The organism is Citrobacter amalonaticus, from assembly GCF_002918555.1.
GTDB classification, from domain to species: Bacteria; Pseudomonadota; Gammaproteobacteria; order Enterobacterales; family Enterobacteriaceae; genus Citrobacter_C; species Citrobacter_C amalonaticus_A.
Window position 1 is genome coordinate 922,745 of sequence record NZ_PQMB01000003.1, and the last position, 115,343, is coordinate 1,038,087.

Genomic DNA, 115,343 nt, shown 5'->3' on the forward strand with positions numbered 1-115,343 from the left:
CGGGGGTGATACAGCCCTTCATTAAGGTACCGGAAATCATCGCCCGGACCTGCTCCTCGTCGTCGCTGTTACGATCTTTCTGATCGAATTTATTCACCAGCGCGAACAGCGGCACGGATTTCCCCACGGCGGCAATGGCATGGCGCACCTCTTCATCGGAGATCGATTTCAACTGTGTATAGTCCATCACCGCCAGCACGGCAGAGGCACGCGCCAGCTGCTCGTTCAGCATCTTTTGCAGGTGCGGCTGTCCGGCTTCATTAGGCCCCGGTGTATCCAGTAAAGTCAGCTGTCCCGGAAATTTCTCCAGCCCCTCCAGATGCACAAACTCGACGTCGATAACCGGGATATGCTCAATGGCGGCATAGGCGGCAAACGGAAAATCCACCTCCAGCGCTTTCGACAGACGAACCAGATCGTTAAGGCTCTTCAGGCAGTGAAAAATCGGCTGTGCGCCGAGATAGCATCGCTCAAACGCGACGCCATTTTCGATTCGCTGAAGCAGCGCATCCATATCTTTATCGATTTCCAGTACCTGAATCAGATGCTGGCGATCGCGCATGTGCATTCGCTGTTGCAGGGTGAGCATCAGGCTGTCGATCGGCGCGACATGGGGGAAATGCAGGACCGGCTCTTTTTGTCCCGGTGTATGGCGAATCAACGTCGGGAGCGCAGTCATGGGCCGATTACGATTAGGCAAAACCTCAGTGCCGACAATGGCATTGATCGTCGTCGATTTTCCCGCCTTCATCGTGCCGACGATCGCCAGAACCATCTCCAGGCGCGAGATTTTTCGCAATTCATTGCTCAGCATGGCCTGTGGAACATCCATATCACAGGCGCTAAAATGCAACGGTTGAACGGGACCCAGGGTGTCCCCCGAAATTTTTCGGGCGTTATTCAGCGTCACCGTTGGCATTTTCGTTACCCCCTTAAGGTGCTCCAGGGAAAGCAACAGTAAGCGTTCAGCTTCCTGACTTAATTCATATATTGTCTGTGTGTGCATGCAAAATGCTTCCTTAACGAAAATTTTATTACTTTAGTTAGCCGGATGATTTTATTTATGGATTTTCGGCTTTTATAATGACATTAAAAATAAGAAAAACTAAAATAACCTTATGATATTACTGGCTTATTATAATCCAGACGTCACAACGGGCTTTGCACCTCTCATTGGCTGAAATAAGGATAAAGATAAAGAGAGTAGTTCAATTTAAAAAAAACAGATTAACGCATACTATTTTCACCTACCTGAATTAAGGGGCAAGATAAGTAAGTCGTGGTGGAAAATAAAACTGTTGACCGTTATTTCAGGTTATTCACTTCACCTTATCTTAAATATCAATACGTAGCAATTTCCCTCAAAAAAACTTTTTCCTGTTGCTAACCCCCTCCAGCCGCAAGGGCCCATATTCTTAAAACCGGAGTAGCCCCGACAACGTTAAGGATTTTGTGTATAATTGCGGCCTTTTTCAACAATCTGCCATACTTTGGGCGCTTTTGCCCCTGCTGACTTTTGAGGAAATCCCCATGTCATTACCACACTGCCCACAATGCAACTCCGAATACACTTACGAAGATAACGGCATGTTCATCTGCCCGGAATGCGCTCACGAATGGAACGATGCTGAACCAGCCCATGAAGATGACGCCCTGGTCGTCAAAGATGCCAACGGCAACCTGCTGGTTGACGGCGACAGCGTGACCGTGATTAAAGATCTGAAGGTAAAAGGCAGTTCTTCAATGCTGAAGATCGGCACCAAAGTAAAAAATATTCGTCTGGTAGAGGGCGACCATAACATTGATTGCAAAATTGATGGTTTCGGCCCGATGAAACTGAAATCAGAGTTTGTGAAAAAGAGCTGATTTGTCCGGCGGGAGGATCATACTTCCCGCCTGGTTTCTTCTCACTGGCGGTGTCTACACTTAACGGGCTTCTCTTATTCTGAGGTTAAGATCATGCCGTTAAGTCCCTACATCTCTTTTGCCGGCAATTGTGCCGACGCAATCACGTACTACCAAAAATCATTAGGCGCAGAGCTGCTCTACAAAATCAGCTTTGGCGAAATGCCCCAGTCAGCGCAGGATAGCGAAGAGGGTTGCCCGTCAGGAATGAAATTCCCCGATACCGCCATCGCTCATGCTAACGTGCGCATTGCGGGTAGCGACATCATGATGAGCGACGCAGTGTCGGCGGAAAATGCCCACTACTCCGGCTTTACGCTGGTTCTTGACACGCAAAATGTCGAGGAAGGAAAGCGCTGGTTTGAAAGCCTGGCGGTAAACGGAAAAATCGAAATGGACTGGCAGGAGACCTTCTGGGCGCATGGGTTCGGAAAAGTCACCGATCGATTCGGTATCCCCTGGATGATTAACGTTATTAAGCAGCCGCAGCCAACCGAGTAAACCGACGGGAGGCGCGTCCTCCCGTACTGTCATCATATTCGCCCTAACTCTTCATCCGCAGGTAACGTCCTCTTAACCCAAACGTCATATTGATCCGCCACGATGGGGCCACTTTTTTAGGGAGGCCGCATCATGCAAACGATCATTCGCGTCGAGAAACTCTCCAAAACGTTCAATCAAAATCAGGCGCTACATGCGGTTGATCTGAACATCTTTTCCGGTGAGATGGTGGCTCTGCTTGGGCCTTCAGGTTCTGGCAAATCCACCCTTCTGCGTCATCTGAGCGGTTTGATCGCTGGCGATAAGTCGCCGGGCAGCCGGGTGGAACTGCTGGGGCGCACGGTACAGTTCGAAGGCCGTCTGGCACGCGATATCCGCAAGAGTCGCACCCATACCGGTTGCATCTTCCAGCAGTTCAACCTCGTCAACCGCCTGACGGTAATGGAAAACGTGCTGACTGGCGCGCTCGGCAGTACGCCGTTTTGGCGCACCTGTTTTAGCGCCTTCACGCAAGCGCAAAAACAGCGCGCACTGCAAGCCCTGACCCGCGTGGGCATGGCGCACTTTGCGTACCAGCGTGTCTCAACGCTCTCCGGTGGGCAGCAGCAGCGCGTCGCTATCGCACGTGCCCTGATGCAGCAGGCAAAAGTCATTCTCGCCGACGAGCCCATCGCCTCGCTGGATCCGGAATCAGCGCGCATCGTGATGGATACCCTGCGCGACATTAATCAGAACGACGGCATCACCGTGGTCGTCACGCTGCATCAGGTGGATTACGCCCTGCGCTACTGCGAGCGCATTGTGGCGCTACGTCAGGGACATATCTTCTATGACGGCAGTAGTCAGCACTTTGATAACGAAAGATTTGACCATCTCTACCGCAGCATGAACCGCGTCGAACAGAGCGCGCAGGCTGCTTAATTCAAACTGGCGCAGCCAGACTGGATACGAAAACTGCCGCGTACACGTAGTACGTGAGGACTTTGAGCACTGACCGGATTCAGGCTGGCAAGTGAAATCGCCCGGAATAATGCGAGGAAAAAATGAATTACAAAACTGTTGCCGCGCTGGCTTTTACCAGCATGTTCAGCGTTAGCACCTTGTTAAGCCCGGCATTTGCCGAAGATCGGGAAAAAGCGCTGAACTTTGGCATTATTTCGACCGAATCACAGCAAAACCTGAAGCCGCAGTGGGATCCGTTTCTGAAGGATATGGAAAAGAAACTGGGCGTGAAAGTGAACGCCTTCTTCGCCCCGGATTACGCCGGGATCATTCAGGGAATGCGCTTTAATAAAGTCGATATTGCCTGGTACGGCAACCTCTCCGCAATGGAAGCGGTGGATCGCGCTAACGGTCAGGTATTCGCCCAGACCGTCGCCGCAGACGGATCGCCAGGCTACTGGAGCGTGCTGATCGTCAATAAAGACAACCCGATCAACAACCTCAGCGAACTGATCGCCAAACGCAAAGATCTGACCTTTGGCAACGGCGATCCAAACTCCACCTCTGGCTTCCTCGTCCCTGGCTACTACGTCTTCGCGAAAAACAACATCTCCACCAACGACTTCAAACGCACCGTTAACGCCAGTCACGAAACCAACGCGCTGGCTGTCGCCAACAAGCAGGTGGATGTGGCTACCAACAACACCGAAAACCTCGACAAGCTGAAAGCCTCCGCGCCGGACAAGCTGAAGGCGCTGAAGGTGATCTGGAAGTCGCCGCTGATCCCCGGCGATCCGATCGTCTGGCGTAAAAACCTCTCCGAATCCACCAAGGAAAAGGTGTACGACTTCTTTATGAATTACGGCAAAACGCCGGAAGAGAAAGCCGTGCTGGAAGGGCTGGACTGGGCGCCATTCCGCGCCTCCAGCGACCTGCAGCTGGTCCCCATTCGTCAACTGGCGCTGTTTAAAGAGATGCAGGGCGTGAAGGATAACAAAGGGCTGAATGAGGAAGAGAAAGCCAGCAAAACCACTGCGATTAAAGCGCAGCTGGACGACCTCGATCGCCTGACCGCCGCGCTGGGCGCCATGACCAGCGTCACCAAAGCGGTGCAATAAGACATCCAGGCCGGATACGCGCAGCGCCAAAGCGTCATATCCGGCCTGCAACGAAACACACGTTCCTGTGGAGCCAAATATGCAAACCATCACCGTCGCTCCGCCCAGGCGTAGCTGGTTCTCGCTACTGAGCTGGGCCATTCTGCTCGCCATTCTGGCTGTGTCGTGGAAAGGTGCCGAAATGGCTCCGCTCACGCTGTTCCAGGATTCCGGCAATATGGCGACCTTCGCCGCCGATTTCTTCCCGCCGGACTTCAGCCAGTGGCAGCACTATCTCAGTGAAATGGCCGTTACGCTACAAATCGCCGTCTGGGGCACCGCGCTGGCGGTGATCCTGTCGATTCCCTGCGGCCTGCTGTGCGCCGACAACCTCGTACCGTGGTGGATTTACCAGCCAATGCGCCGCCTGATGGACGCCTGCCGCGCCATCAACGAAATGGTCTTCGCCATGCTGTTCGTTGTGGCCGTCGGTCTCGGTCCGTTTGCCGGGGTCATGGCGCTGTTTATCCACACGACCGGCGTGCTCTCCAAGCTGCTGTCTGAAGCGGTAGAAGCCATCGAACCCGGCCCGGTTGAAGGGATTCGCGCCACCGGCGCCAACAAAATTGAGGAGATCCTCTACGGCGTACTGCCGCAGGTGATGCCGCTACTCATCTCCTACTCGCTGTACCGTTTCGAGTCCAACGTCCGCTCCGCCACGGTGGTCGGAATGGTGGGTGCGGGCGGTATCGGCGTCACGCTGTGGGAGGCGATCCGCGGTTTTCAGTTCCCGCAAACCTGTGCGCTGATGGTGTTGATCATCGTGACCGTCAGCCTGCTGGACTTCCTCTCCCAGCGTTTACGTAAGCACTTTATCTGATTAGCGAGGCATTGATTGCTATGCACTTGTCTACACATCCCACCAGCTATCCAACGCGTTATCAGGAGATTGCCGCGAGACTTGAGCAGGAGCTTCGTCAACATTACCGCTGCGGCGATTACCTTCCGGCCGAACATCAGCTTGCCGCGCGTTATGAAGTGAATCGCCATACCCTGCGCCGCGCCATTGACCAGTTAGTTGATCGCGGTTGGGTACAGCGCCGACAGGGCATCGGCGTGCTGGTGCTGATGCGACCGTTCGATTACCCACTCAACGCCCAGGCACGCTTCAGTCAGAACCTGCTGGATCAGGGGAGCCATCCCACCAGCGAAAAACTGCTGGCGGTGCTGCGTCCGGCATCCAGCCACGTTGCCGATGCGCTCAGCGTAGCGGAGGGGGAAAACGTCATTCACCTGCGCACCCTGCGCCGGGTGAACGGTATCGCCCTGTGCCAGATAGACCACTATTTTTCCGACCTGAGTCTCTGGCCGCTGTTACAGGGCTTTCACAGCGGTTCTTTACATGACTTCCTGCGCGAACGCTCCGGTCTGACGCTGCAACGCACGCAGACACGCATCAGCGCCCGCCGCGCACAGGCCAAAGAGAGCAGGATCCTCGAAATCCCCAGTATGGCGCCGCTGCTCTGCGTGCGCACCCTGAACCACCGGGCAGGCGATGAACAGGCCACGGAGTACTCCGTAAGCCTGACCCGCGCCGACATGATCGAATTCACTATGGAGCACTGACTGAATGCACGTCGATATCGCCACCCGCCAGCGCTGGATGCGCGCGCTGGCTTATAGCAGTGCCGAAGCCCTGAACGGGCGACTCCAGGCGCTAAAGCTGTCTGTGGAATATGCGCTGATTCGCGCACCTGAAACCGGGCTGATGCAGATTCAGGCACGGATGGGCGGCACCGGCAATCGCTTCTTTGCTGGCGACACCACGCTCACCCGCGCAGTCGTCCGCCTTAAAAGCGGCACGCTGGGCTACAGCTACCTGCTGGGACGCAACAAACAGCACGCCGAGCAATGCGCCGTCATTGACGCACTGCTCCAGGAACACACGCATTTTCAGAACTTAATGGAAACCCTCATTACCCCGCTGGAAGCCGAACGTGACGCGCTGATGAGCGCTCGCCGCGCCGAAGTCAACGCCAGCCGGGTCGACTTCTTCACGCTGGTACGCGGAGATAACGCATGACCTTACAGACTGCCTTTAACTTACCCGTCCAGGACGCGCAGCAAAGCTTTCGTCGCCTGCTGAAAGCAATGAGCGAACCTGGGGTCATCGTTGCCCTGCATCAGCTCAAACACGGCTGGCAGCCGCTGAACCTCGCCACAACCAGCGTTCTGCTTACGCTGGTTGACGGTGACACCCCGGTCTGGCTGTCGCCTGCCGTCAACAATGACATTGCCCGGCAGAATCTGCGCTTTCACACCAACGCGCCGCTGGTTGAGCAGCCGCAGCTGGCCGCATTTGCCGTTGCTGACGATCATATCAGCAGCGAGCAGCTTAACGTCCTCTCTGCGGGATCTGCCGTCGCGCCGGAAACCAGCGCCACCCTGATTGTGCAGGTCGTCGCCTTAAGCGGGGGGCGGATGCTGCGTCTGACCGGCGCAGGCATTGCCGAAGAGCGGATGATTGCCCCGCAGTTGCCGGAGTGCCTGATCCACGCGCTCACCGAGCGCCCGCATCCTTTCCCGCTGGGAGTCGATCTCATCCTCACCTGCGGCGAGCGGCTGCTGGCTATCCCACGAACCACTCACGTGGAGGTGTGCTGATGTACGTAGCCGTCAAAGGGGGGGAGAAGGCGATTGCCAACGCCCACGCGCTGCAGGAGAACCGACGTCGGGGCGACAGCGCGATGGCTGAACTGAGCGTGGCGCAAATCGAACAACAGATGAACCTCGCCGTCGACCGCGTGATGACCGAAGGCGGCATCGCCGACCGGGAGCTGGCAGCGCTGGCGCTCAAACAGGCCAGCGGCGACAACGTCGAAGCCATCTTCCTGCTGCGCGCCTACCGAACCACGCTGGCAAAACTGGCGGTGAGCGAGCCGCTCAATAGCGCAGAAATGCACCTTGAACGCCGCATTTCCGCCATCTACAAGGATATTCCCGGCGGGCAGGTGCTGGGGCCAACCTACGACTACACCCATCGCCTGCTCGATTTTACCCTGCTGGCTAATGGCGAAACGCCGCCGCTGCGCCGCGCGGAGAGCACGCCGGAGCCCGCCCCGCACGTATTTTCCCTGCTGGCAAACCAGGGGCTGGCGAAGCGCGAAGAGGATAACGGCGCTCAGCCGGATGATATTACCCGCACGCCACCGGTCTACCCCTGCTCACGCGCCTCACGTCTGCAACAGCTGATGCGCGGCGACGAAGGCTACCTGCTGGCGCTGGCTTACTCCACCCAGCGCGGCTATGGACGCAACCACCCGTTCGCCGCCGAAATCCGCAGCGGCTATGTGGCGCTGGAAACGGTACCGGAAGAGCTGGGATTTGCGGTGAACGTCGGCGAACTGCTGATGACCGAATGCGAAATGGTCAACGGTTTTGTCGCACCAGAGAACGAAGCCCCCCATTTTACCCGTGGTTACGGCCTGGTGTTCGGCATGAGCGAACGCAAAGCGATGGCGATGGCGCTGATGGATCGCGCCCTACAGGCAGCCGAATACGATGAAACGGTCACGGGACCGGCGCAGGACGAAGAGTTTGTGCTGGCGCATGCGGATAACGTCGAGGCGGCGGGTTTTGTTTCGCACCTCAAACTTCCCCATTACGTCGATTTCCAGGCCGAGCTGGAACTGCTCAAACGCCTGCAACAGGAGGCTGCCCGTGACGACTAACCTCTCCGGCTACAATTTTGCTTATCTTGATGAGCAGACCAAACGCATGATCCGCCGGGCGATATTGAAAGCGGTGGCGATTCCCGGCTATCAGGTGCCGTTCGGCGGGCGCGAAATGCCGATGCCTTACGGCTGGGGGACCGGCGGTATTCAGATCACCGCCAGCGTGATCGGCGAGCCGGACGTGCTGAAGGTCATCGATCAGGGTGCGGATGACACCACCAACGCGGTGTCGATCCGCAACTTCTTCAGACGTATCACCGGCGTCAACACCACCGAGCGTACGGAAGATGCCACGCTGATCCAGACCCGTCACCGGATCCCGGAAACACCGCTGACGGAAGATCAGATCCTGATCTTCCAGGTGCCGATCCCGGAACCGCTGCGCTTCATTGAGCCACGCGAAACCGAAACCCGCACCATGCACGCCCTGGAAGAGTACGGCGTGATGCAGGTGAAGCTGTATGAAGATATCGCCCGCTTTGGCCATATCGCCACCACCTACGCCTATCCGGTAAAGGTGAATGGCCGTTATGTGATGGACCCCTCGCCCATCCCGAAATTCGACAACCCGAAGATGAACATGATGCCGGCCCTGCAACTGTTTGGCGCGGGCCGCGAAAAACGCATCTACGCGGTGCCGCCCTTTACTCGCGTGGAGAGTCTCGATTTCGACGATCACCCTTTCACCGTGCAGAGCTGGGATGAACCTTGCGCCATCTGCGGTTCAACGCACAGCTATCTTGACGAAGTGGTGCTTGATGACACAGGCAAACGGATGTTTGTCTGTTCCGACACCGACTACTGCCGCCAACAGAGCGAGGCCCTCAACCCATGACGCAACCGCTGCTTTCGGTTAATCACCTGACCCATCTCTACGCGCCGGGCAAAGGCTTCAGCGATGTCTCTTTTGACCTGTGGCCTGGCGAAGTGCTGGGCATTGTCGGGGAGTCCGGTTCCGGCAAAACCACCCTGCTGAAATCGCTCTCCTCGCGCCTGATGCCGCAGTCTGGCGATATTCAGTATCAGAACCGTTCGCTGTACGGAATGAGCGAGGCCGAACGCCGCCGCCTGCTGCGCACCGAATGGGGCGTGGTACATCAGCATCCGATGGACGGCCTGCGCCGCCAGGTTTCGGCTGGTGGAAATATCGGCGAACGCCTGATGGCCACCGGCGCGCGTCACTATGGCGAAATCCGCGCCACCGCCCGGCGCTGGCTGGAGGAAGTGGAAATTCCGGCCTCGCGCATCGACGATCTGCCGACCACCTTTTCCGGCGGAATGCAGCAGCGTTTGCAGATTGCCCGCAATCTGGTGACCCATCCCAGACTGGTATTTATGGATGAACCCACCGGCGGACTGGACGTTTCCGTACAGGCCAGACTGCTGGACCTGTTGCGCGGTCTGGTGGTGGAACTGGATCTGGCGGTGGTGATTGTCACCCATGATTTGGGCGTGGCGCGTCTGCTGGCGGATCGTCTGCTGGTAATGAAGCAGGGGCAGGTGGTGGAAAGTGGATTAACCGACCGCGTGCTCGACGATCCGCATCATCCCTATACCCAGTTGCTGGTGTCGTCCGTATTGCAGAATTAACGATTATTTTGCCGGGTGGCGCTACGCTTACCCGGCCTACGGATTCGCACAGTTTGTAGGCCGGATAAGGCGAAGCCGCCATCAGGCAATCAGGATTAAGAGGCCAACATGATTCGCGTAGAAAATGTCAGTAAAACCTTTGTCCTGCACCAGCAAAACGGTGTGCGCCTGGCTGTGTTACAAAACGCTTCCCTGGAGGTAAAAAAAGGCGAATGTGTGGTGCTGCACGGTCACTCGGGCAGCGGTAAATCAACGCTGTTGCGTTCTTTATACGCCAACTATCTGCCGGATGAAGGCCATATCCATGTCCGCCATGCGCAGGAGTGGGTGGATCTGGTGCAGGCTCCGCCGCGTAAAGTGCGGGAAGTTCGCCGCGCCACTATCGGCTGGGTAAGCCAGTTTCTGCGCGTTATCCCCCGGATCCCGACGCTGGATGTGGTGATGCAGCCGCTGCTGGATCTGGGAGTCCCGCGCGAAGCGTGCGCCGCCAAAGCCGCGAATCTGCTCACGCGCCTGAACGTGCCAGAGCGCTTATGGCACCTCGCGCCTTCTACCTTTTCTGGCGGCGAGCAGCAGCGCGTCAATATCGCGCGCGGGTTTATTGTTGACTACCCGATTTTGCTGCTCGACGAACCAACCGCCTCGCTGGACGCCAAAAACAGCGCTGCCGTGGTGGCGCTGATTGAAGAGGCGAAAGCCCGCGACGCGGCGATTGTCGGTATTTTTCACGATCAAACCGTGCGCGACCGCGTGGCAGATCGCCTGCACCTGATGGGAACAACACCATGATTATCAACAATGTAAAGCTGATACTGGAAAATGAAGTCGTGCAGGGATCGCTGGAAATGGAAGACGGGGTAATCCGCGCCATTGCCGACAGCCCGAGCCGTCTTCCTGAGGCGCTGGACGGCGAAGGCGGCTGGCTGCTGCCGGGGCTGATAGAGCTGCATACCGACAATCTCGACAAGTTTTTCACCCCACGTCCAAAAGTTGACTGGCCTGCTCATTCGGCGATGAGCAGCCATGACGCACTGATGGTCGCCAGCGGGATCACCACCGTGCTGGACGCCGTGGCCATTGGCGATGTACGCGACGGCGGCGATCGTCTGGAAAATCTGGAGAAGATGATCAATGCCGTAGAAGAGACGCAAAAGCGTGGGGTGAACCGGGCAGAGCACCGTCTGCATCTGCGCTGCGAGCTGCCGCACCACACCACCCTGCCGCTGTTTGAAAAGCTGGTTGGTCGCGAACCGGTAACGCTGGTTTCGCTGATGGATCACTCGCCAGGCCAGCGTCAGTTCGCCAGCCGCGAAAAATACCGCGAGTACTATCAGGGCAAATATTCGCTCACCAATGAGCAGATGAATCAGTATGAAGAAGAACAGCTTCAGCTTGCCGCTCGCTGGTCGCAGCCAAATCGCAGCGCCATCGCACAAATGTGCCGGGAGCGGCATATTGCGCTGGCGAGCCACGATGACGCCACTCATGAGCATGTGCGGGAATCGCACCAGCTTGGCAGCGTGATCGCCGAATTTCCCACCACGTTTGCAGCAGCAGAGGCCTCACGCCAGCACGGCATGAATGTGCTGATGGGCGCGCCAAACATCGTGCGCGGTGGCTCTCACTCTGGCAACGTGGCGGCTCATTCGCTAGCAGAACAGGGGCTACTGGATATCCTCTCCTCTGATTACTACCCCGCCAGCCTGCTTGATGCGGCATTTCGCGTGGCTGATGACGATGGCAACCGCTTTACGTTGCCGCAGGCCATTCGCCTGGTGACCGGTAATCCAGCCAGGGCGCTGGATCTCGACGATCGCGGCGTCATCGCCGAAGGTAAACGCGCGGATCTGGTGCTGGCGCACCGCAAAGGCGATCACATCCATATCGACCACGTCTGGCGGCAGGGAAAAAGGGTATTCTGACTATGGGAAAGCTGATCTGGCTGATGGGAGCCTCCGGCTCCGGTAAGGACAGTTTGCTCACGGCGCTCCGCGAGCGGGATCAAACGCACCTGCTGATTGCGCACCGTTACATCACCCGTGCGGCCAACGCCGGGAATGAAAACCACATCGCCCTCAGCGAGCAGGAATTTTTTACCCGTGCCGGACAGAACCTGCTGGCGCTCAGCTGGCATGCCAACGGCTTTTACTACGGCGTGGGCGTGGAAATTGACCTCTGGCTGCACGCCGGTTTTGACGTGGTGGTCAACGGTTCACGCGCGCATCTCCCTCAGGCGCGGGCACGCTATGGCACGGCACTGTTACCGATCTGTCTACAGGTTTCCCCTGCCATTCTGCGCCAGCGCCTGGAGAAACGCGGGCGCGAGAGCGAAACAGACATCGCCGCCCGTCTCGAACGCGCGGCCCGCTATGCGCCGTTTGACTGCCACACGCTGAATAACGACGGGAGTTTGTGCCAGTCTGTTGATACTCTTTTAACACTGATAGGGCGTGCAGACTCTGCCATGCCTGAGAGCGATGCTGATGCGTTTTATCAGCCCTGCGAACGGTTACCAATCCAGGCCGGATAAGGCGTTTTTGCCGCCATCCGGCATAGACGCCGTATGATATTGCCCGATCCGAATTCGTCCGGGGAGTTGCTATGAGTTTGACTATCACGCTGACTGGTACGGGCGGCGCCCAGCAGGTACCGGTTTTTGGCTGCGACTGCATCGCCTGCCGCAGGGCGCGCCAGCAGGAGCGGTATCGACGCCGCCCGTGCAGCGGGGCGATCGAATTCAACAACGCAATAACACTGCTGGATGCGGGCCTGCACGATCTTACCGATCGCTGGGCCGCCGGATCGTTCCGGCAGTTTCTGCTCACCCATTATCATATGGATCACGTTCAGGGGCTGTTTCCACTGCGCTGGGGCGTGGGGGCGGCGATCCCGGTGTACGGCCCGCCGGATGAACAGGGTTGTGACGATCTGTTTAAGCACCCCGGTATTCTGGATTTCAGCCATACCGTTGAGCCGTTCGTGGCTTTTGATTTACAGGGATTACAGGTCACCCCCCTGCCGCTGAACCACTCAAAGCTGACGTTTGGTTACCTGTTAGAAACGGCGCATAGTCGCGTGGCCTGGCTCTCAGACACCGCCGGACTGCCTGACAAAACGCTAAAGTTCCTCCTCAACAATCAGCCACAGGCGACAATCATTGATTGTAGCCACGCCCCGCGTGACGAGCCGCCGCGTAATCATTGCGACTTAAACAGCGTCATCGCACTCAACGCAGTGATTCGCTCCCCGCGGGTGATCCTGACCCATATCAGCCATCAGTTCGACGTCTGGATGATGGATAACCCGCTGCCGGAGGGGATTGAAGCCGGGTATGACGGGATGGAAGTCAGGGTGGCGTAGCCCACTTCACCGCCGCTTCACTGATGCAAATATGGATCCCACACGGATCGTGCTGCCCGAAGAGATCGTGCCAGCAAAACCAGGGACAGGCGGTTAACGATCGTAATCCTCTTCCATTCTGCGCTCTTCATCCTCCAGCTGACGCCGTTCCTGATCGAGCTGGCGCTGACGATCGTCCAGCTGTCGTCGTCGGTCTTCAAACTGACGCCGCCTGTCGTCATACTGTCGGCGACGATCGTCGCTCATCTCCCGCTGCCAGCTCTCATCGCGAGAATCGTCATATTCCCGCCCGTTGTCAGGTTTCCAGGCGTCATTAATCGCCTGCTGAATATTGCCGACCGCGTCATCGATAATATCGGCATACGCCGGAACGTCGTCAGCGACAACAGACTGTATAAAAAGAGCGTGGAGTAGCGTTTCATAGTGCCAGCCTCAGAAAGAAACCCTCTCCACAGTAGTGACGGCCTGTTCAGACGAGTAGTGGATGAATCTCAATTCCTCCGCTGTTCTATCGTCATCATCACCTCTACGCGTTTTTGATGACGCCCTCCTTCAAATTCTGCATCGAGCCACGCATCCACGATCATTTTCGCCAGCTCCAGACCAACCACCCGCGAACCAAATGCCAGCACGTTGGTATCGTTGTGCTGACGTGAAAGCTGTGCCGAATAAGGTTCGCTACAGACAACGGCGCGGATCCCCGCAAACTTATTCGCCGTTATTGAAATCCCAACACCGGTACCGCATATCAGAATCCCCCCGTCGGCCTCCCCCGCAGCAACAGCCTGCGCCACTTCGCTGGCATAGTGTGGATAATCGGTGCGCTCCGGCGACCAGGTTCCTTTATCAATAACTGAAATACCACGCCGGGCTAAGTGAGCTAAAATATCCGGTTTGAGGATAAAACCGACATGATCACAGCCAAATGCAATCTTTTTCATTCTCGTTCCTGCGTTACGTCAAACTTCACGAATAAAAAACATTTGTGATTAAAATGCGTTAAAAAGAACAATTAATCGGCAAAATTCACCGTCACCACCTGTTCTACACGCTTACATCCCGTAGTTCAACAGCATTAAACGCGCTACGCATTCGCCCTGGCAGGCTTTGACAAAGCATGCAGATAACTTTAACCAACTGAGTTTAATCAATTTATACACATTATCGTCCTTTGTGACATTCTGAAAAATTCACAAAAACAAAAACTTTATAAATTTAAATATTTTGTGAAGTCATCAGCATCTTTTCTGTTCCTGGTGTGGTGATATAGTGACGTCTTCAATTCAAGGACAAGAGAACGTAATGAGTCAGTCAGAGTTTGATTCAGGGCTTCCAAACGGTATCGGGCTTGCGCCTTACCTGCGCATGAAGCAGGAAGGGATGACAGAGAACGAAAGCCGGATCGTGGAATGGTTACTCAAGCCGGGTCACCTCAGCAGCGCGCCCGCCATTAAAGATGTGGCGGAGGCGCTGGCGGTGTCTGAAGCCATGATTGTCAAAGTATCGAAGCTGCTGGGGTTCAGCGGATTTCGCAACTTGCGCAGCGCCCTGGAAGACTATTTTTCTCAGTCTGAGCAGGTGTTGCCAGCCGAACTGGCCTTTGATGAAGCGCCGCAGGACGTGGTGAATAAAGTATTTAACATTACTTTACGCACCATTATGGAAGGGCAGTCGATCGTGAATGTCGATGAGATCCACCGGGCCGCTCGCTTTTTCTTTCAGGCAAAGCAGCGCGATCTGTACGGCGCTGGCGGGTCGAACGCTATCTGCGCAGACGTGCAGCACAAGTTTTTACGCATCGGCGTACGCTGTCAGACCTACCCGGATGCGCACATCATGATGATGTCTGCATCGCTCTTAAAAGAGGGGGATGTGGTACTGGTGGTGACCCATTCCGGGCGTACGAGTGATGTGAAGTCCGCTGTCGAACTGGCAAAAAAGAATGGTGCAAAAATTATCTGCATCACTCACAGTTACCATTCACCCATTGCCAAACTGGCCGACTATATTATTTGCTCACCAGCACCAGAAACACCGTTATTAGGGCGCAACGCCTCAGCGCGTATATTACAGCTCACGCTGCTGGATGCTTTTTTTGTTTCCGTCGCCCAGCTTAATATTGAACAGGCTAATATTAATATGCAAAAAACTGGCGCAATTGTTGATTACTTTTCACCAGGCGCGCTGAAATAAGATGCTCGTCATACTTCAAGTCACAGAGGCGTTGGCTATGTTTGTTCGCCCCAGTCAAAGAGTACCGGGGACTTACTCACCTGCCACCTTTCTGTGACCTGAATTATTTAGAGCATTAATTATTAGCTCCTTTCAGAGGAGCAATACCCTGTACTCTAAATAATTCGAGTTGCGGGACAAAACGCGTAGTCGTTTTGAACAGCGCTTGCGCTGGCCCCGAAGGGCCGAGTAACAAAGCCAACGCACCTGCAACTTGAAGTATGACGAGTATATATACTGAGAATATTGCTATGAACAAATATCTGAAATACTTCAGTGGCGCGCTCATGGGCTTAATGTTATCAACCCATGCTTTTGCCGCCGCCGAATATGCCGTCGTATTAAAAACATTATCCAATCCTTTCTGGGTGGATATGAAAAAAGGTATTGAAGATGAGGCAAAAACGCTGGGCGTCAGCGTCGATATTTTTGCATCGCCTTCGGAAGGTGATTTTCAGTCTCAGCTACAGCTCTTCGAAGATCTGAGTAACAAGAATTACAAAGGGATCGCCTTTGCGCCATTGTCCTCGGTGAACCTGGTGATGCCCGTTGCCCGCGCGTGGAAGAAAGGCATTTACCTGGTCAATCTCGATGAAAAAATCGATATGGATAACCTGAAAAAAGCAGGAGGGAATGTTGAAGGTTTTGTCACTACCGATAACGTCGCCGTAGGGGCAAAAGGTGCAGCATTCATTATTGATAAATTGGGCGCACAAGGCGGTGAAGTGGCGATTATCGAGGGCAAAGCCGGTAACGCATCCGGCGAGGCGCGTCGTAACGGCGCAACCGAAGCCTTCAAAAAAGTCAGTCAGATCAAACTGGTTGCCAGCCAACCGGCAGACTGGGACCGCATAAAAGCCCTGGATGTCGCCACCAACGTGCTACAGCGTAATCCGAATATCAAAGCGATTTATTGCGCGAATGACACCATGGCCATGGGCGTTGCTCAGGCCGTGGCGAATGCCGGCCAAACAGGAAAAATACTGGTCGTAGGGACCGACGGCATTCCGGAAGCCCGCAAGATGGTGGAGAGCGGACAGATGACGGCAACGATTGCCCAGAACCCTGCGGATATCGGCGCGACAGGGCTTAAGCTGATGGTTGACGCCGCAAAATCTGGCAAGGTCATCCCGCTGGATAAAGCGCCCGGATTTACGTTAGTCGATTCAATCCTGGTCACTAAATAAGTCTGTAAGCTCTAAATCATTCGAGTGGCGGGACAAAACGCGTAATCGTTTTGAACAGCGCTTGCGCTGGCCCCGCAGGGGCGAGGCCCAGGGATGGGCCAGGTAACAAAGCCAACGCACCTGCAACCTGAAGTATGACGGGAATAAAAGAGGTTATTTATGGTCACGCCATATATATCGATGGCGGGGATCGGCAAATCCTTTGGTCCGGTTCACGCATTAAAATCGGTTGATTTAACGGTTCACCCTTACGAAATACATGCGTTATTAGGCGAGAATGGTGCCGGTAAATCAACGCTGATGAAAGTTTTGTCGGGAATACATGAACCGACCAAAGGCACCATTACTATCAATAATGTGACGTATGACAAGCTGGACCATAAATTAGCGGCACAGCTCGGCATCGGGATTATTTATCAGGAACTCAGCGTGATTGATGAATTAACGGTGCTGGAGAATTTATATATTGGTCGCCATCTGACGAAAAAAGTCTGTGGCGTCAATATTATCGACTGGCGAGAAATGCGCGTACGGGGCGCCATGATGCTGCTGCGCGTAGGCTTAAAAGTCGATTTAGACGAAAAAGTGGCGAATTTATCCATCAGCCATAAGCAGATGCTGGAAATTGCCAAAACCTTAATGCTCGATGCCAAAGCGATCATTATGGATGAGCCCACCTCTTCACTCACGAATAAAGAGGTGGACTATCTGTTTCTGATTATGAATCAGCTGCGCAAAGAGGGCACTGCCATTGTCTACATCTCGCATAAGCTGGCGGAAATTCGCCGCATCTGCGATCGCTATACGGTGATGAAAGACGGGAGCAGCGTTTGCAGCGGCATGGTGAGCGATGTGTCAAACGACGATATCGTCCGTCTGATGGTTGGCCGCGAGCTGCAAAGCCGCTTTAACGCCATGAAAGAGAGCACCGGCAATATCGAACGCGATACGGTATTTGAGGTGAAAAACGTCACCAGCCATGACAGGAAAAAGGTCCGCGACATCTCCTTTAGCGTTAGTCGGGGAGAAATTTTAGGCTTCGCCGGGCTGGTCGGTTCCGGGCGCACGGAGCTGATGGATTGTCTGTTTGGGGTCGATAAACGTGCTGGCGGTGAGATCCGCCTGAACGGTAAAACCATCTCCCCTCGCTCACCGCTGGACGCAGTGAAAAAAGGGATGGCCTACATCACCGAAAGCCGCCGGGATAACGGCTTTTTCCCCAACTTTTCGATCCAGCAGAATATGGCCATCAGCCGCAGCCTGAAGAACGGCGGCTATAAGGGGGCGATGGGCCTGTTCCATGAAGGTGACGAGCAGCGAACCGCCGAAGCCCAGCGCGAGCTGCTGGCGCTGAAGTGCCACTCGGTTAACCAGAACATCACCGAACTTTCCGGTGGAAATCAGCAGAAGGTGCTGATCTCCAAATGGCTGTGCTGTCACCCGGAGGTCATTATTTTCGATGAGCCTACCCGCGGTATCGACGTCGGCGCAAAAGCCGAAATCTATAAAGTGATGCGCCAGCTGGCGGACGACGAAAAAGTCATCCTGATGGTGTCATCTGAGCTTCCTGAAATTATCGCCGTCTGCGACCGCATCGCCGTGTTCTGCGAAGGACGACTGACGCAAATCCTGACCAATCGCGATGACATGAGCGAAGAGGAGATTATGGCATGGGCTTTACCACAAGAGTAAAAGGCGAAGCGAACGAGAAGAAGCCGTTCAACTTTGCTCTGTTCTGGGATAAATATGGCACCTTCTTTATCCTGGCGATCATCGTCGCCATCTTCGGCTCGCTGTCGTCAGAATATTTTCTGACGACCAACAACATCACCCAGATTTTTGTTCAAAGCTCCGTGACGGTGCTGATCGGCATGGGGGAATTTTTCGCCATTCTGGTCGCCGGTATTGACCTCTCCGTCGGAGCGATTCTGGCGCTTTCCGGCATGGTGACCGCAAAGCTGATGCTGGCAGGCGTCGATCCATTCCTTGCGGCGCTGATCGGCGGCGTGCTGGTCGGCGGCGCATTGGGGGCAATTAACGGCTGTCTGGTGAACTGGACCGGCCTGCACCCGTTTATTATCACCCTGGGCACTAATGCGATTTTCCGCGGGATCACGCTGGTGATTTCTGACGCCAACTCGGTGTACGGGTTCTCATTCGACTTCGTGAACTTCTTCGCCGCCAGCGTGGCAGGCATACCGGTCCCCGTCATCTTCTCGCTGATTGTGGCGATCATCCTCTGGTTTCTCACTACCCGTATGCGGCTTGGGCGCAACATCTACGCGTTGGGCGGCAACAAAAACTCGGCGTTCTATTCCGGGATTGACGTGAAGTTTCACATCCTGGTGGTGTTTATCATCTCCGGCATCTGCGCGGGGCTGGCAGGCGTGGTTTCCACCGCGCGACTCGGCGCCGCAGAGCCGCTTGCCGGAATGGGCTTTGAAACCTACGCCATCGCCAGCGCCATCATTGGCGGCACCAGCTTCTTTGGCGGCAAGGGACGCATCTTCTCGGTGGTGATTGGCGGCCTGATTATCGGCACCATCAATAACGGCCTGAATATTCTGCAGGTACAAACCTACTACCAGCTGGTGGTGATGGGCGGATTAATTATCGCGGCTGTCGCTCTTGACCGACTTATCAGTAAGTAAGGAACTGAACATGAAAATATCTCCCTCATTAATGTGTATGGATCTGCTGAAGTTTAAAGAACAGATCGAATTTATCGACCGCCATGCAGATTACTTTCACATCGACATTATGGACGGCCACTTTGTGCCGAACCTGACGCTGTCACCCTTTTTTGTCAGCCAGGTCAAGAAACTGGCGAGTAAACCGCTTGATTGCCATCTGATGGTGACCCGTCCCCAGGATTACATTGGTCAACTGGCCCGCGCTGGCGCGGATTTCATTACGCTACATCCGGAAACCATCAACGGCCAGGCATTCCGCCTGATTGAGGAAATCCGCGGTCACAACATGAAGGTGGGGCTGATCCTCAACCCGGAAACGCCGGTGGAAACGATGAAATACTATATCCACAAAGCCGATAAAATTACCGTCATGACCGTCGATCCCGGCTTTGCCGGTCAGCCGTTCATTCCGGAGATGCTGGATAAGATTGCCGAACTGAAGGCGTGGCGCGAATGTGAAGGGCTACAGTATGAGATCGAAGTGGATGGCTCATGCAATCAGACCACTTACAAAAAAATGATGGCGGCGGGGGCGGATGTCTTTATCGTCGGCACCTCCGGGCTGTTTAACCATGCGGAGAATATCGACGATGCGTGGAAGGTGATGGCGGCACAGATCCTGACGGCGAAAAACGAGGTACAGCCTCATGCAAAAACAGCGTAACGTCGTGGCGGGTGTGGATATGGGAGCAACGCATATCCGTTTTTGCCTGCAGACAACTGCGGGCGAAACCCTGCACTGTGAGAAAAAGCGCACCGCAGAAGCGATCGCCTCCGGCCTGGTCGCAGGTATCACCAGGATGATCGACGAACAGCTGAAAAACCTTGAAGTGCGCTGCGGCGGCCTGGTGATGGGTTTTCCTGCACTGGTCGGTAAAGACAAACGTACCATTATTTCTACCCCCAACCTGCCATTAACGCCGCAGGATCTGGAGGGGCTCGCCGCCAGGCTGGAAGAGGCACTGGGCTGCCCGGTAGAGTTCTCGCGCGACGTGAACCTGCAACTGTCGTTTGACGTGATGGAAAACGGTCTCACGCAGCAGCAGGTACTGGCCGCCTATCTCGGCACCGGTATGGGCTTTGCGGTGTGGATGAATGGCGCTCCCTGGACAGGTGCGCACGGCGTAGCCGGTGAACTGGGACACATCCCGCAGGGTGACATGACACAGCGTTGCGCATGCGGCAATCCGGGCTGTCTGGAAACGGTCTGTTCCGGGCTGGCGTTAAAACGCTGGTATGAGCAACAGCCTCGTGATTTTGCGCTGGGAGAACTGTTTGTCCATGCGAGCGAGGCACTTTTCGTCCAGGAGCTGCTGGAAAGCGCCGCCCGGGCAATTGCCACCAGCATCAACCTGTTCGATCCCGACGCCGTGATCCTGGGCGGCGGCGTGATGGATATGCCTGCCTTCCCACGCGAAACGCTGATTGCGATGACTCAGCAATACCTGCGCCGTCCGCTACCGTATGAGGCCGTGCGTTTTATTCCCGCCTCGTCCTCCGCGTTTAATGGCGCTCAGGGCGCGGCTCAGCTTGCACGCTCTCGTTTTGCGTAACGCTTCAATCGCCTCTTTATGCAGGGCTCTGCCCTGTTTATCTTTCGCACCTGCCCTCTGTCACGCTTTATGTATTCGTCACGTCAAATATGACGACAGCCTGTTTTTCGTCAGAGTTTTGACCAAAAATCGCCCGTAATATCAGGGTAAGCCCACAATAAAAACATGGCATAAAAGATGCATACTAAGAGTGACAGCGCGTATGCGCGATTTGATTAACTGGAGCGAGACCGATGAAAAAAGTCATCACGGTTTGCCCGTATTGCGCATCAGGTTGCAAAATCAACCTGGTGGTCGATAACGGCAAAATCGTCCGGGCAGAGGCGGCGCAGGGGAAAACCAATCAGGGTACTCTGTGTCTGAAGGGCTACTATGGCTGGGATTTTATTAACGATACCCAGATCCTGACCCCTCGCCTGAAAACCCCCATGATCCGTCGCCAGCGTGGCGGCAAACTGGAATCCGTTTCCTGGGATGAAGCGCTGAATTACGTCGCCGATCGCCTGAGTGCTATCAAAGAGAAGTACGGTCCGGACGCCATCCAGACCACCGGATCTTCTCGCGGTACCGGGAATGAAACCAACTATGTAATGCAAAAATTTGCGCGCGCCGTTATTGGTACCAATAACGTTGACTGCTGCGCTCGCGTCTGACACGGCCCATCGGTTGCAGGTCTGCACCAGTCGGTCGGTAACGGCGCAATGAGTAATGCGATTAACGAAATTGATAACACCGATTTAGTGTTTATTTTCGGGTACAACCCGGCGGATTCGCACCCCATCGTGGCGAATCACGTGATCAACGCTAAACGTAACGGGGCGAAAATTATCGTCTGCGATCCGCGCAAAATTGAAACCGCGCGCATTGCCGACATGCACATCGCGTTGAAAAACGGCTCGAATATCGCGCTGTTGAATGCGTTTGGCCATGTCATTATTGAAGAAAATCTGTACGACCAGGCGTTTGTCGCCTCCCGGACAGAAGGCTTTGAAGAGTACCGTAAGATTGTCGAAGGCTATACGCCGGAGTCTGTAGAAGAGATAACCGGCGTAAGCGCGCACGACATTCGCCAGGCTGCACGGATGTACGCAGGGGCGAAAAGCGCGGCGATCCTGTGGGGTATGGGCGTAACCCAGTTCTATCAGGGCGTCGAAACCGTACGCTCACTGACCAGCCTCGCGATGCTGACCGGCAATCTTGGCAAGCCGAGCGTGGGCGTTAACCCGGTTCGTGGTCAGAACAACGTTCAGGGCGCGTGTGACATGGGCGCGCTGCCGGATACTTATCCGGGCTATCAATATGTGAAAGATCCGGCTAACCGCGAGAAATTCGCCAAAGCCTGGGGCGTGGAAAGTCTGCCTGCGCATACCGGCTATCGCATCAGCGAACTGCCGCACCGTGCGGCGCATGGCGAGGTTCGTGCGGCATACATCATGGGTGAAGATCCGCTGCAAACCGATGCGGAGCTTTCCGCTGTGCGCAAAGGCTTTGAGGATCTGGAGCTGGTCATCGTGCAGGACATCTTTATGACCAAAACCGCGTCGGCGGCGGATGTTATCTTACCGTCAACGTCGTGGGGTGAACATGAAGGGGTCTTTACCGCCGCTGACCGTGGCTTCCAGCGCTTCTTTAAAGCCGTTGAGCCGAAGTGGGATCTGAAAACGGACTGGCAGATCATCAGTGAAATCGCCACCCGTATGGGCTATCCGATGCACTACAACAACACCCAGGAAATTTGGGATGAGCTGCGTCATCTGTGCCCGGATTTCTACGGTGCGACTTACGAGAAGATGGGCGAACTGGGCTACATCCAGTGGCCTTGCCGCGATACGTCGGATGCCGATCAGGGGACTTCGTACCTCTTTAAAGAGAAGTTCGATACCCCGAACGGCCTCGCGCAGTTCTTCACCTGCGACTGGGTCGCGCCGATCGACAAACTCACCGAAGAGTACCCTATGGTACTGTCTACGGTGCGTGAAGTCGGCCACTACTCCTGTCGCTCGATGACCGGTAACTGTGCAGCGCTGGCGGCACTGGCGGATGAGCCAGGCTATGCGCAAATCAACACCGCCGACGCCGCGCGTCTGGGCATTGAAGATGAGGCGCTGATATGGGTTAACTCGCGTAAAGGCAAAATCATCACCCGTGCGCAGGTCAGCGAACGTCCGAACAAAGGGGCGATTTATATGACCTACCAGTGGTGGATTGGCGCCTGTAACGAACTGGTGACCGAGAACTTAAGCCCGATTACCAAAACGCCAGAGTACAAGTACTGCGCCGTGCGCGTCGAGCCGATTGCCGATCAGCGGGCCGCCGAACAGTATGTGATTGATGAGTACAACAAGCTGAAAACCCGCCTGCGCGAAACCGCAATGGGGTGATCTGCTTTCATTTCCGTCCTGCAACAGCCTCCACCCGGAGGCTGTTTTTTTATCCATTCGATCTCTTTATACTGTCAATTCCGTACCCTAAATAAAACTCAAAATGAAACAATTAATTGCATTGATGTTCTTTATGACATTCTTTGCCCATGCCAGTGATACTGAGCCGGGGAGCCAGTATCTACAGGCAGCAGAGGCAGGTGACCGACGCGCACAGTATTTTCTTGCCGATACCTGGTTTAGCTCCGGCAATTTGAGTAAAGCTGAGTATTGGGCGCAAAAAGCCGCAGACAGCGGTGATGCCGACGCCTGCGCGCTGCTGGCGCAAATCAAAATTACGAACCCGGTGAGTCTGGATTACCCACAAGCCAAAACCCTGGCGGAAAAAGCCGCCAAAGCGGGCAGTAAGGCGGGCGAAATTACCCTGGCACGAATTCTGGTAAACACACAGGCCGGTAAACCAGACTATCTACAAGCCATCACGCTTTTACAAAACGCCTCGGAGAATCTGGAAAATGATTCTGCCGTAGACGCCCAGATGCTGCTCGGGCTGATTTACGCCAACGGCGTCGGGATCCCGGCTGATGATGATAAAGCGACCTGGTATTTCAAACGTAGCTCCGCTATCTCCCGTACCGGTTATTCAGAGTTCTGGGCGGGCATGATGTTCCTGAACGGGGAGCAGGGTTTTATTGAGAAGAACAAACAGAAGGCGCTGCACTGGTTGAATCTGAGCTGTATTGAAGGGTTCGATACCGGCTGCGAAGAATTTGAAAAGCTGACCAATGGCTGATGCCAACCGTTTAAGCGTTAACGGAGAGTTTTTAACAATGGCAAAGGGTTCCGTTCACCGTATCTTCATTGTTTCTCTGAAACCCTCATTCCCGTGAACGGGCAAGGGAGGCTCGCCGTGCACTTAACCCGTTCACAGGAGCAGGAATGTCAGAAAGGCGTAATACATGACGTGAACGGAATAATTAACCGAATCCGGCATATTGAGTCTGCGTCACACAGGGCTTTGCGGCTAATCAATCCAGGTAACCCGCATTAGACCAATGGCTGATGTTGATTGCCGGATGACGGTGTAAACACCGAATCCGGCATCAACAATTACTGGGCGGTCTTGTCAAATTTACCCAGGACTTCGCGCTCATAGGCCAGCGCTTTCTTGCGGTCAAACTTGTGTTCCCACTTGGCGATAACCAGCACCGCCAGCGCATTTCCCACCACGTTCAGCGCAGTACGCGCCATGTCGAGGATACGGTCGACACCGGCGATAAACGCCAGACCTTCCAGCGGGATCCCGACGCTGCCAAGGGTTGCCAGCAGCACGACAAAGGAGACGCCAGGCACGCCGGCAATCCCTTTTGAGGTGACCATCAGCGTCAGCACCAGTACGATTTCCTGCCATAGCGACAGGTCGATGCCATACAGCTGTGCGATAAAGATGGCCGCAATACTCTGATACAGCGTGGAGCCATCGAGGTTAAAAGAGTAACCGGTCGGTACCACGAAGCTGGTGATAGAAGCCGGTGCTCCGTAGGCTTCCATCTTCTCGATAATACGCGGCAGCACACTTTCAGAGCTGGCGGTCGAATACGCCAGAATCAGCTCGTCTTTCAGGATACGGATCAGGATCCAGATACTCAGGCCACAGATGCGCGCCACAATGCCCAGCACCACCAGCGCGAAGAACAGGATCGCGAAGTGAACCAACAGCACCAGCTTCGCCAGCGGCCACAGCGAGGCAAAACCGAAGTTGGCCACGGTAACCGCAATCAGTGCGAAAACCCCTACCGGCGCGTAGCGCATCACCATGTGCGTCACTTTAAACATGGTTTCGGAGACAGAACGGAACACGGTAACCAGCGGCTCGCGGTGGCTCACAGGCAAAGATGAAAGCCCCAGACCGAACAATACCGAGAAGAAAATGATCGGCAGCATGTCGCCTTTCGCCATCGACGCAACAACGTTGGTCGGAACCAGCGACAGAATTGTGCCCATCAGGCCATGCGCATGGCTTTGCACTTCCGCCGTTGTGTTCTGGTATTTCGAAATATCCACGGTCGCCAGCTGCGACATATCAATCCCGGAACCCGGTTGAAACACGTTCGCCAGCGTAATGCCCAGGATAATGGCGACGGTCGTGATCACTTCGAAATAGAGAATGGTTTTGGCACCGATTCGCCCCAGCTGCTTCGCATCCCCCACCCCGGCAATACCGACGATCAGCGTGGAGATAACAATCGGGACAACAATCATTTTGATCAGATGGATAAAGATATCGCCTGCCGGCGAAAGCAGATTCATCACCAGCCACTCGCGGCTGTCACTGTGATAATGCAGGTAGCTTCCCAGCAGAATGCCCAGCACCATCGCCAGCAGGATCTGCCATGCGAGGCTGATTTTTAGATTTTTCATAAAAACAGACTTCCTCAATGGAACACCACTCGATATACACATACGTAAGAGTGGTTACATACTGAAAGGGTATGAATTGTGTTGCGTTCGTTTTAGAGTTTTTTAACGCGCATAATCTGTACCATTTGCATGGTGTCTTGCGCAACCCTTTAAGAACAGGGCTTTTCGCTGATTTAATGCATAATAACGCGGGTTTATAGCGATCATCATGAATAACTATTTGTTATGAAAAGATTTTTACATTAACAATTTTGAATAATATCCGTCTGGAATTATTTTGCCTTTATTGTTCATTTGCTTTTTTTTTAAACAGTAAAAACGGCATAAATGACAATAAAACAAAATTATTACTGCCGATTCTGCAACAACTTCGCCATATTGATGGAGTCAATTAATTGCGCGCGATTGACCCTCGGCGAGTTCAAATCCAGAACTTTTTGCCACTGTAATACCGCCTGGGCGTAGTCAGCCTGCATAAACGCATCAGAAGCCAGCAGCATCAGCGCGGTGACCTCCGTGGCATCCAGCGCCAGCGCCTTATCAATCATCTCGCGGGCTGGCGGCGTCATGTGCTGTCCGGCCTGGTAGTACATCACCGTTGCCAGCGCTGAACAGAGTTCAGCGTTTTCACCGCGTAAACGTAGCGCCTGACGATACGCCAGCAGCGAATTATCATAGGCGTTACGCCAGAGGTAATATTCGCCAAGCAGCGCCCACTGCTCGCTGTCCTGCGGGTTAGCTCGAATTTTGCTTTGCAGCGCAAGGAGTTGCGCTTCGGGCGTCTGCTGTTCGGCAAAATCATGCAGCGGATCGGCCAGACGTCGCTGTTCGCTACGCACCGCCTGCCATTTGGGGGTTAGCAGATAACCACCAACACAAACCATCAGCAGGGCAAATGCCGCCAGCAACAGCCTCTTTCGCGGCAGCGGACGTAAGGATACGCCTGCCACCTCCGGTTGCGCCAGGTCGCGTTGTAATTCACGCAGCAAATGTTCCGCTTCGGGAGTAGCCTGCGACTGACGCTGGCTGTGACGCAGTAGCTGTACGCTTATCTGATGCAGGCTCATTGAGAGCTCTCCTCTGTGCGCTGACGTCGGTTAACCCGCCAGAGCACGATGCCCACCAGCAACAGCAGCAGGCACGGCAGTCCCCACAGCAACAGCGTTTGTCCGGTCAACGGCGGGTTATAGCGGACAAAATCACCATAACGGTCGGTCATCCAGGCGGTGATTTCCGCTTCATCTTTTCCCTCAGCCACCATCGAATAGACCTGATGGCGCATACTGACGGCTACCGGCGCGTTCGATTCCAGCAAGTTTTGATTCTGGCACTGCGGGCAGCGCAGCTGGCTGGCGATAAACAGCGCTTTTTCCTGCTGTTGCGGACTTTCAAAGGCCCAGGTATCCACAACCTGGGCATGGCTGGCAAAAGGCAGACAGATCAGAAACGCCAGTAACAACATAAATTTGCCGGATGACGGCATCAACCCCTTACCCGGCCTGCGAAGTGCATTACCATCAGGCAGCAATTCAGAAACATTACGCATCGCGTCTCCTCCCTCGCCAGGCGCTCAGCAATGCGCCAAAGACCATCAGCAGCCCGCCGCCCCAGATCCAGCGCACGCCGGTCTGTACATACAGGCGGATGGCATAGCGATCCTGTCCGGTTTTTTCACCCATCACCGCATACCAGTCGTGGAGCAGGTTCCAGCGGATCCCCGGTTCCATCATTTGCTGACGACGCGCCGCGTAGAAACGTCTTTCAGGATGCAGGCTGCCGATCCTCTTATCATCCTGCCACAGCGTAATCAGCGCCTTCTCGGTGGTGTAGTTCCCTTTAGCCTGGAGATCGAGACGCTCAAAACGGAAGGTATAGCCTGCCAGTTCGACCTGCTGCCCCGGACTCAGGTTGAGGCTTATCTCCTGTCGACTGCCGCTGGAGAAGATGATCCCCATCGCAACGATCAGCACGCCGGTGTGCGCCAGCAGCGCCGGGAGCTGGCGGCGCAGAGCATCGAGCGGCTGGAACCAGAGACGCAGCATCACCGCCGCCACCAGCCCACAGGCCAGCGCCTCTGCCACACCAGGCGACCAACACAGTGCAATAACCAGCAGCCCGATAGCAAAAGGCCACACCCGACGGCGCAGAGAAACATCCGGCGAACGTTTCCAGAAGCCACCCGCCGCAATCCCCATCACCACCAGCATTAACAGCGCAAACGGCAGCGTCGCACGATTAAAATAGGGAGCACCGACGGAAATCCGCCCCCAGCCCAGCAGACCATAAATCATCGGGTAGAGCGTGCCAGTCAATACAATCAACAGGACTGCACTAAACAGCAGCAGCGCCGCCAGAATCATCATCTCGCGCGACCAGCCGCCGAAACGTGCGGCCTGATGGCCGTCCCGCGCCCGCCAGCCGTACAGACCAAGCGAAGCCAGACTCAGCACAGCAAAGAGCGCAAACAGCGGAACGGCACGTACATTATCCAGCGCAAAAGCGTGCACTGAGACCAGAATGCCGGAACGAACAATCAGCGTGCCAAGCAGAGAGAGGATCAGCGTGATAATCGCCAGCAGCAGCGACCAGTGCCGGAAAATCCCGCGCTGGCGCGAGGCATACAGGCTGTGCAGCAGCGCGCTGGCGGAAAGCCAGGGTAATAAAGAGGCGTTTTCCACCGGATCCCAGAACCACCAGCCTCCCCAGCCCAGCTCGCAATACGCCCACCAGGAGCCGAGAATGATACCAAGCGTCAGGGCGCACCAGCCGGGCAGCGCCCAGCGCCAGCACACCCAGGCCGTTGCCGCGCTAAAGCCGCCGTGCAGCAGTGAGGCTAACGCCACCCCAGCCGCCACCATCAGACCGCCATAACCCAGGTAGAGCAGTGGCGGATGAAGAATTAACCCGAGATGTTGCAGCATCGGATTGAGGTCGCGACCTTCAATCGCGGGCGGGAAGATCCGCACAAACGGATCGGACCACACCACCACAAACAGCAGCAGCAGTGCGGTCATCAAAGAGAGAACGCTGAGCGTCAGGGGGAACAAGGCATCAGACTCATGCCGATAGCGCCAGGCAAACAGCGCTCCCCAGCCGGAAAGAAACAGCACCCACAGCAGGAGCGAACCTTCATGGCCCCCCCACACCGCCGCCAGCTTTAGCGCCCAGGGCAACAGGCTGTAGCTGTGCTGAGCGACGTAAACCACCGAGAAGTCGCTGATCAGAAAGCAGAACGCCAGAATGGAAAAAGCGAGCAGCAGCAGGGCAAATTGCGCCAGCATACCCACCGTCGCCAGCCGCATCACGCCCTGCCAGCGCTGACGTACACCTGTCAGCGTGGCAAGCGGGGTCAACAAATTGACCCCAAGGCTTAATAACAGAGCCAGAAATCCGGCTTCAGGAAGTAAGACGTCCAGATATCACCTTACGCAACGGTTAACTGCCCCGCATACAGAATAAAGAAGCGCAGCAACAGAACCCCGGTGAGGCTGGCGCCGCATACCGCCAGTACGCCGTGGAACGTCGAACCGCGGTTCGCCCAGGGCTTCAGCAGCATTGGCACAATCAGTCCCAGTCCCGCCACGCCGATCCAGAACCACCAGGTCCAGAATCCGCCGCCCAGTGCCGCCGCCAGCGCGCGCATTTTGCCGTCATCGCCCAGCGCCAGACCGACGAAAAACGCCGCCAGCAGGAAGATCTCCAGCCACACTACCGGCGTTTCCATGCGATGGATAAAATGCGCCTCGGTGCTGTGCGGATTGCTACGATGACGTAACGCCATCGCGATCAGCGCAACCGCCGCCCCGGACGAGATCCCGGAGAACAGGAACAGCACCGGCAGGATGGGGTTATTGAGGAACGGATAAGATTTCAGCGCCGAAAGCAGGAAACCGGTGTACGCCCCAAGCAGCACCGCCAGTACCAGCATCAGCGTCTCAAGTGCGCGGTGGAACGGCGTCAGCCACATGAGCACCTTCTGAACCAGCCCCAGGCGCGGTAACCAACGCTGCTGCAGGGCAATGACCTCTTTTTCAAAGATTTTTGCCAGCCACAGAATCAGCACCACCATATAAAGCTGGAACAACATAACCCCCATCGACATCACCGAGGTAAAGCTGTAGTGGAACATCAGCTTCCAGAAGGTCCACGGGCGCGTGAGGTGGAACACCAGAATCAGCAGGCCGAGAATAATCGCCCCCGGCCCGACGACCAGCGTCGTGCGCAGCAGCGTACTGTCCGCCCCGCCCGCCTGCGGATGGAAACGACGCAGCAGAATCGCAAGCGTAACCAGTCCGGCAGAAATACCTATCAGAAACAGGTAAATAGCAATGGGCCAGTCCCATACCAGAGATTCAAAATGGAATGCAGAAGCGTTTGTCATTGGCTCACCTCCCCGTATTTAAAGGGAACGCGCCAGACCTTCGGTTTGGTACCCAGCGCCAGCTTGTAACGGTAGGTGGGTTTCTGCTGCAACAGACGCGAGATCTCGCTGTTGGGATCGTCCAGGTTGCCAAACGTCAGCGCCTTTGTCGGACAGGATTCGACGCAGGCGGGCAGTTTGCCCTCTTTCAGATTCGTCTTCCGGCAGAAATCGCACTTATCCGCGGTTTTCGTGACCGGATGGATAAAGCGCACGCGATAGGGACAGGCGGCAATGCAGTACTGGCAGCCGACGCAGAGATCCGGGTTCACATCCACAATACCGTTGGCGGCATCGCGGAATGAGGCCCCGGTCGGGCAGACGTCAACGCAGGGCGCATGGTCACAGTGCTGGCACGATTTGCGAAAAAAGTGATATTTCACATCAGGAAATTCACCCTGCGGCTCGCTGCGAATAATTGTCAGCCGGGATACGCCTTCCGGCACCTTATTCACTTCCCGGCAGGCATCCATACACGCGGTACAGCCGATGCATAAGGATTCATCATGCACCATGCCATAACGCACCCCGTTGATATTCAACGTTTTCGCCACCACACGTCCTGCCGTCCCGCTGACCGCCACCAGCGCGCCGACGCGGGTGATAAACTGGCGACGAGAGCAACTCATGGATGCTCCTTAAGCAACGGAACGGACGCCGGATTAAAGTTCGGGTTGTTGCGCTGGTCGCTATGGCAATCGACGCAAATCTTGATCCGTCCTTTATCGCTTAACGTCTGCATCGTGTCTTGCTTCGGATGCAGCGAGTGACAGCTGGCGCACGCTACTTTAGTGACGTGGACATCGTGCGGCCAGAACGCTTTTTGCAACTGCTCGGGCAGGTGACAGGACATACAGACGCTGTTTTGCTGCTCCACGTTGTACATCGGCTCGTTAAAGCGCATCACATCTTTCACCCCTTCGCGGTGTTGAGGCGACGGCTGGCCGTGACAGTTGGTACAGGTAACCGGCAGTTTATTGTTCGGATTGATGACGGAAGCATGCTTACCGTGCATCCCTTCCGTATCCGGCTTGTGACAGTCCTGACAAGCAGCATCCGGACTCCGCTGTTGGGTAACCGTCCAGCGTTGTTCAGACTCCTGCGGCGTTGGCGTGGCGGTAATCCCGCTCAGGCTCCAGAACAGACCTGACGCCAGCACCCCAGCAGTTAATAACGAACGTAATACGCTCATATTCACTCCGTTGAGTTATCCGCCCCTGACGGGGCGGCATGGGGTTATTGGCTTAACAGACCGTTTTTACGCGCCTGATCTTCCCACTGCGGAATCACTGTCTTGATGAATTCCTGCTTCTCAGCGTTAATTTGCTGCACGTTCAGACCAATCGCCGCCTGAGCTTTCTCTTTGGTCGAGATATCCGGCAGTGGGATTTCGTGGGTGATGCCTTTGGTCGCCAGCAGACGCACCAGTTTAGTCCGGGCATCAGCCGCTTTATCCATCGCGCTGCCCAGCATCCGCAGCCCCTCTTCCGGAGCGTGCATATGAATGCCGTGAGAGGCAATTGACAGATCCCATCGCCATTGCGCATGGCGAATATCGTCCAGAATCGGCTTCATTTCCGCTTCCGTCGCGCCCGCATCCCATGCGGCTTTCGCTTCGAAGTGGGCATGAACCAGCTGATCTTCCACCTTGATTTTCAGGTCATGGATCGACTGTTTGCGCTCGGCAACCACTTTTTGCAAAGACGCTTTATCCTGGGTGTGGCAGTTAGCACAGGTCTGGGAGAAGCTATCAAACGGGTTGCCAATCTTGTGGTCGGTGTAGAGTTTGCCTTCCGCGTTCTGCACTTTCGGCATGTGGCAGTCGATACAGGTGACGTTGTTCTTGCCGTGAATACCGGCGCTCCAGGTTTCATACTCCGGGTGCTGCGCTTTTAACATCGGAGCTTTCGACAGGGAGTTGGTCCAGTCAGAGAATGCGATGGTGTCGTAATATTTCTCCATATTCTCGACCTTCATGCCCTCATCCCACGGGAATTTAACGGCTTTGTTTTTACCGTCAAAGTAGTATTCCACGTGGCACTGACCGCAGACCATGGACTGCTGATCGAAACGGCTGGCCTTATCGAACGGTTTACCGATCGCTTCCATCGCACGTTCAGCATAAGGACGCGACAACGTCAGCTCTGGCTTGCCTTTGGCGAAATCTGGCGAGGCGGTGTTATGACAATCGCCACAGCCCAGGTTGTTGACGATTTCCGGGCCGCCACGCGCCCATTTGCCGTGGAAGTAGCCATCTTCACCGTCTTTCTGGATCAGACGCGCGACGTCCGGGCTTTTGCAGCTCCAGCAAGCCATTGGCAGCGGGCCATCTTCCGCATTTTTAGGCGCGCCGGTACGCAAGGTTTCACGCACATCGGTGACCGCATAAGCATGACCACGCGGTTTGTTGTAATCGCGAGAGAACGGGTATCCGGCCCACAGAATCACCAGTCGCGGATCTTCTGCCAGCGCATCTTCACGTGCGGACTGCTCCGACGTGGCTTTCCAGGAGAGATATTGATCGGGATGTTGAGGGGCGAAGACTTCATTCTTCGCTTCAACGGTTACGGTTGTTGCGGGTGCGGTCGTCTGCTCAGCGTAAACAGTGGAAATAAATAAAAAAGGCATTAACAGGCTGAAGAAACGACGTGCGCTTATTTTTGTCCTTGCCATAGGGTTTTCATCCAGATTACACCATTGTTTCAATGGCGGTTCTTTTGTTGTATTGGCATAACAGCAACCGCACGAGTGCCGTTATGACATTGCTCCTCCTTATGTGTAACAAATAACCACATTCAAAATGTTGTCTTTAATCAATTGTAAGTGTATGTAAAATACCACTTTAGAGTTAGTTACCCCCCTAATCCCCTCCCCAAACCGCTGTTTTCCGATCGGGATCACCTTTCTTGCGAAGTACGTATAACTGCATGTTACAGAAAGGTTTAAACAATTTTTGTTGGTGTCCTTCAAAAATCAGTTTGTTGTTTATTTGCACAACTCCTCTATTGCGTGATCTGCCGCGCAAATACTAAACAAAACTAACAAAGCCCCTATATTTAACGTTTATGCGACATATTATTAACATCTTACAAGGAGAACAAAAGCCATGAGCCAAATACACAAACACGCCATTCCCGCCAACATTGCGGACCGTTGCCTGATAAATCCGGAGCAGTATGCGGCAAAGTATCAACAATCTGTTAACGACCCGAATACCTTCTGGGGCGAACAGGGAAAAATTCTCGACTGGATCAAACCGTATCAGAAGGTGAAGAACACCTCCTTTGCACCCGGTAATGTCTCTATTAAATGGTACGAAGACGGCACGCTGAACCTGGCGGCAAACTGTCTCGATCGTCACCTGCAGGAAAACGGCGATCGCACCGCCATCATCTGGGAAGGCGACGACGCCTCGCAGAGCAAACACATTACGTATCGCGAACTGCATCGCGATGTCTGTCGTTTCGCCAACACCTTGCTGGATCTGGGGATTAAAAAAGGCGACGTGGTCGCCATTTACATGCCAATGGTGCCGGAAGCCGCGGTTGCCATGCTGGCCTGCGCCCGCATTGGCGCCGTGCATTCCGTGATCTTCGGTGGTTTCTCGCCGGAAGCGGTCGCCGGACGCATTATCGACTCCAGCTCACGTCTGGTGATCACCGCCGACGAGGGCGTACGCGCCGGGCGCAGCATCCCGCTGAAGAAAAATGTCGATGACGCGCTGAAAAATCCAAACGTGAAGAGCGTTGAGCATGTGGTCGTGCTGAAGCATACGGGTGGAAAAATTGACTGGCAGGAAGGTCGCGACCTGTGGTGGAGCGATCTGATTGACGCGGCCAGCGATCGGCACCAGCCAGTGGAAATGAACGCAGAAGATCCGTTGTTTATCCTCTATACCTCCGGTTCCACCGGCAAACCGAAGGGTGTGCTACACACCACCGGGGGTTATCTGGTTTATGCCGCGACCACCTTTAAGTATGTCTTTGACTACCATCAGGGCGATATTTACTGGTGTACCGCCGACGTCGGTTGGGTCACCGGACACAGCTACCTGCTGTATGGCCCGCTGGCCTGCGGCGCAACCACGCTGATGTTTGAAGGCGTGCCTAACTGGCCGACACCCGCGCGTATGGCGCAGGTGGTGGATAAGCATCAGGTGAATATTCTTTACACTGCCCCGACCGCCATCCGCGCGCTGATGGCGGAAGGCGACAAGGCTATCGCGGGAACCGATCGTTCTTCGCTGCGCATCCTGGGTTCCGTGGGCGAGCCTATCAACCCGGAAGCATGGGAATGGTACTGGAAGAAAATCGGCAACGAAAAATGCCCGGTGGTTGATACCTGGTGGCAGACCGAGACGGGGGGCTTCATGATCACCCCACTGCCTGGTGCGATCGAGCTGAAAGCGGGTTCTGCAACGCGCCCGTTCTTCGGCGTGCAGCCTGCGCTGGTGGATAACGAAGGCAATCCTCAGGAAGGCGCAACGGAAGGTAACCTGGTCATTACCGACTCCTGGCCGGGCCAGGCGCGCACCCTGTTTGGCGATCACGAACGCTTTGAGCAAACCTACTTTTCTACCTTCAAGAATATGTACTTCAGCGGCGACGGCGCGCGTCGTGACGAAGATGGCTATTACTGGATCACCGGTCGTGTGGATGACGTACTGAACGTCTCCGGTCACCGTCTGGGTACCGCAGAAATTGAATCCGCGCTGGTGGCACATCCAAAGATTGCCGAAGCCGCCGTGGTCGGGATCCCACACAACATCAAGGGCCAGGCCATTTACGCCTACGTCACGCTGAACCATGGTGAAGAGCCGTCACCTGAGCTGTACGCCGAAGTGCGCAACTGGGTACGTAAAGAAATTGGTCCGCTGGCGACGCCAGATGTGCTGCACTGGACCGACTCACTGCCAAAAACCCGTTCCGGCAAAATTATGCGCCGTATTTTGCGCAAGATTGCGGCGGGCGATACCAGCAATCTGGGCGACACCTCAACCCTCGCCGATCCTGGCGTGGTAGAGAAACTGCTCGAAGAGAAGCAGGCCATCGCCATGCCTTCATAACCATAACCGTGAAATGCCCGATGGCGCGCTGCGTATCGGGCCTACAAATCCTACCCCTACCCCTCCCCTGACCGGGAGGGAAAATATAATAACCCACCCCAAAGGATTTCGCGTTGCAGGAAGGCGGCAAGCGAGCGCATCCCCAGGAGCATAGTTCACTATGTGACTGGGGTGGGCGAGTGCGGCCAACGAACCTGTAACACGAAAGACGCAGGGGACCTCTGGAGACTCTGTGATGAATGACCCTATTTATCAGCGGATAGAAGACAGTGCGCGTTTCAGGGAGTTAGTTGAAAAACGGCAACGGTTTGCCACCATCCTGTCGGTCATCATGCTGGCAGTTTACATCAGCTTTATTTTACTGATTGCCTTTGCGCCTGGCTGGCTGGGCACGCCGCTACACGCGGGAACCAGCGTCACCCGGGGTATTCCGATTGGGGTCGGTGTGATCCTCATCTCCTTCATCCTGACCGGGATCTATATCTGGCGGGCAAACGGTGAATTCGACCGTCTGAACAATGCGGTTCTGCACGAGGTTAAAGCATCATGAAGAGAGTCCTGACGGCGCTTGCCGCCACGCTACCCTTCGCTGCTCACGCAGCGGATGCCATTAGCGGTGCAGTTCAACGCCAGCCAACCAACTGGCAGGCGATTATCATGTTCCTGATTTTCGTCTTATTTACGCTCGGTATTACTTACTGGGCTTCTAAACGCGTCCGCTCGCGTAGCGACTACTACACCGCAGGCGGTAATATTACCGGCTTCCAGAACGGGCTGGCGATTGCGGGTGACTATATGTCCGCCGCGTCGTTCCTCGGGATCTCCGCACTGGTCTTTACCTCTGGCTATGACGGGCTGATCTATTCGCTGGGCTTTCTGGTGGGCTGGCCAATCATTCTGTTCCTGATCGCAGAACGCCTGCGTAATCTGGGTCGTTACACCTTTGCTGACGTGGCCTCTTATCGCCTCAAACAAGGCCCCATCCGTATTCTGTCAGCCTGCGGTTCACTGGTGGTGGTGGCACTGTACCTGATCGCCCAGATGGTGGGGGCAGGTAAACTGATCGAGCTGCTGTTTGGCCTGAACTACCACATTGCGGTGGTGCTGGTTGGCGTACTGATGATGATGTACGTGTTGTTTGGCGGCATGCTGGCGACCACCTGGGTACAGATCATCAAGGCCGTGCTGCTGCTCTTTGGCGCCAGCTTTATGGCCTTTATGGTCATGAAGCATGTCGGCTTTAGCTTCAATAATCTTTTCACCGAAGCGATGGCGGTACACCCGAAAGGTTCGGCCATTATGAGTCCGGGCGGGCTGGTGAAAGATCCGATCTCCGCGCTGTCGTTAGGTCTGGGCCTGATGTTCGGTACGGCGGGTCTGCCACACATTCTGATGCGCTTCTTTACGGTTAGCGATGCCCGCGAAGCCCGTAAAAGCGTATTCTACGCCACCGGTTTTATGGGTTACTTCTACATCCTGACCTTTATTATCGGCTTTGGCGCCATCATGCTGGTTGGCGCTAATCCGGCATATAAAGACGCTGCTGGCGCGCTGATCGGCGGTAACAACATGGCGGCGGTTCACCTGGCGAATGCGGTGGGCGGCAACCTGTTCCTCGGCTTTATCTCCGCAGTGGCCTTTGCCACCATCCTGGCCGTTGTGGCGGGCCTGACGCTGGCGGGAGCCTCAGCCGTCTCTCACGACCTGTATGCCAACGTGTTCCGCAAAGGGGCAACCGAGCGTGAAGAACTGAAGGTATCGAAAATCACCGTTCTGGTGCTGGGCGTGATCGCCATTATTCTCGGCGTGCTGTTTGAGAATCAGAATATTGCCTTCATGGTGGGTCTGGCATTTGCTATCGCCGCAAGCTGCAACTTCCCCATCATCCTGCTTTCCATGTACTGGTCGAAGCTGACCACCCGTGGCGCAATGCTGGGCGGCTGGTTAGGTCTGTTGACGGCGGTAGTACTGATGATCCTTGGCCCGACCATCTGGGTACAAATCCTCGGTCACGAAAAAGCCATTTTCCCGTATGAATACCCGGCGCTGTTCTCCATCACCGTGGCATTCCTGGGGATTTGGTTCTTCTCTGCTACCGATAACTCGGCTGAAGGTAACCGTGAACGCGAGCAGTTCCGCGCCCAGTTTATCCGTTCCCAGACGGGCTACGGTGTGGAGCAGGGCCGCGCCCACTAATCGTTCTTCTTCCCCGGTCTGACCGACCGGGGCGTTTTTTTCAGAACATCACCATCGCCACCAGCGGCGCGACCAGCACCATCACCACCCCGGAAAGCATCATCACCAGACTGGCTACCACCCCCTCCTGCTGACCAAGTTCATAAGAACGCGCCGTCCCCGCACCGTGCGACGCTGCGCCAAACCCAGCCCCTTTCGCCATTCCTTCGCGGATGGAAAGACGCAGAAACAGCGCGTCACCGACCGCCATACCGAACACGCCGGTAACGACGACAAACAGCGCCACCAAATCCGGCTGACCACCCAGCGGTTCTGCCGCCGCCAGCGCGAACGGCGTCGTGACGGAACGTACCGCCAGACTGCGCTGAATCTCATCCGGGAGAGTAAACAAACGCGCCAGCCAGACGGAACTGGTCACCGCGACCACCGTCGCCGTGACCACACCCGCAGCGAGCGACATCCAGTGGCGTTTGATGATGGCGAGGTTGTCGTAAACCGGTACGGCAAACGCGATGGTCGCCGGACCAAGTAGCCACAGCAGCCAGTGCGATTCGCCAATGTAGTTTTGCCAGGAGATATGCCCAAACACCAGCATCATCACGAGTAACGCCGGAGTCAGCACCAGCGGCATCAGCGGTAATTTGCGAAAGCGGCGGTACAGCCATTTATTGGCAAAATAGATGACCAGCGTAATCACCAGACAGAGTACGCTGCGCTGAAAATTACTCACGGTTTAGCCTGCTCATCTCATAGCGATACACTTTATCCACCACCCAGGCGGTCGCCCCGAGCACCATCAGCGTGCTGATGGCAATCACGCAGAAGATACGCCAGCCGTCCACCAGCAGCAGGTGGGCATAGTTCACTACCGCCACCACCGCAGGCACAAAGAACAGCAACATTTCAGCCAGCAGCCAGCGCGCACCTGCGCGGATCCAGCTCAGTGGGATCACCCGACAGACAATCAGCGCCAACATCAGCACCATCCCAACCAGATTGGCGGGGAGCGGGAGGTGCAGCCAGGAAACGAGATACTGAGCAAAAATGAATAAACCTGCGTACAGCAGTACCTGAACCGGTATCTGGAGTCGTTGTACAACGGCAGGCGTAACGCGGCTTAACGCCACAGCCATGAGGAAATGTCCTGAAAAATAATGAGGAGTGCCAGTATAGAGAGCCACCGTCCCGGACTGAAATGAATTAAACTCATTGCAGGTATAGTCGGAAGGAATAATCATGGATATCAGAACGCTGCGTTATTTTGTCGAGGTGGTTCGCCAGCAAAGTTTCACCCGCGCAGCGGAGAAGTTATTTGTCACCCAGCCCACCATCAGCAAAATGCTGAAGAACCTTGAAGACGAGCTTAACTGTACGCTGTTAATTCGCGACGGTCGTCGGCTGCTGCTGACCGATACGGGGCAGGTGGTGTTTGAGCGTGGGCTGGCAATCCTCGCAGAGTTTCGCCAGCTGGAGGCGGAGCTGGGCGACATTAACCACCTCAATAAAGGGTTGCTACGCCTCGGTATTCCCCCGATGGTTGGAATGCTGATGGCCGGACCGATAAGCCTTTTTCGTCAGCGCTACCCCGGCGTGGAGCTGAAAATATCAGAGTTTGGCGGCCTGACGGTGCAGCAGGCGGTGATGAACGGCGAGCTGGATGTCGCCATGACCGCCCTGCCGGTGGAAGAAGAGAGTGGGCTGGCGACGCTACGACTGTTCAGCCATCCGCTCTGCGTGCTGGTGCCGCGTTCAGGCAAATGGACAACGTGTGGATCCATCTCACCGGAGGCGCTGGCAGAACATCCGCTACTCATTTATAACGAGGACTTCGCCCTTAGCCGCCAGCTGATGCAGCTTTTTCATGAGCACAGCGTAAAGCCGCGCATTGCGGTTCGCAGCGGGCAGTGGGATTTTCTCGCGGCAATGGTTCAGGCTGGCGTGGGAATCGCCATTTTACCGGAGCCCATTTGCCAGCGGCTGGATAAAAACATCCTGCGCTGGATCCCGCTGGAGAGCGAATTACACTGGCAACTGGGGATGATCTGGCGCGAAGGCGTTTATCTCTCCCATAGCGCCCAGGCGTGGCTGAAGTGCTGTGAAGAGTTTTACTCTGAAGCGTAACCAAACGCCTTACCGGAGCTGCGTATGTTCTGCAGGCCCGGTAAGCGAAGCGCCACCGGGCAACATTATTTACCCAGTGCGCCATAAAGCCCCGTCCTTAGGGCGGAGAGGATGTCAATGATTCTCAATCAGCAACGCTTCCAGCAAATCCAGATCGTGCAGCAGCTTCTGCAACGTTTCATTGCTGATTTCGCGGGTTGCGCGCAGGTGATACAGCTCGGCACGTTCGGAACGCAGCGCTGCCAGACGGAAGCGTCGCTCAAGATTTTCTTCCTGGAGCGAACTCTCGACATCGTTTCGCCCGTCAGCACGCCGCCGCAGGTTACCAATGACGCGGGAACTCACTTCGGTAAGCAATTGGTTGTCAATGTTCTCCTCGGCGTCCGCCGCCAGGCGCTCTTCCATCTTCTGAATCGCAACAATCGCCACTTCCGCCGTCGCGGCCCGGGCAATTCGCTCCTCTTTCTGTTGCTGAGAGTGGTCAGCCACCTCCAGATGTTGCAGCAGGATCGGCAGCATCACCACCCCCACAAACAGCGAGAACAGAATCACGCCTGCGGCAAGAAAGACCAGCTCATAGCGCGCCGGGAATGCGTTACCATCCGGCAGCAGCAGCGGGATAGAGAGCACACCGGCAAGGGTAATGGCACCACGCACCCCCGCGAAGGAGGCGATAAGAATTTCCCGCGTGGACCAAGAGCCAAACTCCATCGGCTTTTTCTTCAGGAAGCGCTTACTGAAGTTTTTCATCGTCCACAGCCAGCCGAAACGTACCAGCATCAATGCCATATAAATCAGCACGATGTCGGTAAACAGCATCCAGGTTTCAACATTCGGATCGGCTTCTGCCGCCACCAGCGACGACTCCAGAATCCCCGGCAGTTGCAGACCTAACAGCAGGAAGACCATGCCGTTAAAGACAAACTCCAGCATCGCCCACGTACTGTTTGCACGCAGACGCATCGCCAATGGCGCGCGGCGCATCACGCCGGAGCGGGTGATGGTCATCCCGGCAGCCACCGCCGCAAGGATACCGGAGACGCCGATATGTTCGGCAATCAGGTAAGAAGCAAACGGCAGCAGGAACAGCAGCACGATTTGTGTGGCAGGTTCATCCCCACCCCAGCGGCTGAGAAAACGCAGAGAACGACCATACAGCCAGCTGACCACAAAACCGGCCAGGATACCGCCAATCGCCACCTTAAAGAATTCAACCGTTGCGCCGCCGACGGTAAACACCATCGAGCCCATCACTACGGCAACGGCAAATTTCAGCGACACCAGGCCAGAGGCGTCGTTCATTAACGCTTCACCCTGCAGGATGCCCATAATTTTCTTCGGTATCCGCCCTTCACCAACAATGCCGGAAAGCGCCACCGCATCGGTGGGGGACAGTACGGCCGCCAGCGCAAAAGCCGGAATTAGCGGTATGCCTGGCACCATCCAGTAGATCAGGAAACCAATCCCGATAACGGTAACCAGCACCAGCGCCAGCGCCAGACCGAAAATCTCTCGCCCATGCTCAAGGAATTCGCGAGTCGGCGTTTTCCAGCCATCAGCGAACAGCAGCGGCGGGATAAAAAGCACCAGAAACAGTTCGGGGTCGAATTCCACATGCAGACCAAATGTTGGCCACGCAAGCAGCGCGCCAATCGCAATCTGCATAAGGGGTAAAGGAAGCTGGAAGGGTAGTACTCGAGTAAATACCCCCGACAGCGAGACCACGAGGGTCATGATGAGTATTGTGAAGAAAATTTCCATGCGTTCCCTGTTTGCGATGTTTCTCAGAACCGGGGCCGCCAGGCATGACGGGCGCAGGCAGTTTGAACACGGACAGCGCAGAGCAACCGGAACGTACACGCAGTACGTGAGGATGATTCGCTACGCTCACCCAGCGGGCCGCGCAAGCGGCGTTCAAGACTCCGTCGAGTTTTGTGCGAGCACTGCCAGGTTCAAAATGGCAAGCAAATGCCTGATGGACCCCATTTTTAATGTTGTACGACGTGAGGCATCGTGCCTCTATTTTACCTTTCTCAGAGTATCGCAAAAGACAACGGGATGTGTGTTGAAAATAAAAACGGGCGGCAAAAGCCACCCGTTTTCGGAATAGGGTTCAGAATCAGATAGCCCAGCCGCCCGCATAGAAAGCCACCAGCGCCAGGGCAATCACCACGGTACCGATATTTAGCTTACGCCATTCACCGGATACCAGACGGCCAATCACCAGCGTGGCAAAGCCAATCATGATGCCCGTAACGATGTTACAGGTCAGCACGATGAATACCGCAGTCACCAGACCTGCCATCGCATCGACGAAGTCTGCAAAGTCGATTTTTGCGACATTACTCAGCATCAGCAGACCGACGTACATCAGCGCTGGCGCGGTTGCGTATACCGGAACGAGATAAGAGAGCGGAGAGAGGAACAGGATCAGCAGGAACAGCACGCCCACGGTGATCGCGGTCAGACCCGTTTTCCCCCCCGCCGCCGTGCCCGCCGCAGACTCAATGTAAACCGCCGCCGGAGCCGCCCCAACCAGGCCGGAGAAGACGCTGCTCAGGGAGTCGGTGGTTAATGCTTTACCGCCGTCGATGATTTGCCCGTCTTTATCCAGCAGATTCGCCTGACCCGCGACAGCCCGGATCGTACCGGTGGCATCGAATACCGCAGTCATCACCAGCGCCAGCACACTTGGCAGCACAATCGGGTTCAGCGCCCCCATAATATCCAGGCTGCCAATCAGCGATTTGCCCGTCTCGTCACTCAGGGAAGGCATCGCGAAAACACCGGAAAAATGAACGTTCGGATCGAAAACCAGACCCACAACGGAAATACCAATAATGGTCAGCAGAATGCCGCCCGGCACCTTCATTTTTTCCAGACCAATAATGACCGCCAGACCAATCAGCGACATAATCACCGGGAAAGTATTAAAGTTCCCCAGCGCAACCGGCAGACCGTCCAGGGGGTTCTTGATCACCAGGCCAACGCCATTCGCCGCAATCAGCAGCAGAAACAGGCCGATACCGATCCCCGTTCCGTGCGCCACGCCCTGGGGCAGATTACGCAGAATCCAGCTACGGATACCGGTGGCAGAAATAATGGTGAACAGCACCCCCATCAGGAATACCGCGCCAAGTGCGACCGGTACGCTGATATGCTGTCCCAGAACCAGACTAAACGCGGTAAAGGCGGTCAGCGAGATGGCACAACCAATTGCCAGCGGCAGGTTCGCCCACAGGCCCATAACAATGGATCCTACGCCGGCCACCAGGCAGGTTGCCACGAAAACGGCGGCTGGCGGGAAGCCTGCTTTACCTAACATTCCCGGCACCACGATCACGGAATAGACCATCGCCAGGAAGGTGGTTAATCCGGCAACCACTTCCTGACGGACAGTGCTTCCACGTTGTGAAATTTTAAACCAGGCGTCGAGTGAACCGCCGGTACGCGCTGAAGGCGTAGACATAGAAAACATCCCCTGAGAGTTTATTTTTCGTTGATATGCGTGGTGGACAATCCACTGCCAGCGAAACGTCATCTCCTTGTGCTACATCGCGATAAAAAGGGGCATCGCAAAAAAGCAAACGTTTAACTCCGCGCATACAAAACGGGTGGTAAAAAAAAGCAAACGATTATCCAGCGATCATATAGCGTTTTTCAACTGAACTTTGCCGGTTTTTACTCTTTTCTTGTAAGAATGATGAATAAATCAACAGCCGATGCGCAAACGTTATCGTCGATGCGCAATCTTGCAACATTTCTTCTGCGTATTTTTTGCAAATCCATTGCGCAAAATGGTTAAAAATACGCCCTTACCCCGCGGAGAAGTCTAAAGGCCCCCCGTGCTGAATCGCACGTTGCCAGGCGGGTCGCATTTCCACCCGCTTTTTCCAGGCGTTAATATTCGGCAAACGATCAACGCCGCCTCTGTCCAGCAACGCAAAGATCGGAAAACTCATTTGTATGTCTGCCATGCTGATGCATTCACCGGCAAACCAGGGATGATCCGCCAGGTGTGCATCAATAAAACGTGCATGTGTTTCCAGCTGCGGGTTGATCCAGGACTTTTGTACGCCTCGCCCTAACGCTCCGCCCAGCGTGCGAATGCCAAACGGCACCGGCGGCTTACCGAGACTGGAAAACACCAGTTTCATCAGCAACAGCGGCATCAGCGAACCTTCCGCATAGTGCAACCAGAAGCGATACTGCCGTTTCTTTTCTGCATCAGCAGGTTTAAAACGTCCTTCGCTGTCGTAGATTTCCTGTAAATATTCCAGAATTGCGCCGGATTCCGCGAGAATCACACCATCATCTTCAATCACCGGCGACTTCCCCAATGGATGGATCTTTTTCAATGCAGGTGGTGCCAGCATGCTCTTTTCACGCTGGTAACGGACAATCTGATAAGGCAGCGATAGCTCCTCAAGCGCCCACAGGACGCGCTGGGAACGGGACTGGTTCAGGTGATGCACGGTTATCATGCTGGCTCTCCTTCATTCATACAGATTAACTATAGAAAACTGTTGAAGATGATGAAAAAAATTCGGCTAAAAAACAGCCAGTGCACTGGAAAACGACACAGCATGGCATACACTTATCGTATCAACACAAACCGGAACCTCCACCACGTGCTCGACTGAGGGGTGTTGACGTCGGGGGAAACCCTCCTGTGTACCAGCGGGATAGAGAGAAAGACAAAGACCGGAAACAAACTAAAGCGCCCTCGCGGCGCTTTAGTTTTGTTCATCCTCCAGCAGGCGTGCGCCGGTCCCCTCTTCGCCGAGCCTGTCGCCGGGGTTACGCAGCGGACAGTCGCTGCGTGATAAACAGCCGCAGCCGATACAACCGTCCAGCTCATCACGCAGTGCCATCAGGGTATGAATGCGCCGATCCAACTCTTCCCGCCATTGAGAAGAGAGTTGTTTCCACTCTTTGGCGCTTAACGTATGCCCTTCAGGCAGAACGCCGAATGCCTCACCGATAGTCGCCAGTGGAATGCCAATGCGCTGCGCAATCTTGATGATCGCCACATAACGCAGCACGTCACGCTTATATCGCCGCTGATTACCGCCATTACGGATGCTGGTGATAAGCCCTTTGCTTTCATAGAAATGCAGCGCCGATACCGCCACACCGCTACGCCTTGCCACTTCACCCGGCGTGAGCAGCGCTTTAATGCGGGGTAATTTCTTTTCCATAAATCACTTTACCTCAAGTTAACTTGAGGAATTATACTCGCCCGCAGACAAAACGATGAATCGAACACTGAGAAAGAGGCAGCAATATGTCCCATCAGCAAATTATTCAGACCCTTATTGAATGGATTGATGAACATATCGACCAACCGCTGAACATTGATGTGGTCGCAAAAAAATCAGGCTATTCAAAGTGGTATTTACAGAGGATGTTCCGCACAGTTATGCGTCAGACGCTGGGTGACTACATCCGTCAGCGTCGGCTTTTACTGGCAGCCGTCGAGCTACGAAATACCGAACGTCCTATTTTCGATATTGCGATGGATTTAGGTTACGTATCGCAACAGACATTTTCTCGCGTCTTCCGCCGCGAGTTTGATCGCACGCCGAGCGACTATCGCCATCGCCTGTAACGTTACTGCCCGCGCCGCATCAGTCGCGCGAGCGACTGTTGCTGCCAGATAATGAACGCCTGCGGAGGCAACGCTTTCGCAAAGTACCAGCCCTGGCAGTACTGTACGCCGCGTTTTAGCAACCAGTTCACCTGCTCAATCGTCTCCACCCCTTCAGCAATGGTTTTCAGACGCAGGCTCTGCGCCATCTCGACGATATGTTCCGCAATCAGATGACTGGTGCTATTTGTCGCGAGCGTATCAATAAACGACTTGTCGATTTTCAGAATATCGACATTCAGTGAATAGAGGTTGTGCAGGTTAGAATAGCCGGTGCCAAAATCATCGATCGCCACTTCAAAACCCGCCTGGCGAAATGCCTGAATCACCGGCGTTGCTTTTGGTACGTCTATGAACGCCCGTTCAGTGACTTCAATTTTAATTTGTTGCGCAAGCACCGAATACTGTTGTGTCTTCGCAGCAATCATGGCAATCAATCGCGATGAGTGAAAATCCGATGCTGAGAGATTAATTGATATATAAAGATGGGGGTGTGTAGCCAAAAAAGCCCCCAGATCTCGGAACACCTCTTCCACGACGTAATCCGTGATCTGTTCAATCAGGCCCTCTTTTTCCGCCAGTGGGATAAATTCTGCGGGGCTCATGACCTCAGCGTTGCTCTCGCTACAGGACCAGCGCAGCAGGGCTTCCGCCCCGACGCACGTCTCATTTTTAATATCAATAATCGGCTGGTAATGCAGACACAGCTGACGCTTGTCGATCGCCCGTTGCAACATCCGGCGCGGGGAGTGATATTCCCGATTCAAACGCAGCCACATCCACAGCAAAAAAATCCCGCTGATGATCCCTAACGGCAGAGTGAACATGAGCTGGTGATACAGATTCTGATACAGTCGCTGTTCTGTGGTTGAGACAATAACGGCGATCGGCCTTTTTTCCGAATGCGCAATAGTATAAAAACGGTCATCCTGCTGGAATATTTGCTGGTCACGGCGAATCAGAGGTAATAATTGCGCGACATGCGCCCGCTCGCTCACGGAGAAAAAGGTATCCGTTACCGTATCATAAACCCCCCAGACCATATCAGGATCGTCTGACATCACTTCGCTCCATGACAGGGGATTGATCACGACCACATAGTTTCCCCGCTGCAAATACGTCATTTTGTAGCCGGTAAAAAAGGGAGTGTCACGGTAGTAATAAATAGAGATGTCAGGCTTTCGTTTATAATCGGGAGCCGAAATAATATAAGGGGCGGGCAGCGTCATTATCGATGAACATAAAAAACGATCATCCTCTGCGTAAATTAACTCGTTGATATACATGCGTCCGCGAATAATATTCAGCATACGCTGCTGATGCGCGGGAGTACATGCCTGTCCCTGATATTGTTCAGCAGCATCGCGAGCCAAATCCGCTTGCAGGATCACCAGTTCAGTTTTATTCAGCGCCAGTTGCGCAAACGTGCCTAGCTGGTCACTCGTTTCAGATACCGCTCGTTGGTAAGCAAACCATAGCACCAGCATTACGGGGAGCAACACCGTCATGATGATTCCGAGGAACCTCAGCATTTTTCCGTGCGCGCGATGACTCATTTTAGCTCTGATTCCCTGTGCCTGTTCCAGAGTGGACGCAATATCAAATAAGAGAGTACGTTGCATGAATCTGGTAATATTAGCAACAGACTTTTCTTAGTAAAAGTCTGATTATGCCGGATGATGATAATGTCCTTCCGTAAGGCAAATCCTTGCCTACGCTTATTTTTATCAGGGAACACTATTACCCAAAAGAAGTAAGGTTTCAGGGAGGTATTTGCCAGACAATTCGCAATTATCATTTAAGGTAAATTCTGCTGAATAGTATTTTTCGAAAAGAGAAAAGGTAAAAAGAATACATCTTCCATTACCAGTGTCCAAACGTGCGTCACGCGGGCATCTCTTAATCTCGATCACTTTTAACCATAAAATAAGTAAGGTTATAAAACAGACAAAAGGCATCAACGGCACTGGCGAACAAACAACCCGATGTGATATAGTTCACAAAAATGATGAAACAGAAACAACGTTTCATTCAGTGTTGATGTCCATGCCCGTCGATAGCCAGAATGTACCACGCCTTCCGTGAACAACGCCGCGCTGTCCTGGGCACCTGCTATTCTCAGAGGAATTGTTTCATGGCAACCCTAACCACTGGCGTGGTGCTTCTCCGCTGGCAGCTGCTGAGTGCGGTACTGATGTTTTTAGCCAGCACGCTCAATATTCGTTTTCGTAAATCAGATTATATCGGACTGGCGGTGATCAGCAGTGGCCTGGGCGTTGTCTCTGCATGCTGGTTCGCGATGGGTTTGCTCGGTATTACCCTGGTTGATGTTTCGACCATCTGGCATAACATTGAATCCGTTATGGTCGAGGTGATGAGCCAGACGCCGCCAGAATGGCCGATGGTGTTAACCTGATTTTTCCCACAATCCTCCAGCGGGAAATCATCTGCTACCGTCCCCTCATCCCATACTCATGGCGCTGGCAAATTGGGCATTGTTTGTCATCCGGGTTAAACGTGGGGAATTCCCGCTGGCAGCCTGAACAAATACGCCGCAGGTAGCCCACAGAGACAACCTCACAAATGCCCACCTTTGCCTGCGTCTTTATCGCCTTAGTCGGGCATGCTATTGCACAGTTATTACACCCCGTACATGCAGAAGAGGACAGAACCATCTCCTTCCCTGTAAAGGTAATCGCTTTTTCCTCACATACCCGCTCACATCCGCCACATAATATGCACAACGATTCATTAAGGGACAATTGATGCTCCCCATATGCCTGCCACACATTTCGACGTAAACGTTGTGACGCCTTTACTCTACCCGACCGCACCCTTTCTTCATTAACGCGCAACAAATGGCGACGGAATACATTTACACGCCCTGATACAGGAGGAATAACCTGCCAGAGCGGCTCATTGAGCGCCTTCAGACGTATATTCAATGCTGCCACGGCCAGAGCCCAGTCAGGATATTCATCTATATTCAATTCAACAGCGCGGATGCCGTACTGGATATGCCACATCAACAGCTCATCCACACCTGCCGCCTGTGTCGTAAAGGGCGCAACCAGCGACGTATCGCGATACTTTCGCTGGGCAACGTTCACATTTTCCAGAGCATCAACAGGACAGGCAAACAAACAGTGGCCGCAACGAATGCAGCTGGCATCATCCAGCATGACGGCATTCACCGTGAAGGTAATGGCTTGAACCGGGCAGACCTGGCGACACGCATCACAGGTATGATGAGGAAATCGCTTACGCACACAAGAAGCCCCCACACCGGGTGGTGCAGGGGAATTCATCAGGGAGAGAACGCTCATCAATGAATACTAAAGAACATAAAGCGCAGCAGAACTTCTGCCACCACAAGCCCCAGGCTGCCGAACAAAATCCCTCCTCGACAGGAGCGCCATGCGCCAATGGCAAATAACAATGTGCCTATGACGGAAACGCCCCATGCCAATATCCGCAGGTGGCTAAACTGACGAAATGCCTCCAGAGACTGATGCGGCAACGTCACGATATTATTCATCTCAGTCAGACTCAGATAGCGGATGTACTCCGGCTGCGCCAGCAAACGAACAACCGTAATCGCCACAACCAGCACGGCCGCAGTGCGTAGCAGCTTCATCATCTCTGGCGTGTCAGATCGATTTGCAATTAGCCAGCTCATTACTATCGCCCCCAGAATACCGGACGTGCCGAAGAACATGAGCCAGGTGTTGAAATGCTGCCAGGTGATCACTGAAGAATGGTAATAAATCGCACCCATGCAGAAGACATCAATTAAACCAAATGCCGTAGCGATAACCAGCAGAACACGCGAAGGTTGCTTTTTCAGCAGCACCAGCAGAGTGGCAATCCCAAGGATCGCCAGATAAATACTGGCAAAGACGATCTCGCGACTCAACCAGGAGCTCTCCATATGCCGTAACGCATAGAATGCATTGAGCGGATGGCCAAGGTGTAATGTTGAGGCCACCAGCCCCAATCCTCCCATAATGCAGGCGATGAGCATAGGAGGCAGTAAACGGCTTCTGTTTCCAGAACTGAGCGCCATAAATAACGTTAGTCCCACCGATCCCTGAACCAGCAGAGTAAAAATAAGTAGCGGCAACTCATGCATGGCGTTTACCTCCCTTCTCTGCACCCTGATGTGGCTTGATCGCTAAATTCGGCTGCGTAATGGATGAATCAGGCAATCCCTGTACATCACAAACATCACCGTATTTAGCGCGTAGCTCATCAATGGGACCAAACTTTATTGCTTCCAGAGGGCAGGCCGCCACGCAGATGGGTTGCTCTCCTTTGACCAGTAAATCAATACAAAAATCACATTTAGACATTTGCCCCGATTGCGTATCCATCTGCGGCGCGCCGTAAGGGCACGACCAGGCACAGTAGCCGCACCCTACGCATTTGTCAGTATTAACGCGCACAATACCGTCCCCCGGACGTTTGTGCATCGCCGTGGTCGGACAGTTTTTGGTACAAATCGGATCGGCACAATGGTTACATGAGATAGACATTGTCCAGGCGAAAACGTTATTCATCACGCCACCCTGACCTGTAGGAGAAAATCCGCCACCATTGACTTCGTAAACCCGACGGAATCGGCGTCCAGCCTCCAGGTTATGACTGTCTTTACAGGCAACCTGACAAGCCTTACAGCCAGAGCAGCGAGAGGTGTCAATAAAGAAGCCAAGCTGCTGCTCGCTAACCGGTGGATAATCTTTAAACTGACTCATGCTTTCGCTACCTCCACCAGCATAGTTTGATGTGAATTACCTTTTGCAAGGGGAGTAATACGGGACGAGCTCAGCACATTCGGGCAGCCACCATGATCGATGCCTTGTGCATCAGGTTGCCACCAAGCGCCGGCCTGCATCGCAACAACGCCAGGAATGATACGCGGAGTCAATTCTGCCGGGATCATGCAAACGCCACGGTTGTTATGGATACGCACCGTGTCCCCCTGAGCAATCCCGCGTTTTTCAGCATCAACAGGGTTTATCCACAATTTTTGTGCCTGCGCTTCCTGTAGCCAGGGGTTGGCATACTGCGTTGAGTTAGCGCGATTTTTACCTTTCCAGGTAATCATCTGTAGCGGGAAGGATTTCGTCAACGCGTCTTCCGGGCCTTCATGGGCTGGCACGTAATGCGAAAGAGCAGGTATCTCTGGATTCTGCATGTCATACAGTCGCTTAGAGAAGATCTCAATTTTGCCAGACGGCGTCGGGAACGGATGGTTTTGCGGATCGCGAATATTATCCTCAAACGCTATATGCGGCTTCCCCTTAAACAGATGACGTCGTTTGACCTGCAGTTCGGCAAAGTCCGGCAGATGCTCATCCGGCATAGACAGGCGCGTCTGCTCCCAGATATGTTCAATCCACTCTTTTTCAGTACGCCCTTCGCTGAATGTCTGTTCTATACCCAATTTTGCGGCTACTTCTCGGATCCACTCGTAATCTGAACGACGTTCAAAATCGGGTTCGATCAGCTTTTCAGACAGGATCAGATAGTTTGCGGTCCCCCACGTTTCGCCAATGTTCCAGCGTTCCATAAAGCTGGTTTCCGGCAGCAGAACGTCAGCATATTTTGCACTTGGAGTCATGTAGAGATCGCTGACGACGATGAATTCAATCTTCGATTCATCCTCCAGTACTTTTGCCGCCTGGTTGATGTCAGGGTTTTGATTAGCCAGATAATTTCCAGCCAGAGAGAACAGGATCCGGATATTGCTTTTCAGCTTATCGGCTTCTTTCAGCCCGTGTTCGGGGGTGACTTTGCTGGCATCGTCCGCCGCCTGAACCCAGTTCATGATCGAGATTTTCTCTTTCACCGGATTTTCCGGCATTTCCGGACCGGTCGTGAAGAGGCGGTTACCGCAGCCGCCATAGCCTGCCGCCCAGCCCCCTTTGATTCCGACATTACCGGTAAGGGTTGCCAGTAATGTAGAGCCGCGCGCGGTGCGTTCCCCACAGATATGACGTTGAGGCCCCCAACCCTGAATCAGAGCCGCTGGTTTGGTCGTTGCATAATCACGGGCCAGTTGGCGAATGATTTGCGCTGGCACGTGAGTAATTTTTTCTGCCCATTCAGGCGTTTTGCGGACACCGTCTTTATCGCCCATCAGATAAGCGACTAAAGATTCATTCGTCGGTACACCTTCAGGCATCGAAGATTCATCAAAGCCCAGCGTATAACGTTCGATAAACGCTTTATCGTGCAGATTTTCGCTGATGATCACATACATCATTGCGTCCATCAGTGCGTTATCTGTAGTGGGAAGTAACGGGATCCACTGATCGGCAAGAGAAGAAACGGTATCAGAATAGCGCGGGTCTACCACCACAAAGCGGGTGCCGTTTTGCTTCATCCGCTGGAAGTAATGGTTAGTATGTCCAAAAATGGTTTCGGTGGGGTTGTGGCCCCAGAGGATCACCAGCGGTGTTTCCGCCAGGGTATCCAGAGAGTTACCGCTGGCAGCCGCACCATAGGTATAAGGCGTCGCCGCAACGGTATTTCCCAGACTAACCGAATGATAATATTCCAGATAGCCACCGGTTTGCGATAACAGGCGACGAATCATTTTATCACCGGAAAAAGTGCCCCCGCTGGTTGCCGTGTTATTATGCACAAAGCGCGACTCAGGACCGTATTTCGCGGTGATACGCTGTAAATTATCGGCAATAAGCGTGACGGCTTCTTCCCAGGAAATACGTTCAAATTTACCCTCACCACGTTTACCGACGCGTTTCATCGGATATTTCAGGCGATCGGGATGATAAACAAATTTTCGATAACCCCGCCCACGTATGCATGCGCGCATAACAGGCATTTCAGGATCTAATTCAGTATCTGGTCGGGTAGTAATTTGCGTCACCACACCATCTGCCACATGCGCTCGAATATCGCATTTACCACCACAATCAAATGTACTACACGTGGGTACAACACGCTCTGCAATATCTTCCATCGGTGCTACAGGTAGCCCGGTCGTAGTGGCACTTGCCTTTTTTGACATCATAAAAGGCAGTGAAACCAGGGCGGCACTCGCTTTTAACATGTCCCGACGCGAGACACTCAGAGGATGAGTTCCCTCTCTATTTTCTTGCTCTTCCATTTCATCCCTCCAAAAAGATTATCTTCATCGCTAATCCTTTAGAGGTAATTGATTTTTATCAACCATAAACAATAAGAGTGAATATATTCCTGGACTATTTGTAATAATAACAACCATTCCCAAATAGTTTATTTTTAATTTAACTCATTACTCACACAATGATTAATTACATAACAGTTTTGCAATTATGGCAAAACCAAAATATTTATTGAGATAAGGCTGCCCGTCATTAACTCGTCCCATTCAGGTAAAGAGGGAACACGACGTACAGCCTAATTTTTTTGGTATCGAATCACTGGCGCATCACCAGGCAATTACACGGTATTGATGGCATAACATGGGCAAATGACCGCCATCCTCCTGAATTCCGTCCTGCTATTTCCGACACTGGATTACAGTCTACAAAGACGCAGGCCAGAAAGGAGCTATGAGCATAAACCCGGATGGAGCAAAGAAATGGCAAAATCTGAAAAGACATCACCACTGACAGATATCACTCTGGAAAAGTTATTTCCTGAAGATCTACGGGTGAAGCTCCGCTACCTGCGGGCAGAAAATGCTGACTTAAAAAAGTCGCTGAGAAAGGCGACAGGCGATAGGCGATAGGCGATAGGCGATAAAGGACTATATCCATGCCGACTGTCCATGACACAACAACGCGTGGATAAGCTATAGAGCCTGAGTCCGGCAGAGTACCGAACCCAGGCCCTGAATGCAGCTTAACATGAACTGTCCAACCTTATGGGGGTCAGGCCAGTAAAGCGCTTTTCAATACGTATGTAAAACGGCGCGCTTAGAACGGGATATCGTCGTCGAAATCCATCGGCGGTTCGTTAGACGGTGCTGCCGGAGCAGACTGCTGCGGACGAGACTGCGCGCCACCGCTGAACTGGTTGCCGCCCTGGGGCTGCTGCGGCTGACCCCAGCCACCCTGCTGCTGCTGCTGACCACCCGCCGGAGCGCCGCCGCCCTGACGACCACCCAGCATCTGCATGGTGCCGCCGACGTTTACCACAACTTCAGTGGTGTATTTTTCTACGCCGGATTGATCGGTCCATTTGCGGGTACGCAGCTGACCTTCGATATAGACCTGGGAACCTTTACGCAGATATTCGCTGGCCACTTCCGCCAGTTTGCCGAACAGCACCACACGGTGCCATTCAGTCTGCTCTTTCATTTCGCCGGTCGCTTTATCACGCCAGGATTCGGAAGTAGCCAGCGTAATGTTGGCAACTGCGCCACCATTCGGCATATAGCGTACTTCCGGGTCCTGGCCCAGATTACCGACGAGAATCACCTTGTTTACGCCTCTGCTGGCCATGATCGTGTCTCCTGAAAAACGTTACTGAATAAGTGTAAGCGCGGGATTGTAGCATTTCCAATAGCGCTTTTACTACGTTACGAGATCGATTCCAGTAAACAACCCCAGACAGACATTGTTGCACAGACATCTGCGTTTCGCATTCCAACACTGTATATCCATTCAGGTTATACTGTGTCATAATTAACCGTTTGTGATCGCCGGTCGCAATCCATGCAACCAGGCAAAAAGCGTTTAAATCCGGGAAAGGTGAATGGATAAGATCGAAGTTCGGGGCGCCCGCACCCATAATCTCAAAAACATCAACCTCGTTATCCCCCGCGACAAACTCATTGTCGTGACCGGGCTATCGGGTTCTGGCAAATCCTCGCTCGCTTTCGACACCTTGTATGCCGAAGGGCAGCGTCGTTACGTTGAATCCCTTTCCGCGTATGCGCGTCAGTTCCTGTCGCTGATGGAAAAGCCGGATGTCGACCACATTGAGGGGCTGTCGCCAGCTATCTCCATCGAGCAGAAATCGACATCCCATAACCCGCGCTCCACGGTAGGCACCATTACTGAGATCCACGACTATCTGCGTCTGCTGTTCGCCCGCGTCGGCGAACCGCGCTGCCCGGACCACGACGTCCCGCTGGCGGCGCAGACCGTCAGCCAGATGGTGGATAACGTGCTGTCACAGCCGGAAGGCAAACGCCTGATGCTGCTGGCCCCGGTGATTAAAGAACGTAAAGGCGAGCACACCAAAACGCTGGAGAACCTCGCCAGCCAGGGCTATATCCGCGCCCGTATTGATGGCGAGGTCTGCGATCTCTCCGATCCGCCAAAGCTGGAGCTGCAAAAGAAACACACCATTGAGGTGGTGATCGATCGTTTCAAAGTCCGCGACGATCTCTCCCAGCGTCTGGCAGAGTCTTTCGAAACCGCGCTGGAGCTTTCAGGCGGTACGGCGGTGGTTGCCGATATGGACGATTCAAAAGCGGAAGAGCTGCTCTTTTCCGCCAACTTCGCCTGTCCTATCTGTGGCTACAGTATGCGTGAGCTGGAACCGCGTCTGTTCTCGTTCAACAACCCGGCGGGAGCCTGTCCGACCTGTGACGGTCTCGGCGTACAGCAGTACTTCGATCCCGATCGCGTGATTCAGAATCCGGACCTGTCGCTGGCGGGCGGCGCGATCCGTGGCTGGGATCGCCGCAACTTCTATTACTTCCAGATGCTCAAGTCGCTGGCAGAGCACTATAAATTCGACGTGGACGCGCCGTGGGCAAGCCTGGAGGCGAGCGTACATAAAGTGGTGCTGTACGGCTCCGGAAAAGAGAATATCGAATTCAAATACATGAACGATCGCGGCGACACGTCCGTACGCCGTCATCCGTTCGAAGGCGTACTGCACAACATGGAGCGCCGTTATAAAGAGACTGAATCCAGCGCGGTACGTGAAGAGTTAGCGAAGTTTATCAGTAACCGTCCGTGCGCAAGTTGTGAAGGTACGCGTCTGCGTCGTGAAGCACGCCATGTGTTCGTGGAAAACACGCCGCTGCCTGCCATTTCCGACATGAGCATCGGTCATGCGATGGACTTCTTCAGCAACCTCAAGCTCGCGGGCCAGCGGGCGAAGATCGCTGAGAAAATCCTCAAAGAGATTGGTGACCGCCTCAAGTTTCTGGTCAACGTCGGCCTCAACTACCTGACGCTGTCCCGTTCGGCAGAGACGCTCTCCGGCGGCGAAGCGCAGCGTATCCGTCTGGCAAGCCAGATTGGTGCAGGTCTGGTGGGCGTGATGTACGTACTGGATGAGCCGTCTATCGGCCTGCATCAACGCGATAACGAACGTCTGTTGGGTACGTTGATCCACCTGCGTAATCTCGGCAATACCGTGATTGTGGTGGAGCACGACGAAGATGCGATTCGTGCCGCAGACCACGTTATTGATATCGGTCCGGGGGCTGGCGTCCATGGGGGCGAAGTGGTCGCGGAAGGTCCACTGAAAGCCATCATGGCGGTACCTGAGTCGCTGACCGGCCAGTACATGAGCGGCAAACGTAAGATCGAGGTGCCGAAGCAGCGCGTTCCCGCCAATCCAGAAAAAGTGCTGAAGCTGACCGGCGCACGCGGCAACAACCTGAAAGACGTGACGCTGACGCTACCGGTAGGCCTGTTTACCTGCATCACCGGCGTTTCCGGATCGGGTAAATCGACGCTGATTAACGACACGCTGTTCCCGATTGCGCAGACGCAACTGAACGGCGCGACGCTCGCCGAACCGGCACCGTATCGCGATATCCAGGGGCTGGAGCACTTCGACAAAGTTATCGATATCGACCAGAGCCCAATTGGCCGCACGCCGCGCTCCAACCCGGCGACCTACACGGGCGTGTTTACTCCGGTGCGTGAGCTGTTTGCCGGGGTGCCGGAGTCACGCTCGCGTGGTTACACGCCGGGTCGTTTCAGCTTTAACGTGCGCGGCGGACGCTGTGAAGCCTGTCAGGGTGACGGGGTGATCAAGGTTGAGATGCACTTCCTGCCAGACATTTACGTGCCGTGTGACCAGTGCAAAGGCAAACGCTATAACCGCGAAACGCTGGAGATTAAATACAAAGGCAAGACGATCCACGAAGTGCTGGATATGACCATCGAAGAGGCACGAGAGTTTTTTGATGCCGTTCCGGCGCTGGCGCGTAAGCTGCAAACGCTGATGGATGTGGGCCTGACCTACATTCGCCTCGGGCAGTCCGCGACCACCCTCTCCGGCGGCGAAGCGCAGCGCGTGAAGCTGGCGCGCGAGCTGTCCAAACGCGGTACCGGACAAACGCTGTATATCCTGGATGAACCCACCACTGGTCTGCATTTTGCCGATATTCAGCAACTGCTGGATGTTCTGCACCAGCTGCGCGATCAGGGCAACACGATTGTGGTGATTGAGCACAACCTGGACGTCATTAAGACTGCGGACTGGATTGTCGATCTGGGTCCGGAAGGCGGCAGCGGCGGCGGGGAAATTCTCGTCTCCGGTACGCCGGAAACCGTTGCAGAGTGTGAAACCTCACATACGGCTCGTTTCCTCAAGCCAATGCTGTAACCACCTTACGCCGCTTCCTGAGTCATCGGGAAGCGGCGCGCTCCCTTCACGGCGCCAGTAGCTTACGCTTCTCTTCCGGCAGGGTGTTCACCGCCTGTTGATAAGAGGCATCCACCAGATAATAGATTTGTGAACCCGGCAGCGAACCATCCAGATACACCGTGCTCCAGTGTGCTTTGTTGAGATGTCTGCTGGGCCGCACGTCGCCATGCTGCTGGCGTAACAATTCCGCCAGTTCAGGACTGGTTTTGAGAGATGCTGCCGGACGACCTTCCACCTCTTTCACCATCGCAAAGAGCACATCTTCGACTTTAATCTGTGTGGCTTTCCAGTCGCTGTGCACGCTTTGCTCCGCGCCTGGTTTTGCCATGCAATATTGCAGCAACTCCGAAATGGTCATGGTTATCCCCTTTTGAGCGTATCGCTCCACTGAAAATGTCTGCTATTCAGTTTGCAGCAAGTCAGCCAAAGGTAAAAGCCGACAACTCAATTTTGTTTAAAAAAACAGCATCCCGCCGTGCGTCTGACTCTCCGGCACTTTTAGTATTCGGAGTTCACAATGACCTCTTCACCGTACGCCCCGGCCTGCGGCAACGGTCGCCAGGTGGAGTTAGAGGCGCGAAGGATACGGATACCGCGGATGCCGGCATCCCGTGCGGCAGCGATATCATTGTCAGAATCGCCGTAGAACATAAGGATATTTTTTTCCTGCAGCCACTGCGTTTTGGTGTTCTGACCCGGTTTGTCTCCGGCGAAAATAACCGGATTCATACTGGAGGCAGGAATATGGAAATTATCGGCCAGCGTTTTGGAGACGGTTTCGGTTTTCGTCGGGCTACGTCCGGTTATAAAGAAGATGTGGTCGCCACGGCGCACATGCATATCAATAAGCTGACGCGCAACCTCTTTCGGAATGCTGAACTCATCCCAGCCATTGTTCATTTTTTCCCAGAATGCCGGATTCTTCAGATACTCTTCGCTGTCCGGCGACCAGGTTTTTTTGCCCCGCCAGAAGCCTGGACTGGAGAAGAGCACAGTATCATCAATATCAAATCCAACGGCCATCGGCTGACGACCCGTAAGGCTATTTTCAATCTGGGCAACGGAAACCCAGTGAACGGGAACCTGCTCAGCAAGCTTAGCAACGTTAGTGCCCGGATTCAGCGGGGATGGAGAAGAGGCCAGCGCGAGAGCAGAATAGTTGAGCGTGAATAGCAGACATATGGCGCTAAAAGTCAGGGTGAGTTTGCGCATATTTTCCTTCGCTACCATTTAGTTATGATTTTTAATTGAACGACTGGTCAAAAAGCTTTCTGACCATAACCCCGGCGGCAGGTGAAAGGAATAATTTTCTGCGGTTTTGTTACAGAAAAAGAGGATGATCACATCTGAATGGCAAACGGTGTAGTAAGCCGGATAAGGTGTTCACGCCGCCATTCGGCAACGCAAGGCCTGATGGCGTTGCGCTATCAGGCCTGTGAGAAGAGCAACTACATTACCGCAGCAAACGCCTTAGCCACGCGCTGAACGTTAGTGGAATTCAATCCAGCCACGCACATACGTCCGCTGGCAATCAGGTAGATGCCAAACTCCTCGCGCAGCCTGTCGACCTGTTGCGCATTCAGCCCGGTGTAGCTAAACATGCCGCGCTGTTGCAGCAGATAGTCAAAATTGCGTCCGGGGATTTCGGCATTGAGCACCGTCACCAGCGCCTGACGCATCGCCAGAATACGGGTACGCATCGCTTCCACTTCCGCCAGCCAGCTCGCTTTAAGCGCTTCATCACCCAGCACGGCAGCCACCACCTGCGCGCCGAAATTCGGCGGGCTGGAATAGTTACGCCGTACTGTGGCTTTCAGTTGTCCAAGCACCCGACCAGCCGCATCGGCATCTTCGCAGACCACTGACAGGCCACCCACACGTTCACCGTACAGGGAGAAAATTTTCGAGAAGGAGTTGCTGACCAGCGCAGGTAATCCGGCGCTGGCAATGGCGCGAATAGCATACGCATCATCCTCCATTCCGGCACCAAAGCCCTGGTAGGCAATGTCGAGGAATGGGATCAGATCGCCTGCTTTCAGAATCTCAATCACCGCATCCCACTGCGCAGGCGTTAAGTCCGCCCCCGTTGGGTTATGGCAGCATGGGTGAAGCAGCACAATGCTGCGCGGCGGTAAGGTTTTCAGGGTCGCTAACAGATCGTCGAAGCGCACGCCGTTTGTCGTGTTGTCGTACCAGGGGTAAGTACTTACTTCGAATCCGGCGCCTTCAAAGATGGCAATATGGTTTTCCCATGTTGGGTCACTGACCCACACACCAGAATCCGGAAAATAGCGTTTCAGGAAGTCAGCCCCCACTTTCAACGCGCCGGAACCGCCCAGCGTCTGGATGGTCGCCACACGCTGCTGCTGAAGAACCGGATGGCTGGCCCCAAACAGCAATGGCGCAATGGTATGGCGATAGCTGTTCAGACCCTCCATCGGCAGATACAACGACGCACCGTGCGGCTGCGCGTTAAGGCGGGCTTCTGCTTCGGCCACCGCCTTCAGCTGCGGGATAATGCCGTCTTCGTTGTAATACAGACCGATACTGAGATTCACTTTGTCGCTGCGAGAATCTTCCTTGAAGCACTCCATGAGCGAAAGAATCGGGTCGCCAGCGTAGGCGTCAACTTTTTGAAACACGCTGTGGTTCTCCAGGTTTACAGGCGGGGGATAAAGACACAATAAACCGGAAGCGGGAGAAGATCGAGAGGATGTTGAGAGGAATATTGCCGGATGGCGGCGTAACCGCCTTATCCGGCACATCATGAACTTAATCGATATACTTCATTGCCACCCTTGACGTCAGGCGCGTGATAAGTTCGTAAGCACTTACTTTTGTCATTTCAGCGATGCGTTCGACCGGCAGCCCTTCACCCCATAAAATCACCGGGTCGCCAGCATGATCCTGCGCCTGCGGACCTAAGTCGACGCAGATCATATCCATCGCCACGCGACCAACGATCGGGACTTCACGGCCATTGACCAGTACTGGCGTACCGGAAGGTGCCGCGCGCGGGTAGCCATCGCCATAGCCCATCGCAACCACGCCAAGACGCGTATCGCGCTCACTCAGCCACGTACCGCCATAGCCGACCGGTTCGCCCGCTTTATGGTCGCGCACGGCGATCAGGCTTGATGTTAACGACATCACCGGCTGACAGCCAAAGTCGGCCCCGGTGGAATGGTTCTCCAGAGGCGATACGCCGTAGAGAATGATCCCAGGACGCGCCCAGTCAAAGTGAGATTGCGGCCACAGCAGAATTCCGCCAGAAGCGGCAATGGAACGCTGACCGGGTTTACCTGCGCAGAAAGCGTTAAAAACATCAAGCTGCTTCTCGGTCGCGCCGCATTCCGGTTCGTCCGCCCGGGCAAAATGGCTGACGATATTCACCGGCTGACGCACGTTTTTACACTGTGTCAGGCGCTGATAAAAGGCCTCAGCCTGCTCCGGGAGTACCCCCAGACGGTGCATACCGGTATCCAGTTTCATCCACACGGTAACCGGCTCATCCAGCTCTGCCGCTTCCAGCGCGGCAAGCTGCTCCTGGTTATGCACGGCGGTATGCAGATGTTGCTCAGAGATGGTCGGCAGATCGGCGGCATCAAAAAAACCTTCCAGCAGCAAAATGGGCTGCGTGATCCCACCCGCTCGCAGGCGAAGGGCTTCTTCGAGACGCGCAACGCCAAAGGCATCAGCATCGGGGAGCGTTCGCGCGGTCTCCAGAAGACCGTGTCCGTAGGCGTTCGCTTTCACGACCGCAACCAGCTTGCTGGCGGGTGCCAGTTCACGCAGACGTTGCAGGTTGTGTCGCAGAGCGCGGCGGTTAATAACAACGGTTGCCGCTTGCATTTGAATTCCTTTATAAAAAAAAGAATTTCCAAAATCATTCGCGTTGCAGGAAGGCGACAAGCCCGCACCCCGGGAGCTTAGTTAACTAAATGACCGGGGCGCGGGCGCAGTCAACGCACCTGCGGCGTGAAGAATGAAGGAAATTTACTCGTCATCGTATTGAGGGCCTGCGTAGTTATCGAAACGCGACCACTGTCCGTTAAAGGTCAGACGTACCGTCCCGATAGGGCCGTTACGTTGTTTACCAATAATAATTTCGGCGATGCCTTTCAGGTCGCTGTTTTCGTGATACACCTCGTCACGATAGATAAACATGATCAAGTCGGCATCCTGCTCGATAGAGCCGGATTCACGCAGATCGGAGTTAACCGGGCGTTTATCGGCGCGTTGCTCCAGAGAGCGGTTAAGCTGCGACAGCGCCACCACCGGCACGTGCAGCTCTTTTGCCAGCGCTTTCAGCGAGCGGGAAATTTCAGCGATCTCCAGCGTACGGTTGTCGGAAAGCGACGGTACGCGCATTAGCTGGAGGTAGTCGATCATGATAAGACCAATGCCGCCATGTTCGCGGGCGATACGGCGCGCGCGGGAGCGCACTTCCGTCGGCGTCAGGCCGGAGGAGTCATCAATATAGATGTTACGTTTTTCCAGCAGAATGCCCATGGTACCGGAGATCCGCGCCCAGTCCTCATCGTCGAGCTGACCGGTACGGATACGGGTCTGATCCACACGTGATAATGATGCCAGAGAACGCATCATGATCTGTTCTGAGGGCATCTCAAGACTGAAGATAAGAACCGGTTTATCCTGCAACATCGCCGCATTTTCGACAAGGTTCATCGCGAATGTCGTTTTACCCATCGACGGACGCGCCGCGACGATAATCAGATCCGACGGCTGCAGGCCAGCGGTTTTCTTGTTGAGATCGTCATAGCCCGTATTCACGCCGGTCACACCGTCGTGCGGCTGCTGGAACAGCTGTTCGATACGCGCGACGGTGGCGTCGAGCACATCGGTGATATTTTTGGGCCCTTCGTCTTTATTAGCGCGGCTTTCTGCAATCTTGAAAACGCGCGATTCCGCGAGATCCAGCAGATCTTCACTGGTACGCCCTTGTGGATCAAAACCCGCGTCAGCAATCTCATGAGCGACCGAAATCATTTCACGGACAACGGCTCGTTCACGGACGATATCAGCATATGCGCTAATGTTCGCCGCACTTGGCGTATTTTTAGACAGCTCTGCCAGATAGGCAAACCCACCAACGCTGTCCAGTTGCCCCTGACGCTCCAGCGATTCCGCGAGCGTAATCAGATCTATCGGGCTACCGCCTTCCTGTAGTCGTCCCATCTCCGTAAAGATATGACGATGCGGACGGGTATAAAAATCGTCTGACACCACGCGCTCGGCGACGTCGTCCCAGCGCTCGTTATCCAGCATTAAACCGCCCAACACCGACTGTTCCGCTTCAATCGAGTGCGGCGGTACCTTCAGCCCGGCAACCTGGGGGTCACGCTCACGAGCATCAGTCTGTTGTTTGTTGAAGGGTTTATTTCCTGCCATAGTGAATGGAGTTACCGAAACAATGAAATCATGATTGGGTCGAAAGATTACCACATTTCTGGAGGAATCATGGCAACACGTATTGAATTTCACAAGCACGGCGGCCCGGAAGTACTTCAGGCCGTGGAGTTTACGCCAGCAGCCCCGGCGGAGAACGAAATCCAGGTTGAAAACAAAGCTATTGGCATCAACTTTATCGATACTTATATTCGCAGCGGACTCTATCCGCCTCCAGCCTTACCCAGTGGTTTAGGCACAGAAGCGGCAGGCGTGGTCAGCAAAGTCGGCAGCGGAGTGAAACATATTAAAGAAGGCGATCGCGTGGTTTATGCGCAATCCGCACTTGGCGCTTACAGTTCGGTGCATAACGTGCCAGCGGACAAAGCCGCGGTTCTGCCTGACGCTATCTCCTTTGAACAGGCTGCCGCCTCCTTCCTGAAGGGCCTCACCGTTTTTTATCTGCTGCGTAAAACCTATGAAATCCAGCCCGATGAGCCGTTCCTGTTCCATGCGGCGGCAGGCGGTGTCGGCCTGATCGCCTGCCAGTGGGCGAAAGCGTTGGGGGCAAAGCTGATTGGCACCGTCGGCAGCGCGCAAAAAGCGCAGCGGGCTCTGGATGCCGGAGCATGGCAGGTCATTAACTATCGCGAAGAGAATATTGTCGAGCGGGTGAAAGAGATCACGGGCGGGAAAAAAGTACGCGTGGTGTATGACTCCGTCGGCAAAGACACCTGGGAGGCGTCTCTGGACTGCCTGCAACGCCGCGGCCTGATGGTCAGTTTTGGTAATGCTTCCGGGCCGGTGACCGGCGTCAACTTAGGCATTCTGAATCAGAAGGGTTCCCTGTATGCCACGCGCCCTTCTCTGCAGGGGTACATTACCAACCGGGATGAGCTTACAGAAGCCAGCAATGAGCTGTTTTCGCTGATTGCCAGCGGCGTTATTAAAGTGGATGTGGCTGATAATCAGAAGTATACGCTGAAGGATGCGCAACGCGCACATGAGATTCTGGAAAGCCGGGCTACGCAGGGTTCAAGTCTGCTTATTCCTCTTCCCTCTCAATAATTCCGGTTGCAGGACAAAACGGCGTAGTCGTTTGAACCGCCGGTCAAGGCATCCCCAGGCGCTGACCAAAGTCAGTGGCTGGGGTGAATGAAATCGACCAACACCTGTGCGGTTTGAATCAGGGCGGGGAAAAAGATTAGGGCCTCCACATGGGAAGCCCTTTCTTTTTTAGTTCGACTGTATGTAGGGTACAGCTCGATGAATTCGTTAGACGCGCAATAGTGGCAGATTTGATTATCAATTCCTATTTGGTTCTGAAGCCAAAGTTGCAGGTTGTGACGAACCCCACAATCCCCTAGTAACGCCAACGGTTATTGCGCTGATATTGTGGCACTTTTGGCGATTTAACCGCCTTGATCACCCACACCACGGCAACAGCCAGCAGCAGCCACGGCAACAGTTTAATCATCAGCGCGAACATCCCCCCAAGAAACATCACAGCAGTTGCCGCCACCAGCGCCGCCAGGATACCCAGCAGTGACACACCGGTGACCATCAGCATGATAAAAAAGCCAGTCACAAAAAGTAGTTCCAGCATGATGCTCTCCCATAATGAAATTCTGCTAAAACCATTACAAAAATCATGCCAAACTTAATTATTTGATTTATAAACAAAAAGCCCCGCGACATTACGCGAGGCGTGGTGAAATTGACTAAATTTTAGTGAAACCTTAACGTTTATCCGCCACCAGCTTCAGGGCATGTTCCAGTACGTTAATATCCGCACCGGCTTTATGGGCGTTTTCGCTGAGATAGCGGCGCCACTGGCGCGCCCCCGGGATCCCCTGAAACAGCCCCAGCATATGGCGGGTAATATGCCCTAAGTATGTTCCCTGGCACAGCTCGCGTTCGATATAGGGATACATCGCACGTACGACGGCAACCGGATCGGCATCCGCAGTCGTCGTCGCAAAAATTTCGCGATCGACAGCGCTCAGAATTCCTGGATTTTGATAGACTTCGCGACCCACCATCACGCCATCCATATGCTGCAGATGCACTTTCGCCTCCTCCAGCGACTTGATGCCGCCGTTAATGGCCATGGTCAGATGGGGAAAATCCCGCTTCAACTGATAAACTCGCGGATAATCCAGTGGCGGGATCTCACGGTTTTCTTTCGGACTCAGTCCGGAAAGCCAGGCCTTGCGGGCGTGGATAATAAACATCTCACACTCACCTTTACCGGACACGGTATCGATGAAATTGCAGAGGAATTCGTAACTGTCCTGGTCATCGATACCGATACGGGTTTTCACCGTAACCGGAACAGACACCACATCACGCATCGCCTTCACACAGTCAGCCACCAGCTGAGCATTACCCATCAGGCAGGCGCCGAACATGCCGTTCTGAACGCGATCGGAGGGGCAGCCGACGTTGAGGTTAATCTCGTTATAGCCCCTTTCTTCAGCCAGCTTCGCGCACTGCGCCAACGCCGCCGGATCACTGCCGCCCAGTTGCAGAGCGAGCGGATGCTCTTCTTCGCTGTACGCCAGGTAGTCACCTTTACCATGAATAATCGCCCCGGTGGTCACCATCTCGGTATAGAGCAGCGTCTGGCGAGACAGCAGACGCAGAAAGTAACGGCAGTGTCTGTCCGTCCAGTCAAGCATCGGCGCGACGGAGAAACGGTGAGCAGGAAAAAGGGTGTGTGATTCTGATGGCATGGTGAATTTTTGAGCATCCGATAAAATGGGGGCGCTACTATAGCACAAAGCATAACCGGAGACGTAACGCCTCCGGTCGGCAGAAATCAGAAAGTCACGCTCAGCTGCGCGCCAGCCCCCCAGGTCTCATCCTCACCATACAGGCCCATCAAATCGACGTGGACGCGGTTGAATGGCGCAAATCCGACACCACCGGTAAAGACATTGCTGTCGTTATCCTTTACGTCTGCCCGATATCCGGCACGGACTGCCAGCCAGTCTAACGGACGCACTTCGGCGCCCACGCCAACGTATTGCGAGTTATCTTCGCTTTTAAAGCCTTTCGTTTCGGTGAGATCGCCATCCACACTCAGGGTTACAAAGTCGTTATGCCATGCGGCCCCCGCGGTCACCAGCGGACGGATTTGGTACGTGTCGCGTACTCCATCAACCTCTTTAGTATCAATATCCCGTGAGAACACGTTTTGTCCGCTCAGGCCAACCGTCCAGTTTTCTCCGAAGTCTGCCGCCAGACCGGCATCAACGTTAAAACCGGTGTCATCGTTACGGTAACGGCTGCTGTTGATATCGTCGCTGTTGAAGTTGTAGATCGAGACGGTGTAGTTATAGAGCCAGGTTTGTTGCAGTTTCGGGGTCACCCCAACGGATATCGGTACGCCTCCCAGGTTAAACTGACGCGCAATCGCCACGCCATAATCAGACACAATCGCCGCCCGGCCAAAACCCTTTGATTTCAAATCCTGCGGGTCAACCGCGAGAACGCCCGAAGGTACCGCTTCAACCCCTCGCAGGGTGTTGATGTCACCCTGATCAATGTAAGAACTGACGCGGGCACGTGCGTTTGCTTTCGCCACAAAAGCGACCGCCAGAACATCGTTCGGAATGCTCACCGCAAGTCCACCGCCCGCTTTCGCAGTAGCCGTTTTGCCTTTAAGGGATTCAAGCCGATCCGCCAGATTGCCCGCAGCAGAAGAGACCTGCTGATAGCCCTGGCTACCGGGAATAAAGAGATTGAAAGGGTTAATGTTGTCCAGAGAGTGGCGATAGCTGTTGATATCGTCAGTGATATCGTCAATCTTATCGCGCAGATTATCTTTGTCTGAAATCTGTCCCCCGAGGGCCGGAAAAATCACCGTGATCTCATCGTCCGGCTGCGATTTTGCCAACAGCGCAGGGTTGATTAAGACCCCGCTGCCATAGTTTGCCGAGGCCACGCCCGTGCCACCCATTGCGTCATTACGCGCCTCTGTCCAGGTATTCGCCGCCTCTGCCTGATTTGCCATAATGAAAGAGACTACAACGCTAACCACCGAAAATTTTAATGTTTGTTTCACAGTATGCTCGTCTTATTGTCTGCTGATAAACAACCTCCTGTCAGTTATCACCTGAACAGGAGCGAACTATTGCTGTGAATAAAGTGAGAAAAAGCGGCCTGTTCCCTTAACCAAAATCTTCATCTGGCCTGTTGTAATATGTGACGGCCCTCAATATTTATAGAAGACCCTGCTATTTTCGCCCAGGTTTTCCATCATGCGGACCAAAAAATTGCGGGGGATGATCCACCCAACGATCTTCACGCGTGGCGCCATACACCGGGTTCTGCGGATAATAGATACGGTTATGTTTTTTATTTGCCTCACCGACAACCAGCAGCCTCACGTCTTCGGGGGTGTTGTTGATGAAGGTATGGCAGATACCCGTTCCTGCCGGAAAGCCAACGCTATCGCCGGGTTCCAGATTCCACAGATAGCCGTTAATCCACACCTGAGGATATCCTTCCAGCACGTGGACAAACTCTTCTTCATCACTTTCGGCATGGGGGTACGACGTTCGACGTCCTGGCGGCAACCGCTCATGATGAATACCAATCCGCCGCAGTCCCAGAGTACGGGCCAGCGGTGCGCCAACAGAAAAAAGCTCGTCGCTGTCAGGGTAAGTTGAGTCATCGGCACCTTCCACATCGCGCCAGTGACGAATGCAGTCCGGTCTTTTCATCATTATTGTTCTCTTGAGTTGCAATGCGTCAGGTATAGCACAGGTTGGCAGATCTCGGCGTTTATGACAGAACATGATAAAGTAAGGGATTAGTCTTTCACGCAACACGAGGTGCCGAATGCAAAAGCCACCAACGCAAGAGCTTTTAGCGCAAGCTGAAAAACTCTGCGCGCAACGCAATGTCCGACTGACGCCACAGCGCCTCGAAGTGTTGCGTTTGATGAGCCTGCAAGAAGGCGCCATCAGTGCTTACGATCTGCTCGACCTGCTGCGTGAAACAGAACCGCAGGCTAAACCGCCGACGGTGTATCGCGCACTCGATTTTCTGCTTGAACAGGGATTCGTCCACAAGGTTGAATCCACCAACAGCTATGTTCTCTGTTATCTGTTCGACCAGCCGACGCACAGTTCAGCGATGTTTATCTGCGATCGCTGTGGCGTGGTGAAGGAGGAGTGTGCGGAAGGTGTGGAAGACATCATGCATACCCTTGCCGCTAAGATGGGATTTGCACTGCGCCATAACGTGATTGAAGCACATGGGCTATGCTCTGCCTGTGTCGAGGTGGAGGCCTGTCGTCATCCGGGACAGTGCCAGCACGATCATTCAATTTTGGTCAAAAAGAAACCTCGCTAAAGCATTAAGGCGGCAGCCCGCCTTAAGCAAACATAGGGATCGTACATCCATGTACGTTCGGGCAGGAGGGGAACACCTCATACTACTAGTTGCATGGGTGTTGGCTGCAAATCGCAGCGTTTAGCGTACAGATTACCAACGGTAATCGTTACGGGTTTCCCAATCTTTAACCTCTTTCTCTGCCTGATCTTTCGCGTATCCGTAACGTTCCTGGACTTTACCGACCAACTGGTCACGTTTACCTTCAATGACCGTCATATCATCATCGGTCAGTTTGCCCCATTGCTCTTTCACTTTACCTTTAAACTGTTTCCAGTTACCGCCGACTTCGTCTTTATTCATCTTAAAATCCTCATCGTTAGGCTGATAATAGCGAGAGTGAATCGTCCAACTTCGCTATGTTTTTTGCTGGACGTGAGATTAATTGTAGTCAGTGATTTTGGATTTAAAGAAATATTCGGAATTTTTAACCATGACTTGAGGCAAACCAGGTTCCCTTTTGCCAGTGTCGCCGCCAGATTAAAGCTAAAGAAAGCCCGCGCAGAGCCAGAAAGACGGTCAGCGCCAGCCAAAGGCCATGATTTCCAAGCCAGGGTAAAGCAAGCAGTGTAAGGGCAAATCCACCGGCGGCAACGGCCATACTGTTACGCATTTCCGCCGCGCGCGTCGCGCCGATGAACATCCCATCCAGTAAATAGCACCAGACACCAACCAGCGGCAGAATCACCTGCCAGAGAAGATAACGATCGGCCAGCTGTTGGATCTGCGGTAACGAGGTCAACAGGGCGATAATATGCTCACCCGCCAGCGCATAAACCAGCGAAAACAGCAGCGCCACAATACCGGACTGACGACAGGCCGCGTGCCAGACCTCCTGCAGCTGGCTGCCGTCCCGCGCACCATAGGCCTGGCCCGAATGTGCTTCAACGGCATAGGCAAATCCGTCCAGTGCATAGGCGGTAAATGTCAGTAGCGTCATCAATACCGCATTCACCGCAATGATGTCGCTCCCCATCCGCGCCCCCAGCACGGTAATCGCACCGAAGCAGAGCTGCAGCAAAAGCGAACGCAGCATGATGTCGCGGTTAAGCGCCAAAAGACGGCGAAAGTTTCCCTGCCAGGCCTGCTTAAGCATCGCCAGTAAGACACCACGCAGATGAAGGACTTTACGCACCATCAGTAAGCCAATCACCAGGGTGGAATATTCTGCAATAACGGTAGCCAGCGCCGCGCCCTGCACGTTCATGTGCAGCCCCATGACCAGCCAAAGATCAAGAACGATATTCAGGATATTGCCGACAATCAGCAGAATAACCGGCGCCCGGGCATACTGAACCCCCAACAACCAGCCCAGCAGTACCAGATTCGCCAGTGATGCCGGCGCGCTAAGCCAGCGAATTTCCAGGAAGCGTCTCGCCTGTACCAGCACAGCTTCACTGCCGCCAACAATGTGTAATGCCAGGTCAATAATCGGCGTGCGAAACAGCGCAATCAACACTCCGGCCCCTAGTGCCAGTATCAGCGGCTGCACCAGCGCCCTCGCCAGCGCCAGGGGATTTTTCGCGCCATAAGCCTGGGCCGTCAGCCCGGTTGTACTCATCCGTAAAAAAAGCAGCAGCATGAAAAGAAAGCTGGTCGCCGTTGCCCCAATAGCAACCCCTCCCAGATAGACAGGACTGTCCAGATGACCAATCACCGCCGTATCCACCAGCCCCAGCAAGGGAACGGTGATGTTGGAGAAAATCATGGGTAAGGCGAGACGCCAGAGAGCTTTATCTGAGGAGGCGAAAAACGGCATGGGAGCGAGCCTGAGAAGGAGTTAAACGTATTGGTGAATGGTTTCCAGGTCTGGTAAGCGTAGCGCCACCGGGCAGGTTGCCGGATGGCGACGCCACATGTCGCCGGACGACGGTGTAAACACCTTATCCGGCCTGGAGGAAATCAGCGGGCAATTACAACCATTCGCCGTTGCGAATAACGCCTACCGCCAGCCCTTCAATGGTGAAGCTTTGCTCGCGCAGGTCTACAATAATCGGTTTGAATTCGCTGTTTTCTGGCAGAAGTTCGACTTTATTACCCTGTTTCTTCAGGCGTTTTACCGTTACTTCGTCATCGATGCGCGCGACCACCACCTGGCCATTACGCACATCCTGCGTTTTATGCACCGCCAGCAGATCGCCATCCATAATACCGATGTCTTTCATCGACATCCCGCTGACGCGCAGCAGAAAATCGGCGTTCGGTTTAAACAGGGATGGATCGACCTGATAATGACCTTCGATGTGCTGCTGCGCCAGCAGCGGCTCACCTGCCGCGACGCGCCCAACAAGCGGCAGCCCTTCCTCTTCTTCCTGCAACAAACGAATACCACGCGATGCACCGGAAACAATTTCCAGCACGCCTTTACGCGCCAGTGCTTTCAGGTGTTCTTCAGCGGCGTTTGGGGAACGGAACCCCAAACGCTGCGCGATCTCCGCACGCGTCGGTGGCATACCTGTCTGGCTGATGTGATCCCGGATGAGATCAAACACCTCTTGCTGCCTGGCCGTTAACGCTTTCATTCCGCCCCCTGGGTGTATATACAGTTATGCTGTGAGTATATACAGCTAAAGGTGATTTTGGAACCATAAACTGCGCAGAAAACAGGAGTTTTATACGGTTATGGAACCTTTATCGAAAAAACCTTAGCGAAAATGTGACCATAACAGGATGCCCCAGGTAATCAGTGCGACGATAATAGAGAGCAGTACGGCGGCCGATCCCATGTCTTTGGCGCGCCCGGAGAGTTCGTGATAGTCAGAACCAATGCGGTCGACAACGGCTTCAATTGCACTGTTGAGTATTTCAACAATCATGACCAACATTACAGAACCAATCAGCAGTACGCGGGTAATGGCGTCGACATCCAGCCAGCAGGCGATGGCAACGCCCAGTAGCGCAGCAACGCTTTCCTGACGGAAGGCGGCTTCGTTGATCCACGCAGCGCGAAAACCTCTCCAGGAGTAGCCAGCTGCTTTGATAATTCGGGTGAGTCCAGTGGTATTATTGGCCATCAAAAAAACCTTTCTGCATTATTAGCGTCAATGACATTATATCGTTAACTCCGTTGTTCTGAGCTACAGCAACGCGGCGCGAAGTATGACGGGATAGTCCAGAAATTCACATGACTTTCTGATATCCTTGCAGCGCATTTGCATTATTAACCAGAGGCTTTACATCGTTTATGTCCGGCTGGCCACGAATTTACTACAAATTACTGAATTTACCATTAAGCGTACTGGTAAAAAGCAAGTCCATTCCGGCGGATCCCGCTCCGGAATTAGGACTCGATACCTCTCGTCCAATTATGTACGTTTTACCGTACAACTCGAAAGCGGACTTGCTAACGCTGCGCGCCCAATGTCTGGCGCATGACCTTCCGGATCCCCTGGAACCACTGGAGATCGACGGCACGCTGCTGCCGCGCCATATCTTCATTCATGGGGGTCCGCGTGTCTTTACCTGGTACACGCCAAAAGAAGAGTCCATTAAGTTATTCCACAACTATCTCGACCTGCATCGCAGCAATCCGGACCTGGATGTGCAAATGGTGCCGGTATCGGTGATGTTTGGTCGCGCGCCCGGGCGCGAAAAAGGCGAGGTCAACCCTCCGCTGCGGATGCTGAATGGCATTCAGAAATTCTTTGCGGTTTCCTGGCTGGGTCGCGACAGTTTTGTGCGCTTCTCTCCCTCCGTTTCTCTGCGCCGGATGGCCGACGAACACGGAACGGATAAAACCATTGCGCAAAAACTGGCCCGCGTGGCGCGTATGCATTTCGCCCGCCAGCGTCTGGCGGCGGTCGGACCGCGCCTGCCTGCCCGTCAGGATCTGTTCAACAAGCTGCTGGCGTCCAAAGCCATTGCTCGTGCGATTGAAGACGAAGCGCGCAGCAAGAAAATTTCCCATGAAAAAGCGCAGCAGAACGCGATTGCGCTGATGGAAGAGATTGCCGCCAACTTCTCATACGAGATGATCCGTCTGACGGACCGTATTCTTGGCTTTACCTGGAACCGGCTGTATCAGGGGATTAACGTCCATAACGCCGAGCGCGTACGCCAGCTGGCGCACGACGGGCATGAAATCGTCTATGTACCCTGCCACCGCAGTCACATGGACTACCTGCTGCTTTCTTACGTGCTGTATCATCAGGGGCTGGTGCCGCCGCATATTGCTGCGGGCATTAACCTGAACTTCTGGCCGGCAGGTCCGATATTCCGCCGCCTGGGCGCGTTCTTTATTCGTCGTACCTTCAAGGGCAATAAGCTCTACTCCACCGTTTTCCGTGAATACCTGGGCGAACTGTTCAGCCGTGGCTATTCAGTGGAATATTTCGTGGAAGGCGGTCGCTCACGTACCGGTCGTTTACTGGATCCGAAAACCGGCACTCTCTCGATGACCATTCAGGCGATGCTGCGCGGCGGAACTCGCCCAATCACACTGGTGCCAATTTATATCGGTTACGAGCATGTGATGGAGGTCGGGACTTACGCCAAAGAGTTGCGTGGCGCGACGAAAGAGAAAGAGAGTCTGCCGCAGATGCTGCGCGGCTTAAGCAAGCTGCGTAATCTGGGTCAGGGCTACGTTAACTTTGGCGAACCGATGCCGCTGATGACGTATCTGAACCATCATGTCCCGGACTGGCGCGAATCTATCGATCCTATCGAAGCCGTGCGCCCTGCCTGGCTGACGCCGACGGTTAACGGCATGGCGACTGAGCTGATGGTGCGTATCAACAACGCCGGTGCGGCAAACGCCATGAACCTTTGCTGTACCGCGCTGCTGGCTTCGCGTCAACGTTCGCTGACCCGCGAGCAGCTGACCGAACAGCTCGACTGCTATCTGAATCTGATGCGCAATGTACCGTACTCCACCGATTCGACTGTGCCATCGGTCAGCGCCAGCGATCTTATCGATCACGCGCTGCAGATGAATAAGTTCGAAGTCGAGAAGGACACCATCGGGGATATCATCATTCTGCCGCGCGAGCAGGCGGTGCTGATGACTTACTACCGTAACAACATCGCACATATGCTGGTGTTGCCGTCGCTGATGGCAGCCATTATTACCCAACATCGCCACATCTCTCGTGAGGCGCTCCAGCAGCATGTTGACGTGCTCTATCCGATGCTGAAAGCCGAGCTGTTCCTGCGTTGGGAGCGCAATGACCTCGTCGACGTGCTTGACGCGCTGGCCAGCGAGATGCAGCGTCAGGGGCTGATTACGTTGCAAAACAACGAGCTGCATATTAACCCCGCACACTCCCGCACGTTGCAACTGCTGGCGGCTGGCGCGCGTGAAACGCTGCAACGCTATGCCATCACGTTCTGGCTACTGAGTGCGAACCCGTCCATCAATCGTGGCACGCTGGAGAAAGAGAGTCGTACCGTGGCGCAGCGTCTGTCGGTACTGCACGGCATCAACGCGCCTGAGTTCTTCGACAAAGCGGTATTCAGCTCTCTGGTATTAACTTTGCGCGATGAAGGCTACATTAGCGATACTGGCGATGCCGAGCCGGAGCAGACGATGAAGGTATATCAGATGCTGGCGGAGTTGATTACGTCGGATGTACGTCTGACTATCGAAAGCGCGACGCAGAGTGAGTAGGTCGTAACCGATCGTAGGCCGGATAAGGCGGAACGTCGCCCTCCGGCATATGTGGTGTGCCTGATGACGCTATGCTTATCAGGCACATTATTCTGTTAAAACATTCATAAGTGCCAGTAGCTCATCGCCAGCCCGATAAACAGCACCAGACCAACGTAGTTGTTGTTCATAAACGCTTTAAAGCAGGCCTCGCGATCGCGGTGAACAATCAGTTTCTGCTGGTAGACGAACAATGCGCCAGCTATCAGCACCGCCCAGTAGTATCCCATCCCCAGCCCGTTGAGCCAGCCAACCAGCGCCATTAATGCCAGCACGCCAACCTGCAAAATACCAATAATCAGTTTGTCGTTCCGACCAAACAGGATCGCGGTCGATTTGATACCTATTTTCAGGTCGTCATCCCGATCGACCATCGCATATTGCGTATCGTACGCCACGGCCCAGAGAATATTCGCAAGGAACATCAGCCAGCAGCTCAGCGGCACAGACTCACTGACCGCCGCAAACGCCATCGGAATCGACCAGCCAAACGCCGCGCCCAGTACAACCTGCGGCAGATGGGTATAGCGCTTCATAAACGGATAGACCCACGCCAACCCCAGCGCCGCAATTGACAGCAGAATGGTCATCGTATTCAGAGTCAGCACCAGCAGGAAGGAAAGGACCACCAGCACCACAAACAGCGTGCGTGCTTCTTTCTCGGTCACTGCCCCGCTCGGTAGCGGTCGGTTCGCCGTGCGCTTCACGTGACCGTCAAACTTACGGTCAGCATAATCGTTGACGACGCATCCGGCAGCACGCATCAACCAGACACCGGCGACAAACACCGCCAGGATCCACAGCTGCGGTACGCCAGGGGTTGCCACCCACAACGCCCACAGCGTTGGCCAGAGCAGCAGTAAAGCGCCGATTGGCTTATCCGTACGCATTAAGCGGTGAAACGCCAACAGCTTATTCTGCGTCAGACTCCACTCCATTTTATTATCCTCTTCAGTACAACGGTGATGCAGGCAAAAAGAGTTCAGTAAGCATCAGAGGCTTGCCGCTTAACCGCAAACGGGAACGACGTCCCCATAGCGCTGCATCACAACCAATCTCAATAAAATCTCGGGTCAACGTCGATGATGTAAAAAGATAGCGCCCTAACGGGGTTTTCCCCAGATTTTGTAAGGCCAGTTCAGGGCCGCATAACGTTGATTCAGGCACGACGGTACGCCCGGCAAGCCAGGGTTCGCCATCCGCACAGAGTAAAATTTCACGTAGCCAGTAGCGGGACTCTTTTGGCAATAACGCCAGCTCCTCCACCACTTCAGCTTGTTCAACAAAGGCTTCCCGAAGTAGCGTGACAGTCACCCGTTTTCCCTGCTGCTCAAAACGTTTCGTCATGGAATCTTCCAGTAACAGCCAGTCAAGCAGGTCGGGATCCAGCGCAGGAATCTCGTCAAAATAGCGCAGCGCACGCAGTTGCGTTAACGCGGGGTGTGACATGCCTTACTCTCCGTTTCATAACGTAAAGGCATTGTATCGCAGAAAAGAGATTACGGGAGATGGAAACATAATTAAGTGATCTGTTGCGCAACAGAAACTTAACAATTCGCATGGAATGCTAAAAAAAAGGTGCGCCACGAGACGCACCAGTTGTTGCAAATCAGCAATGTGGGGAGAGCGTTACCCCTTGCCTTTTACACTGCTGATAAAAGTGGAACGGGCAGATGTCGATCCCAGACGTTCAGCTTCATCAAGCAGTTTCAGCGCTTTATCGACATCGCCTTTCGCAACGGCCTCTTTAATCGCGCTGTTAAAATAGCTTTCCGTGTCGTTCAGCATCGGTTCGCTTTTCTTCGCGGGTTGTGGCGCTGGAGCAGCAACTGCTGCTGCCGGAGCCGCATAGGTCGGGGCAGGCGCGGCGGTATTGCCCACCGTGACAGGACCAGGGCCGGATGAACCAAACAGCGGTCCAACCAGCACGCTGGAGCTGCTGTTGGTTTTCACTTTCAGCTTCAGCAGACCGTCGGTGGTATGACGGGCGATCGGGTCTGGAATATCCGGAACAGCGTTACCTACGCCCTTGGCATAGGCTTTTGCCGGATCAAGCAAGGTTGTGGTCTGCTGGAGATCTTTCTCAGTGGTAAAGACCAAAACATAGAGTTTTTGCTGACCCAGCGCTGGCGTCAGGCGCATGACGCCTTCCAGACGATCCGCGCTCATCACCCCCGGCTCCTGGTAAGTAAAATAGCTGCCGGGGAAGAACGCCGATGGCGTCATGTTTTGGTCAAGAATTAATACGTTTGGCGCAAATACGCTGGTTTGTTTATTCACTTCACTGGACAGCGTCAGCGTGAGCTCGCCAATATTCGCCGGTATGCTGTAAGCCGCTACCGGGCCGGAAATGCCCGCGACGTCAAGGCGCTGACCGCCGGTTGAGAGTTGTGTGGACTGAGTTTTGGACTGGTCGACAGGCGTCCAGGTCAACTGTTGTAAGGCGGCGCCTGGGATCACCGGCGCAGCACTGGTATTTTGCGGAACATAGTTGACCTCCGCAAGCGTAATACCCGGAGCGCTTGCCCATAATCCTGCGGATAAACAGAGGGCGACGAGAGTTTTCTTCATTTTCATTGTTATCACCTCAGATAGCGTGGGTTCAGCGGTGGCCAGGCAATAGCGCGCTAAACCAGAAATAAGAGGGGCTTGCGCCCCTCGTCACATCAGGTTACTGCCGTATTACCACCAGATTTCCATCTGGGCACCGAAGGTCCACTCATCGTTGTCGCCGCGGCTGAAGGTACGCGCACTGGTATCTTTGTAAGCAATACCGTTGTCATAGCCCCACTTCTCATCCCACTTCGCATACGTTGCGAAGACACGAATGGCCGGACGGGACCAGATGCTGTCGCCAGCCTGCCACTGTTGCGCCAGGGTAATTTTGTACTGATTGTTGGTGTCGCTGGTACGCTGAGACTTCACGTTGTCGTACCCGACTTCCATCAGGGTGCTCATGATCGGCGTCCATTTGAACATCGGACGGACACCCACGGTGTACCAGGTGGTGCCGTTGTTGTCGTCACGATCGATATCCTGATACATACCGACATACATCAGGTCCCAACGGTCGCCCAGGGAGATTGCGCCGTGATCGAGGATTCGTACCAGAGAGCCGTTATTATTGATTTGGTTGTTAATAATGCCCGGAGCATCATCATTCGGATAGGTATTGCCAGTGAACGATCCCTGCGGAATACCTTTGCCCTGCGTGGTCATCGCGTCAGTCGCGTACTGAACCACAAACTTGTTGTAGCCCTTCAGCATGCTTTGGGTGTGCTCAGCAGTGAACATCCAGCCATCTTTTGATGCGCCATCCGCAAAACTGTAACCGTCGGTCTTATTCGCGCGACCGTAGTCAACACCCAGCTCCAGCACGCCGTCCGGGTTGGTTTCCAGGCCCGCTAAACGCACGTCGAAGACATCGTTGGCGGTGTCTTTGTAGTCACGATAGATATCGTTGCTGGAGAAAATGTAAGAACCGCCCGCTTCCTGAGAACGGGTTGCTGCCAGAGACAGTTTACCGAAGCCCAGGTCAATATTTTCGATACCCGCACCAGGACCTGAAATATCCCAGTAGTAGAAGTCGATCATATGCACGTCATGACGCTGATAGAAGCGCTTACCGGCCCAGATAGTGGAGCCAGGCAGCCATTCAATCAGGTTTTTACCCTGCACGTTGGCTTCGCGGAATGCCGGGTCAGTGGCTTCCCAGTCGTTCTGTTGTGCAACGGAGTAAGCGACGTTAGTGTCGAAATAGAAGCTCTTGTCGCCTTCTTTCCACACTTCCTGACCTAATTTGATTTCCGCATAGGTTTCACATTCGTTACCGAGACGGTATTTACTTTGAGCACCGGTTGCCTGGAAACACTGTTGTTCACCGCCACTCCCCGTCCAGCCGATACCGGAACGAGCGTAACCATGGAAATCCACAGCCATTGCCTGAACAGACATAACGCCTGCTGCGACGGCAACCGCCAGAGGGAGTTTGCGCAGAGTAATCATCATTCTATCTCCTGAGATCATTGCTTTTCTTTAAACGCGTCCCCCTTCGGACTGCCTCTTTGTTGGCTGCATTCTTTCACCTGCCGCCGCGATGCTGCCTCGAATGGTTTTGCGTTTTGTTTTTTTAATGGGGACCTTAAACACCCGGCTCCTGATGCAGTCGACGACATGCGGTGCCATCCTCACGAAACAGATGGCAACGCTCTGGCGGCAGGCCGATAGCGAATGTGGCACCCTCTTCTACCAACACCACGTCGTTCTGGCGGTACACCAGGTTCTGACGGATGGCGGGGATCTGGATATGAATCTGTGTTTCGTGACCGAGCTGTTCGACGACCTGAACTTCACCTTCCAGGGTGACATCGGCGATGTCGCTGGGCAGCAGATGTTCAGGGCGAATACCTAATGACATGTTGGCGCCCACCTGAACATCACGGCTCTCAACCGGCAGCCAGACGTTCTGGCGGTTCGGCAGTTCAACCTGCACCTGGTCGATAGCGGTCGCGGTGACTTTCACCGGCAGGAAGTTCATCTTCGGCGAGCCAATGAACCCCGCCACAAAGCGATCCGCCGGGTAGTGATACAGCTCCAGCGGTTTACCCACCTGTGCAACGCGGCCTGCGTCCAGCACCACGATTTTGTCAGCCAGCGTCATCGCTTCGACCTGATCGTGAGTGACGTAAATCATCGTGCGGCCAAGACGTTTATGCAGGCGGGAGATTTCGATACGCATCTGAACGCGCAGCGCGGCATCAAGGTTAGAAAGGGGTTCATCAAGCAGGAACACGCGCGGTTCCGCCACCAGCGTACGGCCAATGGCCACACGCTGACGCTGCCCGCCGGAGAGCGCTTTCGGTTTACGATCCAGCAGGTGCGCCAGTTGAAGGACTTCCGCCACCTGATTGACGCGCTGGTTCATCACCTCTTTCTTCGCGCCCGCCAGCTTGAGGCCAAAGGACATATTTTCAGCAACAGACAGATGGGGGTAGAGCGCGTAGGACTGGAAAACCATGCCCACGCCGCGTTCAGCGGGCGGGATATCGTTCATCCGGGTTTCACCAATAAACAGATCGCCGCTGGTGATGGTCTCAAGCCCGGCGATCATACGCAGTAACGTTGATTTACCGCAGCCTGACGGTCCCACAAACACCACGAACTCTCCTTCGTGAATGTCGAGATTGATATCTTTCGATACCACCACGTCACCCCAGGCTTTCGTTACATTTCGCAGCTGTACGCTCGCCATGCCCTTCTCCCTTCGTTACAACCTGTCATTGACAGCAACATTCATGATGGGCTGACTATGCGTTATCCATTGATTGCGTAAATCCTCCGCCCCCGGCTTTTTTATGGGGGAGGAGGCGGGAGGATGAGGGAGCAGCGTCGGTGAGCCGGACCGTGTGCCGTCGAAGAATTTCGTGATGCAACCTGCAAAAATGGGTTCGTTTTTATGTGCGCCAACACGCATTACTCACATTTATGCAACACAGATCACATAAAGGAGGGGTGGGGCGTAGGGTTAAGGAGGATGGAAAGAGGATGTCAAATAAGGAGACTGGGTCACGTTAAGCCACCTCTGCATAATCACCAAACAGGATGGGAACTATGAAAATCAAAACTGGCGCACGCATCCTCGCATTGTCCGCACTGACAACGATGATGTTTGCCGCCCCGGCTCTCGCCAAGATTGAAGAAGGCAAACTGGTTATCTGGATTAACGGCGACAAAGGCTACAACGGCCTCGCTGAAGTGGGCAAGAAATTCGAGAAAGACACCGGCATCAAAGTCACCATTGAACATCCGGACAAGCTGGAAGAGAAATTCCCACAAGTTGCCGCAACGGGCGATGGCCCGGATATCATCTTCTGGGCGCATGACCGCTTTGGTGGCTACGCGCAGTCAGGACTGCTGGCTGAAATCACCCCGGACAAAGCGTTCCAGGACAAACTCTATCCCTTTACCTGGGACGCGGTACGCTACAACGGCAAGCTGATCGCCTACCCCATCGCGGTTGAAGCGCTGTCACTGATTTACAACAAAGACCTTGTCCCGAATCCACCGAAAACCTGGGAAGAGATCCCGGCGCTGGATAAAGAGCTGAAGGCGAAAGGTAAGAGCGCGCTGATGTTCAACCTGCAGGAACCGTACTTCACCTGGCCGCTGATCGCCGCCGACGGCGGTTACGCGTTCAAGTTTGAAAACGGCAAGTACGACGTCAAAGATGTGGGCGTGGACAACGCGGGTGCGAAAGCGGGTCTGACCTTCCTGGTTGACCTTATCAAGAACAAGCACATGAACGCGGATACCGACTACTCCATCGCTGAAGCGGCTTTTAACAAGGGCGATACCGCGATGACCATCAACGGCCCGTGGGCATGGTCGAACATCGATAAGAGCAAGGTGAATTACGGCGTTACCCTGCTGCCAACCTTCAAGGGTAAATCGTCCAAACCGTTCGTGGGCGTACTGAGCGCCGGTATTAACGCCGCCAGCCCGAACAAAGAACTGGCAAAAGAGTTCCTCGAAAACTACCTGCTGACCGATCAGGGTCTGGAGGACGTGAACAAGGACAAGCCGCTGGGAGCCGTCGCACTGAAATCTTACCAGGATCACCTGGCGAAAGACCCGCGCATCGCTGCCACCATGGATAACGCCCAGAAAGGCGAAATCATGCCGAATATTCCGCAGATGTCCGCATTCTGGTACGCCGTTCGTACGGCTGTTATCAACGCCGTCAGCGACCGCCAGACGGTTGACGCTGCCCTGAAAGATGCACAGGGTCGTATCACCAAGTAATACGGTTTCCCTTATTTCTTAGGGAATCAGGTTTATTGAATACGTTGTTACGCGAAATCATTCGCGCTACATCGAGGCGGCAAGGAGGCAAATCCCCAGGAGCTTACATAAGTAAGTGACTGGGGTGAGCTTCCGCAGCCAACAAAGAGGTAGTGCGCAGGATAAAGCGTAAAGAGGATTGATCCCCATGGATGTCATTAAAAAGAAACACTGGTGGCAAAGCGACACGCTTAAATGGTCAGTGATTGGTTTGCTGGGCCTGCTGGTGGGTTACCTTGTAGTTTTAATGTACGCACAAGGGGAGTACCTGTTTGCCATCATGACGCTGATTTTAAGCTCTGCTGGCCTGTATATTTTCGCCAATCGTAAGACCTACGCCTGGCGCTATGTTTACCCTGGCATGGCCGGGATGGGACTGTTTGTCCTGTTCCCGCTGATCTGCACCATCGCTATTGCCTTTACCAACTACAGTAGTACCAACCAGCTCACCTTCGAACGTGCGCAGCAGGTACTCATGGACCGTTCTTACCAGGCGGGCAAAACTTACAACTTCGGGCTTTATCCGGCGGGTGAAGAGTGGCAGCTGGCCCTCACCGACGGGGAAACCGGCAAGAATTATCTCTCTGACGCCTTTAAATTTGGCGGCGAGCAGAAGCTACAGCTGAAAGAGACTGACGCCCTGCCGGGCGGCGAACGCGCCACTTTGCGCATCATTACTCAGAATCGCCAGGCGCTGAATCAGTTAACCGCCATTCTGCCAGACGAAAGTAAAGTCATTATGAGTTCGCTGCGTCAGTTCTCCGGCACGCAGCCGCTGTACACGCTTGCGGATGACGGCACGCTGACCAACAACCAGAGCGGCGTGAAATATCGCGCGAATAACGACATTGGTTACTGGCAGTCGATCAACGCTGAGGGGAACTGGGGCGATGACAAACTGAGCCCAGGCTATACCGTTACCATCGGCTGGGACAATTTCACCCGCGTCTTTACCGATGAGGGGATCCAGAAACCGTTCTTCGCCATCTTCGTCTGGACCGTGGTGTTCTCGGTGCTTACCGTCGCGTTAACCGTTGCCGTGGGCATGGTGCTGGCGTGCCTGGTGCAGTGGGAATCCCTTAAAGGTAAAGCGATTTATCGCGTGCTGTTGATTCTGCCGTACGCCGTACCGTCGTTCATCTCGATTCTGATTTTCAAGGGGTTGTTTAACCAGAGCTTTGGTGAAATCAACATGATGCTGAGCGCGCTGTTTGGCATCAAACCGGCCTGGTTCAGTGACCCAACCACCGCGCGTTCGATGATCATCATCGTTAACACCTGGCTTGGTTATCCCTACATGATGATCCTGTGCATGGGGCTGTTAAAAGCGATTCCGGACGATCTGTATGAAGCGTCAGCGATGGACGGCGCAGGCCCGTTCCAGAACTTCTTTAAGATTACGCTGCCGCTGCTGATTAAGCCGCTAACGCCGCTGATGATCGCCAGCTTTGCGTTTAACTTTAACAACTTCGTTCTGATTCAGCTGTTGACCAACGGCGGTCCTGACCGTCTCGGCACCACCACACCTGCCGGTTATACCGACCTGCTCGTGAGCTATACCTGGCGAATCGCCTTTGAAGGCGGCGGCGGTCAGGACTTTGGCCTGGCGGCCGCTATCGCCACGCTGATCTTCCTGTTGGTGGGCGCGCTGGCGATAGTGAACCTGAAAGCCACACGAATGAAGTTTGATTAAGGGAGATAACGAACATGGCTATGGTACAACCCAAATCTCAGAAACTGCGTCTCTTCACGACGCACCTTCTGCTGTTGATTTTCATTGCGGCGATCATGTTCCCGCTGCTGATGGTTATCGCCATCTCCCTGCGTGAAGGCAACTTTGCCACCGGGAGCCTGATCCCGGAACAGATCTCCTGGGAGCACTGGCGGCTGGCGCTGGGCTTCAGCGTTGAACATGCTGATGGGCGTGTTACGCCGCCGCCTTTCCCGGTTCTGTTGTGGTTGTGGAACTCGGTGAAAATCGCCGGTATTACCGCGACTGGCATTGTCGCGCTCTCCACCACCTGCGCCTACGCGTTTGCCCGTATGCGTTTTCCGGGGAAAGCAACGCTGCTTAAAGGGATGCTGATTTTCCAGATGTTCCCGGCAGTACTCTCACTGGTGGCATTGTATGCCCTGTTCGACCGCCTCGGTCAGTACATTCCCTTCATCGGCCTGAATACTCACGGTGGGGTTATCTTCGCCTATCTTGGCGGCATCGCACTGCACGTCTGGACCATCAAAGGGTATTTTGAAACCATCGACGGCTCGCTGGAAGAAGCCGCCGCGCTGGATGGTGCCACCCCGTGGCAGGCTTTCCGCCTCGTGCTGCTGCCGCTCTCGGTGCCGATTCTGGCGGTAGTCTTTATTCTGTCGTTTATTGCCGCCATTACCGAAGTTCCGGTCGCTTCGCTATTACTGCGCGATGTGAACAGCTACACCCTGGCGGTGGGGATGCAGCAATACCTCAACCCACAAAACTACCTGTGGGGCGACTTTGCCGCTGCCGCTGTCTTGTCCGCCATTCCTATCACCCTGGTGTTCCTGCTGGCCCAGCGCTGGCTGGTTAACGGCCTCACGGCGGGTGGTGTGAAAGGTTAGTTTTGAAGTACCCGCCCGGAAACGGGCAATGCCACTGCACCCTCAACTTATGTTATCCCAACTTGTGACTGTTATTTGGCGCTCCCTGGAGCGCCCTTTTTTTATGTTATTTCATAATGCAGTTACGATTATTTTCTTTCGTGCTCTCCATCACTACAATTCTATTTACTGCCGGGTTTTCGACAAATTAAACAGAATTAAGATCACAGAAAAGACAAATCGTAACAGCATTGTTAAAAATGATAATTGCCTTCATCACGTGACAATTTCACCATCATCAGCTCTGATAAAAAGAGCCGTATCTTCACCTCTGAAAGATACTGTTGAACAGTCACCTGGTGTCAAAGGCAGGTCTGAATGAATACCCAGTATAATTCCAGCTATATTTTTTCGATTACTTTAGTCGCAACATTAGGAGGGTTATTATTTGGCTACGATACCGCCGTTATCTCCGGCACCGTCGAGTCACTGAATACCATTTTTGTTGCCCCACAAAATTTAAGTGAATCCGCCGCCAACTCCCTGCTGGGGTTCTGCGTCGCCAGCGCGCTGATTGGCTGTATCATTGGTGGCGCGATCGGCGGATACTGTAGTAACCGGTTTGGTCGCCGGGATTCGCTTAAAATCGCTGCCCTGTTATTTTTTATTTCTGGCGTGGGTTCCGCGTGGCCGGAATCAGGATTCACCACAATTAATCCGGATAATACTGTTCCTCTCTATTTAGCCGGATATGTCCCTGAATTTGTTATTTATCGTATTATTGGTGGTATCGGCGTTGGTTTAGCGTCGATGCTTTCGCCAATGTATATTGCCGAACTGGCACCCGCCCACATTCGTGGAAAACTGGTTTCATTTAATCAGTTCGCCATTATTTTTGGTCAGTTACTGGTGTACTGCGTCAATTATTTCATTGCGAAATCCGGCGACGCCAGCTGGCTGAATACTCACGGTTGGCGTTACATGTTTGCGTCAGAATGTATTCCGGCGCTGCTATTTTTGCTGCTGCTGTATACCGTACCGGAAAGCCCGCGCTGGCTGATGGCACGCGGTAAACAGGAACAGGCCGAAGGGATCCTGCGCAAGATTATGGGCGCGTCGCTTGCAACCCAGGCGATACAGGAGATTAACCAGTCTCTGGAACATGGTCGCAAAACTGGCGGTCGTCTGCTGATGTTCGGCGCAGGGGTGGTGGTTATCGGCGTGATGCTGTCCGTATTTCAGCAGTTTGTCGGTATCAACGTGGTGCTCTACTACGCGCCGGAGGTCTTTAAAACGCTGGGCGCCAGCACCGATGTGGCGCTGTTGCAGACCATCATTGTTGGCGTAATTAACCTGAGCTTTACCGTGCTGGCGATCATGACGGTGGACAAATTTGGCCGCAAACCGCTGCAAATTATCGGCGCACTCGGTATGGCAATAGGTATGTTCAGCCTCGGCACCGCGTTTTATACGCAGGCACCGGGGATCGTCGCGTTGCTGTCGATGCTGTTCTACGTCGCCGCGTTCGCGATGTCCTGGGGACCGGTTTGCTGGGTATTGCTGGCAGAAATCTTTCCCAATGCGATTCGTGGAAAGGCGCTCGCGATAGCCGTTGCCGCCCAGTGGCTGGCAAACTACTTTGTCTCCTGGACCTTCCCGATGATGGATAAGAATTCGTGGCTGGTTTCCCATTTCCATAACGGCTTCTCCTACTGGATCTACGGCTGCATGGGCGTTCTGGCGGCGCTGTTCATGTGGAAATTCGTACCGGAAACCAAAGGCAGAACGCTGGAGGAACTGGAAGAGCTGTGGGTACCCGCGAAGGAAAAAGCATCTGAAGCTGAAGCACTGTAATCGCTTAGTGGTGGCCGACAGGCCACCTGTTCATATCGACACTACACGCGGACAAAATCGGTTTCAAAATTAAACGAGTGCCAGAGATGACGGGCGCAGGAGTATTCAAACAGCCTGCCATTATCAAGAAACGCCGTCTGTTCTACCTGAATCAGTACCGCAGGTTCCGCCAACGCCAGCCACTGACGCTCCTGTTCGCTGGCGCTGATCCCCGTCACCTTCATATGCGCGCTGTGAATGGTGAAGCCTGACTCGTGGGTAATATAGGCATAAATGGAGTGCTGGATATGGCTCAGGTTCAGATGGGGAAACAGGGCGACCGGCATCCAGGTATGCTCAACAATCGACGGAATATCATCAATAATACGCACCCGATGGATCTCATGAACCAGCTCGCCTTCCGGGATCTGCAATTTTTGCGCAATATCCTGATGGGCAGGGACGGCAGCATATTGCTGAACGCGCGTAGACAACGTTTGACCATAGCTGGCGCAGCGTTGCGCAGTCCCGATCAGGTGTGAGTTGCTGGCGGCGGACGCCTGACGCTTAACAAACGAACCCAGCCCACGCTTGCGTAACACCAGACCTTCCCTGACCAGCAGTTCCAGCGCCTTGGCGATGGTTAATTCGCTACAGCTAAATTCAGCGGCAAGTTTAGCGCCTTCAGGGAGTTTGTTATCCGGAGCATAGATACCCGCCACAATGCGGCGTCGCACCTCCTGGTATATATCCATATATTTAGGCATAAATCCTCCGCAAACGGCCCCTGACGGAGCCGGATAAAATTATCGGGACAGTGATGCCGCCATACGTACCCAGGTATGCCGTCGTCCCCGAATCGCCACCGATAGCGCATTGAGCGCCTGCGGGTCGGCCATTCCCGCGACCCCCGCATCACCAAAATTGTGCATATCGCTACCGCAACGCTTACTGGCCAGGCCGATTTCGCGCACCGTAGCACAATCCGCGCCCTCCTGACTACTGCTCAGGGTCGTCACGGCAATACCGCCATGCGCCTGTACCGCCTGCACAATCTCTCTGACAAGCGTTTCCGACGCGCCGCGACATCCGGCTGGCGCCGGGAAGATAACCCCATCCGCCCCGGCCCTGACGTAGCTGGCGTACTCTTCCGGCAGCGTGAGTCCTGACGTATAGAATTTCGCCGCCAGAATCAGCTTATCCGTTTGCGTGCGCAGCTGAGCAATAGCCTGACGCATACGTTCGGCGGTTACCCCGGGTTTGTCGTATCCGGTGAGACAATAAAAGTCCGCGTGCTGCATCGCATGTAAATGCGCTGGCGAAAAAGCGTTGGCATGGGAAGCCTCTTCCTCTGCCAGAACCTCAAAACTGACGCCGGTTAAGCGCCCGGTCAGGCATTTAATCTGTGCGACAGGATTGTCACCAAATCGGTCATCGCTGCCGTTAAGTTCAGGTTGCAGGCAGTTGATCCCTTTCAGTAACAGCAAATCAGCGCCAAACGCGCACAGCAGTTCGGCATTCGTCACCTCAGCAAACAGCGGCGGCGTCTGCACGGCGACCTCAGCCATAATCACCCGCCCTTCACTGGCAACGATCGCTTCGCGCAGCGCCTCACCCGTTACCGGCAGACGAAAGTCGCTGGCCCGACAATTGAGGATCCTTTTCATCACCACACCTCCCCCTTCAGAGTGACAATCGCGGGCGAAGGCTGATGAAATGCCTTATCCAGAATTTCGAGATTGGTCAGCGCCTCGCGTTCACTGACGTAGTTCGCCGTTCCCGTTGTCAGGGTTTCGTAAAGCGCATCGTAAACACGGCCATAATCACCCGCAACTGGCGGAATTTCCTCGCGTACCGACTCTCCGGCCTCATTAATATACTCGAGTACGGCCATCTGCGGATCCGCGCCAAAACTCGCTTCTCCCGGCATGATGCCGGCCTTCAGGCTGGTTTCCTGCCGATCGATACCGTAGCGAACAAACGAACCACGCGTGCCATGAACCGTAAATCGCGGATACGGAATGCTGACCAGATGGCTGGTTTTAACAATCGCTTTTACCCTGCCATAATAGAGATGCACGTCGAACGTATCGTCCGGATTAAGCGGATTTCGCAGCTGTCGCAGGTGATACCCAACCTGCTGCGGCCGCCCCAGCAAGGCGATGATTTGATCGACGGTATGCACCCCCAGACCATAGAACGCACCGTTAAAATAGCTTCCGGGCTGGGTTTCCGCTTCGGGACGGAAATAGTCAAAATGGCTTTCCACCTCCACAATGTCGCCCAGCTTGCCGCTTTCAATGACCTGCTTCATGGTCAGGAAGCAGCTGTCAAACCGTCGGTTCTGAAACGGCGTCACGGTCAACCCTTTCTCGCGCGCCAGCGCAAACAGCGTTTTGGCCTCATCCAGCGTGGGGGTGAACGGTTTTTCCACCAGCACATTTTTACCGTGCTCAAGGCATAATCTGGCGTATTGATAGTGGCTGTCCGGATGGGTGCAGATAACCACCAGTTGGATCTCCCGATCGCTCAGGATATCGTCGAGCTGAGAAGTAAAGGTGATGTGTTGATATGGCGCGCTGGCTTCAATATCAGGCTTACGCGCAATATCGTAGATACGTTTCACATTATATTTATCCTTGCGCACAAGAACGTAGGGAAGATGGTAACGCGTGGCGCTTTTCCCAAAACCGATATAAGCACAATGAATCATGATTTTTCCTTTTCAAAGAACGTCAACGCCGCCTCAATCGCCGCCTGGCCATCGAGTTTGCTGAAATGTTGGTGGTCAATCAGAGCCACAGGACAGTGGTGATTAATGTCCTGAACGATCGTTTCTTGCATATAAGCTAACTGTGGACCGAGCAGGATAAGCGAGGCTTTTTCATAATCCTCAACCAGTTTCCCGGCATTAACCGCGTAAATATTCAGGGTACAGTTCTGACTCCCGGTATATTTCCGCATCTTCGCGGCCATTAATGAAGTGGACATGCCTTCGTTGCAGGCCAGAATAATCGTTTTGCCATCCAGAATATGAATATCTGTGACTGTGGTTTTTTCTGCCTGTTCTCCCGACGCTATCTGCTCGATCACCTTTTCATTGCGGCTTTGCATTATCGAGCTTTCCCAGGCTTTTAAAAACGGCATATAGATAATCACGCCCAGCGCTAATAATCCCCCTTGCAAAACAACATTGCGAAAATCACCGCCGGACCCCAGCCATCCGGAGATAAAAGGAGGAACGGACCACGGTACATAGGCGACAATTTTCGATACCCATCCCCAGGACGTGGCGAAATAAGCGATAATAAAGTTAATTTGTGGATAGATGATAAAGGGGATCATCATCAATGGGTTATAGAGCACCGGAAAGCCAAATATCACCGGTTCGTTGATATTGAATATTCCGGGGGCGATCACCGTACGGCAAAACTTGCGGTGGCTGGATATTTTACTGCGCACAAAAATAGCTAACAATAAGGCCAGCGTGCTTCCCGTTCCTCCCATATGACCGTAGAGATCGCGAAACGGTAAAACAATAATATGCGGAGGGATCTGCCCACTGGCAAAAGCGGCCATATTTTCCTGCATCGCCACCAATAGCGGGGGTTCCAGCACAGGATTAATAATTCCTCCTGGATGAATTCCCAGTGAAAACAGCAGATTGGTCAGCGTCGTTAACACCAGAAAGCCCGGTAGATTGGTCGTCAGATGTACCAGCGGCGCCTGAATGAGCTGCTGAATCAGCGTCTGTATTTCCGTCTGCCCGACCATATTGACGGTAAAAGCAACGAGTGCAAAAACGCCGATTGTCAGCATAATCGAAAACATCGCCTGAAAGGACTGCACCACCATTGGCGGGACGTCATCGCCCAGGCGAATTTGTAATCTTTTACTTTTCGACACCCATAAAAAAAGATTGGTTGAGAGTATCGCGGTTAATATTGCCAGGAATACGCCACCGGCGTTGGTATATGCGTAGGGAACAATGCCGGTCTGTTTTACCTCCTGAGCGTTTGCCAGCGTGATAGTTATTTCTACCGGCATCAGCACATAAAATGCCGCTAACGCGACCATCGCGGGGATCATCGGCTCAGGGTATTTTTTCTTACTGGCGATATGATACGCAATTAATATCACTAACATCAGTGATAAAATATTCATCGTACCATTAAGGATGCGATCGCCAATATTATGTAAACGTAATAATGTTTCTGCGGAAAGAATAGTGCTGAATATGCCGCCAGGATCCAGAATGACATAATTCAGCATAATAAATAACCCTGCCAGTACAAGGAAGGGTACCGCGATAATAAAACTGTCGCGTAAGCTACGCAGATGAACCTCTGCGGCCATTTTCTGCGAGACGTCAGTTATCCGCCCCAATAATGAGGACTGAGCCATTTGCGCTCTCCATGAAATGTGAATGTGGACATCCACCTCTGGTGAGATCCCTCACCGCCATCAGGCTTCATGGGCAGGCATTTAAAACTATATAGTTTTAAATTAAATCCATATAGATCACATTTTGCGCAATGGCCTTTGTATCATTCCCGTTTCAGTCGATTCGAATTACACAGCCAGAGGGTGATCACCAACAGCAGGAGCGCCGCCGAATAGATCAGCACATCCATTGGCGATTTATGATCGACGATGATCAAGCGCACAATCGCCGTGATCCCGATATACACAAAATAGCGCAGCGGAAAGTGAAAGCCTGACTGAAAGTACTTCACAATCAAGGCGATAAACTCGAAATAAAGGAAATAGACTACCAGTCCCTCCACCAGCTCATACTTACTGGTTTGCTCCGGCGCGAACAGGACATCCGCGAGATGCAGCGTCTCTTTACCGAGGAATACCACCAGGATCAACCCCAGGCTCAGCAGCCCAAGATTCAGTATGGTCTGCAGGATGGTGGCAATAAATTCAAAACGTTGACGAAATGGTGACGTCATAACAACACCTTTTTTCTAATAGCGAGGTCCCTGTATAACGCAAAAATGTGACGGTGATCTACATTTTTTGTTTATGTTTTGTTCAGGAAAGGTCAGTGAGGAATGATCAACACCACGATACATACCACAGGAAGAGAAAAATGCAGCGAAAACAGGCCGCCATCCGGAACGTCACCTGCGGTGAAAATGTAGTGATTTATGAACCCGCCAACCTCTATGACTGCCAGCTCGGCGACAATGTTTTTGTCGGACCATTCGTCGAAATTCAGGGAAATACGCAAATTGGCGCAGAGACTAAAATCCAGTCGCATTCCTTCATCTGCGAATATGTCACCCTGGGATCCCGATGCTTTATCGGCCACGGCGTGATGTTCGCCAACGATATGTTCCGGGAAGGCAAGCCCAATGCCGACCGGAACAGCTGGGGGCGGATTACCATTGGCGATGATGTCTCCATCGGCAGTGGCGCAACCATTCTGGCGGTCAGTATTTGCGATGGCGTGGTTATCGGTGCGGGGAGCGTGGTAACTAAATCGATAACCGAGAGAGGCGTGTATGCAGGTAATCCGGCAAGATTGCTGCGCCGCCTGTAAATCGCCCGGTGGCGCAGACGGTTACCTGGCCTGCGACAGATGAGTCATGCCCTGGCCGGATAAACGAAGCGTCATCCGGCGCAGATATCCCCCCTCGCAGGTCAACGGAAGTTTATGCTGCGATCGCTGGTCATGTCGTACAGCTGAAACTTACGTCCAAGCTGCTGACCACCGTCACGCGTCAACGGTGTCCAGCCAATCGCTGCCCGACTGCGGGTCGGGCCTGACGAGAAGAGATCCAGCGGCACGGAAACATAGACACCTTTGGTGAAGTCCCCTTCCCCGTATTCATCCGCCGACACGTTGGTGATAGTCGCATAGCCGCCCACCACCACACCGCTGTCGAAGCGTTTAGAAATATCCAGCGTTCCGCCTTTGTCGCCTGCCAGATATTGCCCGACGCTCGCTTTCACCAACACGTCCTGAGCGAAAGACGGAGTCCAGTAAGCGGTCAGATGCCCGGTCTTCACGCTATAGTCGGTAAATTTCATCATGTCCTGTGCGCTGCGCCAGTCACGCTGTTTCACATAGTTCGCATCCAGGCCGAACGCCCAGTTGCTGTCCACCGGACGATACAGCACTTCCGCCCCCGCGCCGCCATACATCGTCTCAAGGTAACCCCCATAGGCCTGGCCATAGAAACCGTTGCCAAAATACTGGAAGTAGTTAGCTTGCAGGTTGTTGACGTAAACATCGTTTTGCACATACTCACGCACGCGGGTTCGCACGCGCGGCAGATGTGAGTCGTTCGGTGGGTTGGTGTAGTTAAATTTGTCGTAGTTATTGGCAAGGTTAGCAAACACGCTACCGGTGGTGAGCAGATGATCCGTCACCCACAGGTCTGCCGTCCCCATTACGCCCAGCTGGTACATGTAGAAGTTTTCCGGGCCGCCCACAGACTGGTTGAGAACCGGATCAAGGTGGAAATCAAAGCGTGATTTGTCGATATACCACCCCTGCTCGGTGATTTCCGGGACGATCGGCTCCACCCGCTTTTGCGCCAGCGGGGTCTCATGGCCCAGCGGCTCCCCTTCCAGGTGCCGTTGCAGGCTGGACACTTCCGTTTCGGTGGTGACCTGCGGCATGTTGAGGCGATTTTCGGTTACCCGGATCGTGCGGATCCCTTCCGGCAGGGCGTTCATCACGATCCGATTCGCGCGTTCGATCCCTTCCCGCGAATCACGGTATTTCACCTGCTCGCCGGTCACATACAGCGTGTCGCCTTTTACCTGGATTTTGGGATCCGCCAGCCCGGCGTTGTATTTCAGGAGCGTCAGCTGATTAGCCACCACCGAATGTTGCAGGATGGCATCCTGCGGCTCCGGCTGGTATTTCGGTCGCGGATTGTCGCTATAGGAAGGACGCAAATCATTGAAGTTGGTGCGTAGCGTAACCCCAAACATAAAGGTATTACCGCGCTCATAGCTGAGGTTGACGTCGGCCCAATCGGTGACGCGGTAAATGGCGCCGACGTTAAATTTGCTCTTCTGTTCCAGCTTGCCCGCAAAATCCTGCTGGTAATTATTCCCTTCATACTCCAGCTTCAGGCGCAGTGGCTGCCAGGGCGTCTGGTACTCAACGCCGCCAAACAGCGATGCCGGTCCGTGGAACATCTGGCTACCGTCAACAGATCCCGCCTGTTTGTAGCTGTTATCACGGTAGCAATACTTATCGCTGTATGAACAGAATGGGTTACTCACGTTGCCGCTGGTCCCCAGATAGCCCCAGCCAAGGCCAAGCGAGAAATCAAAGGGTCCCCAGGCTTTATTTGCCACAATGTATTCTGCGTCAAACAGACCGGTACCGCCGATATCGCGAGCGCCAGCGGCCACTTGTGGCATCCAGTCACTCTCTTCCCACAGCCGTAACTTCAGGTCGAAAGCCTTATCTTTGTAGGTCTGATCGCCGGAGAAGGACTCCACGCTGCTGTATTGTTTGGTTCGCACGTCGGTATAGCGCAGCGTCGTTTCCAGCCACGGAAAGAGCTGTGCAGAGGCGGAATAGTAGCGGTACTGATCGTTATCACGGTAATTCAGACTCATTTCGCCTTCCCGCGCCATTCGCGCCGTAGGCGTTTGCAACAGCCCCACGCCGCCAAAGTCAGACTGCGATGGCCCAATGGGGGCAGGATATGTTTCGGCATGACAGGCCGCGCTGATGCCCAGCGCCAGTAAGCTGAGCAGATATGTTTTTTTCATTACTCGGGTATCCGCTGCGTCAGGGTATGAAGAATGTCGGCATTCAGCGCATCCGGCGTGCGACTCCAGACGGAACCGGCCAGACCAACAAAAATGATGCTGCCGGGCATCGGCTCTACGTGGCGCTTATTCCAGTAAGCGATCGGCACTTTCTGCGTGCGACCGTCGGGATATACAATCCACGCATAGCTGCGCTCCGCCCCGCTGAGCAGGCTTTGTCCTTCGAGATAACTGAAGACATCGCGTCCTGGAGTAAATAGCTGGCGGCCAGGCCGGTTTATCATCCCAAAGAGCGTCACCGTGGTCGGCTGTGGACCTACCCACAGGGTGTAATTCCCTTGCAGCGACGGATTACCGCGTTCACTCACCCGAACACTATCGGGGTCAAGATTCACCTGCTGTCTGCCAGTGACCTTCAGGGCCTGAATTTGCTGACGCAGCGCGTTTATTGCAGCGGCATCGTCACCCCTTTCATCGGCGCTCAGCGCCACCAGACGTCCCAGCAGCGCCTGCTGCTGGCGCTGTGCCGTCGCGGTCGCCTGCTCTTCACCGATCACCGCCGCAGGCCACCAGCTGTTTGCCAGCCGTGGCTGTCCCACCAGATCGATCAGATGCTCCGCGCCGGTAAGGGTTTTCGGCTCTGGACTATCGGGCGTAAAGACGTTGACCGTGCCAACCGCAAAAACAGATGACGCGCCCAGGCTAAAAAGCAGCGCGGTAAGGGCCCGTTTCATCATGATTTTGCCGCCTTAATGAGCGTGGTTTTCACCGGGAAGAAATTTGCACCGAGAGTCTGTTCGGACTGACGAATTTTCGCTTCGTTATCAATCCAGTAGCGGTTATGCCATTGCGTATGATCGGTAGTGACCTCTTCATCAAGAATGCGTACCGGCGTTACATCGTTCCCAACCTTAATGCTGTCGGTCCCCTTCCATTTGAACACCGATCGCGCGGTGGCGTAGCGCACCTGTTTATGCTCGGTCCAGCCCATGGTGCGGGTCCAGGTTGCACCATCGATAATTTGTGTGGGTTGAGCCAACGGATCGGCGGCCAGATTATTCACGTCAATCAGGTTGTCGCCGCCGAACAACGTTTTCACCAGACGGCCATGCTGCGTCACGATAGTCGCCTGATCCTGCGTCACCCATTTCTGCTGCCCGTTCTCTGCGAAAGCGAGCACCACAAACAGCTGCGGCCCGCCGTTGAGCTGCATATACTGGCTGGCATAAGGCATATTCTGAATATCGTCATCCGTGAGCTGCACGCCTGGCGTACCGAACACACTTTCCCACAGCGAGTTGCCCAGCTCCTTTGTGGTGGCTGAGCATGCCTGTAACAGCAGGCAAATTAGTATGAGCGCAGGTCGCTTCACGACGCTTCTCCAGAGGGGCAAAATAACCACACCGAAGTGTGGTTATGGTTAAACGTACCGGTATTACTGGGTACTGGTGGTCGTGGTGGTTGTGGTCCCGGTATTGGAACCATCACCACCACCGGTAGCCGCCAGCGCGACTCCCACCGCAGAACTTACGGTGCTAACGCTGGTTGCGGAGGAACTCCCCGCCGAAACCAACGTTGCTGCCGAACCTGCCGCTTCCCCCACCTGGACGGGGGCTGACCAGGCAGAGGTCGCCGCAAGCGCAGATATGGCAAAAATGCCATACAGAACTTTTTTCATAACAATTTCCCTTCATTGAATGAATGGAGATTTGCCTGAAATAGAATTCAGACGCAGTCGAGTATACACAACTAAATTGGGCGGATTACGGAGGGGAGAATAGCGGTTCGATTTTAGGATAATTAGCTAAAACGCCAATAAAAACCATTCATTAAAAATAAAAAAAACTCTATATTTCAAAATGTTAATAAATTAATATACTAAAGGAAATCCTAAAAAATCATTTTTACAACGTCGGTCAAATTATATTTTTAGGATAATCCTGAACCACTCTGACCGATTTTTTCCGCCATCTCTGTACACTATGTCACGCACATCCGAAAAAGCGCGGCGGACCGTCATCGATTAAATATATTGATAATATGCATACTCTAAATAATTCGAGTTGCAGGACAAAACGCGTAGTCGTTTTGAACAGCGCTTGCGCTGGCCCCGAAGGGGCGAGGCCCAGGGATGGGCCGGGTAACAAAGCCAACGCATCTGCAACTTGAAGTATGACGAGTATATATTGTAAAACTGCGACCTGGCTGCTAAGCATCACGAAAAAATTGCCATATCTGTATCCATGATGTCCACGAGGAGAATGTTTTTAGCGTTGCCGCCACCTATATTTCAGGGATCATTCTATCTTTCTCTGAGGAGGCACAGTGAAAACATTAACCATCGGTCTTTTTGGTATTGGGCTGGAAACTTACTGGCCCCAATTTCCTGGGCTAAAAACAGAGCTGGAAGATTATCTGTCACAGGTTGATAAAAAATTGCAACAGAATAATGAAAACATCAACATTATTAATAGCGGATTAATTGATAATAACGCGGCTATGGATCGGGCCATTACGCTTTTTTCAGCCAATAATATTGACGCGCTGGTGCTCTATATTACGACTTATGCACTCAGTTCAACGGTACTTCCTTTAGTGCAACAGCTTAACGTTCCGGTATTAATTCTGGCGCTCCAGCCGGAACAAAGCCTGCCCTGCAACAGAATTAACCAACTGGCAGATCGCGGCACGCGAACCGGACAGTGGCTGGCCCATTGCCAGGCCTGTAGCGCGCCGGAGCTGGTTAACGTCTTCCAGCGTACCGGCGTTTCTTATAGCCTGGTACCGGGCTATCTGGAAGATGAGGATGCCTGGCAGGAGATCGATGACTGGCTGGCGGCGCTGGCGGTTGTGAACACCTTAAAAACCACCAACATTGGCGTCCTCGGTCATTATTATAACGGTATGTATGACGTCTATTCGAATATGACGAACCTGTCGGCAAAATTCGGCGTGCGGTTCAGGCTGCTGGAAGTGTGCGAGTTAGTTAACACATTAACCGCAATTACCGACGAGCAACAGGCGCAAAAACGCCAGCAGATATTTCAGTCCCTGAGTGTCGACCCCGCCTGTGAGGAATATGAATTACAACGTGCCATAAATACCGCGATTGCGCTGGATAATATGGTTGACCGCCATCAACTGGGTGCCCTGGCCTATTATTATGAAGGCGCGTCAGGTTCGGCCCAGGAAAATATCATGACCTCCGTGATTATGGGAAATACATTGCTGACCGCAGACGGAATTCCGGTGGCGGGCGAATGTGAAATCAAGAACGTCATCGCCATGAAAATACTCAGCCTGCTGGGGGCGGGAGGATCATTCTCTGAACCTTATGGCATTGATTTTCGTGCGCAAACCGTACAGTGGGGTCATGACGGCCCGGCACATCCGCTGATGTCCGCAGAGAAGGTCAGGCTGGTGCCCCTGCCCGTCTATCACGGTAAACCCGGAAAAGGGGTATCCATCCAGATGAGCGTGGCACCCGGTCCGGTTACCTTTTTGTCCGTCGTCGAGCATCAGGATGGCAGCGTCACGCTGCAATACGCCGAGGGCGAGGCGGTCGCAGGAGAAACGCTGGATATCGGCAATACCAACAGTCACTACCGGTTCCCGCTCAGCGCGAAGGCGTTTACCCGCCGCTGGTGTGAAGGTGGAGCGGCTCACCATTGCGCCATCGGGATTGGACACGTTGGCCTGAAGCTGGAAAACATCGCCAGGCAGCTTGCCATTCACACTCACCGGATTTGCTAAAGATTGCTGACTACCTTGTGCCGTCTGTAGAGCCTCGCCCGACCGGACGAGGCCCGCGCTAATTATGCACGCCAGGACTTATAGCGGTTAATCAGACCGTTGGTTGAACTGTCGTGGCTGTCGATCGCTTTGTCGTCACCCAGCTCCGGCAGAATACGGTTTGCCAGCTGTTTACCCAGCTCAACGCCCCACTGATCGAAGGTGAAGATATTCAGGATCACACCCTGCGTAAAGATTTTATGCTCATACAGGGCAATCAGCGCGCCCAGGCTGAACGGGGTGATTTCACGCAGCAGGATGGAGTTGGTCGGGCGGTTGCCTTCGAACACCTTGAAGGGCACCACGTGGTCCAGGGTTGCCGGATCTTTACCCTGATCGCGGTATTCCTGCTCAACCACATCGCGGGATTTACCGAACGCCAGGGCTTCAGTCTGCGCGAAGAAGTTAGACAGCAGCTTCGGATGGTGATCCGACAGCGGATTATGGGTGATAGCCGGGGCGATGAAATCGCACGGTACCATTTTGGTGCCCTGGTGAATCAGCTGGTAGAACGCGTGCTGGCCGTTAGTACCCGGCTCACCCCAGATGATTGGGCCGGTCTGGTAATCCACCGCGTTGCCGTTACGGTCAACGTATTTGCCGTTGGATTCCATATTGCCCTGCTGGAAGTAAGCTGCAAAACGGTGCATATACTGGTCATACGGCAGAATCGCTTCGGTTTCAGCGCCGAAGAAGTTGTTGTACCAGATACCGATCAGCGCCAGCAGCACCGGCAGGTTTTTCTCCGGGGCAGTAGTAGAAAAATGCTTATCCATCGCGTGCGCGCCGGACAGCAATTCAACAAAGTTGTCGAAGCCGACGGACAGAATGATGGACAAACCAATGGCTGACCACAGGGAATAGCGACCGCCCACCCAGTCCCAGAATTCGAACATGTTGGCAGTATCAATACCGAATTCGCCAACCGCTTTCGCATTGGTGGACAGCGCAGCAAAGTGCTTCGCCACGTGTTTTTCATCACCCGCAGTTTTCAGGAACCAGTCGCGCGCGCTGTGGGCGTTGGTCATGGTTTCCTGGGTGGTGAAGGTTTTGGAGGCCACCAGGAACAGGGTCGTTTCCGGGTTCACTTTCTTCAGCACTTCGGCGATGTGAGTACCATCGACGTTAGAGACAAAGTGCATATTCAGGTGGTTTTTATATGGACGCAGCGCTTCGGTCACCATGAACGGGCCGAGGTCAGAGCCGCCGATACCAATGTTGACCACGTCGGTAATCGCCTTACCGGTATAGCCTTTCCATTGACCAGAGATAATCGCTTCAGAGAAGGCTTTCATCTTCTCCAGCACCGCGTTCACTTCCGGCATGACGTCTTTGCCGTCGACGATAATCGGGGTATTGCTACGGTTACGCAGCGCAACGTGCAGGACGGCACGGTCTTCGGTACGGTTAATCTTCTCGCCGGAGAACATGGATTTGATGGCGTCAGCCAGGAAGGTTTCTTTTGCCAGATCCTGCAACTTTGCCAGCGTCTCTTCGGTGATGCGGTTTTTAGAGAAATCGACCAGCATCAGATCGTCGAATGTGGCGGAAAAATGAGTGAAACGGTCGCTGTCTTTCGCGAAAAGCTCCGCGATAGTAACGTCCTTCATTTCGTCGTAATGTTTTTGTAGTGCCTGCCAGGCAGATGTCTGCGTCGGATTGATGTTTTTCATTAGCAATACTCTTCTGATTTGAGAATTGTGACTGAGATCGATTGTAACGCCAGCCACAGAAAAATGTGATTGTTTTAATGCCGTTGCCCCAGGCACTGTCGAATGGGGATAAAAAGTATATACCCTAAATAATTCGAGGTGCAGGAAGGCGGCAAGTGAGTGAGTCCCCGGGAGCATAGATAACGATGTAACCGGAGTGAGTTGAACGTAGCCAACACGCCCGCAACCCGAAGTATGACGGGTATCGCTGTTATAAGCCCTGTTTCTGAGTCTAAACGCAGCATAAAAAATCCGCATAATCCCGGCGTTGACAGTCCAGCCCGCACATTTTATTTATAAATACGGAATTTGCTTTTGCGCCTGCACCGGTGTCAGTACTGCCTTTGTGCCATGGTCGCTTTTTTCACTCCCTGACACGAGGTAGTCATGACCGATATTGTTGTCTCCAAATTTGGCGGTACCAGCGTGGCTGATTTTGACGCCATGAACCGCAGCGCCGACGTGGTGCTTTCCGATGCAAACGTCCGTTTAGTTGTCCTTTCGGCATCTGCCGGGATTACCAATCTGCTGGTTGCGCTGGCGGAAGGCCTGGAAGCAGCCGCACGTTTCGAAAAGCTCGACGCTATCCGTAAAATTCAGTTCGACATCCTGGAGCGTCTGCGCTATCCGAACGTTATTCGCGAGGAGATCGAGCGCCTGCTGGATAACATCACCACGCTTGCCGAAGCCGCTTCTCTGGCCACCTCCACCGCCCTGACCGACGAGCTGGTCAGCCACGGCGAACTGATGTCGACCCTGCTGTTTGTGGAGATCCTGCGTGAACGTAACGTGCAGGCGCAGTGGTTTGATGTGCGTAAAGTGATGCGTACCAACGATCGTTTTGGCCGTGCAGAACCCGATGTTGTCGCGCTCTCTGAACTGGCGACGCTGCAACTGGCACCGCGGCTGGAAGAAGGCCTGGTGATTACTCAGGGCTTTATCGGCAGCGAAAGCAAAGGCCGCACCACCACTCTGGGACGCGGCGGGAGCGATTACACGGCCGCTCTGCTGGCAGAAGCCCTGCACGCGACGCGAGTTGATATCTGGACGGACGTGCCGGGCATCTATACCACCGATCCTCGCGTGGTCCCTGCGGCACAACGCATCGATGAGATTGCCTTTGAAGAGGCGGCGGAGATGGCTACTTTTGGCGCCAAGGTTCTGCATCCGGCAACCCTGTTACCCGCCGTGCGTAGCGATATTCCGGTCTTCGTCGGCTCCAGCAAAGATCCGAAAGCCGGTGGCACGCTGGTGTGCAACAAAACGAACAATCCGCCGCTGTTCCGCGCGCTGGCGCTGCGTCGTAAACAGACATTGTTAACCCTGCACAGCCTGAATATGCTGCACTCTCGCGGTTTTCTCGCCGAAGTGTTCGGCATCCTGGCGCGGCATAATATCTCGGTGGATTTGATCACCACTTCGGAAGTCAGCGTGGCCTTAACCCTGGATACCACGGGGTCGACCTCAACAGGCGATACGTTGCTGACGCAGTCTCTGTTGATGGAGCTGTCTGTATTGTGTCGCGTTGAGGTGGAAGAGGGTCTGGCATTGGTTGCGCTAATTGGCAACGATCTGTCCAAAGCCTGCGGCGTGGGTAAAGAGGTGTTCGGCGTTCTGGAACCGTTCAACATCCGCATGATTTGCTACGGAGCTTCCAGCCACAACCTCTGTTTCCTGGTCCCTGGCACCGAAGCTGAGCAGGTCGTACAGAAGCTGCACCATAATCTGTTTGAGTGACCGTCAATGGAATAGCCCCGCGCACATCGCGCAGGGCTAGAGTGAGTTTCCCATTACCGTCTGATACAGCAGTCTGTCCAGTTCCCTGACATCTCCTTCCCGACTGTCCGGAATAACCGGCGGGATCTCGCCTCGCGCCAGTTCAGCACGGATAAACGCGTGCAGCAGTGGGCGACGTGGACCGTATTCCGCTTCTCCCGTACGTTGTTTGCGTTCAAGCAGTTCGTCTATCTCCTGACGTAGCGCGGCATCCAGTTCGCTTCCCGCCAACAGTGCGGCAAAACGCACAGGCGGCACGCCCTTCCCTGCTTCAACCCAGCGTACGGCCAGTAACGGGCGCAGGACATAGAAGTATTTTTTTAACCGTACATCCTCACCCTGCAGATAACCGCGGAAGTTTTTTCGCGCCATCGAGTAGTAGTGCCAACGGGCGCGAAGTGGCGAAAACCATTTTGGTACGAGCGCCTTAAGCGCGGATACCGTTGCCTCATCCTGATGATAAACCACCGGTGAACCCAGCCATTCTATCAGCGTGGGGTTAGCCCCCTTCAGTAAACCAAGTGCTTTACGCCACTCCCAGCCGCAGACGTCCAGTTCATCGTCTATTGGCAGCTCGATTACATCGCGCGGGGCTTCTACCCGCAGGTACCACTCCGGCTGATGGACATATAAAAACCGCACATCGTAATCGCTGTCTGGAGAAGCGAATCCCCAACCGCGGCTGCCGGATTCGCAGGCATACAGCACCCGAACGCCATAGCGCTGCTCCACCTCTTTCAGCTGCCACGCAACCTGTTCGCGCATGGCGGCAGTAACACCGTTATTGCTCATCGTTCTGCTCCTTTTATATTCACCAGGCCGTGCAGCACCTGATCCAGACCGCCAAAGACCGAGATTTTATCGATACGTTCCGCCACTCTTTCGAGCGTCTCCAGCTCTTTTAAACGCAGCGCCACCGGGTTGTTTTCCATCACTTTCGCGGTGTTCAACAACGAGCGGGTCGCGGCGGTTTCTTCACGTCGACGAATCACGTTAGCCTGTGCTGACTTTTCCGCTTCCACCAGGCGGGAGAGAATAGCCTTCATATCGCCAGGCAGGACAATATCCTTCACACCAGGTGAGGCGACTTCAATGCCAAACGGCGCCATACGGGCTTTTACCTGCGCGCTGACGACTTCGTCGATGATCTGCTTATTTTCCAGCAGTTCATCAAGGGTGCGCGTTCCCACCGCTTCTCGCAGCGCAAACTGTAACTCCCGGTACAGGTGGTCCAGCGGTTTCGTAAGCCGGGAAAATGCCAGCAACACGTCGCTAAAGCGCCAGTTTGCCGCCAGATTCAGGCGCAGATTGACCTTATCTTTGGTCAGGATCTCCTGTCCACCGACCTCCAGCACCTGCAGACGGGTATCCACCACGTCGGCTTCAACCAGATGATTCACCTTCCAGTACGCGGTCAGACCGGGTGTCAGCAACGGCTGTGTCTCACCGTCAATTTTCAGAACGCCCACGTGCCAGGCCGGAACCTGTACTGTCAGCATCGCTTCACGTCCTTTCACCGCACCATTACGGCGTGGCTGTAACACCGCATTCATGACGTCCGCGGGTACCAGAGCCTGGCGTGTATCCATCCGTACCTGTCTCAACGCCTCATCGGCTCGCCAGTACAGGCGGCGCGTTGACGGCGGCAGGATCTCCTGCAAAATGTCGTTCATATACAGCGCACCTGCCTCTGTGTCACTTAAATCCACCGCCAGGCAGTAGCGCTCAACCCAGCCGGGCTGGAAGCGACGCAGATACTCCGCCAGCGTTTCCTGCACTTCGCTGCCGTCCAGATTAATGACAAGTACCTCTGGCGTACTGAACCACGGCAGACGATGTTCACCCGCTTCCAGCACCTGGTAGTAATCGCCCTCACGGGACAAAAGCCCTAACTGACCTTTTCGTATTGTGATTTTCTTAGCCATTTCTCTGTTCCTTATAAAATCAGGTGCGGGTGCAGGGGCGAAGCCACAGGGGAATTCCCTTTTGCCTGTGGCGCGGCGCCATTACCGGCAACCTGCTGTTGGGGATTGCTAACCGCTCAACGCCCCGTTTCTATTTCTGTGATTAACAACCAGTTTCATTGGGAAAATGAATCGGGAATCGAACCCATTGTTCAGGTGTCATCTGCTGACGGAACACTCCGGGAAAACAGCCTCTGCCGTTCCTGACGTGCCGGCGGGGTTTAACCCCCTGCGTTTTCAGCGTTATTGACCCATGTGTTATTGCCAGAAGCGTGCCAGAAAGAAAAAACGACAAAATATTTTTTTAATTTATTGATTATTATTGTTTTTATTTTTCATGCTGGTTTTGACGATTGCCGTAACCTGCAGGATTTTTTATCTTTTAATATCGAATATTATCTTTATGGATAAATGATGAAAAAGCGGCGGGTAGTGATTGGTGTCCTGGGCACGGTGTTGGATAAACGCGGCAAGCGGGCAAACCGGTTTAAGAAATGGCGGCCCACGGTCGGCTTGTGCCAGCAGGCTGATTTCCCGATCGACAGGCTGGAACTGCTCCACCAGCCGCGAGATGAGAGCATGGCGCAACGGTTGATTGAAGATATCGCCCAGCTTTCACCCCATACCGACGTCCGCGCACAGGCGATCACAATTAACGATCCGTGGGATTTTGAGGAGGTCTACGCTGCGTTTCTCGACTTTGCCACACATTATGAATTTGATACGCAAAACGAAGAGTATCTGGTGCACATCACCACCGGCACCCACGTGGCGCAGATCTGCTGGTTTCTGCTAACGGAAGCCCGCTACCTGCCTGCCAGCCTGTTGCAAACCAGTCCGGCAACGAAAGGTTCATCAGACGAAGCTATCGCCGCTGGTGTCTGTTCGGTGATCGATCTTGATTTAAGCCGCTATGCCACGCTCACCAGTCGCTTTCAGCGCGAGCAACAGCAGTCGGTCTCATTCCTGAAAGCCGGTATTGAAACGCGCAATGTGACGTTCAACAAACTTATCGACCGAATTGAGCGGGTTGCGCTACGTTCAACAGATCCGATTCTGCTTACCGGCCCCACCGGTGCGGGTAAATCCTTTCTTGCAAAACGTATTTTTCAGCTTCGCCAGTCGCGTCATCTGGTGGCAGGAAAGCTGGTGGCAATAAACTGCGCCACCCTGCGCGGCGACAATGCGATGTCTACGCTGTTCGGTCACGTGAAAGGCGCTTTTACCGGGGCGCTGGCTCCACGTACCGGGCTATTACGTGAGGCCGATGGCGGCGTGCTGTTTCTCGATGAAATCGCCGAATTGGGGCTGGATGAACAGGCCATGCTGCTGAAAGCGATTGAAGAGAAAACGTTTTTTCCATTTGGCTCGGATACAGAGGTCCATAGCGACTTTCAGCTGATTGTCGGAACCCATCGCGATATGCCGCAGTGGGTGGCGGAAGGCCGCTTTCGCGAAGATCTCTACGCGCGTATCAATATGTGGCGTTTCGCCCTGCCTGGTCTGGCGCAGCGGCGCGAAGATATCGCCCCGAACGTCGAGTATGAGCTTCAGCGTTTTTCCCGCAGTAAACAGATGCAGATCCGCTTTGATAAAGAGGCCCGCGAGCGCTATCTGGCATTTGCCTGCTCGACGCAGGCACAGTGGCGCGGCAACTTTCGCGAGCTGAGCTCTTCCGTTGCGCGCATGGCGACGCTTGCCGAACAGGGACGTATTACGTTAGTCCTTGCTGAAGAAGAGATTGCGCTACTGCAAGAGAACTGGCAAAGCACTGCCTCACTACCTGAGCTGGAGGGGGAGATCGACCTTTTCGACAGGCGACAGCTGGAAACGGTGCTGGAGGTATGCCGCCGCTGCGCATCGTTGTCTGAAGCCGGACGAGAACTCTTCGCCGTCTCCCGACAGAAAAAAGCCAATCCCAACGATGCCGACCGCCTGCGCAAGTACCTGGCCCGCTTTGGGCTGAGCTGGGAGAGCATCCGCTGCGGATCATGAACATAATTTATTTGAATAATATTCCCTTGCACGATAAATAATAGCTATGGTCCGGCTCGATCCTGACCGGTTAATAACAAGCAAACACAACATACGTGCAAGGAAAACAACATGCTCGCCACCTTTACAAGGCTGTTCCCATTATGGGCGCTGCTGCTCTCTGTTATTGCGTATTACACGCCATCGACCTTTGGCCCAGTCGGACCGTGGGTGCCCACGCTGCTGATGCTGATTATGTTCGGCATGGGCGTACATCTTAAAGTCGACGACTTCAGGCGCGTACTCTCCCGCCCGGCCCCGGTTGCCGCGGGTATTTTCCTGCACTATCTGGTGATGCCGCTCGCCGCCTGGCTGCTGGCGCTGGCCTTTAATATGCCGCCGGAGCTTTCTGCCGGGATGGTGCTGGTCGGCAGCGTCGCCAGCGGCACAGCATCTAACGTGATGATTTATCTTGCAAAGGGAGACGTGGCGCTTTCAGTGACCATTTCCTCCGTTTCCACGCTGGTGGGCGTGGTGGCCACGCCGCTGCTGACGCGCCTGTATGTCGATGCGCATATCCAGGTTGATGTGATGGGTATGCTGCTCAGCATTTTGCAGATTGTGGTGATCCCGATTGCCTTGGGTCTGGTGGTTCATCACCTGTTCCCACGTGTAGTAAAAGCAGTAGAGCCATATCTGCCCGCATTTTCAATGGTGTGTATTCTGGCAATCATCAGCGCGGTCGTCGCCGGTTCGGCTTCACATATTGCTTCCGTCGGCTTTGTGGTGATCATCGCGGTTATTCTGCACAACACCATTGGCCTGCTTGGTGGCTACTGGGGAGGAAGGCTGTTTGGCTTTGACGAATCCACCTGCCGCACGCTGGCAATCGAGGTTGGGATGCAGAACTCCGGTCTTGCTGCCGCGCTGGGTAAAATCTACTTCGGCCCGCTTGCCGCACTGCCCGGCGCGCTGTTCTCCGTCTGGCACAATCTTTCGGGTTCGCTGCTGGCGGGTTACTGGTCCGGCAAGCCGATTAATGAGAAGCCACAAAAGATCGTAAAAGAGAAATAGAGAAACAGGCCCGGAACATCCACCAGCCGGGCCTGACCTATTTGCACGATCACTGGTTTCCCTGGCTTAATAAGCATCATCACAAGTACAACCAGGTAAATTTGTTGGTTTTCTGATTAACAACATCTGAAACCCGAGGCCGCAAGATATTTAACTTCACCGCGGCCGGTCCAGCCGCTCTTCAGGTTGCCCCTTTTGACTGAACGCACTAAAACGCCCGGGCGGATTCGTGGCCCGGGAGCAGTGCAGCGTTTTCGGCGGGAGTTCAATGAGTGACAGTGACACCCTCCCCGGTTTCAGCATCCAGGACAAACTCCGAGAAGATAAATTGTCTGACCTGAAGTATCGAACTGAGGTTAAGCTTTTGCCCTATTCTGCTGGTATAGGAATAGACAGTTTTTGGCGACAGATAAATTTTCCTGGCAGCCGCCCAGGTGTCGTCAGTATCAAGCAGGGCAAAAAGTGTCTTTTTTTCCTGAACTGAAAGTATGCTGAGACTCCTGTAGCGTGCAATGTGGTTTAACGCATATTCAGGTGAATGCGTCCTGCCGTCGGTGAGTTGTTTTCGAAACTCCATAAAGCACGATTTTCTGTATATCGTTACAATCGGCTCAAGAACTCTTGAACTGACATCCTTGCCACCGATGAAGATCAACCTATGCTTTTCAATCAGTTTATTTCTTTTCAGCAGTCTGAATATCGACCCCAGGCTTCTGAAAGATTCAATGTCAATGACGCAAACCTTCCTGCTGGCAGGAACTTGCTGAAGGATGACAGACAACGCGTTATTAAAAAAAACATCTTTAGTCAAAATTATGTGAGGCATAAACATAACCGGAAAATTTCAGAACACAATGAAAAGGGGCCCTGAGGCCCCTGATATAACATCAGAATCCGATACGGATACCGGCCACACCCTGGACCGGTGTCTCTGTGTGGCTGCCCTGACGATAATTAGCCTCGCCATATAAGGTTACGTCCCTGCCAACACTGACCGATGCGCCCAGACCATACTTGCCTGATGTCCCTTTGACGTTGTTATCGAAGCGGTTGCGTGCATTGATGGTGACCTCATTTGCGTCCGCAAACTCCTGCACGACCGCAGCCGACAAATAAGGCTTAAATTCAGTCTCACCGAGGCTGAATTTACCGGTAAGCTTCGCGCCGGCCTCACCCGTGACCGAGCGTGGCGTGCCGGTGTTACCCTTCATGCCGTTGCTCAGCTTCACGTCCTCACTGCTCATCTGAACATACGCCAGGCGGGCATAAGGCGTGAGACTCAGGTCGTCCCTCACATCAAACTGATAGCCCCCTTCAACGGCTGTGCTGAGACCATACTGCTTCCAGTCACCGCCGGTTTTGCCGCCATTGGTCATAACGGCGCTCAGTTTGTTGTTCAGGCGGTTACCCTTCACCACACCGTCAGCGTAGAAGCCGCTGGCATCGAACCATGTTGCATACAGGCCGATACCGTAGCTGTCGATGTTGCTTTTTCCACCGCGGGCATGCTTAACCTGGTTGTCGCTGTAAGACATGAATGCCCCCGTGAAGAGGCTGCCGCGCGCAAAATCCGTCCGCGTGTCGGCGCCGATTTCCATGCCGCTCTGATTAAGCTGATACGCCGCGCCGTTGCTGGTATCCGTATGGTTTTTGCTGCCGAGGTAGTGACCCCAGACGTTATTCTCCGGTCCGGTTTTATCCAGATTCGCCCGGTACATGCGCAGGCCATCAAGTTCGGAGTGAATGACATTCAGGCCGGCATTCGACATGGCCAGGATGGCGTCCGCTGCCGGAGTGGTCATCGGCTTCTTGCCACCGCCCGGGTTTTCACCGCCACCTGGATTCTCACCGCCACCTGGATTCTCACCGCCACCCGGATTCTCACCGCCGCCAGGGTTCTCGCCACCGCCAGGGTTCTCGCCGCCACCCGGATTCTCACCACCGCCAGGGTTCTCGCCACCGCCCGGGTTCTCACCACCGCCAGGTTCTTCCGTCATCGCGCCCAGGTACCAGACGTTCCCGCCGTTCAGACCATCCTTGTTCTGCTGGCTGAACAGCGTGTACATGTAAGTCCCACCGTCAATGGCCCGGATACTGCGGCCTGACGCCGTGACCATCTCAAAATCAATATCGCCACCCTGCTCGTGAATGAGATTCACCGTCAGGTCTGTATGGTCTGATATCTCCTTACCGGAGTCGGTAACAGCGATACCGAAGTGACCCGTACCCTGTTCGATGGTGACAAAGTTGGCATTACGCTCAGCGAGAGAAGTATTGAACAGGAAGCTGCCGGTGCCGCTGAGTTCGGAGATGTTCAGCTCCGCGAAGTCACCTTCACCGTTACGCAGGAAGGAGACATTGCCGCCGTTCATGGTGAGCTTATCGACCTGAGCCGGGGTATAACTGGTGGTGGTATCGGTAAGGTCGGCGACAGAGAGGGTCCCCCCTGTGATGCGCACGTCCGTTGCGACAGAGCCAGCGTCCATCAGCAGTTCACCACCGGCGTTCACTTTGGTTTCGCCGTCAGCCAGTGCCCCCGTCTGCAGCCACGACTGACCGCTATTGATGGTGGTGTTAATAGTCGTGCCGCCACTGGAGACCCACTGCCTGCCACCGCTATTGATAGTGGTATCAACAGCGGTGGCACTGTCGAGTAGCTGTATACCACCATTAATGGTGGTAGTGATGATGGTGGTTGCCTCGCCATCGATAACTTGTTGAATGCCACCGCTGTTAATGATGGTGTCAATGGTGGTGCCACCTGAAAAGTACTGTATGCCACCGCTGTTAATTGTGGTGTCAATGGCGGTGCCACCTGAAAGGTACTGTGTGCCACTGCTGTTAATTGTGGTGGCAATAGCTGAACCGCCAATGTCGATGTATTGGAGACCTCCGTAGATGGTGGTGTCATTGGCAGTGCTCCCACTGGAGACGAACTGCACGCCAAAGTAGTTGATGGTGGTATCAGTGGCGATGCCGCCATCGTAGACATACTGCTGGCCACCGCTGTTGATGGTGGTATCAGTGGCGGTGCCGGCATAGACTTTCTGCCAGCCACCGCTGTTGAGGGTGGTGTTGGTGGCAGTGCCGCGCTGGACCAACTGCTCACCGCCATTGAGGATAGTGTTCGTAGCTATACCACCGACGAACTGAACACCATTGAAGATGGTAGTGTTTGTTGCAGAGCCGCCGCTTAAGACCGACTGCTGGCCACCGCTGTTAATGGTGGTCTCAGTGGCTGTTCCCCCTATAGTGACCCATTGCGCGCCACCGCTTTTGATGGTGGTGTTAGTGGCTGTGCCGCCACTGAAGACGTTCTGCCTGCCACCGCTGTTGATGGTGGTGTTAGTGACTGAGCCCTCACTTTGGACGCTTTGAGAACCGCCGTTAATGGTGGTGTCAGTGGCTGTGCCACCTCGCTCGACGTATTGAAAACCGCTGTTGATTATGGTGTTTGTGGCTGTGCCCTCATTGAAGACGTCCTGATAACCACCATTAACGGTGGTGCCAATGGCTGTGCCGCCACTGGAGACGTACTGATAACCACCACTGTTGATGGTGGTTTTTGTGGCTATGCCCTCATTGAAGACTACTTGATAACCACCATTCACAGTGGTGTCAGTGGCCGAACCTCCGCTGTAGACGTCCTGATGACCACCATTAACGGTGGTGTCAGTGGCTGTGCCGCCGCTGGAGACGTTCTGTCCGCCCCCGCTGTTGATGGTGGTGTTTGTGGCTGTGCCGCCGTTGACGTATTGAGTGCCGCGGCTGTTAATAGTGGTGTCATTGGCCGTGCCGTCACTGGAGACGTACTGCTCGCCACCGCTGTTAATTGTAGTTTCGGTAGCCGTGCCGCCACTGAAAACTTTCTGCCAGCCACCTGTGTAGATGGTGGTGTCAGTGGCCGAACCGCCGCTGTAGACGTCTTGATGACCACCACCATTAATGGTGGTGACAGTGGCAGAGCCGCCACTGAAGACGCTTTGACTACCACCGTTAATGGTGGTGTCAGTGGCTGTGCCCCTATTGTAGACATTCTGACTGCCACCGCTAATAGTGGTGTCAGTGGCTGTGCCGCCGCTAACGATCTCCTGCTTGCCACCACTGTTGATGGAAGTGTCAGTGGCTGTGCCACCTAAGATGTACTGGTCGCCACCGTTGTTGATGGTGGTCTCAGTGGCCGAGCCCCCAACGTAGACGTCCTGCATGCCCCCATAGTTGATGACGGTCTCAGTGGCTGAGCCCCCATTGTAGATGTACTGACTGCCACCGTTGATAGTAGTAGAGGTGGCCGTATCTCCTGAAGAAATAGTCTGTTCACCCGTTAGCGTCACGTCCACATAATCCACGGCCATGACCGGCGCTGAGGGCAGCAGCATTGCCCCCAGCAGCAGTGCCAACGCGCTTTTCTTCGGCACCAGCTTCGGGCGACCGGACCCGGATGCCAGTTCAGAGGTGACCACCCACTGCTGGCGCGACTCGCACCAGACGGTGGTATATATCTTGTTCATAGTAACGCTCCTTAATTATCAACTAATCCTGCATGCAGACGGTCCACCATCCCTGTAACCTGTCGTCCGGTTATCAGCCGCGTGCACTCATACTGTCTTGGGGTATCCCTGTGATGCGGGCACCACAAAAAATCCTGGTGGTCAAAGTCAACCGACGTGTCATCCCAGCAGCCGTTACAGCCATGACTGCTGAACACCCGCCAGGGGGTGTAAAATTCGCTATTCGGAAGGCTGAATCCGCTGATCAACACCACAGGTATGTCAGTTGCCCAGGCAAGCCATGACAGCCCGCTGGCCAGACCGATAAAGAAACTCGCATGCATTAACAGGTCCACCCGATCCTGAAGCGGAATGTCGCCCGTGAAGTCTTCGGCACCATAGGGGATGTGGTTCCAGACGAAGCCCTGACCGTGACGGGCCTGGCGGTCAATGCACAGCACCCGGTACCCCAGTGATTTAAGGTGGGCAACCACCTCTGCCCAGCCATGACCGTTGTTCCAGTATTTCGCCTGGTTGGTTGACTGTGCGGCGATACAGACGTACGGCTCCGCAATTTTTCGCTCTGCATCCAGTTTCAGACGAGGCGGAGACTCACGGGGGTCAACCCCGAGGATGTAACCGGCATTGCGGTGAAAACCGACTTTCCTGAAATCAATGGGCTGATGAAGGGTGTCACCCTGAAAGAAAATGCCGACATACCAGGACGCGTAGGGATTCACTGTCCGGAGAGATTCTTTTGTGGAGAAGGTAATCTCAGGATATTGTGCGCTGAGCAGGTCAATGATTTCCTGCCCCATGACGCATTCAAGCTGGCACCGGTGCAGTTGACGAAATCGCTCGGCGTAAGGGAACCAGCCAAGCATATCGCCCAGCGTCCCGGTCGGGAAAAAGATGACGACCGGCTTGTCCTTCATGTCCAGTGTTTCATCCAGGACCGGATGCGCTTCTCCCTGGTGGAATACCTGAATACGGAAACGGACGTAATATTTTTTGGTACTGGTGACCCACCCTCCGTCAGAATCACAACTGAAAAGTATATTGCCGGATTCATCATCCATTAAAATGACATGCCATTTCCCTTCCGGAAGGTAAACGCGTGCACCGTAATTAAAGTCAAACAGAATGCCTTCCGGTCCGGCGCAGGTCGGAAACTCCGGAGGAGTTGCAAAGTTAACTGACATATCTCATCTATCCTTAGTATTCATTTGCAATCGGTAATGATTTAATCAATTGCACAGGTTATTCTTCTGCAATGTTTTTTCGTGACGGGTTGTGAGCTGTTTTATATCAGGCCCATAAGCAGTTCCACATTTCACATGTTTCCCGGCTGTAAAAACGTTTAAAATTAACTTGTAGTGGATGATTAACTTTTAATTTTGCCTGGACTAATGATGTTCAATCTTTTCACAAGAGTGAAGAAGTAAAATGTGTGCACAAAACTCGCGCATACTTACAGGTCGAGAAAACAAATAGCCCTGAAAGGTATCAATCCCCTTCATTTCTAAAAGCTTAAACTGCTCATTCGTTTCAACACCTTCAGCAATAATATGCAGATTTAACTTCTCACTAAAAGACATGATGGCGTCAATAACAGAGGAATAAATCAATTTATGGTTACAAACCATCGTTAAACATTTGTCAATTTTTATCGTTGAGAATCCAGCGTGTTCAATGTATTTTAAGCATGAACCACCACTGCCATAATCATCTATTGAAAAACCAACACCTGACGCAACAAGCTCCTGCATCGCATCCAGGGCAAAATCGTCAAATTCTAATGTGCCACGCTCAACAATCTCAAGAATAACCATGATGTCTTTGCCAAAATGAATATTAAATTCTTTAACCGCTTTTACCATTCGTGATGAATTGAGCTGTTGGGCACAGATATTAAAAGAAAAATAAAAACCTTTCGGTAGAGACTCAACATGAGGAGTGAAATGTGCTTTCACTTTCTCCAGAAGTTCACAAGTAACATCGTTGCATACTTCACCGCTTTCAATAACAGAAAGATACGATTCTGGAGAATGAAGGACACCATTCTTTTTCACCCTCATAAGGACTTCGCATCCCACTAATTCTCCCGACTGGTAAACAGGTTGAATAAAAGGAACAAACTCGGCACCTGCAAGTTCGGAGGTCAATATGGATTTTCTTACTGACCGTAGCAATCTACAAATCACTTGTTCTGTTTTCCTGAGTATTCTGATATTTGTCATCGTCAGGGCCCCTTACTCGTGTGCTCACAATCCTGCAGGAGATACCGTTCGCTAATCATCTGATGCAATCGGTAACTCATGTATTAACGGCCAACAGGCCAGTTCACTTTTGACGGGGAAATTTTATCTCCCTCATGCTGTAATCAACAACATGTATCTTAAATTTCAAAAATACCAGACTTATATTTTTAAATACATTGACTATACGAACGTTTATTCTGGTACGGGCGTCATCACGGCTGGGTATGATATGCTAATGAGAAGGTCACAGAGGGGTTAATGAAACAAGGACTGCTGTCTTTCGTCAGTCTGCAGCCAGGTTTCGTGGAGAGTCTTGATGGAGTATTTAATCAATTCACAGGTAAGGTATCGTACAGATGACGGTGCAATATGGCCTGTACGGGATGATGAATCGGTCATTATTCTGACCATAACAATGAACAGGCTGCTAGTCTATCTTCTGGAAAGACAGGGGCAGGTTGTTAAGCGGGATGAACTGCTAAATAATGTCTGGGACTTACATGGCCTGCGATCGTCCAGCCATACCCTGAATAAATACATTTCCGAAATCAGAAAACACTTTATGAGAGCTGGCATTCATCATGAGTGTATTACGACGATTCCAAGGGTCGGGTTTGTTTTTAACAGTGATGTCGAGGTTATAGCAATTGATAATGCGGAAAATAATATACATTCGGATACTATAAATGCTGCTGTCGGGACGGTTCTTACTCATTCAATACAACCCTTAAGATACAAAGCATGGTATGCAGCAATAACCCTTTTTATCATCATATGTAGCACCGCCCTTATAATCTCTGGCAATCGCCTAAAATCTAAAACAAACGTCAAATTACAAGACGCTCCTGTTTATTTTCTTTTCAATTATCAAACCTGTCCAGTTTATACGACGCAAAAAAACTCCGCATCGTTTCTCGAACAAAAAAAGAAAGTTTTTCTTGATCTTGTGAACGTCAATAAAATTGAGTGTCTGAACGGCACCTCGTTTCTGTATCAGGCATCCGACTCCTATATGTATGGTAGTAAAGGACGTATATTTATCAGCAGATGCACATCTAAAAAAAATAAATATCTTTCCTGCCTAAATAATTACTGGACTGGTTATGAACAAAATCAATAATATACAAAGATGGCTCGCTGCTATTTTAATCCTAATTCTGACTTTATCCCTCTGGTTCTATCTACATGCACGTCAGCAACAAAAGGGTATGGATGTTAACTGTGCGGCAAGCTTACGTTATAATCAGCGTGATCCTGATTTTATAGCCACGTTCGACATGATTTTCCGGCTGAACAAAAGTTTTTATGGCCAGGTATTCCTGTTCGGTAATATTCACTCTGAACGTGGAGTAGAAGTTATCTCCCGGACTATTCAGTTTAATTATGAGGTTTACAGACCGGGAGAGATTTCGGTGACGAACATGCATTATGCAAAAAATATCAGTGATACAGCTAATGATGAGCTTTTCAAACAGAGATTTTTCTACGTCCCTGAAAATTCTTCACGTGTGCTCAGGCTTAATCCGTCAGGCAATAGCTGGTTAATTGAAAACCTTCAATCCCCTTTCGCGCTTTGCGTGAATAAAGACGGATAGGCTACACTTTAACTTCTTCGTATTACCAGGACAGATTCTGCTATCTCTTAACCGACGGTTCGGTTAAGAGTAACGGCGACATAAGATCTTAGTTATCTATCAGGATTTACCATACCCCCTCCTATACCATTCACGTTCTTAGAGTTTCAACGGATAAAGAGAAGCCGTGTATATCGCGCAATTTCTCGCTGGCAATGCAGGTCCAAAATCAGCGTAACGGTCTTTGAGAAGTGATATTAAGCTGCATATTGCTGACTAAGCGCCTGGTCGCCCGTTCAGTAATACCGTACACTCAAACGATCGGCTAACTGAGGGCACCCCCTATGGCACTCCCCCGCATTACCCAAAAAGAGATGACGGAACGCGAGCAGCGCGAACTGAAAACGTTGCTCGACCGCGCCCGCATCGCGCACGGTCGTCCGCTGACCAATTCTGAAACCAACAGCGTAAAAAAAGAGTACATCGATAAACTGATGGTCCAGCGCGAAGCAGAGGCGAAAAAAGCCCGCCAGTTGAAGAAAAAGCAGGCATATAAACCGGATGCTGAGGCGTCATTTTCCTGGTCAGCGAATACGCCAACGCGCGGCAGACGTTAACGCCCTTTCTTCTTACGCCCCGGCGAGGTAAAGCGTTTACCGTTCGATGCCGGGCGTGCTTTCTCACTGGTTTTTTCGATTGCCACGACCGGACGCTTAATACCTGCGGTCTTCGGCTTCGCTTTTGCTTTCGGTTTGGCTTCGGAAGAGGAATTCTCAATCAGCCTGAACAGCTCGATCAGTTCATCATCGGTCAGGTCGCGCCACTCGCCCGGCGGGATCCCGGTAAGGCTGACGTTCATAATGCGCGTGCGCTCCAGCTTCGTCACTTCATAACCAAAGTGTTCGCACATCCGACGGATCTGACGGTTTAAGCCCTGCACCAGGGTGATGCGAAAGACAAACGGCGCCTCTTTCTTCACCTTGCATTTTTTGGTGACGGTACCAAGAATCGGCACACCTGCGCCCATACCGCGGATAAATTCGTCGGTGACCGGTTTATCAACCGTGACCAGATACTCTTTTTCGTGATCGTTTCCGGCACGCAGGATTTTATTCACCAGGTCGCCGTGGTTGGTCAGAAAAATTAGCCCCTGCGAATCTTTATCCAGACGACCAATCGGGAAGATACGTTTACTGTGGTTCACGAAATCGACGATATTGTCACGCTCACCGTCTTCAGTCGTGCTGACAATACCAACCGGCTTATTCAGGGCAATCAGCACTAAATCATCGGCTTCTCGCGGCTCAATCAACCGTCCGTTGACCTTCACAACGTCGCCTGGCTTAACCTGATCGCCAATAGTGGCGCGTTTGCCGTTGATAAAAACGTTGCCTTGTTCGATAAAGCGGTCCGCTTCGCGGCGCGAGCAGATTCCGCTTTCGCTGATGTATTTATTTAATCGGGTGGATGAGTCGGTCAGCATAGTTTCTCCTTAGACAGCGAAATATACCTCACCTTGCAGATGATAAAAAATAATCGTGAATATTCGTCATACTTCAGGTTGCTGGCTTGCTTGCCCGTCCCTGGGACTCGCATAACGTTCTTTGCAACAGCCTGCTTTGCAATGGTCGTTCTGTCCCACTGATGAGTCTTCAAAAAACAGAATAATGAATCAACAGACATCGCTTTTCTGGATGCACTCTCTGACGCCATTTCTCCACAGACCCGCGTTGTTATTGTCACTGATGCAGGTTTCCAGAGTACGTGGTTTCGTCATGTCAAATCACGGAGACGGGATTTTATTGCCCGAATCAGAGGGACAGTAAACTTCAGACTTCACATTGACAGTGCAAGCCATCACCATCAGGTACACCAGTTTGACGAGATTAATCCAGTGCAGATCCCTTCATGAGCCTTTTATGCGCACTGATAACGGGCGCATAAGCATGATGGTATCGATAAAACGAAGCGCAAGCATTACAGGAAGATGAGGACAGGCACAGTGATTACTCATCACATCATGCCAGTCTCCTTTTGTGGGAATGTCTCAGGGCATGTCAAAGGTAAGGGTAGCCATTGCCTCATAGTTCCCAGCACCAGTCGGTGCCTTACTGGCATTGGCAGCCGTTGGATAAGCGTAGAATTTCGCTGTAGCCGTTTTACCTGAAGCCTCAGCTTGTACGGTTTGCGTACCATCAACTTTAACCAGGTTCTTACCCGCAGCATCGCTGGTGATCTTAACCCCCAGGTCGTTTATCCCCGTTCCCTTCGCCAGCAGTATTCCTTGTTGCGCTGCCCCGGCAGATAAACTGTCACCAACCCCAGTCATTGACCAGACAACCCCTTTAGTAAATGAGGAGTTAATATCACCGGAGCAATTCAACGCAATTTTGGTCTCTTTCGGTGTAAAACCATCAGGGATGCCGCCTTGCCCCTTGCCCACCAGTTTTCCTACCGATGTTGTCGCAAGATCGATGGTCTTTGTCGTTTCTGCCACGCTACAGGTCGTTCTGAACGTCACTGTCCCCTGGATATAGTAGTCAATAAGAGGCGTTGTCGAGGCACCTTTGGTACATATTTTGGCGGCCTCATAGTCCGCATCATTGGATCCGTAATCAATACACATGTGGTGTATTGATGATTGGCCCA

At 53.7% G+C, this 115,343-nt stretch carries 102 protein-coding genes and 4 pseudogenes (2 of these 106 running past the window's edge); 47 read left to right on the top strand and 59 right to left on the bottom strand.

Going from position 1 to position 115,343, the window contains the following annotated elements; all coding sequences use genetic code 11:
* Nucleotides 1–1,006: the 5' end (the start) of a clamp-binding protein CrfC gene (gene crfC, locus C3432_RS17130; RefSeq protein WP_103777737.1), read on the bottom strand. 1,349 nt of this gene lie to the left of the window's left edge; only the first 1,006 of its 2,355 coding nucleotides appear in the window; the start codon lies at nt 1,004–1,006; its stop codon lies off the left edge, out of view.
* Between the two features lie 524 nt (nt 1,007–1,530).
* On the opposite strand from crfC, the gene C3432_RS17135 reads away from it, so the two are divergent.
* The 15 genes from C3432_RS17135 to phnP all read left to right on the top strand — a co-directional run bounded on the left by C3432_RS17135 (nt 1,531) and on the right by phnP (nt 13,129).
* On the top strand, nt 1,531–1,866 hold the full coding sequence (locus C3432_RS17135) for a zinc ribbon domain-containing protein YjdM (RefSeq protein WP_103777738.1): 336 nt from the start codon (nt 1,531–1,533) through the stop codon (nt 1,864–1,866).
* Nucleotides 1,867–1,959: 93 nt separating this feature from the next.
* On the top strand, nt 1,960–2,406 hold the full coding sequence (gene yjdN / locus C3432_RS17140; protein WP_103777739.1) for a VOC family metalloprotein YjdN: 447 nt from the start codon (nt 1,960–1,962) through the stop codon (nt 2,404–2,406).
* A 132-nt stretch (nt 2,407–2,538) separates the two neighbouring features.
* Nucleotides 2,539–3,327, top strand: a complete 789-nt coding sequence (phnC, locus tag C3432_RS17145) for a phosphonate ABC transporter ATP-binding protein (RefSeq protein WP_103777740.1) — start codon at nt 2,539–2,541, stop codon at nt 3,325–3,327.
* 122 nt (nt 3,328–3,449) lie between these two features.
* Entirely contained in the window at nt 3,450–4,466 is a 1,017-nt protein-coding gene (phnD, locus tag C3432_RS17150) for a phosphonate ABC transporter substrate-binding protein (protein ID WP_103777741.1), read from the top strand.
* 79 nt (nt 4,467–4,545) lie between these two features.
* Nucleotides 4,546–5,325 (top strand): phosphonate ABC transporter, permease protein PhnE, encoded by a 780-nt coding sequence (gene phnE, locus C3432_RS17155; protein WP_103777742.1) that lies wholly within the window; start codon nt 4,546–4,548, stop codon nt 5,323–5,325.
* Nucleotides 5,326–5,345: 20 nt separating this feature from the next.
* A complete protein-coding gene (phnF, locus tag C3432_RS17160) occupies nt 5,346–6,071 on the top strand; it encodes a phosphonate metabolism transcriptional regulator PhnF (RefSeq protein WP_103777743.1) in 726 nt (241 codons plus the stop codon).
* Nucleotides 6,072–6,075: 4 nt separating this feature from the next.
* A complete protein-coding gene (gene phnG / locus C3432_RS17165; RefSeq protein ID WP_103777744.1) occupies nt 6,076–6,528 on the top strand; it encodes a phosphonate C-P lyase system protein PhnG in 453 nt (150 codons plus the stop codon).
* Nucleotides 6,525–7,109 (top strand): phosphonate C-P lyase system protein PhnH, encoded by a 585-nt coding sequence (phnH, locus tag C3432_RS17170; RefSeq protein WP_103777745.1) that lies wholly within the window; start codon nt 6,525–6,527, stop codon nt 7,107–7,109. Before phnG ends, phnH begins: the two co-directional genes overlap by 4 nt.
* On the top strand, nt 7,109–8,176 hold the full coding sequence (locus C3432_RS17175) for a carbon-phosphorus lyase complex subunit PhnI (RefSeq protein ID WP_103777746.1): 1,068 nt from the start codon (nt 7,109–7,111) through the stop codon (nt 8,174–8,176). Before phnH ends, C3432_RS17175 begins: the two co-directional genes overlap by 1 nt.
* 46 nt (nt 8,177–8,222) lie before the next feature.
* Nucleotides 8,223–9,014, top strand: coding sequence for an alpha-D-ribose 1-methylphosphonate 5-phosphate C-P-lyase PhnJ (gene phnJ, locus C3432_RS17180; protein ID WP_258041626.1), 792 nt, complete (start codon nt 8,223–8,225; stop codon nt 9,012–9,014).
* The gene (phnK, locus tag C3432_RS17185) at nt 9,011–9,769 is read left to right on the top strand and encodes a phosphonate C-P lyase system protein PhnK (protein WP_103777748.1); all 759 of its coding nucleotides are present in this window, start codon (nt 9,011–9,013) and stop codon (nt 9,767–9,769) included. Before phnJ ends, phnK begins: the two co-directional genes overlap by 4 nt.
* A gap of 108 nt (nt 9,770–9,877) precedes the next feature.
* Nucleotides 9,878–10,558: a phosphonate C-P lyase system protein PhnL gene (phnL, locus tag C3432_RS17190; RefSeq protein ID WP_103777749.1), complete on the top strand. Its 681-nt coding sequence runs from the start codon at nt 9,878–9,880 to the stop codon at nt 10,556–10,558.
* Nucleotides 10,555–11,691 carry an alpha-D-ribose 1-methylphosphonate 5-triphosphate diphosphatase gene (gene phnM, locus C3432_RS17195; protein ID WP_103777750.1) on the top strand — a complete coding sequence of 379 codons (1,137 nt, stop codon included), beginning with the start codon at nt 10,555–10,557 and terminating at the stop codon, nt 11,689–11,691. The genes phnL and phnM overlap by 4 nt, the downstream gene beginning before the upstream one ends.
* A 2-nt stretch (nt 11,692–11,693) precedes the next feature.
* Nucleotides 11,694–12,299, top strand: coding sequence for a ribose 1,5-bisphosphokinase (gene phnN / locus C3432_RS17200; protein WP_103777751.1), 606 nt, complete (start codon nt 11,694–11,696; stop codon nt 12,297–12,299).
* A 71-nt stretch (nt 12,300–12,370) separates the two neighbouring features.
* The gene (phnP, locus tag C3432_RS17205; protein WP_103777752.1) at nt 12,371–13,129 is read left to right on the top strand and encodes a phosphonate metabolism protein PhnP; all 759 of its coding nucleotides are present in this window, start codon (nt 12,371–12,373) and stop codon (nt 13,127–13,129) included.
* Between the two features lie 93 nt (nt 13,130–13,222).
* On the opposite strand, the pseudogene yjdP reads toward phnP, so the two are convergent.
* Together yjdP and rpiB are read right to left on the bottom strand one after the other, a co-directional pair.
* Nucleotides 13,223–13,551 (bottom strand): annotated as a pseudogene (yjdP, locus tag C3432_RS17210) (DDRRRQL repeat protein YjdP).
* A gap of 69 nt (nt 13,552–13,620) precedes the next feature.
* Nucleotides 13,621–14,070 (bottom strand): bifunctional allose-6-phosphate isomerase/ribose-5-phosphate isomerase RpiB, encoded by a 450-nt coding sequence (gene rpiB / locus C3432_RS17215; protein ID WP_103777753.1) that lies wholly within the window; start codon nt 14,068–14,070, stop codon nt 13,621–13,623.
* A gap of 361 nt (nt 14,071–14,431) precedes the next feature.
* Between rpiB and C3432_RS17220 the strand changes: the two genes are divergently transcribed.
* The 8 genes from C3432_RS17220 to yjcO all read left to right on the top strand — a co-directional run bounded on the left by C3432_RS17220 (nt 14,432) and on the right by yjcO (nt 23,968).
* Entirely contained in the window at nt 14,432–15,322 is an 891-nt protein-coding gene (locus C3432_RS17220; RefSeq protein ID WP_103777754.1) for a MurR/RpiR family transcriptional regulator, read from the top strand.
* A gap of 290 nt (nt 15,323–15,612) precedes the next feature.
* On the top strand, nt 15,613–16,548 hold the full coding sequence (alsB, locus tag C3432_RS17225) for a D-allose transporter substrate-binding protein (RefSeq protein WP_103777755.1): 936 nt from the start codon (nt 15,613–15,615) through the stop codon (nt 16,546–16,548).
* A 159-nt stretch (nt 16,549–16,707) separates the two neighbouring features.
* Nucleotides 16,708–18,240 (top strand): D-allose ABC transporter ATP-binding protein AlsA, encoded by a 1,533-nt coding sequence (alsA, locus tag C3432_RS17230; RefSeq protein WP_103777756.1) that lies wholly within the window; start codon nt 16,708–16,710, stop codon nt 18,238–18,240.
* Entirely contained in the window at nt 18,219–19,199 is a 981-nt protein-coding gene (gene alsC / locus C3432_RS17235) for a D-allose ABC transporter permease (RefSeq protein ID WP_103777757.1), read from the top strand. Before alsA ends, alsC begins: the two co-directional genes overlap by 22 nt.
* A 10-nt stretch (nt 19,200–19,209) precedes the next feature.
* Entirely contained in the window at nt 19,210–19,905 is a 696-nt protein-coding gene (gene alsE / locus C3432_RS17240; protein WP_103777758.1) for a D-allulose 6-phosphate 3-epimerase, read from the top strand.
* Complete coding sequence (gene alsK, locus C3432_RS17245; RefSeq protein ID WP_103777759.1) at nt 19,889–20,794, top strand: allose kinase; 906 nt, start codon at nt 19,889–19,891, stop codon at nt 20,792–20,794. The genes alsE and alsK overlap by 17 nt, the downstream gene beginning before the upstream one ends.
* A 233-nt stretch (nt 20,795–21,027) precedes the next feature.
* Nucleotides 21,028–23,175 (top strand): formate dehydrogenase subunit alpha, encoded by a 2,148-nt coding sequence (fdhF, locus tag C3432_RS17250; RefSeq protein WP_103777760.1) that lies wholly within the window; start codon nt 21,028–21,030, stop codon nt 23,173–23,175.
* A gap of 103 nt (nt 23,176–23,278) precedes the next feature.
* Complete coding sequence (yjcO, locus tag C3432_RS17255) at nt 23,279–23,968, top strand: Sel1 family TPR-like repeat protein YjcO (protein WP_103777761.1); 690 nt, start codon at nt 23,279–23,281, stop codon at nt 23,966–23,968.
* Between the two features lie 317 nt (nt 23,969–24,285).
* Here the strand turns inward: yjcO and gltP are convergent, their stop codons facing one another.
* From gltP to nrfA, 7 genes and pseudogenes are all read right to left on the bottom strand, one after another.
* Nucleotides 24,286–25,596: a glutamate/aspartate:proton symporter GltP gene (gene gltP, locus C3432_RS17260; protein WP_103777762.1), complete on the bottom strand. Its 1,311-nt coding sequence runs from the start codon at nt 25,594–25,596 to the stop codon at nt 24,286–24,288.
* A 347-nt stretch (nt 25,597–25,943) separates the two neighbouring features.
* Nucleotides 25,944–26,663: a heme lyase NrfEFG subunit NrfG gene (nrfG, locus tag C3432_RS17265; RefSeq protein WP_374755473.1), complete on the bottom strand. Its 720-nt coding sequence runs from the start codon at nt 26,661–26,663 to the stop codon at nt 25,944–25,946.
* A pseudogene (nrfF, locus tag C3432_RS17275) lies at nt 26,660–29,012 on the bottom strand (heme lyase NrfEFG subunit NrfF). The gene nrfG and the pseudogene nrfF overlap by 4 nt, the downstream one beginning before the upstream one ends.
* A gap of 8 nt (nt 29,013–29,020) precedes the next feature.
* The gene (gene nrfD / locus C3432_RS17280) at nt 29,021–29,977 is read right to left on the bottom strand and encodes a cytochrome c nitrite reductase subunit NrfD (protein ID WP_103777765.1); all 957 of its coding nucleotides are present in this window, start codon (nt 29,975–29,977) and stop codon (nt 29,021–29,023) included.
* Entirely contained in the window at nt 29,974–30,645 is a 672-nt protein-coding gene (nrfC, locus tag C3432_RS17285) for a cytochrome c nitrite reductase Fe-S protein (protein ID WP_103777766.1), read from the bottom strand. Before nrfC ends, nrfD begins: the two co-directional genes overlap by 4 nt.
* Entirely contained in the window at nt 30,642–31,208 is a 567-nt protein-coding gene (gene nrfB, locus C3432_RS17290) for a cytochrome c nitrite reductase pentaheme subunit (RefSeq protein ID WP_103777767.1), read from the bottom strand. Before nrfB ends, nrfC begins: the two co-directional genes overlap by 4 nt.
* A 44-nt stretch (nt 31,209–31,252) precedes the next feature.
* The gene (nrfA, locus tag C3432_RS17295) at nt 31,253–32,689 is read right to left on the bottom strand and encodes an ammonia-forming nitrite reductase cytochrome c552 subunit (RefSeq protein ID WP_103777768.1); all 1,437 of its coding nucleotides are present in this window, start codon (nt 32,687–32,689) and stop codon (nt 31,253–31,255) included.
* Nucleotides 32,690–33,122: 433 nt separating this feature from the next.
* Between nrfA and acs the strand changes: the two genes are divergently transcribed.
* The 3 genes from acs (at nt 33,123) to actP (ending at nt 37,277) form a co-directional block, all read left to right on the top strand.
* A complete protein-coding gene (gene acs / locus C3432_RS17305; RefSeq protein ID WP_103777770.1) occupies nt 33,123–35,081 on the top strand; it encodes an acetate--CoA ligase in 1,959 nt (652 codons plus the stop codon).
* Between the two features lie 235 nt (nt 35,082–35,316).
* The gene (locus tag C3432_RS17315; protein ID WP_103777772.1) at nt 35,317–35,631 is read left to right on the top strand and encodes a DUF485 domain-containing protein; all 315 of its coding nucleotides are present in this window, start codon (nt 35,317–35,319) and stop codon (nt 35,629–35,631) included.
* Nucleotides 35,628–37,277 carry a cation/acetate symporter ActP gene (gene actP / locus C3432_RS17320; protein WP_103777773.1) on the top strand — a complete coding sequence of 550 codons (1,650 nt, stop codon included), beginning with the start codon at nt 35,628–35,630 and terminating at the stop codon, nt 37,275–37,277. Before C3432_RS17315 ends, actP begins: the two co-directional genes overlap by 4 nt.
* Before the next feature lie 40 nt (nt 37,278–37,317).
* On the opposite strand, the gene C3432_RS17325 is transcribed toward actP, so the two are convergent.
* Both C3432_RS17325 and C3432_RS17330 read right to left on the bottom strand, forming a co-directional pair.
* On the bottom strand, nt 37,318–38,007 hold the full coding sequence (locus tag C3432_RS17325; protein WP_103777774.1) for an LrgB family protein: 690 nt from the start codon (nt 38,005–38,007) through the stop codon (nt 37,318–37,320).
* Nucleotides 38,000–38,410 carry a CidA/LrgA family protein gene (locus C3432_RS17330; RefSeq protein WP_103777775.1) on the bottom strand — a complete coding sequence of 137 codons (411 nt, stop codon included), beginning with the start codon at nt 38,408–38,410 and terminating at the stop codon, nt 38,000–38,002. Before C3432_RS17330 ends, C3432_RS17325 begins: the two co-directional genes overlap by 8 nt.
* Nucleotides 38,411–38,513: 103 nt before the next feature.
* Between C3432_RS17330 and C3432_RS17335 the strand changes: the two genes are divergently transcribed.
* On the top strand, nt 38,514–39,398 hold the full coding sequence (locus C3432_RS17335) for a LysR family transcriptional regulator (protein ID WP_103777776.1): 885 nt from the start codon (nt 38,514–38,516) through the stop codon (nt 39,396–39,398).
* Between the two features lie 114 nt (nt 39,399–39,512).
* Here the strand turns inward: C3432_RS17335 and C3432_RS17340 are convergent, their stop codons facing one another.
* The 4 genes from C3432_RS17340 to soxR all read right to left on the bottom strand — a co-directional run bounded on the left by C3432_RS17340 (nt 39,513) and on the right by soxR (nt 44,599).
* Nucleotides 39,513–41,159 carry a Na+/H+ antiporter gene (locus tag C3432_RS17340; RefSeq protein WP_103777777.1) on the bottom strand — a complete coding sequence of 549 codons (1,647 nt, stop codon included), beginning with the start codon at nt 41,157–41,159 and terminating at the stop codon, nt 39,513–39,515.
* A gap of 358 nt (nt 41,160–41,517) precedes the next feature.
* The gene (ghxP, locus tag C3432_RS17345) at nt 41,518–42,867 is read right to left on the bottom strand and encodes a guanine/hypoxanthine transporter GhxP (protein ID WP_103777778.1); all 1,350 of its coding nucleotides are present in this window, start codon (nt 42,865–42,867) and stop codon (nt 41,518–41,520) included.
* A 346-nt stretch (nt 42,868–43,213) separates the two neighbouring features.
* Nucleotides 43,214–43,882: a glutathione S-transferase family protein gene (locus C3432_RS17355; protein ID WP_103777779.1), complete on the bottom strand. Its 669-nt coding sequence runs from the start codon at nt 43,880–43,882 to the stop codon at nt 43,214–43,216.
* Between the two features lie 252 nt (nt 43,883–44,134).
* Nucleotides 44,135–44,599, bottom strand: coding sequence for a redox-sensitive transcriptional activator SoxR (gene soxR / locus C3432_RS17365; RefSeq protein WP_103777780.1), 465 nt, complete (start codon nt 44,597–44,599; stop codon nt 44,135–44,137).
* An 86-nt stretch (nt 44,600–44,685) separates the two neighbouring features.
* On the opposite strand from soxR, the gene soxS reads away from it, so the two are divergent.
* The gene (gene soxS, locus C3432_RS17370; RefSeq protein ID WP_042321117.1) at nt 44,686–45,009 is read left to right on the top strand and encodes a superoxide response transcriptional regulator SoxS; all 324 of its coding nucleotides are present in this window, start codon (nt 44,686–44,688) and stop codon (nt 45,007–45,009) included.
* Between the two features lie 2 nt (nt 45,010–45,011).
* Here the strand turns inward: soxS and C3432_RS17375 are convergent, their stop codons facing one another.
* Nucleotides 45,012–46,604, bottom strand: coding sequence for an EAL domain-containing protein (locus C3432_RS17375; RefSeq protein ID WP_103777893.1), 1,593 nt, complete (start codon nt 46,602–46,604; stop codon nt 45,012–45,014).
* 578 nt (nt 46,605–47,182) lie between these two features.
* On the opposite strand from C3432_RS17375, the gene C3432_RS17380 reads away from it, so the two are divergent.
* On the top strand, nt 47,183–47,464 hold the full coding sequence (locus C3432_RS17380) for a YjcB family protein (RefSeq protein WP_103777781.1): 282 nt from the start codon (nt 47,183–47,185) through the stop codon (nt 47,462–47,464).
* Nucleotides 47,465–47,498: 34 nt separating this feature from the next.
* Here the strand turns inward: C3432_RS17380 and C3432_RS17385 are convergent, their stop codons facing one another.
* From C3432_RS17385 to C3432_RS17400, 4 genes are read right to left on the bottom strand one after another with little or no spacing between them, the layout of a single operon-like run.
* On the bottom strand, nt 47,499–48,317 hold the full coding sequence (locus C3432_RS17385; protein ID WP_181012939.1) for a 4Fe-4S binding protein: 819 nt from the start codon (nt 48,315–48,317) through the stop codon (nt 47,499–47,501).
* A 56-nt stretch (nt 48,318–48,373) separates the two neighbouring features.
* Nucleotides 48,374–49,180, bottom strand: coding sequence for a dimethyl sulfoxide reductase anchor subunit family protein (locus C3432_RS17390; protein WP_103777783.1), 807 nt, complete (start codon nt 49,178–49,180; stop codon nt 48,374–48,376).
* Nucleotides 49,173–49,802, bottom strand: coding sequence for a DMSO/selenate family reductase complex B subunit (locus tag C3432_RS17395; RefSeq protein ID WP_103777784.1), 630 nt, complete (start codon nt 49,800–49,802; stop codon nt 49,173–49,175). Before C3432_RS17395 ends, C3432_RS17390 begins: the two co-directional genes overlap by 8 nt.
* A complete protein-coding gene (locus tag C3432_RS17400; protein ID WP_103777785.1) occupies nt 49,799–52,183 on the bottom strand; it encodes a DMSO/selenate family reductase complex A subunit in 2,385 nt (794 codons plus the stop codon). Before C3432_RS17400 ends, C3432_RS17395 begins: the two co-directional genes overlap by 4 nt.
* Before the next feature lie 456 nt (nt 52,184–52,639).
* Between C3432_RS17400 and C3432_RS27720 the strand changes: the two genes are divergently transcribed.
* Entirely contained in the window at nt 52,640–52,789 is a 150-nt protein-coding gene (locus tag C3432_RS27720; protein ID WP_181012940.1) for a hypothetical protein, read from the top strand.
* Nucleotides 52,790–52,976: 187 nt separating this feature from the next.
* On the opposite strand, the gene ssb1 is transcribed toward C3432_RS27720, so the two are convergent.
* Nucleotides 52,977–53,504: a single-stranded DNA-binding protein SSB1 gene (gene ssb1, locus C3432_RS17410; RefSeq protein WP_103777787.1), complete on the bottom strand. Its 528-nt coding sequence runs from the start codon at nt 53,502–53,504 to the stop codon at nt 52,977–52,979.
* Between the two features lie 253 nt (nt 53,505–53,757).
* Here ssb1 and uvrA point away from each other — a divergent pair, with 253 nt between their 5' ends.
* Nucleotides 53,758–56,580, top strand: coding sequence for an excinuclease ABC subunit UvrA (gene uvrA / locus C3432_RS17420; RefSeq protein WP_103777788.1), 2,823 nt, complete (start codon nt 53,758–53,760; stop codon nt 56,578–56,580).
* 46 nt (nt 56,581–56,626) lie between these two features.
* Here the strand turns inward: uvrA and C3432_RS17425 are convergent, their stop codons facing one another.
* The 5 genes from C3432_RS17425 to dnaB all read right to left on the bottom strand — a co-directional run bounded on the left by C3432_RS17425 (nt 56,627) and on the right by dnaB (nt 62,034).
* Nucleotides 56,627–56,980: an MmcQ/YjbR family DNA-binding protein gene (locus tag C3432_RS17425; RefSeq protein ID WP_103777789.1), complete on the bottom strand. Its 354-nt coding sequence runs from the start codon at nt 56,978–56,980 to the stop codon at nt 56,627–56,629.
* Nucleotides 56,981–57,120: 140 nt separating this feature from the next.
* Entirely contained in the window at nt 57,121–57,834 is a 714-nt protein-coding gene (aphA, locus tag C3432_RS17430) for an acid phosphatase AphA (RefSeq protein WP_103777790.1), read from the bottom strand.
* Nucleotides 57,835–58,070: 236 nt separating this feature from the next.
* A complete protein-coding gene (gene tyrB, locus C3432_RS17435) occupies nt 58,071–59,264 on the bottom strand; it encodes an aromatic amino acid transaminase (RefSeq protein ID WP_103777791.1) in 1,194 nt (397 codons plus the stop codon).
* A 130-nt stretch (nt 59,265–59,394) separates the two neighbouring features.
* Entirely contained in the window at nt 59,395–60,474 is a 1,080-nt protein-coding gene (alr, locus tag C3432_RS17440) for an alanine racemase (protein ID WP_103777792.1), read from the bottom strand.
* A gap of 144 nt (nt 60,475–60,618) precedes the next feature.
* The gene (gene dnaB, locus C3432_RS17445) at nt 60,619–62,034 is read right to left on the bottom strand and encodes a replicative DNA helicase (protein WP_103777793.1); all 1,416 of its coding nucleotides are present in this window, start codon (nt 62,032–62,034) and stop codon (nt 60,619–60,621) included.
* A gap of 69 nt (nt 62,035–62,103) precedes the next feature.
* Between dnaB and C3432_RS17450 the strand changes: the two genes are divergently transcribed.
* Nucleotides 62,104–63,099, top strand: a complete 996-nt coding sequence (locus C3432_RS17450) for a quinone oxidoreductase (protein ID WP_103777794.1) — start codon at nt 62,104–62,106, stop codon at nt 63,097–63,099.
* Nucleotides 63,100–63,394: 295 nt separating this feature from the next.
* Here the strand turns inward: C3432_RS17450 and pspG are convergent, their stop codons facing one another.
* From pspG to C3432_RS17470, 4 genes are all read right to left on the bottom strand, one after another.
* On the bottom strand, nt 63,395–63,637 hold the full coding sequence (gene pspG, locus C3432_RS17455; protein ID WP_103777795.1) for an envelope stress response protein PspG: 243 nt from the start codon (nt 63,635–63,637) through the stop codon (nt 63,395–63,397).
* A 133-nt stretch (nt 63,638–63,770) separates the two neighbouring features.
* The gene (gene dusA / locus C3432_RS17460) at nt 63,771–64,766 is read right to left on the bottom strand and encodes a tRNA dihydrouridine(20/20a) synthase DusA (protein ID WP_103777796.1); all 996 of its coding nucleotides are present in this window, start codon (nt 64,764–64,766) and stop codon (nt 63,771–63,773) included.
* A gap of 86 nt (nt 64,767–64,852) precedes the next feature.
* A complete protein-coding gene (locus tag C3432_RS17465) occupies nt 64,853–66,100 on the bottom strand; it encodes a conjugal transfer protein TraF (protein ID WP_103777797.1) in 1,248 nt (415 codons plus the stop codon).
* 172 nt (nt 66,101–66,272) lie between these two features.
* Nucleotides 66,273–66,761 carry a cupin domain-containing protein gene (locus C3432_RS17470; protein WP_103777894.1) on the bottom strand — a complete coding sequence of 163 codons (489 nt, stop codon included), beginning with the start codon at nt 66,759–66,761 and terminating at the stop codon, nt 66,273–66,275.
* Between the two features lie 118 nt (nt 66,762–66,879).
* On the opposite strand from C3432_RS17470, the gene zur reads away from it, so the two are divergent.
* Complete coding sequence (gene zur / locus C3432_RS17475) at nt 66,880–67,395, top strand: zinc uptake transcriptional repressor Zur (RefSeq protein WP_103777798.1); 516 nt, start codon at nt 66,880–66,882, stop codon at nt 67,393–67,395.
* A 132-nt stretch (nt 67,396–67,527) separates the two neighbouring features.
* Here zur and C3432_RS17480 read toward each other — a convergent pair whose 3' ends face one another.
* From C3432_RS17480 to C3432_RS17495, 4 genes are all read right to left on the bottom strand, one after another.
* Nucleotides 67,528–67,737, bottom strand: a complete 210-nt coding sequence (locus tag C3432_RS17480) for a CsbD family protein (RefSeq protein ID WP_103777799.1) — start codon at nt 67,735–67,737, stop codon at nt 67,528–67,530.
* 124 nt (nt 67,738–67,861) lie between these two features.
* A complete protein-coding gene (dinF, locus tag C3432_RS17485) occupies nt 67,862–69,193 on the bottom strand; it encodes an MATE family efflux transporter DinF (protein WP_103777800.1) in 1,332 nt (443 codons plus the stop codon).
* Nucleotides 69,194–69,347: 154 nt separating this feature from the next.
* Nucleotides 69,348–69,956, bottom strand: coding sequence for a transcriptional repressor LexA (gene lexA / locus C3432_RS17490; RefSeq protein ID WP_103777801.1), 609 nt, complete (start codon nt 69,954–69,956; stop codon nt 69,348–69,350).
* Between the two features lie 123 nt (nt 69,957–70,079).
* The gene (locus tag C3432_RS17495) at nt 70,080–70,448 is read right to left on the bottom strand and encodes a diacylglycerol kinase (protein ID WP_103777802.1); all 369 of its coding nucleotides are present in this window, start codon (nt 70,446–70,448) and stop codon (nt 70,080–70,082) included.
* A 170-nt stretch (nt 70,449–70,618) separates the two neighbouring features.
* Here C3432_RS17495 and plsB point away from each other — a divergent pair, with 170 nt between their 5' ends.
* On the top strand, nt 70,619–73,039 hold the full coding sequence (plsB, locus tag C3432_RS17500) for a glycerol-3-phosphate 1-O-acyltransferase PlsB (RefSeq protein WP_103777803.1): 2,421 nt from the start codon (nt 70,619–70,621) through the stop codon (nt 73,037–73,039).
* A 104-nt stretch (nt 73,040–73,143) separates the two neighbouring features.
* Here the strand turns inward: plsB and ubiA are convergent, their stop codons facing one another.
* The 5 genes from ubiA to malK all read right to left on the bottom strand — a co-directional run bounded on the left by ubiA (nt 73,144) and on the right by malK (nt 78,329).
* Nucleotides 73,144–74,016, bottom strand: a complete 873-nt coding sequence (gene ubiA, locus C3432_RS17505; protein WP_103777804.1) for a 4-hydroxybenzoate octaprenyltransferase — start codon at nt 74,014–74,016, stop codon at nt 73,144–73,146.
* A 13-nt stretch (nt 74,017–74,029) separates the two neighbouring features.
* Nucleotides 74,030–74,527, bottom strand: coding sequence for a chorismate lyase (gene ubiC / locus C3432_RS17510; protein ID WP_103777805.1), 498 nt, complete (start codon nt 74,525–74,527; stop codon nt 74,030–74,032).
* Between the two features lie 180 nt (nt 74,528–74,707).
* Nucleotides 74,708–75,655, bottom strand: coding sequence for a maltose operon protein MalM (gene malM, locus C3432_RS17520; RefSeq protein ID WP_103777806.1), 948 nt, complete (start codon nt 75,653–75,655; stop codon nt 74,708–74,710).
* Nucleotides 75,656–75,760: 105 nt separating this feature from the next.
* On the bottom strand, nt 75,761–77,086 hold the full coding sequence (locus C3432_RS17525; protein WP_103777807.1) for a maltoporin: 1,326 nt from the start codon (nt 77,084–77,086) through the stop codon (nt 75,761–75,763).
* Between the two features lie 133 nt (nt 77,087–77,219).
* Nucleotides 77,220–78,329, bottom strand: coding sequence for a maltose/maltodextrin ABC transporter ATP-binding protein MalK (gene malK / locus C3432_RS17530; protein WP_103777808.1), 1,110 nt, complete (start codon nt 78,327–78,329; stop codon nt 77,220–77,222).
* A 359-nt stretch (nt 78,330–78,688) separates the two neighbouring features.
* On the opposite strand from malK, the gene malE reads away from it, so the two are divergent.
* The 4 genes from malE to xylE all read left to right on the top strand — a co-directional run bounded on the left by malE (nt 78,689) and on the right by xylE (nt 84,349).
* Nucleotides 78,689–79,879 (top strand): maltose/maltodextrin ABC transporter substrate-binding protein MalE, encoded by a 1,191-nt coding sequence (gene malE / locus C3432_RS17535; protein WP_103777809.1) that lies wholly within the window; start codon nt 78,689–78,691, stop codon nt 79,877–79,879.
* A gap of 187 nt (nt 79,880–80,066) precedes the next feature.
* The gene (gene malF, locus C3432_RS17540) at nt 80,067–81,611 is read left to right on the top strand and encodes a maltose ABC transporter permease MalF (RefSeq protein WP_103777810.1); all 1,545 of its coding nucleotides are present in this window, start codon (nt 80,067–80,069) and stop codon (nt 81,609–81,611) included.
* A 14-nt stretch (nt 81,612–81,625) separates the two neighbouring features.
* Entirely contained in the window at nt 81,626–82,516 is an 891-nt protein-coding gene (gene malG, locus C3432_RS17545; RefSeq protein WP_103777811.1) for a maltose ABC transporter permease MalG, read from the top strand.
* Between the two features lie 357 nt (nt 82,517–82,873).
* On the top strand, nt 82,874–84,349 hold the full coding sequence (xylE, locus tag C3432_RS17550; protein ID WP_103777812.1) for a D-xylose transporter XylE: 1,476 nt from the start codon (nt 82,874–82,876) through the stop codon (nt 84,347–84,349).
* 41 nt (nt 84,350–84,390) lie between these two features.
* Here the strand turns inward: xylE and C3432_RS17555 are convergent, their stop codons facing one another.
* The 5 genes from C3432_RS17555 to psiE form a co-directional block, all read right to left on the bottom strand.
* Entirely contained in the window at nt 84,391–85,095 is a 705-nt protein-coding gene (locus C3432_RS17555; RefSeq protein ID WP_103777813.1) for a GntR family transcriptional regulator, read from the bottom strand.
* A 39-nt stretch (nt 85,096–85,134) separates the two neighbouring features.
* Nucleotides 85,135–85,995, bottom strand: a complete 861-nt coding sequence (locus C3432_RS17560) for a DUF7916 family protein (RefSeq protein WP_103777814.1) — start codon at nt 85,993–85,995, stop codon at nt 85,135–85,137.
* Nucleotides 85,995–87,044: an oxidoreductase gene (locus C3432_RS17565; RefSeq protein ID WP_181012948.1), complete on the bottom strand. Its 1,050-nt coding sequence runs from the start codon at nt 87,042–87,044 to the stop codon at nt 85,995–85,997. Before C3432_RS17565 ends, C3432_RS17560 begins: the two co-directional genes overlap by 1 nt.
* On the bottom strand, nt 87,038–88,732 hold the full coding sequence (locus C3432_RS17570) for a PTS transporter subunit EIIC (RefSeq protein ID WP_103777816.1): 1,695 nt from the start codon (nt 88,730–88,732) through the stop codon (nt 87,038–87,040). The genes C3432_RS17565 and C3432_RS17570 overlap by 7 nt, the downstream gene beginning before the upstream one ends.
* 143 nt (nt 88,733–88,875) lie before the next feature.
* Nucleotides 88,876–89,286, bottom strand: coding sequence for a phosphate-starvation-inducible protein PsiE (psiE, locus tag C3432_RS17575; RefSeq protein WP_103777817.1), 411 nt, complete (start codon nt 89,284–89,286; stop codon nt 88,876–88,878).
* A 140-nt stretch (nt 89,287–89,426) separates the two neighbouring features.
* Between psiE and C3432_RS17580 the strand changes: the two genes are divergently transcribed.
* On the top strand, nt 89,427–89,879 hold the full coding sequence (locus C3432_RS17580; protein ID WP_103777818.1) for an acyltransferase: 453 nt from the start codon (nt 89,427–89,429) through the stop codon (nt 89,877–89,879).
* Between the two features lie 101 nt (nt 89,880–89,980).
* Here C3432_RS17580 and C3432_RS17585 read toward each other — a convergent pair whose 3' ends face one another.
* The 4 genes from C3432_RS17585 to yjbE form a co-directional block, all read right to left on the bottom strand.
* Nucleotides 89,981–92,077 carry a YjbH domain-containing protein gene (locus C3432_RS17585; RefSeq protein ID WP_103777819.1) on the bottom strand — a complete coding sequence of 699 codons (2,097 nt, stop codon included), beginning with the start codon at nt 92,075–92,077 and terminating at the stop codon, nt 89,981–89,983.
* On the bottom strand, nt 92,077–92,814 hold the full coding sequence (locus C3432_RS17590; RefSeq protein WP_103777820.1) for a capsule biosynthesis GfcC family protein: 738 nt from the start codon (nt 92,812–92,814) through the stop codon (nt 92,077–92,079). Before C3432_RS17590 ends, C3432_RS17585 begins: the two co-directional genes overlap by 1 nt.
* A complete protein-coding gene (locus C3432_RS17595) occupies nt 92,811–93,449 on the bottom strand; it encodes a YjbF family lipoprotein (protein WP_103777821.1) in 639 nt (212 codons plus the stop codon). The genes C3432_RS17590 and C3432_RS17595 overlap by 4 nt, the downstream gene beginning before the upstream one ends.
* A 63-nt stretch (nt 93,450–93,512) precedes the next feature.
* Nucleotides 93,513–93,755: an exopolysaccharide production protein YjbE gene (gene yjbE / locus C3432_RS17600; protein WP_103777822.1), complete on the bottom strand. Its 243-nt coding sequence runs from the start codon at nt 93,753–93,755 to the stop codon at nt 93,513–93,515.
* A 647-nt stretch (nt 93,756–94,402) separates the two neighbouring features.
* On the opposite strand from yjbE, the gene C3432_RS17610 reads away from it, so the two are divergent.
* Nucleotides 94,403–95,830: an L-fucose/L-arabinose isomerase family protein gene (locus C3432_RS17610; protein WP_103777824.1), complete on the top strand. Its 1,428-nt coding sequence runs from the start codon at nt 94,403–94,405 to the stop codon at nt 95,828–95,830.
* 62 nt (nt 95,831–95,892) lie between these two features.
* Here C3432_RS17610 and pgi read toward each other — a convergent pair whose 3' ends face one another.
* Nucleotides 95,893–97,542, bottom strand: a complete 1,650-nt coding sequence (gene pgi / locus C3432_RS17615) for a glucose-6-phosphate isomerase (RefSeq protein WP_103777825.1) — start codon at nt 97,540–97,542, stop codon at nt 95,893–95,895.
* A gap of 426 nt (nt 97,543–97,968) precedes the next feature.
* Between pgi and lysC the strand changes: the two genes are divergently transcribed.
* The gene (gene lysC / locus C3432_RS17620) at nt 97,969–99,318 is read left to right on the top strand and encodes a lysine-sensitive aspartokinase 3 (RefSeq protein ID WP_103777826.1); all 1,350 of its coding nucleotides are present in this window, start codon (nt 97,969–97,971) and stop codon (nt 99,316–99,318) included.
* 36 nt (nt 99,319–99,354) lie between these two features.
* Here lysC and C3432_RS17625 read toward each other — a convergent pair whose 3' ends face one another.
* Both C3432_RS17625 and C3432_RS17630 read right to left on the bottom strand, forming a co-directional pair.
* A complete protein-coding gene (locus C3432_RS17625) occupies nt 99,355–100,149 on the bottom strand; it encodes a nucleotidyltransferase domain-containing protein (protein ID WP_103777827.1) in 795 nt (264 codons plus the stop codon).
* The gene (locus C3432_RS17630) at nt 100,146–101,282 is read right to left on the bottom strand and encodes a slipin family protein (RefSeq protein ID WP_103777828.1); all 1,137 of its coding nucleotides are present in this window, start codon (nt 101,280–101,282) and stop codon (nt 100,146–100,148) included. The genes C3432_RS17625 and C3432_RS17630 overlap by 4 nt, the downstream gene beginning before the upstream one ends.
* A gap of 453 nt (nt 101,283–101,735) precedes the next feature.
* Here C3432_RS17630 and rtcR point away from each other — a divergent pair, with 453 nt between their 5' ends.
* Both rtcR and panS read left to right on the top strand, forming a co-directional pair.
* Entirely contained in the window at nt 101,736–103,316 is a 1,581-nt protein-coding gene (rtcR, locus tag C3432_RS17640) for an RNA repair transcriptional activator RtcR (protein WP_103777829.1), read from the top strand.
* 111 nt (nt 103,317–103,427) lie between these two features.
* Nucleotides 103,428–104,369 carry a ketopantoate/pantoate/pantothenate transporter PanS gene (gene panS, locus C3432_RS17645; protein ID WP_103777830.1) on the top strand — a complete coding sequence of 314 codons (942 nt, stop codon included), beginning with the start codon at nt 103,428–103,430 and terminating at the stop codon, nt 104,367–104,369.
* A gap of 35 nt (nt 104,370–104,404) precedes the next feature.
* Here panS and C3432_RS28035 read toward each other — a convergent pair.
* The 5 genes and pseudogenes from C3432_RS28035 to C3432_RS17670 all read right to left on the bottom strand — a co-directional run.
* Nucleotides 104,405–104,535: pseudogene (locus C3432_RS28035) on the bottom strand (helix-turn-helix domain-containing protein); the annotation flags it as partial.
* A 99-nt stretch (nt 104,536–104,634) separates the two neighbouring features.
* Nucleotides 104,635–105,195, bottom strand: coding sequence for a LuxR C-terminal-related transcriptional regulator (locus C3432_RS17655; RefSeq protein WP_181012942.1), 561 nt, complete (start codon nt 105,193–105,195; stop codon nt 104,635–104,637).
* Between the two features lie 61 nt (nt 105,196–105,256).
* On the bottom strand, nt 105,257–108,880 hold the full coding sequence (locus C3432_RS17660) for an autotransporter outer membrane beta-barrel domain-containing protein (RefSeq protein WP_103777832.1): 3,624 nt from the start codon (nt 108,878–108,880) through the stop codon (nt 105,257–105,259).
* A gap of 11 nt (nt 108,881–108,891) precedes the next feature.
* The gene (locus tag C3432_RS17665; protein ID WP_103777833.1) at nt 108,892–110,061 is read right to left on the bottom strand and encodes an autotransporter strand-loop-strand O-heptosyltransferase; all 1,170 of its coding nucleotides are present in this window, start codon (nt 110,059–110,061) and stop codon (nt 108,892–108,894) included.
* A gap of 204 nt (nt 110,062–110,265) precedes the next feature.
* Nucleotides 110,266–111,099: an EAL domain-containing protein gene (locus tag C3432_RS17670; protein ID WP_103777834.1), complete on the bottom strand. Its 834-nt coding sequence runs from the start codon at nt 111,097–111,099 to the stop codon at nt 110,266–110,268.
* Nucleotides 111,100–111,436: 337 nt separating this feature from the next.
* On the opposite strand from C3432_RS17670, the gene C3432_RS17675 reads away from it, so the two are divergent.
* The 3 genes from C3432_RS17675 (at nt 111,437) to C3432_RS17685 (ending at nt 113,311) form a co-directional block, all read left to right on the top strand.
* Nucleotides 111,437–112,240 carry a winged helix-turn-helix domain-containing protein gene (locus C3432_RS17675; protein ID WP_103777835.1) on the top strand — a complete coding sequence of 268 codons (804 nt, stop codon included), beginning with the start codon at nt 111,437–111,439 and terminating at the stop codon, nt 112,238–112,240.
* Nucleotides 112,224–112,715 carry a hypothetical protein gene (locus C3432_RS17680; protein ID WP_103777836.1) on the top strand — a complete coding sequence of 164 codons (492 nt, stop codon included), beginning with the start codon at nt 112,224–112,226 and terminating at the stop codon, nt 112,713–112,715. The genes C3432_RS17675 and C3432_RS17680 overlap by 17 nt, the downstream gene beginning before the upstream one ends.
* A 323-nt stretch (nt 112,716–113,038) precedes the next feature.
* Nucleotides 113,039–113,311, top strand: coding sequence for a DUF3811 domain-containing protein (locus C3432_RS17685; protein ID WP_103777837.1), 273 nt, complete (start codon nt 113,039–113,041; stop codon nt 113,309–113,311).
* Here the strand turns inward: C3432_RS17685 and rluF are convergent.
* Complete coding sequence (gene rluF, locus C3432_RS17690) at nt 113,308–114,177, bottom strand: 23S rRNA pseudouridine(2604) synthase RluF (RefSeq protein WP_103777838.1); 870 nt, start codon at nt 114,175–114,177, stop codon at nt 113,308–113,310. The two genes, C3432_RS17685 and rluF, sit on opposite strands and share 4 nt — an antisense overlap.
* A gap of 116 nt (nt 114,178–114,293) precedes the next feature.
* On the opposite strand from rluF, the pseudogene C3432_RS28040 reads away from it, so the two are divergent.
* Nucleotides 114,294–114,540: pseudogene (locus C3432_RS28040) on the top strand (IS4 family transposase); the annotation flags it as partial.
* 201 nt (nt 114,541–114,741) lie between these two features.
* Here C3432_RS28040 and C3432_RS17700 read toward each other — a convergent pair.
* Nucleotides 114,742–115,343 carry the 3' portion of a fimbrial protein gene (locus C3432_RS17700; protein ID WP_103777839.1) on the bottom strand. Its footprint extends 685 nt past the window's final position, so only the last 602 of its 1,287 coding nucleotides appear in the window; its start codon lies off the right edge, out of view; it ends in the stop codon at nt 114,742–114,744.

Excerpts from the sequence above, each read along its gene's own strand:
- C3432_RS17135 (WP_103777738.1), top strand. The coding sequence starts at position 1,531 with ATGTCATTACCACACTGCCCACAATGCAACTCCGAATACACTTACGAA.
- yjdN (WP_103777739.1), top strand. The coding sequence starts at position 1,960 with ATGCCGTTAAGTCCCTACATCTCTTTTGCCGGCAATTGTGCCGACGCA.
- phnC (WP_103777740.1), top strand. The coding sequence starts at position 2,539 with ATGCAAACGATCATTCGCGTCGAGAAACTCTCCAAAACGTTCAATCAA.
- phnD (WP_103777741.1), top strand. The coding sequence starts at position 3,450 with ATGAATTACAAAACTGTTGCCGCGCTGGCTTTTACCAGCATGTTCAGC.
- phnE (WP_103777742.1), top strand. The coding sequence starts at position 4,546 with ATGCAAACCATCACCGTCGCTCCGCCCAGGCGTAGCTGGTTCTCGCTA.
- phnF (WP_103777743.1), top strand. The coding sequence starts at position 5,346 with ATGCACTTGTCTACACATCCCACCAGCTATCCAACGCGTTATCAGGAG.
- phnG (WP_103777744.1), top strand. The coding sequence starts at position 6,076 with ATGCACGTCGATATCGCCACCCGCCAGCGCTGGATGCGCGCGCTGGCT.
- phnH (WP_103777745.1), top strand. The coding sequence starts at position 6,525 with ATGACCTTACAGACTGCCTTTAACTTACCCGTCCAGGACGCGCAGCAA.
- C3432_RS17175 (WP_103777746.1), top strand. The coding sequence starts at position 7,109 with ATGTACGTAGCCGTCAAAGGGGGGGAGAAGGCGATTGCCAACGCCCAC.
- phnJ (WP_258041626.1), top strand. The coding sequence starts at position 8,223 with ATGATCCGCCGGGCGATATTGAAAGCGGTGGCGATTCCCGGCTATCAG.
- phnK (WP_103777748.1), top strand. The coding sequence starts at position 9,011 with ATGACGCAACCGCTGCTTTCGGTTAATCACCTGACCCATCTCTACGCG.
- phnL (WP_103777749.1), top strand. The coding sequence starts at position 9,878 with ATGATTCGCGTAGAAAATGTCAGTAAAACCTTTGTCCTGCACCAGCAA.
- phnM (WP_103777750.1), top strand. The coding sequence starts at position 10,555 with ATGATTATCAACAATGTAAAGCTGATACTGGAAAATGAAGTCGTGCAG.
- phnN (WP_103777751.1), top strand. The coding sequence starts at position 11,694 with ATGGGAAAGCTGATCTGGCTGATGGGAGCCTCCGGCTCCGGTAAGGAC.
- phnP (WP_103777752.1), top strand. The coding sequence starts at position 12,371 with ATGAGTTTGACTATCACGCTGACTGGTACGGGCGGCGCCCAGCAGGTA.
- rpiB (WP_103777753.1), bottom strand. The coding sequence starts at position 14,070 with ATGAAAAAGATTGCATTTGGCTGTGATCATGTCGGTTTTATCCTCAAA.
- C3432_RS17220 (WP_103777754.1), top strand. The coding sequence starts at position 14,432 with ATGAGTCAGTCAGAGTTTGATTCAGGGCTTCCAAACGGTATCGGGCTT.
- alsB (WP_103777755.1), top strand. The coding sequence starts at position 15,613 with ATGAACAAATATCTGAAATACTTCAGTGGCGCGCTCATGGGCTTAATG.
- alsA (WP_103777756.1), top strand. The coding sequence starts at position 16,708 with ATGGTCACGCCATATATATCGATGGCGGGGATCGGCAAATCCTTTGGT.
- alsC (WP_103777757.1), top strand. The coding sequence starts at position 18,219 with ATGGGCTTTACCACAAGAGTAAAAGGCGAAGCGAACGAGAAGAAGCCG.
- alsE (WP_103777758.1), top strand. The coding sequence starts at position 19,210 with ATGAAAATATCTCCCTCATTAATGTGTATGGATCTGCTGAAGTTTAAA.
- alsK (WP_103777759.1), top strand. The coding sequence starts at position 19,889 with ATGCAAAAACAGCGTAACGTCGTGGCGGGTGTGGATATGGGAGCAACG.
- yjcO (WP_103777761.1), top strand. The coding sequence starts at position 23,279 with ATGAAACAATTAATTGCATTGATGTTCTTTATGACATTCTTTGCCCAT.
- gltP (WP_103777762.1), bottom strand. The coding sequence starts at position 25,596 with ATGAAAAATCTAAAAATCAGCCTCGCATGGCAGATCCTGCTGGCGATG.
- nrfG (WP_374755473.1), bottom strand. The coding sequence starts at position 26,663 with ATGAGCCTGCATCAGATAAGCGTACAGCTACTGCGTCACAGCCAGCGT.
- nrfD (WP_103777765.1), bottom strand. The coding sequence starts at position 29,977 with ATGACAAACGCTTCTGCATTCCATTTTGAATCTCTGGTATGGGACTGG.
- nrfC (WP_103777766.1), bottom strand. The coding sequence starts at position 30,645 with ATGAGTTGCTCTCGTCGCCAGTTTATCACCCGCGTCGGCGCGCTGGTG.
- nrfB (WP_103777767.1), bottom strand. The coding sequence starts at position 31,208 with ATGAGCGTATTACGTTCGTTATTAACTGCTGGGGTGCTGGCGTCAGGT.
- nrfA (WP_103777768.1), bottom strand. The coding sequence starts at position 32,689 with ATGGCAAGGACAAAAATAAGCGCACGTCGTTTCTTCAGCCTGTTAATG.
- acs (WP_103777770.1), top strand. The coding sequence starts at position 33,123 with ATGAGCCAAATACACAAACACGCCATTCCCGCCAACATTGCGGACCGT.
- C3432_RS17315 (WP_103777772.1), top strand. The coding sequence starts at position 35,317 with ATGAATGACCCTATTTATCAGCGGATAGAAGACAGTGCGCGTTTCAGG.
- actP (WP_103777773.1), top strand. The coding sequence starts at position 35,628 with ATGAAGAGAGTCCTGACGGCGCTTGCCGCCACGCTACCCTTCGCTGCT.
- C3432_RS17330 (WP_103777775.1), bottom strand. The coding sequence starts at position 38,410 with ATGGCTGTGGCGTTAAGCCGCGTTACGCCTGCCGTTGTACAACGACTC.
- C3432_RS17335 (WP_103777776.1), top strand. The coding sequence starts at position 38,514 with ATGGATATCAGAACGCTGCGTTATTTTGTCGAGGTGGTTCGCCAGCAA.
- C3432_RS17340 (WP_103777777.1), bottom strand. The coding sequence starts at position 41,159 with ATGGAAATTTTCTTCACAATACTCATCATGACCCTCGTGGTCTCGCTG.
- ghxP (WP_103777778.1), bottom strand. The coding sequence starts at position 42,867 with ATGTCTACGCCTTCAGCGCGTACCGGCGGTTCACTCGACGCCTGGTTT.
- C3432_RS17355 (WP_103777779.1), bottom strand. The coding sequence starts at position 43,882 with ATGATAACCGTGCATCACCTGAACCAGTCCCGTTCCCAGCGCGTCCTG.
- soxR (WP_103777780.1), bottom strand. The coding sequence starts at position 44,599 with ATGGAAAAGAAATTACCCCGCATTAAAGCGCTGCTCACGCCGGGTGAA.
- soxS (WP_042321117.1), top strand. The coding sequence starts at position 44,686 with ATGTCCCATCAGCAAATTATTCAGACCCTTATTGAATGGATTGATGAA.
- C3432_RS17375 (WP_103777893.1), bottom strand. The coding sequence starts at position 46,604 with ATGAGTCATCGCGCGCACGGAAAAATGCTGAGGTTCCTCGGAATCATC.
- C3432_RS17380 (WP_103777781.1), top strand. The coding sequence starts at position 47,183 with ATGGCAACCCTAACCACTGGCGTGGTGCTTCTCCGCTGGCAGCTGCTG.
- C3432_RS17390 (WP_103777783.1), bottom strand. The coding sequence starts at position 49,180 with ATGCATGAGTTGCCGCTACTTATTTTTACTCTGCTGGTTCAGGGATCG.
- C3432_RS17395 (WP_103777784.1), bottom strand. The coding sequence starts at position 49,802 with ATGAGTCAGTTTAAAGATTATCCACCGGTTAGCGAGCAGCAGCTTGGC.
- C3432_RS17400 (WP_103777785.1), bottom strand. The coding sequence starts at position 52,183 with ATGGAAGAGCAAGAAAATAGAGAGGGAACTCATCCTCTGAGTGTCTCG.
- C3432_RS27720 (WP_181012940.1), top strand. The coding sequence starts at position 52,640 with ATGGCAAAATCTGAAAAGACATCACCACTGACAGATATCACTCTGGAA.
- ssb1 (WP_103777787.1), bottom strand. The coding sequence starts at position 53,504 with ATGGCCAGCAGAGGCGTAAACAAGGTGATTCTCGTCGGTAATCTGGGC.
- uvrA (WP_103777788.1), top strand. The coding sequence starts at position 53,758 with ATGGATAAGATCGAAGTTCGGGGCGCCCGCACCCATAATCTCAAAAAC.
- C3432_RS17425 (WP_103777789.1), bottom strand. The coding sequence starts at position 56,980 with ATGACCATTTCGGAGTTGCTGCAATATTGCATGGCAAAACCAGGCGCG.
- aphA (WP_103777790.1), bottom strand. The coding sequence starts at position 57,834 with ATGCGCAAACTCACCCTGACTTTTAGCGCCATATGTCTGCTATTCACG.
- alr (WP_103777792.1), bottom strand. The coding sequence starts at position 60,474 with ATGCAAGCGGCAACCGTTGTTATTAACCGCCGCGCTCTGCGACACAAC.
- dnaB (WP_103777793.1), bottom strand. The coding sequence starts at position 62,034 with ATGGCAGGAAATAAACCCTTCAACAAACAACAGACTGATGCTCGTGAG.
- C3432_RS17450 (WP_103777794.1), top strand. The coding sequence starts at position 62,104 with ATGGCAACACGTATTGAATTTCACAAGCACGGCGGCCCGGAAGTACTT.
- pspG (WP_103777795.1), bottom strand. The coding sequence starts at position 63,637 with ATGCTGGAACTACTTTTTGTGACTGGCTTTTTTATCATGCTGATGGTC.
- dusA (WP_103777796.1), bottom strand. The coding sequence starts at position 64,766 with ATGCCATCAGAATCACACACCCTTTTTCCTGCTCACCGTTTCTCCGTC.
- C3432_RS17470 (WP_103777894.1), bottom strand. The coding sequence starts at position 66,761 with ATGAAAAGACCGGACTGCATTCGTCACTGGCGCGATGTGGAAGGTGCC.
- zur (WP_103777798.1), top strand. The coding sequence starts at position 66,880 with ATGCAAAAGCCACCAACGCAAGAGCTTTTAGCGCAAGCTGAAAAACTC.
- C3432_RS17480 (WP_103777799.1), bottom strand. The coding sequence starts at position 67,737 with ATGAATAAAGACGAAGTCGGCGGTAACTGGAAACAGTTTAAAGGTAAA.
- dinF (WP_103777800.1), bottom strand. The coding sequence starts at position 69,193 with ATGCCGTTTTTCGCCTCCTCAGATAAAGCTCTCTGGCGTCTCGCCTTA.
- lexA (WP_103777801.1), bottom strand. The coding sequence starts at position 69,956 with ATGAAAGCGTTAACGGCCAGGCAGCAAGAGGTGTTTGATCTCATCCGG.
- C3432_RS17495 (WP_103777802.1), bottom strand. The coding sequence starts at position 70,448 with ATGGCCAATAATACCACTGGACTCACCCGAATTATCAAAGCAGCTGGC.
- plsB (WP_103777803.1), top strand. The coding sequence starts at position 70,619 with ATGTCCGGCTGGCCACGAATTTACTACAAATTACTGAATTTACCATTA.
- ubiA (WP_103777804.1), bottom strand. The coding sequence starts at position 74,016 with ATGGAGTGGAGTCTGACGCAGAATAAGCTGTTGGCGTTTCACCGCTTA.
- ubiC (WP_103777805.1), bottom strand. The coding sequence starts at position 74,527 with ATGTCACACCCCGCGTTAACGCAACTGCGTGCGCTGCGCTATTTTGAC.
- malM (WP_103777806.1), bottom strand. The coding sequence starts at position 75,655 with ATGAAAATGAAGAAAACTCTCGTCGCCCTCTGTTTATCCGCAGGATTA.
- C3432_RS17525 (WP_103777807.1), bottom strand. The coding sequence starts at position 77,086 with ATGATGATTACTCTGCGCAAACTCCCTCTGGCGGTTGCCGTCGCAGCA.
- malK (WP_103777808.1), bottom strand. The coding sequence starts at position 78,329 with ATGGCGAGCGTACAGCTGCGAAATGTAACGAAAGCCTGGGGTGACGTG.
- malE (WP_103777809.1), top strand. The coding sequence starts at position 78,689 with ATGAAAATCAAAACTGGCGCACGCATCCTCGCATTGTCCGCACTGACA.
- malF (WP_103777810.1), top strand. The coding sequence starts at position 80,067 with ATGGATGTCATTAAAAAGAAACACTGGTGGCAAAGCGACACGCTTAAA.
- malG (WP_103777811.1), top strand. The coding sequence starts at position 81,626 with ATGGCTATGGTACAACCCAAATCTCAGAAACTGCGTCTCTTCACGACG.
- xylE (WP_103777812.1), top strand. The coding sequence starts at position 82,874 with ATGAATACCCAGTATAATTCCAGCTATATTTTTTCGATTACTTTAGTC.
- C3432_RS17555 (WP_103777813.1), bottom strand. The coding sequence starts at position 85,095 with ATGCCTAAATATATGGATATATACCAGGAGGTGCGACGCCGCATTGTG.
- C3432_RS17560 (WP_103777814.1), bottom strand. The coding sequence starts at position 85,995 with ATGAAAAGGATCCTCAATTGTCGGGCCAGCGACTTTCGTCTGCCGGTA.
- C3432_RS17570 (WP_103777816.1), bottom strand. The coding sequence starts at position 88,732 with ATGGCTCAGTCCTCATTATTGGGGCGGATAACTGACGTCTCGCAGAAA.
- psiE (WP_103777817.1), bottom strand. The coding sequence starts at position 89,286 with ATGACGTCACCATTTCGTCAACGTTTTGAATTTATTGCCACCATCCTG.
- C3432_RS17580 (WP_103777818.1), top strand. The coding sequence starts at position 89,427 with ATGCAGCGAAAACAGGCCGCCATCCGGAACGTCACCTGCGGTGAAAAT.
- C3432_RS17585 (WP_103777819.1), bottom strand. The coding sequence starts at position 92,077 with ATGAAAAAAACATATCTGCTCAGCTTACTGGCGCTGGGCATCAGCGCG.
- C3432_RS17590 (WP_103777820.1), bottom strand. The coding sequence starts at position 92,814 with ATGATGAAACGGGCCCTTACCGCGCTGCTTTTTAGCCTGGGCGCGTCA.
- yjbE (WP_103777822.1), bottom strand. The coding sequence starts at position 93,755 with ATGAAAAAAGTTCTGTATGGCATTTTTGCCATATCTGCGCTTGCGGCG.
- pgi (WP_103777825.1), bottom strand. The coding sequence starts at position 97,542 with ATGAAAAACATCAATCCGACGCAGACATCTGCCTGGCAGGCACTACAA.
- lysC (WP_103777826.1), top strand. The coding sequence starts at position 97,969 with ATGACCGATATTGTTGTCTCCAAATTTGGCGGTACCAGCGTGGCTGAT.
- C3432_RS17625 (WP_103777827.1), bottom strand. The coding sequence starts at position 100,149 with ATGAGCAATAACGGTGTTACTGCCGCCATGCGCGAACAGGTTGCGTGG.
- C3432_RS17630 (WP_103777828.1), bottom strand. The coding sequence starts at position 101,282 with ATGGCTAAGAAAATCACAATACGAAAAGGTCAGTTAGGGCTTTTGTCC.
- rtcR (WP_103777829.1), top strand. The coding sequence starts at position 101,736 with ATGAAAAAGCGGCGGGTAGTGATTGGTGTCCTGGGCACGGTGTTGGAT.
- panS (WP_103777830.1), top strand. The coding sequence starts at position 103,428 with ATGCTCGCCACCTTTACAAGGCTGTTCCCATTATGGGCGCTGCTGCTC.
- C3432_RS17655 (WP_181012942.1), bottom strand. The coding sequence starts at position 105,195 with ATGCCTCACATAATTTTGACTAAAGATGTTTTTTTTAATAACGCGTTG.
- C3432_RS17660 (WP_103777832.1), bottom strand. The coding sequence starts at position 108,880 with ATGAACAAGATATATACCACCGTCTGGTGCGAGTCGCGCCAGCAGTGG.
- C3432_RS17665 (WP_103777833.1), bottom strand. The coding sequence starts at position 110,061 with ATGTCAGTTAACTTTGCAACTCCTCCGGAGTTTCCGACCTGCGCCGGA.
- C3432_RS17670 (WP_103777834.1), bottom strand. The coding sequence starts at position 111,099 with ATGACAAATATCAGAATACTCAGGAAAACAGAACAAGTGATTTGTAGA.
- C3432_RS17675 (WP_103777835.1), top strand. The coding sequence starts at position 111,437 with ATGGAGTATTTAATCAATTCACAGGTAAGGTATCGTACAGATGACGGT.
- C3432_RS17680 (WP_103777836.1), top strand. The coding sequence starts at position 112,224 with ATGAACAAAATCAATAATATACAAAGATGGCTCGCTGCTATTTTAATC.
- C3432_RS17685 (WP_103777837.1), top strand. The coding sequence starts at position 113,039 with ATGGCACTCCCCCGCATTACCCAAAAAGAGATGACGGAACGCGAGCAG.
- rluF (WP_103777838.1), bottom strand. The coding sequence starts at position 114,177 with ATGCTGACCGACTCATCCACCCGATTAAATAAATACATCAGCGAAAGC.